Here is a 107,181-nt window from a genome sequence, read left to right as displayed (position 1 = left end):
CGCGGCTGGCCGTCGCATGTGAACTGACGGCTTTCGGTGTGTACTCAGGGCGGGATCTGGGCGGAGTTATCGCCCTGGATACACACGCACTGCCGTCAATGCACAACCACGGCGGCGCTACTCGGAAGCGGCGTCTTTCGGTGCGTCGCCAAGGGTTTCCAAGACCACCTCGGCGACACGCTTCATGGTGGTCCGCCGGTCCATGGCCGCACGCTGGATCCACTTGAACGCCTCGGGCTCGGTCATGCCCTGCTTGGTCTGCAGCAGGCCCTTGGCACGCTCGACCACCTTGCGGGTCTCCAGCCGGTCGGACAGCGTCGCCACCTCGCGTTCCAGCTCGGTGATCTCGCCGAACCTGCTGACCGCCAGTTCGATGGCCGGGATCAGGTCGCTGATGGTGAACGGCTTGACCAGGTAGGCCATCGCCCCGGCGTCGCGGGCGCGCTCCACGAGGTCGCGCTGGCTGAACGCGGTCAGCACGACGATCGGCGCGATGCGCTTGCTGGCAATCTCCGAGGCCGCGTCGATCCCGTCGCGGCGCGGCATCTTCACATCCATGATCACCAGGTCCGGCTTATGTTGCTCGGCCAGTTCGACGGCTTCCTGGCCGTCGCCGGCCTCGCCGACGATCTCGTACCCCTCCTCTCGGAGCATCTCGGCCAGATCCAGCCGGATCAGCGCTTCGTCTTCCGCGATCAGGACCCGGCGCGGCACAGCGGCGTCGGTGTCGGTCGTGGGGCCTGTCATGACGGACATTCTCTCGTGCACGCCCGCGATCACCGACCCCGGGGCGGTGAGAACCGACGAGCACACCAATCCTCTATGGTGGGAGGCTGCCTGCCCTCGTATCCCAACTGGCAGAGGAAACGGACTCAAAACCCGTCCAGTGTGGGTTCGAATCCCACCGAGGGCACCAGCGAAGCGCCGTTCGAACCTCTGTACGGCATCGGTTTGTCACTTGCGAGCCGGCGCGATGCCCAAGCGGCCCGTCGCGGCCGGGCCGCTTCAGCGCCGCAGCACGGCCCCGCGCCCCTTCCCGGATCGGGGGGACGGCCCCGGGTGCGCCGGCATACCCATGCGCATGCGCATCATCCATTTCACCTACTTTCCAGCGCAGCAGTATTTATTTTCGCCGATAAGCTAGTCTTTCAGTTTGTCGATCCCCATGGCGCCTGGCCCAGGGTATGAATTTCCTCAATTATTAACGTTCTTCGTACGTTGGCGATCGGTCGGCAAGGGTGAAGATTTTGCATTCCGGCAACAGCACCGGAATATGGCGTTAAAGTTGAATCTGTCGTTTTTATTTCTGGGGCGAGTACAGAAATCTTGCGTAAACCAGCAACGTTTATCAGCGCAGCGCAGAGGTCCTGACGTACGGCTCGACGCTCATTCGGCGTCATCAAAAACGGTGCCGGGCACAGGCCGTTCGCGTCGACCAAAAGGATTCAGACACAGCGATATTCGCTCACTCGCGGGCTCACCGGCCGAGGCACACCTGGGCTTCCGAATGCACCACGTTGACATGCGTGGGATCGTTCTGTATCGAATCGGTAGCTACCTGCAGCAACCACGGCGGTCCACCGCAGTCGGTGGCGCAGCTGCTCGTCACCACGGCGGTGAAAGCGAGAAATAGCGCGAGACAGAGTCTCTTCCAAAAACTCGCCATCCGCACCCCCTTAGTCCGCGCGGAATAAGTCGCAAATAGCCGAGGCGAATATGTGTAAGCGGGATCGTACGCTGCACTATGGAAGCTTGGGAAGACGCACGACCACAATGGCTGAGATGGGTTTATCCGCCAACCCTCGGCGCACGACCCTCGGAACGACTGAAGACCCCGGCGCGCCCCCCGGCCGTCCTGACTAGTTGCGATCGCAAGCGCGGCGTCGCCGGGGGCCGCGTATCGCAACCATTCGACTGGGCAGCCGACAGACAGCGAGGTCAACGGTTACGCTTTGAACGTGGGCGCGAAGAAGTGCGGAGCCCCACCCCGGTCAGAAGGCTCACCGAACCGCCCGGACTGCGTCGCCGTGGTGCGGGCGCAGACCCGCGATCGCAATCAGCACTACGCCGCCAGCGCCGCGCGCCGGGGCCGGATCCTCACGATCACCTCGTGGCTGGCGGTGATGGTGAGCGTGAGCTTCGTGCTCGTGCAGATCCTCACCGATTCCTGGACCTGGCAGGTCAGCTCGATCAACATCGCCGGCGCCATGGTCTTCGCGATGGTGCCCTGGCTGCAGCGATTCGGGGAACTGGTTGCGCCACTTACCTTTGTCGGCGCGGCCTACGTCTCCATCTTCGCCAGCTGCCTGGACGTGGGCACCGGTTCCGGATCGCAGTTCTTCTTCCTGGTCGGCGCCTGCATCGTCGTGCTGGTGCTGGGCATCGAACACATCGTGTTGGCGTCCGCGCTGGCGGCCATCGCCGCCGGCCTGATCATCGCGGTCGAGTTTCTGGTGCCGCGCAACACCGGGCTGCAGCCGGCCTGGGCCACGTCGACTGGCTTCGTCGTCACCGCCGTCTCCAGCGTCGTGATGGTGGTGGTGACGGTCTGGTTCGCGTTGCGTGACACCGCCCGCGCCGAGGCGGTCATGGAAGCCCAGTACGAGCGCTCGGAGACGCTGCTGGAGAACATGTTGCCCGCCAGCATCGCCGAGCGCCTCAAGGAGCCCGGCCGCAACGTCATCGCCGACAAGTACGACGATGCCTCGGTGTTGTTCGCCGACATCGTCGGATTCACCGAGCGTGCCAGCAGCACCCCGCCCGCCGACCTGGTGCGCTTCCTCGACCGCCTGTACGGCGCGTTCGACGCCCTTGTGGACAAGCACGGCCTGGAGAAAATCAAAGTCAGCGGCGATTCGTACATGGTGGTCAGCGGCGTTCCGCGGTCGCGGCCCGACCATTCCCGCGCGCTGGCGGATTTCGCGCTTGACATGGCCAATGTCGCAGCGGCGCTGAGGGATCCGCACGGTCAGCCGATCCAGCTGCGGGTGGGCATGGCCTGCGGGCCGGTGGTCGCGGGTGTCGTCGGCTCGCGCAGGTTCTTCTACGACGTGTGGGGCGACGCGGTCAACGTCGCCTCCCGGATGGAATCCACCGACTCGGTGGGCCGGATCCAGGTGCCCGAGGCGATGTACGAGCGCCTCAAGGACGAGTTCGTGCTGCAGGAGCGGGGCAGCATCGAGATCAAGGGCAAGGGCCTCATGCGAACCTGGTACCTGATCGGGCGCAAGGCAACCGAGGAGCCCACCGACCTGCCCGCCGAGGAACCGCGCACCGCGCGCGTCTGAGCCGAAAGTCCCTATCCCCCGTTCCGTGATTTGTGCCAGACTTCGGCCATGCAAACCACGCCTGGAACCGCCCCTGTCCCAAGCTTGTTGCCGCACTTGTGGAAATCCGCGCTGGTATCGGGACTTCTCTCGCTCATCGTCGGCGCCGTGATCCTGGCGTGGCCGGGGATTTCCATCCTGGCCGCCGCCATCGCGTTCGGCATCTACCTGTTGATCACCGGTGCCGCGCAGGTAGTCTTCGCGTTCAGCCTGCATGTTTCGGCGGGAAGCCGGATCTTGTTGTTCATCAGCGGCGCGGCATCACTCATCCTGGCGGTCTTGGCATTTCGTCACTTCGGCCAGGGCTACGCGGTCTTGTTGCTGGCCATCTGGATTGGCATCGGGTTCATTTTCCGCGGGGTCGCGACGACGGTTTCGGCCATCAGCGATCCCGTCCTGCCAGGGCGGGGCTGGTCGATTTTCATCGGCGTGATCAGCCTGCTTGCCGGGATCGTCGTTTTGGCGTCGCCGTTCTCCTCGATCGTCACCCTGGCGATCGTGGTCGGCGTCTGGTTCGTGGTAATCGGCGTTTTCGAGATCGTGTCCTCGTTCGGCATCCGCAAGGCGTCCAAGGAATTGGCTCGTGGCGTCAGCGCCGACTAACTACTACACTGCGTCGTAGATAGCCCGCAGTAGGGAGATGACAGATGAGTGTCGTCGATATTTCGCGGTGGCAGTTCGGCATCACCACCGTCTACCACTTCATCTTCGTGCCGCTCACCATCGGCTTGGCCCCGCTGCTGGCCGTCATGCAGACGGTGTGGGTGGCCACGGGCAACGCGGCCTGGTATCGGCTGACCAAGTTCTTCGGCAAGCTGTTCCTGATCAACTTCGCCATCGGCGTGGCGACGGGCATCGTCCAGGAATTTCAGTTCGGGATGAACTGGAGCGAGTACTCCCGGTTCGTCGGCGACATCTTCGGCGCCCCCCTTGCGATGGAGGGCCTGTTCGCCTTCTTCTTCGAGTCCACCTTCATCGGGTTGTGGATCTTCGGCTGGAGCCGGCTGCCGCGGCTGCTTCACCTGGCCTGCATCTGGATCGTCGCGATCAGTGTCAACGTGTCCGCGTTCTTCATCATCGTGGCAAACTCGTTCATGCAGCACCCAGTCGGCGCGCACTACAACCCGACGACGCACCGCGCCGAGCTGAACAGCATCTTCGCGCTGCTGTCCAATAACACTGCGCTGGCAGCGTTTACGCACACGGTGGCAGGGGCGCTACTAACCGCCGGAACTTTCGTCGCCGCCGTCAGCGCGTGGTGGCTGATCCGTTCGCGCAATCCGGCATCCGCCCTCTCCGAAGCCGACGCCCGCAACGTGTTTCGCCCCGCGGCCATCCTGGGCTGCTGGGTGGTGCTGCTCGCCGCAGTCGGTCTGTTCTTCACCGGCGACCGCCAGGGCAAGCTGATGTTCGTTCAGCAGCCGATGAAGATGGCGTCGGCGGAATCGTTGTGCAGCACCGAATCCGATCCGAACTTCTCGATCCTGACCGTCGGCACGCACAACAACTGCGACAGCATCACCCGCGTGATCGAGGTGCCGTACGTGTTGCCGTTCCTGGCCGAGGGCAAGACCAGCGGTGTCACGTTGCAAGGTGTGCGCAACATCCAGCAGGACTTCGAGCACCGATTCGGGCCTAACGACTACCGGCCCAATCTTTTCGTCACCTACTGGTCGTTCCGCGCAATGATCGGATTCCTCGCCATTCCGGTGCTGTTCGCGCTCGCGACGTTGTGGTTCACCCGCGGCGACCGGGTGCCCAACCAGCGCTGGTTCTCGTGGTTTGCGCTGCTGACCATTCCAACGCCGTTCCTGGCCAACATCTCCGGGTGGGTCTTCACCGAAATGGGCCGCCAGCCCTGGATCGTCGTTCCGAACCCGACCGGCGATCAACAGGTGAGGTTTACCGTTCACGAAGCCGTCTCCCACCTCACCCCCGGAATGGTGGTCACGTCCCTGGTGACCTTCACCCTCGTCTACGCGGTGCTCGCGGTCATCTGGTTCTACCTGCTCCGGCGCTACGTCGCTGCGGGCCCACAGGAACACGACGCCGAACCGGCACCGCCCCGAGCGCCCAGCGAGGACGACGTGGCGCCACTTTCGTTCGCGTATTAAGGAGCTGACCGGTGGCATTGCAACAGTTGTGGTTCGGCATCATCGCGATGCTGTTCCTCGGTTTCTTCATCCTCGAGGGCTTCGACTTCGGCGTGGGCATGCTGATGGAACCGTTCGCGCGCTTCGGCGTGGGGGACCCGGAGCTGCATCGTCGCACGGCGCTCAACACCATCGGTCCGGTGTGGGACGGCAACGAGGTCTGGCTGATCACCGGCGGCGCGGCGATGTTCGCCGCGTTTCCCGGCTGGTACGCCACGGTGTTCTCGACGCTGTATCTGCCGCTGCTGGCGATCCTGTTCGGCATGATCGTGCGTTCCGTCGCAATCGAATGGCGCGGCAAGGTAGATGACACGAAGTGGCGCGGCTGGGCCGATTTCGGGATCGCCGCCGGATCTTGGCTGCCCGCCATCCTATGGGGCGTCGCGTTCGCCATCCTGGTCCGCGGGCTGCCGGTGGACGCCGCCGGTCACGTCAACCTGTCGATCACCGACGTGCTCAACGCCTACACACTGCTGGGTGGCCTGGCCACCGCCGGGCTGTTCCTGCTCTACGGCGCGGTGTTCGTCGGCCTGAAGACCTCGGGCACGATCCGCGACGACGCGCATCGATTCGCGGTGTGGCTGTCGCTGCCGGTGACCGTACTGGTTGCGGCCTTTGGGCTTTGGACGCAGCTGGCGCACGGCAAGGGCTGGACGTGGGTGGTGCTGGGGGTCGCGGTCGTCGCGCAGCTGGCGGCGGTGCTGCTGGTGTGGCGGCGCGCGTCGGACGGCTGGGCCTTCACCTGCACGGCGTTGGTGGTCGCGGCCGTCGTCATCCTGCTGTTCGGCTCGCTGTACCCGAACCTGGTGCCCTCGACGCTGAACAGTCAGTGGAACGTGACGATCTACAACGCCTCGTCGACCCCCTACACCCTGAAGATCATGACCTGGGTGACGGCGTTCATGGCCCCGCTGACGGTCGTCTACCAGGCGTGGACGTATTGGGTGTTCCGGCAACGGATCTCGTCCGAGCGGATACCGCCGCCCATCGGCCTGGCGAGGCGTGCGTCCTGAGCGCAAGGGCATCGCGAGCACCGCTGGACCCGCGGCTGTGGTGGGTGTCGGGCGCGTTGCGGCGCTATCTGGTCGCCACGGTCGGCTGTGGGGTGGTGATCTCCGGCTGTGCGATCGGCTCGGCGATCGTGCTGGCGAACGTCGTGGCCCGCACCGTCGGCGACCCCCCGGCGCGTGGCTTGCGCGCCTGGCTCGGGCCGCTGGCGATCCTGTTGGCGCTGTGGATGATTCGCACGTTCGTACACTGGCTGCAGGCCCGCCTGGGTCAGCGCGGTGCCGGCGCCGTCATCGCCGACCTCAACGGTGAGGTGCTGGCCGCCGTGACGGCCCGGCAGCCGGCCGAACTCGCCGCGCAACGCGATGCCGCGGCGGTCGTGGTGACGCGCGGCCTGGACGGGTTGCGGCCCTACTTCACCGGATACCTGCCCACCTTGCTGCTTGCCGCGATCCTGACCCCGGCGACCGTCGCCGTTATTGCGCTCTACGACCCGAAATCGATGGTGATCGTGCTGATCACGCTGCCGCTGATCCCGGTTTTCATGGCGCTGATCGGGATGGCGACGGCCGACCGATCCGCGGCGGCGCTGGAGGCCATGACGACGCTGCAGGCCCGGCTGCTGGACCTGATCGCCGGTATCCCGACGCTGCGCGCGCTGGGCCGTGGCCGCGGTCCCGAACACCGGATCGCCGAACTGGCTGCGGCCCATCGACGCTCGGCGATGGCGACGCTGCGGATCGCGTTCCTGTCGGCGCTGGTGCTCGAATTGCTGGCCACGCTCGGCGTGGCACTGATCGCGGTCGGTATCGGCCTGCGGCTGCTGTTCGGCGAGATGACCCTGACCACCGGCCTGACGGTGCTGCTGCTGGCGCCCGACGTCTACTGGCCGCTTCGCCGCATCGGCGTGGAATTTCATGCCGCCCAGGAGGGTAGGACCGCGGCCGACAAGGCGTTCGCCCTCATCGGCGAGCCCGCGGCCCCGACGGTGCGAAGCCGGTCCGTGACCGCGCGGGGCGAACGGATCCGCATCGAGGACCTCAGGGTGCGGGGCCGAGACGGCCACGCGCCCCGAGAGCTCACCGCGGTTCTGGAACCCGGCCGGGTCACGGTGTTGACGGGGCACAACGGCGCGGGCAAGAGCACCACGCTGCAGGCCATCGCCGGGCTGACCGCGCCGTCCTCCGGCCGGATCACCGTGGCCGGAACCGACGTCGCCGACCTGAACCGTGACGCGTGGTGGCGCCAGCTGTCCTGGCTGCCGCAGCGCCCCGTCCTCGTCCCGGGCACCGTGCGCGACAACCTGACCCTGTTCGGCGAGCTCGACGACCTCGACGGGGCCTGCGCCGCATCGGGTTTCGACACCGTGCTGGCCGAACTGGCCGACGGCATGGAAACCGTGCTCGGGCGCGGCGGCGTCGGGTTGTCGCTGGGCCAGCGCCAGCGGCTCGGGCTCGCCCGGGCGCTCGGCTCGGCCGCCCCGGTGCTGTTGCTCGACGAGCCCACCGCGCACCTGGACGCGCGCACCGAACAGCGGGTGCTGCGGGCCATCGTCGAGCGCGCGCGCGCCGGCGCGACGGCGGTGGTCGTCGGGCACCGCGAGCCCGTCCTCGCGATCGGTGACCGGGTGGTCGAAGTGGCCGCCGACGCGGGGGTACGCCATGCCGCGGTCTGATCTCCTCCTGGCCACCACCAGCCTGCTGCGCCCGCGGCTGCCGAGGATCCTCGCGGCCGTCGCGCTGGGCGTGCTGTCGCTGGGCAGCGCGCTGGCCCTGGCCGGGGTTTCGGCGTGGCTGATCACGCGGGCCTGGCAGATGCCGCCCGTGGTGGACCTGTCCGTCGCGGTCGTCGCCGTGCGCGCTTTCGCGATTTCGCGTGGCGTGCTGCACTACTGCGAGCGGCTGGCCACCCATGACACCGCGCTGCGGGCGGCCGGCACCGCCCGGGCGCAGATCTACCGCCGGCTGGCCCGGGGGCCCGCGGCGGCGGCCGTCCGCCTGCACAGCGGTGAGCTGGCGGCGAGGGTGGGCGCCGACGTCGACGAGCTGGCCAACGCGCTGGTGCGCGCCGTGGTGCCGATCGCCGTCGCCGCGGTGCTCGCGGTGGCGGCGACCGCGGTCGTCGCGGCCATTTCGCCGCCGGCCGCCGCGGTGCTGGCGGCCTGCCTGCTGATCGCCGGCTACATTGCCCCACGGCTCGCCGGCAGGGCCGCCGCCACCCAGGAAGAGGTTGCCCGCCAACACCATTCCGATCGCGACACCTCGGCGATGATCGCCCTCGAACACGCCCCGGAGCTGCGCGTCGCGGGCGCGCTGCCCGGCGTCATCGCCGACGCGCAACGCCGCCAGCGCGCCTGGGCCGGGGCCCTCGACGCCGCGGCGAGACCGGCCGCGATCGCCGAGGCGATGCCGACCGCGGCAATCGGGGCGAGCGTGCTGGGCGCGGTGGTGGCCGGGATCGCGTTGACGCACACCGTCGCGCCCACCACGCTCGCGGTCCTGATGTTGTTGCCGCTGTCCGCGTTCGAGGCGACCACGCCGTTGCCGGCCGCCGCCGTGCAGCTGACGCGGTCACGGATCGCCGCGCGTCGCCTGCTCGACCTGACTCCCCCGGAGCGCCCGAAGGAGCCCGGCCAACCGGTGCCCGATGGCACCGGCGCGCTCGGAGTCGATGTCTGCTACGGCCACCCGAACGCGGTCCGGCTCACCCGCGTGGAGTTCGTTCTACCACCGGGCGCCCGACTGGCCGTCACGGGCGCGAGCGGTTCGGGTAAGACGACGCTGCTGATGACGCTCGCCGGGCTGATCCCCCCACTGGACGGGCGGGTGACGCTGGACGGCACCGACATCGCCCGCTTCGACGAAGACGAATTGCACAGGGCGGTGAGCTTTTTCGCCGAGGACGCGCACGTCTTCGCCACCACGGTCCGCGACAACCTGCTGGTCGCCCGCGGGGACTGCGACGACGACGAGCTGACGGCGGCGCTGGAAGCGGTCGGCCTCGGCGGCTGGCTCGCCGGCCTGCCCGACGGCCTGTCCACGGTGTTGACCGGCGGCGCGCACGCGCTTTCGGCGGGCCAGCGCCGACGGCTGTTGGTGGCCCGCGCCGTGATCTCCCCCGCCCGGATCGTGCTGCTCGACGAGCCCACCGAGCACCTCGACGCGACCGACGCCGAGCGGGTCCTGCGCGATCTGTTGGGCCCGAATGGCCTCATGTCCGCGGACCGGACCGTGGTGGTGGCTACTCACCACTTGCCCAACGGGATTGGCTGCCGCGAACTGTGCGTTAGTCCTGTATCGGCCGCTTCAGTGGCGTCCAAGGGCGGTCTCGGCGGCTAGCCGCCCCGGCCACCCGCTCACGCCCCCGCCGGGGTGCGAGCCCGCGCCCGCGTGGTAGTAACCCTCGATCGGCGACCGATAGCCCCCAAGGCCGCGCGCCGGACGATTCATCAACAGCCGCAACGGCGTCATGTCGACATGGAAGTAGGAACCGTTGGGCGTCGCGTACTGTTCGCCGAAATCCGCCGGACTGGTTTCGATCCGGCCGATCTCGGTCTCAAATCCGGCCAGGTGCGTGGTGACCGATTTCATGATGGCGTCAGAGAACCACGGTTTGACTTTGTCCCAGCCGTCGCGGGGTTGGGCCGGAACATTCGACGCCAGGTAGGCAACCTCCTGCCCCTCCGGGGCCAGACCGGCGTCGTTGGCCGTCAGCACCGCCATGTACACCGGCGGATTGTCCAACGACTCGCCCGCGCGGATCGCGGCGAGTTGGCGGATCTGGTCATCGAACGTCCCGGTCATCAGCGACGTCTTGCGGATATCGAAACCATCGATGCCGCTTCGCTTTTGCGCTCCCTTGGGGTAGCTGAGCCGACCCGAGAGCGCCACGTCGATCTTAAAGGTGGCCGAGTTGTTGCCGCTGGCGGGCAGGATCGCCACCTTGGCCCGCGTGCCCGAGTCCAGCACCCCGTCGGCCAGCAGCGGGCCGTAGGCGCTCTGCGGCGGGACCGCCGCCAACACGCCGCGGCGCGCGCCGATCTCCGTGCCGTCGCCCAGCCGCACCCCGATGGCGCGGTTACCCGAGACCAGCACCTGGGCCACCGGTGCGCCGGTTCGGATCGTTGCGCCGCGATCGGTGGCATACGCGCCCATCGCCGCCATGATGCCGTTCATGCCGCCGCGCGGGCGGATCACTCCCGGCTTGCGGTGCACCGCGGCCAGACCCACGCAGTAGAAGCCGCCCCCGTCGTGGTCGATGGGCCCGATCATGCTGCCCCAGTAGGTGCCGAGCGAGCGCATCTGGTCGCTTTCGAACACCTCGGCCATCAAGTCGACCAGGTTGCTGCTCATGATCTGGCCCAGCCTGCGCCGAACCGACCGGCTGGGGGCGAGTTTGAGCAGCAGCTTGCCCAAGTCCTTCTTCGGCAGGTCGGCGGGGTGGTGCGGCATGACCGCGGTCAGCGCCGCGAAAATCCAGGACAGGGCGGGCTGCAGTTCGGCGTATGCGCGTGCGTCGCGCGCCGAGTAGCGCCGCACCTCGGCCAGGGTGCGTTCCAGGTCGTGAAACAGCAGCAGCGTGGAGCCGTCGTCGCCGATCCACCCGTACGGTGCCTCGACCGGGGTGCCGGCGTAGCCATACCGCTGCAGGCCGAGATCGGAGATGAATGGCGTGCAGGACATGAACATGTCGTCCATCGCGCCCAGGCTCAGAATGTGCTCGGGGGCCTCGGCCAGGAATGCGCCGCTGTTGGCCAGCCCGCCCAAGTGATTGCGTGACTCCAGCACCGCGACGCTGGCGCCCGACGCCGACAACGTGCACGCGGCGCTCAGGCCGTTGTGTCCGCCGCCGATCACCACGAAATCGAACAGGTCGCGTTCTGCGCTCACCTGATCAATCCGCTGCGCCGGGCACGAAGGTGTTGTTCACCGGCATCCGGAAGCCCGGGCTGCCCGGGCACGGGCCGTAGGTGGTGGGCTGCGTGGAGTGCGGGTTGCCCGGGATGTTGCACAGCCCGTTGATCAGGTGGGCGGGGTATCCGGCGGGGTATGGCGACGAGTGCAGCCCGGCCGGGATCTGCACGAGCAACAACGCCCACATCGACATCGCGAAGATCGCGACGGTGGCAAAGACCGAGACCGCCGCCCGCGCAACCGGTTTCAATCCTTCGAGACCGCGCTCGCTGAGCGCGTGCCCCTTGTCGTCGCGGAAGAACCGCACCGCGGCGAACGTGGTGAACACGATCCCTGTGGTCAGGTACTCGGCCCAGGCAAAGCGGTGAGCATCGGAGAAGAACGACAGCCCGGCGGGCGCCCCGGGCAGCCCCCACAGGTTGGACAGGAACATCGGCGCCTCCAGACACACCCCCAGGAACCACCCGAACGCGTAGGTGCAGGCGAGCAACTCGAGGGTGCTGATTCGCGGGAAGCGCTGCCGGATGCGTTTCATCGCGTAGTTCAGGATCATCGCGAAGCCCAGCAGCCCGAACGGGTAGATGAGCATGATGAACACCGGTTGCGGCATCAGGTTGCCGGTCGGATTGACCACCCCGGGGGCATTGGCGACCCAGGTGTTCAGGTTGAGCCACTGGCAGCTGTACATGAAGTTGGGCTGCATCCAGTTGACCATCGGATCCCAAAACAGCGTGAAGAATCCGGCGATCACCATGATGGCGTCGAAGACGAGTCGACGCTCCCGCAGGCACTCACGAACCACGCGGACCGCGATCGCCACGGCGACCACCACCATGATCACCTCGTAGCCGCGGGCGACCCAGCGCGAAGCCGACTCGGGATCGCGGTTCGCGATGATCGGTTTTGGACCATCGGCCAGCCATCCCGCCCAAGTCCACAGGGCATACCCCGCAACGAGCGCTCCGATGACGGCCAGGACCATAGCCGGCGCGACGCGCCGCGGTGGTAGCGGGTCTGTGGTGGTGTCCTCGGGGTGAGCTACGAGCGTTGTCATGATGCCTCCGATCTAGCGTTGGGGTCCGCCGAATGGATGCGGCAGGTCACACTCGCCCCTCCTCGTCGTCACCGGCACACCGAACCCGGGCGTCTGGAAAGTGCCACTTGCATTATGAGTAAGCCAAGCTCAAATTTGCAAGGGCCGCTGACCTCCGGTTGCCCGTATCCGGGGCCTGACGGCAAACCACTTAGAATGTCCTGTTATACGGCCAAATTCCCGGGCCAGAACGGTCGACACCGACATTCGATCCGGGCCGAAGGCGCACCCGGTCACTACGAGCGCGCCGAGATGCGCCGGAGGACGTCGTCGATGGTCTCGGCGTTGGCGTTCGGGTCGCGCAGCCTTGACGAACAGCGCCCCCAGAGGACGAGCGGCAGCTCGTGCGGCCGCAGCTCGATCGCGACACCGCTAGCCGATAGCCCCTTCCCCGGGGCCACAACGAGATTGGACCCGCGCCAGCGCCGGGCCTCCGCCAACGCGGGGATCGCGTCGAACACCGCCAGCGCGTGGCTGACCATCGCCGGATCGGAGAGCAACCGGATGCTGATGTCGTCCTCGCCGACGAGATCCCATCGATGCAGCGCGGCTTCGCTGTGGCTGTGCATGCGCAGCCGTTCGGCTGTCATCGCCCAGCCCGTGTAAATGATGGTGTCGCCTTCAGTCATGCCCGCGACGCTGGACTCGAAGCGAATTGCGTATTCCACCAGGCGTTCTCGAAGCTCGGCATCGGGCAACGCGCGAAACGGCGGCTCGCGCACCTCCCAGGACCGCGTCGGCCGCGCCGGCCTGCCCGCGATATGGTCCTCGATTAGGTCGGCGCGCTCGTTGGCGGCGGCCGCGACATGCGCGGTGAGCTCGTGGACGCTCCACCCCGCACACCACGTCGGCGCGCTCGCCTGCAATTCTGACAAGCTCGAAATCAGCTCGCGCATGGCGTCATCGCGGAGATTCACGATTGCTGTCATGATTCCAGCCAACAGGCCGCCGCGGCCGAAGGCTAGCGGTTTTTCGACATGACAGCGCCCGGCAACTACAGGTGTCGCCGGCGCGGCGTGAACTCCAGCGTCAACAACACCACCACCAACTGGACCAGCTGGGTCATCGAGATCACCGCGTAACGCCGGGCGTCCATCGCGTGGAACTTGCGCACGTAGCGGTACAGCGACTCGAGCGCGATCAGCGGGTCGAGCACGTGGATCAACCGGTAGAAGACGCGCTGGACCCGGCCGCGGTCCTTGTCCTCGAAGATCTCCGGGAACGCCGCGAACGAGAGCGATACCCGTTGCGCGCCAGCTTCTTTCGCGGCCATGATCATGTCGACGCTGAGCCGCTCGTCGATGCCGTTGGGGGCCCCGCGCCGCCGCCACGGCACGTCGAGGCTGATATCGCTGCCCCCGCCGGCGGTCGCGTACCGATGGAAGCCCTGCACCCGGCCCGAGGCGTCCCTGGCGACGATCAGCTTGATGCCGGGGAACCGCCCCTCCAGCACGCCGTCGAGGTTCATGTAGAAGCCGCGATCGTGGTGTGCGCCGCTGGGCGAGGCCCGCACCACGTCCGTGAGCTCGGCAAGCAGTTTCTCGTCGAGTTGCTGCTCGTCCACGATCTCGGTGGTGACGCCGCAGTTGTGGGTGCGCTGCACCGCCTGCCGCAGGTTGCGGAACTTGCGTCCCACCATCTCGAAGCTCGCCACGTCGACGACGACGTCGCGCCCGATCGGTATCGCGCGCAACGTCTGCCCCATCACCGCCGGGTCGCGCCACAACCCGAGGCGGCGCTGGCTGCACCCCACCACCGCGATCCGCCACCCGTGGGTGTGGCACATGGCGGCGAAGTCGGCGGCCAACTCGGCGAACTTCGCTTCGTCGCCGACGGGGTCCCCACCGACCGCGGCGTATCCCAGCCGGGTCCGATACGCCAGCGCGGCGGTGCCGTCCGGCGTGAAGTGATAGCACTTGCCGGTCTGCATGGCGAACGGGGCCAGCGGGTCGTCGGCGCTGGCATGGATCAACTTCCAGATGCGGGGCAGGTCCTCGGGCCGCGGATGCGCGGTGGTCGGCCACATCAGCACCATCCCGGAGCCGGCGATCAGCAAGTCCCCGAGCAGGTCGAAGGACAGCACGTGCGCGCCCAGCCCCGCCACCACGAAAAGCGCTGCGGCGACGGCGTGCATGGCCGTCACCGGACGGCCCAGGAAGATGCCGCGCGCGATGAACGCCACCGCGCCCAGGATCGTCAGCGACCAGCCCAGCCGGTCGGAGTAGTGCCAGTAGGGCTGCTGGTGGTGGCGGGCCAAGATGAGGATCAACCACCCGGCCGCGCACAGCAGGGCCAGTGCCCCGACCCAGCGGGCGGCCCGTGAATCGACGTGGACGACAACGCGTTCCCCCGCGCGGGGTTTGACTGCGACGTCAACCGGCCCGTTCACTCTCACCTCCCGATGCGATAAGTCCAGCTCGGCGGCCTAATCACCGCCCTTCGCACCGAATACCCTGCTGATTGGAACTTACGCCCGATCGCGGCCCCAGTGGGCGCCAAATCAGGCGGTTTTCCTGCGGGTATGTCGTACTGTGACCTGTCTATCGTCCGGAAGCCGGGAAATATAACAGCACGCCTTCCTGCGCCACCGTGGCGATCACCCGCCCGGAGCGGTCGAAGAAGTGACCGGTGCCAAGCCCACGCGAATCCGCGGCCACCGGCGACGACGTCGAGTACAGGACCCAGTCGTCGAATTTCACCTGCCGGTGAAACCACACGGAATGGTTGGCGGACGCCGCGAAGATGCGGTCGAAGCCCCACGACAGCCCGTGGGTGGTGATGGCCGAGTCCAGCACCGTGGTGTCTGAGGAGAACAACATGGTGGCGGTGTGCAGCACGGGGTCGTCGGGCAGCGCACCCAGCGCCTTCATCCAGACCCTGTTGTGCGCCAGCCGCTCTCCCTTGTCGCGCATGACCCAGGAGGGATCATTGGTGAAGCGCCATTCGATGGGCTGCAGGGCGTTGACGAAGTGCGGGACGATCTTTTCGTAGCCGCGCAACAGCTCGCCGAGCGACGGCTGCGCGTGGGGCGGCGCCACCTGAGGCGGGTCGACGCCGTGCTCGAGGCCGGGGCCGCCCGACATGTACGAGATCAGGGCCGTGGACAACAGAATCCCGTCCTGCACGGCGTCGATGCGCCGGTTGGCGAAGCGGCGCTCGTCGCGCAGCCGTGTGACGTGGAATTCGATGTCCTTGGTGATGTCGCCGCCGTTGATGAAGTGCACCGAGAGCGCGCTGGGCGGCAGGTCTTCCTGGGCCAGCGTGCGGCTGCTGGCGACGAACGACTGCGCCATGAGCTGGCCGCCGAACGTGCGCATCGGGTTCTTGCTGGGGTGCGAGCCGGTGAAGTGATTTTCCGAAACACGGTTCAGGTCGAGTAGCGCCAGCAGTTCCTCGAAATCGTTGCCAGCCGGCACGGGCACTCCTCAGCTCCTTAGACGTCGTCCTCCCCGATCCGGTGCACATGGATCAGGTTGGTCGAGCCTACTGTGCCCGGCGGCGCGCCCGCGACGATGACCACCAGGTCGCCGCGCTTGTAGCGACCGAGCTCGAGCAGCGACTTGTCGACCTGGCGAATCATGCCGTCCGTCGACGTCATCATCGGGACGATGAACGTCTCGGTGCCCCACGTCATGGCGAGTTGGCTGCGCACCTCGGGCCAGGCCGTGAAGGCCAGCAGCGGCAACGGAGTGTGCAGGCGCGCCAGCCGCTTCACCGTGTCGCCGGACTGGGTGAACGCGACCAGGGCCTTGGCGTCGAGGCGCTCACCGATGTCGCGGGCGGCGTAGGAGATCACTCCCCGCTTGGTGCGCGGCACGTGCGTCAGCGGCGGGGCGGCGGTGGAATTGTCCTCGACGGCGCAGATGATCCGCGACATGGTGCGTACCGCCGCCAGCGGGTACTTGCCCACCGACGTCTCGCCGGACAACATCACCGCGTCGGCGCCGTCGAGCACGGCGTTGGCGACGTCGGAGGCCTCGGCGCGCGTCGGCCGCGAGTTCTCGATCATCGACTCAAGCATCTGGGTTGCCACGATGACGGGTTTGGCGTTCTCCCGGGCCATTTGGATGGCCCGCTTCTGCACCAGCGGGACCTCTTCCAGAGGTAGCTCTACGCCCAGGTCGCCGCGCGCCACCATGATGGCGTCGAACGCGAGCACGATCGCTTCCAGGTTGTCGACGGCCTCCGGCTTTTCCAGCTTGGCGATCACCGGAACCCGCCGACCGACCCGGTCCATCACCTCGTGGACCAGCTCGACGTCGGACGGCGAACGCACGAACGACAGCGCGACCAGGTCGACCCCGAGGTCGAGTGCGAAGGTGAGATCCTCGATGTCCTTGTCGGACAGGGCGGGGGCTGACACGTTCATGCCGGGCAGCGACATGCCCTTGTTGTTGCTGACCGGACCGCCCTCGCTGACGATGCAGACGACGTCGTCGCCGTCGATGGCATCGACCACCAGACCGACGTTGCCGTCGTCGACCAGCACCCGGTCACCGACGACTGCATCCTTGACCAGCCTCTTATAGGTGGTCGATACCCGGTCGTGCGTGCCTTCGCAGTCCGCGACGGTGATGCGCACCGTTTCTCCGTCGGCCCAGTAGGTGGACCCGGTGGCGAAGCGTCCCAGCCGGATCTTCGGGCCCTGCAAGTCGGCGAGCACACCCACCGCGCGACCGGTGGTGTCGGAGGCGGCCCGCACGCGGTCATGGGCGGCCTTGTGATCGGCGTAGTCGCCGTGGCTGAAGTTCATTCGGGCGACGTCCATTCCGGCCTCCACCAGCGCCAGAATCAGCTCGTCAGAGTTGGTTGCAGGGCCAAGGGTGCAGACGATCTTCCCGCGTCTACTCACGACGAACCAGCATAGTCGTGCGGGGCGATGGCAGCCCGACTTAACCGACCCGACGGGCGGCGGCTACCCGCTGAGGACGGTCGGCACCAACGGGAAACCCGGAAGGTTGCGCAGCACCGTCCAGGCGATGGCCGCGACGAGGACGGACACGACCGCCGGGATCGGCAGGACCGACTGACCGTTGCGGCGGCGAACCAGGATCCATCCGGCCAGCATCGGGATACCGACCAGTAGGAACACGTTGTCGTTGATGGTGGCCATCAGGTCGCCGTGCAGCAGGTCGTGCGTCATCCGAAGGCCACCGCACAGCGGGCAATTCCAGCCGGTGAGCAACTTGAACGGGCACAGCGGATACACCGAATTCACGTTGTGCGGGTCGACCAGTCCGACGTAACCGAGCGCGCCGGCCAGCAGCGCCCCGCCGCCGGCCGCGATGGCCGTGCGATGGCGGTGCGTGCTCCCCGGCGCGCGCGGTGCAGGGTCAGGTGCCATCGCGCAGCGGGCGTCCCTGCGAGTCGGGCACGTTGCCGGTCAACATCAGAATCGCGTCCACGATCGGCCAGATCAGCCCGATCCCACAGGTAAGCCAGCCCACGAGCAGCTGTGCGACACCGATCCCGATGTCGCCGATGTAGAAGCGGCCGATCCCGCCAACGCCGATCAGGCTGAGTAGCTGCAGCAGGCCCGCGATGGTTTTCGATTTGTCCGAAAACGGTTGCCCGGTCACGGGATGTCGGCCATACGGCGCGGAAGGGTCGTAGTAGGGGCCAGCCGCGGGATATTGCGGCGGGTACTGCGGTGGATACCCCGGCTGATATCCCGGCTGCTGCGGCGGCGGGGCCGGCTGTGCGGGGTCGATCCACGGCTGGTCAGTCACGTTTTCAGCATGCCCCATTACCGCGCCGAACGTCGACTAGTTGCGGGCAAAACCGCCAATTTCGCACAACAACTCGACGTTCGACGAGCCTTAACGACCCCGGCGGCCCCTCAGGCGGAAACTCAATCGGCGCCGCGTCGAGGCGATCTCATCGGCTTCCGCCTGCTCGCCGCCGGCATCCTGCACCGACCCTTCCGGCTGCGGAGACTCCGAATCAACTTCTGGCTCTTCAGTTTTGGGCTCGGCGGCCGCGGGCTCGAGCTCTTCGGCCTCGGGTTCCGCGACTTCGGGTTCGTCGGCGTCTTCGGCTTCGGTCTCGTCGGATTCGGGCTGCTCGGCCTCGGTTGCCTCGACCTCGGGTTCGAGTTCTTCGGCCTCGGGCTCCGCGACTTCGGCGTCCGCGGCCTCGGTAGCAACCGCCTCCGCCTCCGCGGCCTCGGGCTCTGCGGATTCACTTTCGATGGCCTCCGCCACGGCAGCCTCCGCATCCGCGACTTCGGGTTCCTCGGACTCGTCGGACTCTTCAGCTTCGGATTCTTCGGCCTCGGGCTCTTCGGCCTCGGGCTGCTCGGCTTCCGCCTCGGCAGCTTCCGACTCCGCAGGTTCGGGCTCTTCGGCTTCCGGTTCTTCGGCTTCGGGCTCCGCGACCGTGGCCTCGACGGTTTCGGGCGCTTCGGCCGCCGACTCTTCGGCCCCCGACTTCGGGGCCGCCGCTTCGACGGTGTCGGCATCGACGGCTTCGGCCTCAGCGGCCTCCACCGGGCTCGACCGCCTCCCCGGTATCAGCTTCTTCGTCGCCCTCCCCGCCCCAATAACCGCGGCAACGCCGGCGGCCCCCAAGACCCGAACGCCGGTTATCGGCTCGAGCTCCGGCTTGGGCTCCGGCTTCGCTTCCGGCTTGGGTTTCGGCGCTTCCTCGGCCTCGTAGTCATTGCCGCGCAGGCTCGCGGGGTCCTCGCGGCCCTTCGGCGCCAGGATGATGTAGACCACGGCCCCGATGAACACGAAAGTCGAAGTGAAGACGTTGATCCGGATCCCGGCGATCTGGGTGGCCGTGTCGTTGCGCAGCAGTTCGACGCCGAAGCGCCCGACGCAGTAGGCGGCGACATAGAGCGCGAACAGTCGCCCGTGGCCGAAGTTGAACCGCCGGTCGATGTAGATCAACGCGACGAAAACCAGGAGGTTCCAGATCAATTCGTAAAGGAACGTCGGCTGCACGACGAGCGCGACCTGACCCGTCGAGACCCCGTCGAGCGAATGCGGGTCGACGTATCCGGAGGGGTCGCGCCGGTAGAAGATCTCCAAACCCCACGGCAGCGTGGTGTCCCGGCCGTAGAGCTCCTGGTTGAAATAGTTTCCCAGCCGACCGATCGCCTGCGCCAAAATGATTCCCGGCGCAATCGCGTCGCCGAAGGCCGGCAACGGAATTCCGCGCCGCCGGCAGCCGATCCACGCACCGACGGCACCCAGGGCCACCGCACCCCAGATGCCCAGCCCGCCGTCCCAGATCCGCAGCGCCGCCATCGACCCGGCACCGGCCGGGCCCCAATAGGTGCGCCAATCGGTGGCCAGGTGATAGAGCCTGCCGCCCACCAAGCCGAACGGCACGGCCCACAGCGCGATGTCGTAGATCACGCCACGCTGCCCGCCGCGCGCCTCCCAGCGCCGGTCGCCGATCATCAGGGCCGCCACGATGCCGGCGATGATGAACAGGGCGTAGGCGCGAATGGGCAACGGCCCCAGGTGCCACACGCCCTGCGGCGGGCTGGGGATGTACGCGAGCAGCTGTGTCACGACGCGGCCGCCCTCAGCCGCACACCGTCGGCCAGTTCCCCGGTGAGCGCGCGCAGCGCGGGCAATCCCCCGTCGCCCAGGGCCGACACCAGCGCGGACCCGACGATGACGCCGTCGGCGTAGCTGCCGATCTGCGCGGCCTGCTCCCGCGAACGCACGCCGAGGCCGACGCCGACGGGTATGTCGGACACCGCCTTCACCCTGCTCACCAACTCGGGCGCGGCCCGCGACACCGCGTCGCGCGCGCCGGTCACCCCCATCGTCGAGGCGGCGTAGACGAACCCGCGCGACGCCTCGACGGTGGTGACCAACCGCTGCGGGGTCGAGGACGGCGCCACCAGGAAGATGCGATCCAACCGATGCTCCTCGGACGCCGCCAGCCACTGCCCGGCCTCGTCGGGAATGAGGTCGGGCGTGATCAGGCCGTGCCCGCCCGCCGCCGCCAGGTCGCGCGAGAACGCGTCAACCCCGTAGTGCAGCACCGGGTTCCAGTACGTCATCACCACCGCGCGCCCGCCGGCCGCGCTGATCGCCTCGACGGCGGCCAGCGTGTCACGGACCCGCACTCCCCCGTGCAAGGCGGCCTCGGTGGCCCGGGCGATGGTCGGGCCGTCCATGCCCGGGTCCGAATACGGCACACCGACTTCGATGATGTCGCAACCGCATTCGACGAGCGCGATCATCGCTTCCACCGACGTCGGCACGTCGGGATAACCGGTCGGCAGGTACCCGATCAGCGCCGCGCGATTGTCCGTGCGGCACGCATCGAACGTCGGCCCCAGCCGGCTCGCTTGGCTCTGTTCGACGGTCACTTGTCCCCGGACCCCAACAGGCCGAACCACTTCGCGGCCGTCTCCACGTCCTTGTCGCCGCGCCCCGACAGGTTCACGACGATGACGGCGCCCTTGCCCAACTCGGCGCCGAGCTTGACGGCGCCGGCCACCGCGTGCGCGGATTCGATCGCCGGGATGATGCCCTCCGTGCGGCACAGCAGCCGGAAGGCGTCCATCGCCTCGGCGTCGGTGATGGGCCGGTATTCGGCGCGTCCGGTCTCCCGCAGCCACGCGTGCTCGGGGCCCACGCCCGGGTAGTCCAGACCGGCCGAGATGGAATGGGATTCGATGGTCTGCCCGTCCTCGTCCTGCAGCAGGTAGGAGAACGATCCCTGGAACGCGCCCGGCGAACCGCCGGTGAACGTCGCCGCGTGCCGGCCGGTCTCGACGCCGTCGCCGGCCGCCTCGAATCCGATCAGCCGCACGCCGGGATCGTCGATGAAGGCGTGGAAGATCCCGATCGCGTTGGATCCGCCGCCGATGCACGCCGTGACCGCGTCAGGCAACCTGCCGGCCTGCGCCTGGATCTGGGCGCGGGTCTCCAGCCCGATGACGCGCTGGAAGTCGCGCACCATGGTCGGGAACGGGTGTGGGCCCGCCGCGGTGCCGAAGCAGTAGTAGGTGTTGTCGGCGTTGGTCACCCAGTCCCGAAACGCCTCGTTGATGGCGTCCTTGAGCGTTTGCGAGCCGCTGTCGACGGAGACCACCTCGGTGCCCAGCAGCCGCATCCGGGCCACGTTGAGCGCCTGGCGCGCGGTGTCGACGGCGCCCATGTAGACCACGCAGTCCAACCCGAGCAGTGCGCACGCGGTGGCCGTGGCCACGCCATGCTGACCGGCCCCGGTCTCGGCGATCACCCGGGTCTTGCCCATCCGCTTGGCCAGCAAGGCCTGGCCCAGGACATTGTTGATCTTGTGAGAACCGGTGTGGTTCAAGTCTTCTCGCTTGAGGAAGATCCGCGCCGAGCCGGCGTGCTCGGACAGGCGGACGGCCTCGTACAGCGGCGACGGCCGGCCCGCGTAGTTGACCTGCAGGTCGTCGAGGGTGTCGAGGAAGTCCGGGTTGACGCGTTCCTTTTCGTAGGCGGCGGTCACCTCCTCGATGACCGCCATCAGCGCCTCGGCGACGTAGCGACCGCCGTACACGCCGAAATGACCACCCTGATCGGGGTCATGTCGGGTGGGTTCGGCGATGGCCGCACTCGCGAGCGGAAGCTCCGGGCGGGACAGGTCTACCATCACCAATTCTCGACGCGGGGACGGCTCATCGGCGTCCTAGCGAGACGGTTTCGGGCAGGACGGGTGGGTGCCCGCGGTGACCAGATCGGCAACCGCCGCGCGGGGGTCACCGCTCTTGACCAGACCTTCACCGACGAGCACGGCGTCGGCGCCGGCACCGGCGTAGGCCAGCAGGTCCCCGGTGCCGCGGACGCCGGATTCGGCGATCCTGATCACCTTGCTGGGCAGCCCCGGGGCGATGCGGGCGAAGCAATCCCGGTCCACGTTCAGCGTCGTGAGATCGCGCGCGTTGACGCCGATCACGTTGGCCCCCGCCTTCAGCGCCCGGTCGGCCTCTTCCTCGGTGTGCACCTCGACCAGCGCCGTCATGCCGAGCGATTCGGTGCGGTCGAGCATCGACACCAGCGCCGACTGCTCCAGCGCGGCGACGATGAGCAACAGCATGTCGGCGCCGTGCGCACGCGCCTCGTGGATCTGATAGGGCTGCACCACAAAGTCTTTGCGCAACACCGGAATTGAGACCGCGGCCCGCACCGCGTCGAGGTCGTCGAGCGAGCCGTTGAAACGTCGCTCTTCGGTCAGGACGCTGATGATGCGGGCGCCACCGTCCTCGTAGGCCCGGGCCAGCTTCGCCGGATCGGCAATGGGCGCTAGTGAACCCGCCGACGGGCTGGCGCGCTTGACCTCGGCGATGACGCCGATCCCGGGCTCGCGCAACGCGGCCATGACGTCCAACGGCGGGGGCGCCGCTGCGGCGGCCGCCTTGATCTCGCTCAGGCTGACAACGGCTTCGCGCGCGGCAACGTCGGCTCGGACTCCCTCGAGGATGGAGTCAAGCACGGATGCCGGACTCATGCCTGTCGTTCCCTTCCCACTGCCATCCCACTGTCGCTCGGGTATTCAGCCGATTTCGATGACGTCAATGAAGGGTAGCGACCGTCACCTCGCGGCTCGTCACCGACCCTCGCTGTCTGACCCCCGGGCCCGATCGGTCGGGTCGTGTCCCTCGTCAAGCGCATCCCAAATCATCCGCTCCGACATCTCCGGCTGCTGCTGCCCCTCCAGCATCTCCCCGCGATCGCTTTCGCGTAGCGCATTGGATCGGCGGGTCGCGGGCGCAGCGTATTTAGTCGCGCTCTCGCGCGGCAGACCCCCCGACCGCATCAACAAGACGGCCGCGATCAGCGTGCACACGGCGGCGGCCACGGCGACCCCGGCGCCGAAGTACCGCCGTTCGCTTCCGACCAGGAACATCAGCGGGACATGGGCCAGTTCGGCACCGCGCGCCGCCACCTCCGGAAGCACCCACAGGCTGACCCCCAGATAGCCGACCGCCAGGCTGGCCGCGGCCAGCAGCACGGCCAGCACCCGCAGCGGCCAGCCGCGCACCGCGAGGGCCGCGACGGCGGTGGCCAGCATGAGCAGCGCCAACGGCAGCAGCGCCGTCGACCACGAGCCGCCGGACAACGTCACCTGCTTGGGCTGGCCCAGCCCGTCGAAGGAGCGGATCACCACCCACGGCAGCCGCGACGCCACCCACAGGGCCCCCGCGGCCACCACCAGCAGCAGTTGGGCGATGACGATCGTGAGCCGGGCCCGACGGGATTCAGCCATCGTCGCTCGAGGGCGGCGCGGTCAGCGTCTCGGCGGCCGCGATCGCGTTGAGCACCGCCCGCGCCTTGTTGGAGGCCTCGGTGTATTCGTAGGGGCCGTTGGAGTCGGCCACCACGCCGCCGCCGGCCTGAACGTAGGCGATGCCGTCGCGCATCAACGCGGTGCGGATGGCGATGGCGAAGTCGGCGTTGCCGGCGAAGTCGAGGTAACCGACCACGCCGCCGTACAGGCCGCGGCGCGTCTTCTCCACCTCCTCGATGAGCTCCATCGCGCGCACCTTGGGTGCGCCCGACAGCGTGCCGGCCGGGAAGCAGGCCGTCACCGCGTCCAGTGCGGTGCGGCCCTCGCCGAGCATCCCGGTCACCGTCGACACCAGGTGCATGACGTGGCTGTAGCGCTCGATGTGGCTGTAGTCGTCGACGCGAACCGTGCCGGGCGTGCAGACCCGGCCGAGGTCGTTGCGGCCAAGGTCGACGAGCATCAGGTGCTCGGCGCGTTCCTTCTCGTCGGCCAGCAGCTCCTTTTCCAGCAGCTGATCCGCTTCGTCGGTGTCGCCGCGCCAGCGGGTCCCGGCGATCGGGTGCGTGGTGGCCCAGCCGTCGGCGACGGTGACCAGCGCCTCCGGGCTGGACCCGACGATCGAAAAGTCCGTCTCCCCAGCGCTATTCGGCACGTGCAACAGATACATGTAGGGGCTCGGATTGGTGGCCCGCAGCATCCGGTACACGTCGATGGGATCGACGTCGGTGTCCATCTCGAAGCGCTGCGACGGCACCACCTGGAACGCCTCGCCCGCCGCGATCTGCTCGACGAGGTAGTCGACGATCTTGCTGTATTCCTCGACGGTGCGCTGCGAGCGGTGCCGGGGTTCGGGCCGGCCGAACGTGGCGACGGTCGACGGCAACGGCTGGCCTAGGGCCGCGGTCATCACGTCGAGGCGGGCCACCGCGTCGTCGTAGGCCTCGTCGACGCGCTCGTCGGTGCCGTTCCAGTTCACGGCGTTGGCGATCAGCGTGATGGTGCCCTCGTGGTGGTCCACGGCCGCCAGGTCGGTGGCCAGCAGCAGCAACATGTCGGGCAGGTGCAGGTCGTCGACCGCCAGCTGGGGCAGGCGTTCCAGCCGTCGCACCAGGTCGTAGGCGAAGAAGCCGACCATGCCGCCCGACAGCGGCGGCAGCCCGGGCATGGCGGCGGTGGCCAGCAGCTCGAGGCTCTCCCGCAGCACCCGCAGCGGGTCGCCGCCCGTGGGGGCGTCCTTCGGCACCGTGCCCAGCCACACCGCTTCGCCGTCGCGCACGGTCAGCGCCGACGGCGTCCCCGCCCCGATGAAGGACCACCGCGACCAGGATCGCCCGTTTTCGGCGGACTCCAGCAGGAACGTGCCGGGCCGGTTGGCGGCGAGCTTGCGGTAGGCGGACAGCGGAGTCTCGCTGTCGGCCAAGACCTTGCGGGTCACCGGGACCACACGGTGCTCCGCGGCGAGCTGGCGGAACTCCTCCCGTGAGGTGCCGGAGGCGAGGTGGGCGTGCACCGACCCATCTTCCCAGATGGGCCGACGAGGCATTCGGGCGTAGCGTGACGCGCATGAAACCTGGTGACACCGTGGCCGACTTCGAGCTCCCCGACCAGACGGGAACGCCGCGCAGGCTCAGCGCCCTGCTCGCCGACGGCCCCGTGGTGCTGTTCTTCTACCCCGCCGCGATGACGCCCGGGTGCACCAAGGAGGCCTGTCACTTCCGCGACCTGGCCTCCGAATTCGCCGCCGTCGGCGCCAACCGGGTCGGCATCAGCGTCGATCCTGTGCAAAAGCAAGCCAAGTTCGCCGAGACGCAGAAGTTCGACTACCCGCTGCTGTCGGACACCGAGGGCGCCGTCGCCGCGCAGTTCGGCGTCAAGCGCGGGCTGCTCGGAAAGCTGATCCCCGTCAAGCGCACGACGTTCGTCATCGACACCGACCGCACGGTGCTCGACGTCATCTCCAGCGAGCTGAGCATGGACACCCACGCCGACAAGGCGCTGGAGACGCTGCGGGCGCGGTCCTCGGCCTAGCCCCTAGCCCGCGCGAGCAGACGCAGAATCGCGTGAAAGCGCGAGGGTTTATGCGATTCTGCGTTCCCCCGCAAGCGGGAGGTGCCCCCAGCTCGCGGTACCTGTCAGGGGATGATCGCCAGGAACACGTAGGCGGCGAGCAACACCAGGTGCACCTCGCCCTGTAGGCGGGTGGCCCGGCCGGGCACCACGGTCAGCATGCTGATCACCACGGTCAGCGCCAGCAACACCAGCTGGGTGGGCGCCAGGCCGAGCACCAGCGGCCCCTTCAGCCAGATGCTGGCCAGCGCGATGGCGGGGATCGTCAGCCCGATGCTGGCCATCGCGGAGCCGTAGGCGAGGTTGAGGCTGGTCTGGATGCGGCCGCGCCGGGCCGCGCGCACCGCCGCGAGCGTCTCGGGCAGCAACACCAGCATCGCGATCACCACCCCGACGAACGTCTGGGGAAACCCGGCCGCCGTCACCAGGCGTTCTACGGCCGGCGATTCCTGTTCGGCCAGGCCCACCACCGCCACCAGCGCGACGAGCAGCAGCACCAGGCTGACCAGCGCCGAACGGGCGCTCGGCGGGTCGGCGTGGTTTTCGTCCTCTTCGAAAAGCCGCTTCTGGCCCTTCTGCGCGACGGGCAGGAAGAAGTCGCGATGCCGAACGGTCTGCGTGAACACGAACAGCAGGTACAGCAGGAGCGAGGCGACGGCGGCAAAGATGAGCTGGCCCGGGGAGAACTCCTTACCGGGGTGGCTGATGGTGAACGCGGGTAGCGCGAGGCTCAGCGTCGCCAACGTGGTGAGGGTGGCCAGCGCGGCTCCGCTGCCCTCGGCGTTGAACAGCGTCACGCCGTAGCGCCGGGAACCCCACGACAGCGACAAACCCGCAATCCCGTTGGTGGTGATCATGAACGCGGCGAACGCGGTGTCCCGGGCGAGCGTGGCCGCCTCGTTGCCGCCCGACGCCATCAGCTCGACGATGAGAGCCACCTCGATGATCGTCACGGCGCCCGCGAGGACCAGCGACCCGAACGGCTCGCCGACGCGGGCCGCGACCACCTCGGCGTGCTGGACGGCCGCCAGCACGGCCCCGATCAACAGCACGGCCTGCAGCGCGATCAGTACCGGCCCGAGGTGCTCGCCCCAGGTGGCCGTCAGCACGACGACGGCGATCACCGGCACCGCTGTGGTCCAGGAGTCCCACGACAGCCGCTTGCGCATCGCCCGCCATTCTCGCCGATGACGCGCGCCCGCGCCCGACGGGTGCACCCGGGCGAGGCAGTCATCTTCCGGCCTGGGCCGAATACGGCTTTGCGCGACAGCGGCCTCAGTACCATGCTCACATGCCAGAAAGCGGCGGGCGCCACGAAGACCTGACCGAGGGGCAGGTTTTCGCCGGATACACGATCATCCGCCGTCTCGGCACGGGCGGCATGGGCCAGGTGTATCTGGCGCAGCACCCGCGGCTGCCACGGCGCGACGCCCTGAAGATCCTGCCGGGCGAACTAACCGCGAACGACGAATTTCGCCAACGCTTCAACCGCGAGGCCGACCTGGCGGCGAGCCTGTACAACGAACACATCGTCGGCATCCACGACCGCGGCGAATACAACGGGCAGCTGTGGATCTCGATGGACTACGTGGAGGGCACCGACGCCGCCAATCTGCTGCGCAGCCAGTACCCGTCAGGGATGCCGAAAGCCGATGTGGTGGAGATCATTTCGGCCGTCGCCGACGCGCTCGACTACGCCCATTCGCGCGGGCTGCTGCATCGCGACGTCAAACCGGCCAACATCCTGCTGACCGACGCCAGCCCCAAACGACGGATCCTGCTCGCCGACTTCGGCATCGCCCGCGAATTGGGCGAGATCAGCGGTTTGACCGCGACCAACATGTTGGTGGGCACCACCGCGTACTGCGCGCCCGAACAGCTGCAGGGCCTCGATGTGGACGGGCGGGCCGACCAATACGCGCTGGGCTGCACCGCGTTCGACCTGCTGGCCGGGTCCGCCCCGTTCCGCCACTCCAACCCGGCGGTGGTCATCACCCAGCACCTGTCCGCGCCGCCGCCGAACATCAGCGAGCGCCGGCCCGAGCTGGCCGACCTGGACGGCGCCATCGCCAAGGCGCTGGCCAAGAAGCCCGACGACCGCTTCGCCACGTGCGCCGAATTCGCCGCCGCGCTGGGCAGCGGGCTCGACACCGCGGCGTCGGCGGTGACGGCCGGCCCCACCTCGGTCATCCCCGCGCCGACGACGGTGATCCCGAAGCCCAAGAGCGCGCCGCCGGCCCCGGCCGCGGAGCGTTCCGGCGGGCGGGGACCGGTGGTGGCGATCGCCGCGCTCGTAGCGATCGCGGTGGTCGCCGTGGGCGCCTACTTCGGGGTCCGCGCCCTCGGCGCCCGAAACCACTCGCACAAAGCCAGCGCACCATCGGCGTCGGCGGCGCCGTTGTCGCCCGGCAACCCAGCTCCGACTCCGGCACCCGCCGCGATCCAGCTGTCCGGCCAGATCACCGATCAGTCGGGCGTGCTCGGGCCGCTCGAGTACGACGCCGTCAACCGCGCGCTCACCAACCTCTACAACGGGCGCGGCACCAGGTTGTGGGTGATGTACGTCCCGAACTTCGGCGGCCTCAAACCATTCAAGTGGGCCGAAAACGTCATGGTCGCAAACCATTTCACCGACAGCGACGCCATCCTGGCGGTGGCCACCGGCGAGCCCGCCTTTTCCTTCCGGGTGCCCAACGCGGCGCTCACCGGAAAGGCGATCGATTTGGAGATCATCCGCCGGGACCGCATCGCGCCGGCGGTCTTCCGCCACGAATGGGCGCGCGCCGCGATCGCAGCGGCCACCGGGTTGGACGTCGCGCCGAGCTAGCCTTCGGGCGCCAGCAGCTGGTCGCCGTCGAAGCAGCTGTGATCGCCGGTGTGGCAGGCGCCGCCGACTTGGTCGACGGTCAGCAGCACGGTGTCGCCATCGCAGTCCAGGCGCACCGAGTGGACGTGCTGGGTGTGCCCGGACGTTGCCCCCTTGATCCACTGTTCGCCGCGGGACCGCGAAAAGTACGTTGCCTCACGGGTTTCCAGGGTGCGGGCCAGTGCGTCGTCGTCCATCCAGGCGACCATGAGCACGTCGCCGCTGCCGCGCTCCTGCACGACGGCGGTGACGAGCCCTTCGGCGTTGCGCTTCAGTCGCGCGGCGATCTTCGGGTCGAGCGTCATCGGACCGTGATCTTTTCCGCCGCCATGGCGGCCTTGACCTGCCCGATGGTCAGTTCGCGGAAGTGAAAGACGCTGGCCGCCAACACCGCATCGGCCCCGGCGGCGACCGCGGGCGCGAAGTGTTCGACCGCGCCGGCGCCGCCGCTGGCGATCACCGGCACCGTGACCGCCGCGCGCACCGCGCGCAGCATCGGCAGGTCGAACCCCGCCTTGGTGCCGTCAGCGTCCATCGAGTTGAGCAGAATCTCCCCCACCCCCAACTCGGCGCCGCGGGCCGCCCATTCGACGGCGTCGATGCCGGTGCCGCGGCGCCCCCCGTGGGTGGTCACCTCCCAGCCCGACGGCGTCGGCGCCGACCCGGCTGGCACCGTGCGGGCGTCGACGGACAGCACGATGCACTGCGAACCGAATTGGGTTGCCATCTCGGCGAGCAGGTCCGGCCGGGCGATCGCGGCGGTGTTGACCGACACCTTGTCGGCCCCCGCCCGCAGCAGGGTGTCGACGTCGGCCACGGTGCGCACCCCGCCACCGACCGTGAGCGGGATGAACACCTGCTCGGCGGTGCGGCGCACCACGTCCAGCATGGTCGCCCTGCCCGACGACGACGCCGTCACGTCCAGGAAGGTCAGCTCGTCGGCACCCTCGGCGTCATAAGCCGCGGCCAGTTCCACCGGATCGCCGGCGTCGCGGAGGTTTTCGAAGTTGACGCCCTTGACCACCCGCCCGGCGTCGACGTCCAGGCACGGGATTACCCGCACGGCAAGGCCGCTACCGGAGTACATCTCAGTAGTCCTCCCGATCGCCGACGGCGCGCAGGATCTCGAGGACCTCCTCGTGCGCGCCGGGCGCCGCGGCCAGCACCGAGTCCGACGCGGGGGTCCACGGTTTGCCGGCCAGGTCGGTGACGACGCCGCCCGCGGACCTCACCTGCGCCACGCCGGCGGCGTGGTCCCAGACGTGGCCACCGAAACTTATTGCCGCACCGACGATCCCGTCCGCGACGTAGACCAGGTCGATGCCGGTGGAGCCGTGCATGCGCAGCCGCGACGACACCCGGCTCAGGTTCTCCAGCAGGGCGAGCCGGTAGCGGCCCGGGAACCGGCCGCGCGAGTCGGCGCTGAACGTTCCGACCGCGACCAGGCTGTCGGCCAGCTGCGTGGTTTCCAGCGACGGCTGCGGCGCACCGTTTTTGATCAGCGGGCCGCCAGCGATGGCGGTGTATCGCTCGCCGGTGAACGGCAGCCAGGTCAGGCCCGCGACGGGCTCGCCGTCGTGCAGCAGGGCCAGCAGGATCGCGGCCATCGGCGACCCGGCCGCGTAGTTGAACGTGCCGTCGACGGGATCCACCACCCACACCCACGGCGAGTTCACGTCGGTGCCGCCGAATTCCTCGCCGTGTACCCCGATCCCGGTGGTGGCTTGCAGCGCGGTGACGACCTGCCGCTCGATGGCGAGGTCGATCTCGGTGGCGAAGTCGTTGCCCTTCTTGGCAACCGCGGAATCGGCGCGGTGGCCCTCCAGGAAGCGCGGCACCGCGGCGTCGAGGATGACGGACGCCTTGTCGACCAGGGGCGACACCATTGCGTTCAGGTCCATGCGGCTACGCCCTCATCGCGGCCAGGGCCTGCGGCAGGGTGAACCGCCCGGCGTAGAGCGCCTTGCCCACGATGGCGCCCTCGACCCCGCGGTCGGTGAGCGTGGCGATGGCGCGCAGGTCGTCCAGGCTGGACACGCCGCCCGACGCGATCACCGGTACCTCGGTGCGGTCGGCCACCGCGCCCAGCAGCTCGAGGTTGGGGCCGCCCAAAGTCCCGTCCTTGGTGACGTCGGTGACGACGTACCGCGAACACCCTTGCCCGTCAAGGCGTTCCAGCACCTCCCACAGGTCGCCGCCGTCGGTCTCCCAGCCGCGGCCGCGCAGCCGGTGCTGGCCTTCTGGATGGGTGGGGTCGATCTGGACGTCGAGGCCGACGGCGACCTTGTCGCCGTGCTCGTCGATCGCCCGCGCGCACCATTGCGGGTTCTCCAGGGCCGCGGTGCCGAGGTTGACCCGCGCGCAGCCGGTGGCCAACGCCGCGGCCAGCGAGTCGTCGTCGCGGATGCCGCCGGACAGCTCCACCTTGACGTCGAGCTTGCCCACCACCTCGGCGAGCAGCGCGCGGTTGGAGCCGCGGCCGAACGCGGCGTCCAGGTCGACCAGGTGGATCCACTCGGCGCCGTCGCGCTGCCAGCCCAGCGCGGCGTCCAGCGCCGAGCCGTACTCGGTTTCGCTGCCGGCCTTGCCCTGCACCAGGCGCACGGCGCGGCCGTCGACCACGTCGACGGCCGGTAACAGAATCAGCACAGTCCCTCCCGCGCGCCGAAAGTGCAACTGGCGACGCCCCTTCCCGGCGTTTGCGTCGCCAGCGGCACCCTCGCGAAGTTGTTCACAGTCCCTCAACCCAATTGCTCAGCACCGCTGCGCCGGCGTCGCCGCTCTTCTCCGGGTGGAATTGGGTGGCGGCCAGCGGCCCGTCCTCGACCGCGGCCAGGAACGGCACCTGGTGGGTCGCCCACGTCAGCATCGCCTCCGGCGAACCCTCCCACCGCTGTGCGGCGTAGGAGTGCACGAAGTAGAACCGCGCGTCGGGGGCCAGCCCCCTGAACAGCGCGCTGCCGGGCGCGGGTTCGACCACGTTCCAGCCCATGTGCGGGATCACCGGGGCGTCCAGCCGGGTGACCGCCCCCGGCCACTGCCCGCAGCCCTTGGTCTCCACCCCGAATTCCACGCCCCGGGCGAACAGGATCTGCATGCCCACGCACACACCCAGCACGGGGCGCCCGGCGGCTACCCGCTCGGCGATGATGCGGTCTCCCCCGACTTTCCGCAGGCCCGTCATGCAGGCCTCGAAAGCGCCGACCCCCGGCACCACCAGCCCGTCGGCGGCCGCCGCGGCCGCCGGGTCGGCGGTCACCTCGACCGACGCGCCGACCCGCTGCAGCGCGCGTTGCGCCGACCGCAGGTTGCCCGAGCCGTAATCGAGCACCACAACAGATTTGCTCACAGAACACCTTTGGTGGACGGCACACCCGACACCCGGGGATCGCGCTCGACCGCCTGACGCAGCGCGCGGGCCACCGCCTTGTATTCCGCCTCGGTGATGTGGTGCGGGTCGCGGCCGTGCAGGACGCGCACGTGCAGCGCGATGCGGGCGTTGGAGGCCAGCGTTTCGAACACGTGCCGGTTGACGACGGTGTGATACGGCACCGAGCTGCCGGTGATCGTGGTGTGCTGCAGGTGATCCGGCTCGCCGGTGTGCACGCAGTAGGGCCGCCCGGAGACGTCCACCGCGGCGTGGGCCAGCGCCTCGTCCATCGGAATGAAGGCGTCCCCGAAGCGGCGGATGCCCTTCTTGTCGCCCAGCGCCTGCCCGAGCGCCTGGCCCAGCGCGATCGCGGTGTCCTCGATGGTGTGGTGGCCCTCGATCTCGACGTCGCCCTTGGTGCGCACGGTCAGGTCGAAGCTGGCGTGGCTGCCCAGCGCCGTCAGCATGTGGTCGTAGAACGGCACCCCGGTGTCGACATCGACCTGTCCGGTGCCGTCGAGGTCGAGCTCGACGACGATGTCGGATTCCTTGGTGCGCCGTTCGATTCGGGCGCGGCGGGTCTCGGTGCTCACGGGGCTCCTACTGAGGTGGCTGGGGCCAGTTCGGTGGCCGCGATCAGGGCGCTGGCCCGCAGGAAGGCGTCGTTCTCCTCGGCCAGACCCGTTGTGGCGCGCAGGTAGCCGGGGATCCCGACGTCGCGGATCAGGACGCCGGCCTCCAGGTAGCGCGCCCACGCGGTCGGCGCGTCGGCGAATTCGCCGAACAGCACGAAGTTCGCGTCGCTCGGGATCACCCGAAAACCCATGCCGCTCAACGCCGTTGTGACGCGCTCCCGCTCGGCGATCAGGGTGGCCACGCTGCCCAAGGTGTCGTCGGCGTGCCGCAGCGCGGCGCGGGCCGCGGCCTGGGTGACCGACGACAGGTGATACGGCAGCCGCACCAGCAGCATCGCGTCGATCATCGCCGGCGTGGCGACCAGGTACCCGAGCCGCCCGCCGGCGAACGCGAATGCCTTGCTCATGGTGCGGGTGACGACGAGCTTGGTCGGATACTCCGCGACCAGCGCCACCGCGCTGGGCTGCGACGAGAACTCGCCGTAGGCCTCGTCGACGATCAGGATGCCCGGCACCACGTCGAGCAGCCGCCGCAGGTCGGCCAGCGAAACGCTTTGCCCGGTCGGGTTGTTGGGGCTGGCGATGAACACCACGTCGGGCCGGCGGTCGACGACCGCGGCGACGGCCGCGTCCACGTCGAGGCTGAAGTCCTCGGCGCGCGCCGCCTCGAGCCACTCGGTGCGGGTGCCGTCGGCGATGATCGGGTGCATCGAGTAGGACGGGACGAACCCGATCGCGCTGCGCCCCGGCCCGCCGAACGCCTGCAGTAGCTGCTGCAGGATCTCGTTGGAGCCATTGGCGGCCCAGAGGTTTTCGACGTCGAGCGGGGTGCCGGTCTGGGCGGTGAGGTAGGCGGCCAGGTCGCGACGCAGGGCGACCGCGTCACGGTCGGGGTAGCGGTGCAGGTCGGCGGCGGCCTCGCGCACCGACCGCACCACGTCGTCGACCAGCGCCTGGGTCGGCGGGTGCGGGTTCTCGTTGGTGTTCAGCCGCACCGGAACCGGCAATTGCGGCGCCCCGTAAGGCGATTTGCCGCGCAGGTCGTCGCGCAGCGGTAGGTCGTCCAGCGTGGGCTGGTCGCGTTCGGTCATCGCTCGAACCTCCGCCGGACCGCCTCGCCGTGCGACGGCAGGTCCTCGGCCTCGGCCAGCACGACCACGTGTCCGGACACGTCTTTCAGCGCCGCCTCGGTGTAGTCGACGACGTGGATGCCGCGCAGGAACGTCTGCACTGACAGGCCGCTGGAGTGGCGGGCGCTGCCGCCGGTCGGCAGCACGTGGTTGGACCCGGCGCAGTAGTCGCCGAGGCTCACCGGCGCGTACGGACCAACGAAAATGGCTCCGGCCGAACGGATTCGGCCGGCGACCGCTGCCGCGTCGACGGTCTGGATCTCCAGGTGTTCGGCGGCGTAGGCGTTGACCACCTTGACACCGGCGTCCAGGTCGTCGACCAGGATGATCGCCGACTGCGGCCCGCCGAGCGCGGCCGTCACCCGCTCGCGGTGCACGGTCGTTTGCAGCTGGGCGGCCAGCTCGGTGTCGGTGGCGGCGGCGAGGCTTTCGCTGGGCGTCACCAGCACGCTGCCCGCCATCTCGTCGTGCTCGGCCTGGCTGATCAGGTCGGCGGCCACGTGGGCGGGGTCGGCGGTGTGGTCGGCGAGGATGGCGATCTCCGTCGGCCCCGCCTCGGCGTCGATGCCCACCCGGGACCGGCACAGCCGCTTGGCGGCGGTGACGTAGATGTTGCCGGGCCCCGTGATCATGTCAACCGGCGCGAGGTCCGAGCCGTCGGTGTCGGTGCCGCCGTAGGCCAGCAGCGCGACCGCCTGCGCGCCGCCGACGGCCCACACCTCGTCGACGCCCAGGAGCCGGGCCGCGGCCAGGATCGTCGGGTGCGGCAGGCCGTCGAACGCCGCCTGCGGCGGGCTGGCCACCACCAGGGAGCCGACCCCGGCGGCCTGCGCCGGCACCACGTTCATCACCACGCTGGACGGGTACACCGCGTTGCCGCCGGGCACGTACAGGCCCACCCGCTCCACGGGCACCCACCGCTCGGTGACCGTGGCGCCGGGGCCGAGCGTGGTGATGACGTCGGCGCGGCGCTGGGCGGCATGCACGGCGCGGGTGCGCTCGATCATGACCCGCAGCGCCTCGGCTACCTCAGGTACGAGATCCGCCAGGGCCTTGTCGAGCGCCGCGCCGGGGACCCGGACGGCCGGGGGCCGCACCCCGTCGAAGGACGCGCCGTATTCCAGCGCCGCCTCGGCCCCGCGCTCCGCGACGGCCTCCACGATGGGGCGCACCGTGGGCAGCACGCTGTCCACGTCGGCCCCGCCGCGCGGCAGCGCCGCCCGCAGCCGGGCGGCCGTCAGCTCCGCGCCGCGCAGGTCAATGCGGGCGATCGTGTTCACATAGACCATTGTCCCTGATGGGAGCAACCGGATTAGCTCGCGGGGGTTCGCGGCGCGCGGTCGGCGCCGGATAGCCGGTACCTCGATTGCCGCCCCAGAGCTTAATTGGGATTAAATTACCGCTTGCGATAAACATTCGATGCGTGAAGCTCGCGTGGGCGAAGCTGACCGGGCATGACGCTCCGGAGGAGGGGTGAGTTGGGTGCAAACGAGCACGCAAGGCTGCGCATCGTGTCCACGAGGGTTCAGCCACCGACCAATTTTGGGAGGCTGGTCACCCGCAGTCGGCTCATCGACCTGATGCGGGCCGGCCGCGCCAAGCGGCTGACGTTGATCCACGCACCGGCCGGGTTCGGCAAAACCACCCTCGCGATGCAATGGCAACAGGAGTTGAGTTCGGAGGGCCTGCCCGCGGCATGGGTGAGTCTGGACGCCGACGACAGGGACGTCGTCTGCTTTCTCGGGCACCTTGTCGAGGCTGTGCGGCGGGTGGAACCTACTGTCGGCGCGGATCTGGGAAATCTGCTGGAGCAGCAGTCCGGCAATGCGCGGCGCTACGTACTGGCCGAGCTTGTCAACCAACTGGCCGAATGCCGGCGCCCGGTCGCGATCGTGCTCGATGACTGGCACCTGGTCGATGGATCCGATGCGACGGGAGCGCTGGAGTTCCTGTTCAACTCCGGCCCGGACAACCTGCAGTTGATCGTCACCAGCCGAACCCGCGCACCGGCGATCGGCAAACTCCAAGTGCGCAATCAGGTCACCGAGATCGATGCGGCGCAGCTGCGTTTCGACGAAAGGGAATCCGCCGAATTCCTTCTGGACCTCAACGCGCTCGAGCTCAGCGACGACGATGTGCACCGCCTATGGTGCAACACCGACGGCTGGATCGCGGCCCTACAGCTGGCCAGCCTCTCATTGCGCAACGCCTCGGACGCGTCTGCGCTGGTCGGCGGCTTCTCCGGGCGCCACCACTCCATCGGCGATTACCTGGCCGAAAACGTGCTCGACGCATTGCCCGGCGAACTGCTGCGATTTTTGCTGACCACCTCGATCTGTGACCGCCTGTGCGGCGGCCTCGCCGCCGCAGTCAGCGGGCAGCCGCGGGGCCAGGCCATCCTCGAAGAACTCGAACGCCGGGACATGTTTCTGCTGCCGCTCGATGACGACCGTGAGTGGTTTCGCTATCACCACCTTTTCGGCGGATACCTGCGTCAGCGGCTGGAACGCGACTACGCGGACCAAATCGAGGGCCTGCACAGGACGGCCTCGGCGTGGTTTGCCGATCACGGGCTGCTGAGCGAGGCAGTGACTCACGCCCTGGCCGCCGGCGATGACGTCGAGGCGGTAGATCTGGTGGAACGACAGGCCATGTATCTGGTCGAACACAGCCGCATGGGCAGCCTGCTCGCGTTGGTGGACAAATTGCCCGGCAACGTGGTGTCCGGGCGGCCAGGGCTCCAGATCGCCATCGCGTGGGCCAATTGCCTGCTGCAGCGGGCGGAGGAGGCCGAGATCGCACTCGACCACGTGCGCACAGCCCTGCGTTCGAGTACCGATGCAACCAGCGCCGAAATCCTCGGTGAGGCCGACGTCGTGCAGGCCTGCACCGACGTTTATCGCGACCGCATCGACCGAGCCGTCGCCCTGGTCACTCCGTGCCTCGCGAATCATCAACATTGCCGGCCCTTTCTGGTAGCGGTGTCGGCGAACATCCACACGTTCGTCGACATTCACACGTTTGGTCACGAGAACGCGTTGTCACTCCAACGCTGGGCGAAGGGCTTTCACGAGACGGCCAGCGGACCCTTTGTCGGCGTCTACGGGCGATGCTTTGCCGGCCTGGCCGCCGGATCTCAGCTCGATATGCGCGCCGCCGAAGACCACTACGCCGGGGGCCTGGCTCTGGCGCAGCGCGTGGCCGGCCGCCATTCCCACGCGGCCCGATTGGCGGGGTCGCTGCTGGGCACCGTCTGTTACGAACGCGGCGAAATCGAAACAGCCGAACGGCTTTTGACAGAATGCCATGAACTCGGGGCCGAAAGCGGCGTAGCGGAATTCATGATCGCGACCTACACCAGGCTGGCCCGCATCAAAGTGCTAAAAGGGGACGTCGATGGCGCCCTTTCCTTGCTCGATGAAGGCGATCAGGCGGCGCAACGCCTTTCGCTACCCCGGTTGTCCGCGGCCCTCGACTACGAACGCGTGCGTCTGTACCTGGGGGTCGGCGACACGGACCGCGCCCAAGACACTCTGAGGCCCCATCTGGCGGATATCGCGTCGGGCATGGACGGCATCGCAATGGCAACGCGCCACTACCAACTCGGAATGCACGCACGGATCCTGTGCGCCCAGCGCGACTACGACGCCGCGCACGAAGTGGTTTCCACGATCAAGCGCGAAAGCAGTTCCAGCGGATGGCGTTACGCCGAGATCAACAGCACCATCGAGCTCGCCAGGGTGTTTTCCCTTAGCGGGGACACCGATGCCGCAATTGAAACACTTGTGCCCGGATTAGTGGTGGGCGCGCAGTCCGGCATCATTCGCACCGTCATCGACGCCGGTCCGGAGGTGTTGGACGTTGTGGTCGGCCTCCGCGAAGCCGGCCGAACCGGTCGCTGGGGGGCCGGCTTACCCGAAGTTCCGCTCGACTACCTGTCGCGGTTGCTCAGCACCGCCCAAGCCGACGTCTCAAGAGCAGCGATTCCAGTGATCGGCCGCGCCACCGGTCGCGGTCCTCTTCCGGAGGAACCGCTCAACGCCCGCGAAGTGGAAATCCTGCGCCTGGTGGAGGCCGGACTTGCGAACAAACAGATCGCCCGCAGTGTCGGAGTGACCATCAACACCGTCAAGTGGTATCTCAAGAGCATCTACGTCAAGCTCGGTGTGAACACACGCGGCGAATCGATATCCGAGGCGCGACGGCGCGAGATCCTGCCTTGAACCGCCGAAGGTCATGGCTGACGTTTGAAACTCAGATCAGGCGGCTCAGTAGATCCCGCGCCGCCGCCGTCACGTGTGCGCGGTCGAAGGTGATTGCCATGTCGAAACGACGGCCTTCAGTGTCATGGGAATATCCTGAGTCACAGCGTTTTTCACGCGCGATTACCGCCGCCGCGGTGTCGGGGCCGAGCGCCAGGATGGTGGACTCACCCGACAATGGATCAGCGCGATCGAGCGTCACCCGCCTTACCCGCGGCCCCAGATCGGCGGGTGGGTTCTCGGCGAAAACCGCTACCAACGCCGACCTTTCGGCAATAGCCGAAAGCCGTCGTTTCGTTGCCTCACTCAAGTCATCACTCGATTGCATCGTCCTCAAGACGATCGGAGGGCTTTCCGCGCTGACCGCGACGTGTTCGACATGCCCGAACAGCTCGACCAAAGTCTGCTCACGAACGGTCCGCGTATTCCGCACCGTCGTCGCCAGGTCGAACGTTGAGGGATGGGCACCCGCCGGCGGGTACGTCGTCGGCATCTGGTTGGAGAACGCCGACGGGGCCACCGATAGCTCCCCGGGCACGCCGAACCGGATCCCCTGCCCCAGCGTGGCGCCATATGCCAACGCCCGTTCCAGATGGTCGTCGGTCTCGATACCCTCCGCGCAGATGACCGCGCCCGTACGCTCATGGTGCGCGGTGACCGCCGCGACCGTGCGGGCCTGCATCCGATCGGGTTGGCGTTGCACAACTCCCATGTCCAGCTTCAAGATCTCCGGCGCCACCACGTCGAGCAAAGCCAACGAGTCCGGATGCGCCCCGATGTCGTCGAGCGCGATCGCGAATCCCAGCGAACGCAGGGCCGCGACCTTGCGAAGAAGTGCCCGAGGATTGGTCAACAGACCGCGTTCGGTGAGCTCGAACGTCAGACGAAACCAGGCGGCGGCGCGCACGTAATCAAGGTCGTCAGCCGGATTGACATGCGTGGTTACCGGTTCGGTGTTGACCAGCAACAGCATTCCGGGGGTGGACCGGCCTTTCAGTGCCCCCTGCACCGCAGCGCGGACACACGCATGGTCCAGATGATCTAACCGACCCGTCCTGGCCGCGTGAGCGAATATGTCAACCGGCGCTGCGTCAGGCAGAGCCGGCCAGCGGGCCAACGCTTCGTAGCCGACGACCGTCTCGCTGGGCAACGCCACCACACGCTGGAATGCCGCGACCAGCCCCCGCCCCAGGACGGCTTCATCAAGCGCGTTGCTCTGCGGTTCGTCCGCAAACACCGCCCTACCCCTGCGCACCACCACTGACCATGGACTGGACGCTAAACCCGCAAGCACGCGGTTCAGTGCGTAGCCACCCGTTTTCATCGTTGCTGCTACCCGAAAAGGGCTTGGGCCGGGCCCTGGTCCGAATGGCGGGTGAAGCGGCTTTCCCGGCGGGCGTCGCCAACCGCTACAGTGCGCATGAAAGGCGATCGCGAGGCCCGCAGAGTTTCGGCAAGGAGCCGCAATGTCCACAAAGGATCACCCGAACAACGCCCCGGGCGTCCCGATGGTATTCCCGGTCTGGTTCGAGCGCTTCCAGATCAAATACTTCAACCCGGCGGTCAAGCCGATCGCGCGTTTTCTGCCGGGGACCGCGACCATCAAGCATCGCGGCCGCACCTCCGGCAAGGAGTACGAGACCATCATCACCCCCTACCGCAAGGGCAACGTGCTGGCGATCGCGTTGGCCCACGGCAAGACGAACTGGGTCAAGAACGTGCTGGCCGCCGGCGAGGCCGACGTGCAGTACAGCCGCAACCGCGTCGTGCACATCACCAACCCGCGGATCCTGCCCGCCGGCTCCGACGGTGAAGGCCTACCGCGGATGGTCCGCGCGCAGCTGGGCAGGGTCGGGGTGTTCGTCGGCGATATCGCCTGAGCGTGCAACTGGCGACACATCGCCCGAGTGCGGGCGTCGGTAGTTGCACCTTCGCGGCCGGATGAAGAGGCCCTACATGTCCAGGCCGATGTCGAGCACGCGCACCGAGTGGGTCAGCGCGCCGACGGCCAGGTAGTCGACGCCGGTCGCGGCGTACGTCGCCGCATTCTCCAGACTGAGGCCGCCGGAGGACTCGAGCAGCACGGCGGGCGCCCGGTCGTCGCGGCGCTGCACGGCGATCTGCGTCTGCCACACCGGGAAGTTGTCCAGCAGGATCAGCTCGGGCTTCTCGGGCAGCACCTCGTCCAGCTGCTCGAGCGAATCCACCTCGACCTCGCAGGGCAGGTTGGGGGCGGCTTCGCGCACCGCGCGCAGCGCCTCAACCACGGACCCGGCGGCCGCGACGTGGTTGTCCTTGATCAGCGCCGCGTCGCCCAGCCCCAGCCGGTGGTTGACGCCACCGCCGACGCGGACCGCGTATTTCTGCAGCGCCCGCAGGCCCGGCAGGGTTTTTCGGGTGTCGCGGACCCTGGCCTTGGTGCCGTGCACCGCGTCGACCCAGGCCGCGGTCGCGGTGGCGATCCCCGACAGGTGGCAGATGAGGTTCAGCGCGGTCCGCTCCGCGGTCAACAGGCCGCGGGTGTCCGCCCGGACCGTCAGCAGCGGCTCGCCGGGCGCCGGCCGGGCGCCGTCCTCGACGCGATCGAGCACCTGATAGCCGCCGGCGCCGATCACCTCGTCGAGGACCAGCAACGCGACGTCCACCCCGGCGATCACGCCCGGCTCGCGGGGCACCATGGACGCGGTGGTCACCGCGCCGGCGGGGACCGTGGCCTGCGTGGTGACGTCGGGGCCGTAGCGAAGGTCCTCCTCCAGGGCGCGTCGGATGAGGTCGCGGGCGGCGTCGAATTCGTCGTCGGACAGCATCGTCACCCCACCGCCGCCAGCGCCTCCACCAGCACCGAGTTCTGGTCGTCGGCCAGCCGGAGCACGCTGCTGCGGGCTTGTTCGGGCGCGGCGTCCGGGTACTCCGCGCGGTGGTGGCAGCCACGGCTTTCGTTGCGCGCCAAGGCCCCCGCGGTCACCGCCCGGGCGGTCAGCGTCAGCGCGACGTCCTCGAAATCGCGGCGGCCGGCGATGTTGCGGACCGGGGACCCGGACAGCTTGTCGGACAACCGGTTCAGCCCGGCGGCGTCGCGCACCACCGAAGCGTCCCGGCTCATGGCCCGGTGCAGGTCGCCGCGGGGCGTGGCGGTGTGAGCGACGGGTTCGGGCGCGACGGCGCGGGTGCGCCCGGCGGAAGCGGCGTGCGCCGCCGCGGCTCTCCCGGCGCGCCCGCCCACCACCAGCCCCTCGAGCAGGCTGTTGGACGCCAAGCGGTTCGCGCCGTGCATCCCGGTGCGGGCCACCTCGCCCGCGGCGAACAGCCCGGGCAACTCCGTCCGCCCGTATACGTCGGTGACCACGCCGCCGCAGCTGTAGTGGGCGCCGGGGACGACCGGGATGGGTTGGCGCACGGGGTCGATCCCGGCCTCGCGGCACGCGGCGGTGACGGTCGGGAACCGCGCCTCGAAGCCCGCGATGCCGCGCGCGTCGAGAAAGACGCACCGGTCGCCGGTCTCCCGCAGCCGCGCGTCGATGGCCGCCGCGACGACGTCGCGGGGGGCCAGGTCGCCCAGCGGGTGGACGCCGGCCGTGACCGAATTGCCTTGCGCATCAAGCAGTATCGCGCCCTCGCCGCGGATCGCCTCGGTGACCAGCGGGCGGCGCCCGCCTCCGCCGCCGAACAACATGGTCGGGTGGAACTGGATGAACTCGAGGTCGCTCACCGGCACGCCGGCCCACAGCGCCAGCGCGATGCCGTCGCCCGTGGAGCCGTCGGGATTGGTGGTCGCCCCGTAGAGGTGCCCGAGCCCGCCGGACGCCAGGATCACCGAGGGCGCGTTGATGATTCCGTAGCCGTCCACACCGCCCAGCAGCACCCCGGTGACGGTGTCGTCGTTGCGCAATACCCGCAGGGCAACATGGCCGGCGCGGATGTCCAGCCTGGCCGCGGCGTGGTCGAGCGCGCGCTGCACCTCGGCGCCGGTGGCGTCGCCGCCGGCGTGCACGATGCGCCGCCGGGAGTGCCCGCCCTCGCGCGTCACGTCCCACCGGCCGGGGATGGCTTCGTCGAATCGCGCTCCGTCACCGACCAATTCGGACACCGCCCGGTACCCGTCGGCAACAATGGAGTACACCGCGTCGGGATCGCACAGGCCGGCGCCGGCGGCCAGGGTATCGGCGACGTGGGCCTCGGCGGAGTCCAGGTTTTCCGGGTTGTCGGGAAGCACCACCGCGATGCCGCCCTGCGCGTAGTGTGTCGCGGTCCCCCCCTTCGCCCGGTCGGCCTTGCTCAGCACGACGACGCTGCGGCCGGCGCGATGGGCCGCCAGCGCCGCGGCCAAACCCCCGACGCCGGTGCCGATTACGACCACGTCGGCGCTGTGGGTCCAATCCGGGCGGGTGATCATTCGCCGCCGCCCGGCTGCCCGATCTCGATCATTCGCTGCACGCTGCGCCGGCCCGCCGCCGCGATCTCGGGGTCGACGTGGACTTCGTCGGCCCCTTCGGCCAGGCAGCGCAGCAGCGCGGCGGGGGTGATCATCTTCATGTATTTGCAGGAGGCTCGGTCGTTGACCGCGCGAAAGTCGACTTGCGGTGCGGCGCGGCGCAATTGGTGCAGCATGCCGACCTCGGTGGCGACCAGGACCTTGCGGGCGTGGGTCTCGTGGGCGGCGTCGAGCATGCCGCCGGTGGACAGGATCTTCACCCGCTCCGCCGGGAAGGCGCCCTCGCCGGCGAGGTACAAAGCCGAAGTGGCGCAGCCGCATTCGGGGTGCACGTACAGCTCGGCGTCGGGGTTGGCCCGCGCCTGCTCGGAGAGCTCGTCGCCGTTGATGCCGGCGTGCACGTGGCATTCCCCGGCCCACACGTGCAGGTTCTTACGGCCCGTCACCCGGCGGACGTGGGCTCCGAGGAACTGGTCCGGGCAGAACAGCACCTCGCGGTCGGGGTCGATGGACTCGACGACCTCGACCGCGTTGGACGACGTGCAGCAGATGTCGGTGAGGGCCTTCACCGCGGCGGTGGTGTTGACGTAGGAGACGACGACGGCGCCGGGGTGCTCGTCCTTCCATGCGCGCAGCTCGTCGGGGGTGATGGAATCGGCCAGCGAGCAGCCGGCCCGCTGGTCCGGAATGAGCACGGCCTTGTCTGGGCTGAGGATCTTGGCGGTCTCGGCCATGAAGTGCACCCCGCAGAACACGATGGTGTCCTCGGGCGCGTCGGCGGCGATCCGCGACAGCGCCAGCGAGTCGCCCACGTGGTCGGCGACGTCCTGGATCGCGGGCAGCTGGTAGTTATGCGCGAGCAGCGTGGCGCCGCGAAGCGTGGCCAGCCGGCGAACCTCGGCGGCCCACTGCTCGTCGCCGTCCAGGCCGGCGTAGCCGGCGGGGGTGTCGGTGATGCGGGCACTCATGTCGTGCGCGAGCGTGTCCATGCGAGTCAAGACCGTCATTGGCGGCTCCTTTTGCGCCGGGAGGTTTTCGACTTAGAATCGAAAACATGCGCCATACTAGCACTGAACACGAGGTGCTCGCCGTCGTGTTTCAGGTTCGTCAGGTAACGGGCGCTACGCGCAGAGAAAAACCGCAGTTGAACGTGCTGTTATGGCAGCGTGCCAGGGATCCGCAGAAGGGTGCCTGGTCGCTGCCGGGCGGACGGTTGCGCAACGACGAGGACCTGACCACCTCCGTTCGCCGCCAGCTGGCCGAAAAGGTCGACCTACGAGAGCTGGCTCACTTAGAGCAGCTCGCTGTGTTTTCCGACCCACTCCGGGTGCCCGGTGCGCGGGTGATCGCGTCGACGTTCCTGGGCCTGGTGCCGTCCCCCGCCACCCCCGAGCTACCACCGGACACTCGCTGGCACCCGGTGAATTCGCTGCCGCCGATGGCGTTCGATCACGGCCCGATGGTGGCCCACGCCCAGACCAGGCTGGTCGCCAAGATGTCTTACACCAACATCGGGTTCGCCTTGGCGCCAAGGGAATTCGCGCTGTCCACGCTGCGCGACATCTACGGCGCCGCGCTGGGCTACCAGGTCGACGCGACGAACCTGCAGCGGGTGCTGGCCAGGCGCGGGGTCATCAGCCAGACCGGCACCATCGCGCAGTCCGGCCGCAGCGGGGGGCGCCCGGCGGCGCTGTACCACTTCACCGACTCCCGGCTGCGGGTCACCGACGAATTCGCCGCGTTTCGGCCGCCCGGGCAGCTGTAGCCAGCGGCCGCCCCCGACACGCCGGTACATTGGGCGGAACACCCTCGCCCGTGAGCTGGGGGGACCACGAGAACTGGCTCACAATGCGGCGATTACGTTTTGGCCACCGCCCGTTCATGCGCGAGAATGCCGGTTGGCCAAGGAGGGATCTGCGAATGGTTGAGCTCGGCAATCTCGCGGGGACGCGTGGCGCTCAGTGGATCGGGCGGCCGCAGCACGAGGAGCTGCAGCGCAAGGTCCGGCCGCTGCTGCCCTCGGACGACCCGTTCTACCAGCCCCCGCCCGGCTACCAGCACGCCGAGCCGGGGACGGTGCTGCGCTCGCGCGACGTCGAGCTGGCGTTTCTGGGTCTGATCCCGCAGCCCGTCAAGGCCGTCCAGCTGCTCTACCGCACGATGAACATGAACGGCGAGGCCGAGGCGACGGCGACCACCGTGATCGTCCCGGCCGAGCTGGCTCCCGGGCAGACCTGCCCGGTGTTGTCCTACCAGTGCGCGATCGACGCGATGACGTCCCGCTGCTTTCCGTCCTATGCGATGAGGCGCCGCGCGAAGGCCCTCGGATCACTCAGCCAGTTCGAGTTCTTGCTGATCACCGCCGCCGTCGCCGAGGGCTGGGCCGTGTCGGTGCCCGACCACGAAGGCCTCCACGGCTCGTGGGGCGCGCCGTACGAGCCCGGTTATCGCGTGCTGGACGGCATCCGCGCCGCCCTGAACTCCGACCGGCTCGGGCTGGCGCCGTCGGCGCCGATCGGCCTGTGGGGCTACTCCGGCGGCGGCCTGGCCAGCGCGTGGGCCGCGGAAATGTGCGGCGAGTACGCCCCCGAGCTGGACATCGTCGGCGCGGTGCTGGGCTCGCCCGTCGGCGACCTCGGCCACACGTTCCGCAGGCTCAACGGGAGCTTCCTGGCCGGCCTGCCCGCGCTGGTGGTGGCCGCGCTCGCCAAGGTCTATCCCGACCTGGACCGGGTGATCAAGGAGCACACCAACGAGGAGGGCCGCGCCCTGCTCGACTCGCTGCACGAGATGACGACCGTGGAAGCCGTCCTGCGGATGGCCGGCAAGAACATGGGCGACTACCTCGACGAGCCGCTCGAAGACATCCTGTCCACCCCGGAGATCACGTACGTCTTCGACAGCATCAAGCTGGGCGCGGCGGTGCCGACGCCACCGGTGCTGATCGTGCAGGCGGTGCACGACTACCTGATCGACGTGCACGACATCGACAATCTCGCCGACGCCTATTCGGCCGGCGGCGCGCGGGTGACCTACCACCGGGACGCCTTCAACGAGCACATCTGCCTGCACCCGCTGTCCGCCCCGATGACGCTGCGCTGGCTCACCGACCGGTTCGCCGGCCGTCCGCTCACGGAGCACCTCATCAGGACGACGTGGCCGACGATGTTCAACCCGATGACCTACGTCGGCATGGCGCGGCTGGTCAAGATCGCGGCCAAGGTCATCACCGGCCGCAAGGTCCCGCACCGTCCCCTGTAGGGCACCCCTCTTAGGTCGAGTGCGTCCTGGGCTTTGCGTGTGCATCCAGGGCGGGAAGATCGCCCAGATCTCACCGTGAGCTCACACCGAAAGCCGTGGACGCACATTCGATGCGGCTGAGCCGACTCGCGGCGTTGGGAGCGCTACGAGACGGCGGCCTCCGGCGCCTCGGGCTCCATCGGCACCGCGCCGGACGGCCGGTCGGCCACCGGAAGGCCGCCCAGGTCGTCGCGAGCGTCGGCGGCCGCGAGCAGGGCGTACACCAGCGCGGCGATCCCGGCGGGCCACATCAGGGTGACCGCCACCTGCGGCACATCGAGGGCGAAGAACACCGGCGGCGCCTGGGTCACGTAGGCGACCGAGGGGCTGCCCGACAGCGGGACGGCGTCGAAGTTCAGTGCGCCGTAGCGCAGCCGAACCAGCAGCGCGCCCGTCCCCGCGGCCACCGCGGCGGCGACCACCATGCCGACCGACAGCCCGACGACCATCGCGGGACCACGGTGCTCGCGCCGCTGCCACACCAGCACCGCGCCCACCACCGCCAGCGCCGTCAACAGGCCCAGCAGCAGGGCCGGCGCGATGAAGAAATGCTCCGATTCGGTGCCGAGGTAGTCGTGGACCCGCTCGCCGGCCCGCGTGATCGCCACCACCGCACGGATCGGCGGCGCGATCCAGGCCCACAGCCCACCGATCACCAGCCCGGTCGCGGCCAACCCAAGCGCCACGGCGACGACCGCGCGCACCCGCGCGCGGCGGGGAACGCCGACGGGCTGCATGGGCGCCGGCTCGGCGTAGTCGCTCACCGCTGGGCCTCCATGTCCGCCGAGTCCACCTCTCCGTGCCGCGAGCACCGCGCCCGCCAGCCGTCGGGCCGAACCTGGACCACCATCCGGCGTCCGCATTGCGCGCAGAACCGGGGCGGCTCGAGCCCCAGCTGGGCGGCCGTCGGCACGGCCGTGCCCGCCAACTCCCCGGTGTAGACGTTGTAGACGCCGGCGCTGACCGGGGCGCCCAGATCCCGAACCACGTCTCCAGTTTCTTACAGGCTGGCGTTGAGCGCCTTGATCGGCATCTGCAGATCCTCGAGCAGTTCCAGGTCCGCCTCGGCGGGGCGCCCGAGCGTGGTCAGGTAGTTCCCGACGATGACCGCGTTGATGCCGCCCAGGATGCCCTGCTTGGCGCCGAGGTCACCCAGGGTGATCTCGCGGCCGCCGGCAAAGCGCAGCATCGTGCGCGGCAACGCCAGCCGGAAGGCGGCGACCGACTTCAACGCCTCGCTGACCGGCAGCACCTCCAGGTCGCCGAACGGAGTGCCGGGCCGCGGGTTGAGGAAGTTCAACGGCACCTCGTCGGGGCCGAGTTCGGCCAGGTCGGCCGCGAATTCCGCGCGCTGTTCCAGGGTTTCGCCCATGCCGAGGATGCCGCCGCAGCACACCTCCATGCCGGCGTCGCGCACCATCGACAGCGTCTCCCAGCGCTCTTCCCAGGTGTGGGTCGTCACGACATTAGGGAAGAACGAGCGGGCGGTCTCCAGGTTGTGGTTGTAGCGGTGCACGCCCATCGCGGAGAGCTGCTCCACCTGCTCGGCGCTCAGCATCCCCAGCGAGCAGGCGATATTGATCTCCACCTCGTCGCGGATCGCCTCGATGCCGGCCGCGACCTGCGACATCAACCGCTCGTCGGGGCCGCGCACCGCGGCGACGATGCAGAACTCGGTGGCACCGGACTTGGCGGTCTGCTTGGCCGCCTCGACCAGGCTGGGGATGTCGAGGCGCGCGCTGCGCACCGGGGACGAGAACAGCCCGGACTGGGAGCAGAAGTGGCAATCCTCCGGGCACCCGCCGGTCTTGAGGCTGATGATGCCCTCGACCTCGACCTCGGGGCCGCACCAGCGCATCCGCACCTCGTGGGCCAGGGCCAGCAGCTCCTCGAGGCGGTCGTCGGGCAGCTGCAGCACCCGCAGCACCTGGTCCCGGGTCAGGCCCTGGCCGCCCTCCAGCACCTGCCGGCGGGCCACCGCGAGGATGTCGTCGTTCGAGTCGTCGGCGTCGGTCGTCGGCCGAGTTGCCGCTTGAGTCACCAGGTACTCCCCTGCATCTTTTGCGTGCGCGCGCACCCGCACCTGCCACGTCGTCGCGGCAGCCTGAATAAATCGGTGTTCAAAGTAGGGTAACGGCCCCCGAAAAAACGAGGCACATGGGCACCGCCGGGGTATGTCTGGACAGTGACCTATCAGCAGACCGATCCGCAGGTCGTTTACATCGCCCACCACATGCTGCTGCTGGCGATCCCGGCCTTCCTGCCGGCGATCGTGGTGGTCGGCGTCATCCTGTTCGTCGCGTTGAGGGACCGCCGCAGCGGCGCAGAGGGGACGAACCAGCAAAGCGACGCCGCCGACCCAAAGCGTGATTGACGAGCCCTCGATCGGGGCATTCCGGTTCCTGCGAGTTGCATCACAGCTCGCCAGGCCGGGGTGCAGGAGGGTTTGACGATGAAATCGGCGGAACTCACTTTTGTGGCCGAGGCGCCCGCGCGCGGCGCCGGCCTCAACCAGGTGATCGGATTGTCGATTGCCGCCATGGTGATCGGCGCGGCCATGCTGTGGATCGGTTATGCGCACCGCACCCACCGAATCGAATGGTTGACCCGGATCGCCGACAAGGTGGGCGAAAAGTTCCACCGCCCCAACTGGGTCGCCCTGCCGGTGCTGGTCTTCACCACGTTCATCATTTGCGCTCTGTTCGGCTTCATCTGGGACGTCAGCTGGCACATCGGCAACGGGCGCGACCCCGGCCCGCTGGCGAACCCGGCGCACTACTTCATCATCATCGGGCTGTTCGGGATCTTCGTCGCGGGCATGTTGTCGGTCGTGCTGCCGTTCGACAAACCAGGCCCGGCGGCGGTGCGCATCACGCGTAACTGGTACGCGCCGGTGGGCGGCGTGCTGATGGCGGGCTGCGGGCTGTACGCGATGATCGGGTTCCCGCTCGACGACATCTGGCACCGCATCTTCGGGCAGGACGTGACACTTTGGGGCCCAACGCATTTGATGATGATCGGCGGCGCCTGCTTTTCCCTTTTCTCGGTGCTGATGCTGGAGCGCGAGGGCGAGGCCCGGGAGGGCGCGGAGGTCTTCCATGGCCCGTTCATCACGTTCCTGCGCTACCTGTCCTTCGGCGGCCTGTTCATCGGCCTGTCCGTCTATCAGATCGAATTCGACTTCGGCGTCCCACAATTCCGGCTGGTGTTCCAGCCGATGCTGATCGCCGCTGCGTCCTCGCTGGCGGCGGTGGCCGCCCGCCTGACCATGGGGCGCGGCGGCGCGATCATCGGGGCCTTGCTCGCCATCGCGCTGCGGGGCCTGGTCGCGTTGGTGGTCGGCCCCATCCTGGGCGCGCCGATCAACTGGTTCCCGCTGTATCTGGGGCCGGCGCTGGTCGTCGAGCTGGTGGCCCTGAGCCCGCTCCTCAAGCGCCCCATCGCTTTTGGTGCCGTCTGCGGCCTCGGCGTGGCGACCGTCGGGCTGTGGTTGGAGTCGCTGTGGATCGGCGCGGTGTACCACTACCCCTGGCCGACGAGGATGTGGGGGGAGGCGCTGGCGATGTCGGTGCCGGTGGCCGTGCTGACCGGGGTGTGCGGGGCGATGTTCGGGATGGTGCTCACCGGACAGCGGCTCCCGGGCCGCGGGATCGGCATCGCCGCGGTGGTGTTGACGGTGTTGGTGATCGGCGGCGCGGTGGCCAACGGCCTGCACATCGTGGTGCCAAGCCAAAACACCGCCACCGTCACGCTGACCGACCAGCCCAGCCAACCGGGGCGGCGGATGGTGTCGGCGGACGTGCAGCTCACGCCGCCGTTCGTCAGCGACCATCCGGACTGGCTGACGATCCTGTCCTGGCAGGGGCGAATGGAGAACAACCGCGGCCTGATGATCGACCGACTGGAGAAGGTCGGTCCGGGGCACTACCGGTCCACCCAGCCGGTTCCCGTGTGGGGGGACTGGAAGACGCTGCTGCGGGTGCAGGACGGCCGCACGATGACGGCCGTGCCGATCTGGGAGCCGGCGGACGACGCCATTCCGGCGCCCGAGGTTCCCGCGCTGGCGCAAAGCGTGCGGCCGTTCGTCCTGGAGGTCACCATCCTGCAGCGCGAACGCGACCAGAGCGCACCGGCCTGGCTGTTCACCGCCGGCGGGATCGTGGTGCTGATCCTGACCCTGATGGTGATCAGCGCGCTGACGTGGGGTGCCGGCCGGCTGAACAACGCCCAGGAATCGCCGGAGCCGGTCGAGGAAAGGCACCCTGTGCCGGGGGCTCCCAGGGCTGCATAGCGTGATGACGGTTCGCAGCGCCCTCGTCGTAGCGTGGACGGCCGCGCTGGCGTGGGCGCTGGTCGCCTGCGGCGGTTCGCACACCCAGTCCTCCGCCGCGGCGCCGGTCGTCGACGTCACCATCGCCAAGGGCCAGGTCACCCCGACCAACGCCACGCTGCAGGCGAAGGTGCGCCAGCAGATCACCCTGCGGGTCAACAGCGACGCCGCCGACGAGCTGCACGTGCACTCAACGCCCGATCACAAGTTCCCGGTCGCGGCCACGCCCGGCCAAACCTTTCAGTTCAGCGTCGACGTCCCCGGCAACGTCGAGGTCGAGCTGCACCACCTGGACCGCACGATCGCGACCATCCAAGTCGAGCCGTGAGTGCCGGCGGCGCGACCGCGGTGCTCGCGCACGGTCTGGGCGGGTCGGGCGACCTTCCGGTGCCGTATCTGTACGCGATGGTCGGGGCCGCGTGGGCGCTGACCTTCACCTTCGCGCTGGTGGCGTTCGCGTGGCGGCGGCCGCGGTTTGATCCGGGGAAGCCCGGCCGCCCGCTGCCGTCGGCGCTGACCTCCTTCGTCGACGCCCGGGCCACCCGCTGGACGGCCGCCGGGCTGGCGCTGGCGTTCGCGGCGTGGGTGGTGCTGGCCGGGGTGTGGGGCCCGCAGTCGGAGTCCAACGCCCTGCTCGGGGCGTTCTACGTGCTGCTGTGGGTCGGGTTGGTGGCGCTGTCGTTGCTCTTCGGGCCGGTCTGGCGGGTGATCTCGCCGATGCGCACGGTGTATGTGCTGCTGCGGCGCGTGACGCCGGTGCGACTCGGTCGGCCGCGGCGGTCCTATCGCGAGGGCTGGGGCTATCGCCCCGCGGCGCTGGGCCTGTTCGCCTTCGTGTGGTTGGAGCTGGCCAGCCCCAACTCGGCGTCGCTGCCGCTGGTGCGGGCGTGGCTGGCGATCTATGCCGCGCTGATGCTGGGCGGGGCGTGGCTGTGCGGGCAGCGCTGGCTGGCCCGGGCCGACCCGTTCGGCGTGTACAGCATGGCGGTTTCCCGCCTCTGCCCGTTTCGCCGCAACCCCGCCACCGGCAAGATCGTCGTCGGAAACCCGCTCGACCACCTGCCGTCGCTGCCCGTCCGCCCCGGCGTGGTGGTGCTGCTGGCGGTGCTGCTCGGGTCGACGGCGTTCGACAGTTTCTCGTCGTCGCCGACGTGGCGCGGGTTCGCCGACGGAATCTCCCGAAGCTTCGGCCTGCCGCCGACGCTGTCGTCGTCGGTGTTGCGCACCGTGGGGCTAATCGTGTTCATTTCCGTTGTGGCGGTGACGTTTTCGCTCGCGGCGCGGGCCGCCGGCGGCATCGACCGCGAGCAGCGCCGCGCGCTGCCGGGCAGGATGGCGCATTCGCTGATCCCGATCGTGGTGGGCTACATCTTCGCGCACTACCTGTCCTACCTCGTCGAGCGCGGCCAGCAGGCCGTGATCGCGCTGGCCGATCCGTTCGGCCGCGGATGGAACCTGTTGGGGCTGGCCCATTTTCACGTCGCCTATGTGCTGTCGGCGCATCCCCCGGTACTCGCCGGGATCAAGGTGGCGTCCGTGGTGACCGGCCACATCGTGGCGGTGGTCGCCGCGCACGACAGGGCGCTGCGGCTGCTGCCGGCCGGCCATCAGCTCACCGGGCAGCTCACCATGATGCTGGTCATGGTCGGCTACACGTTCACCGGCCTGTATCTGCTGTTCGGCGGTTAGCCGACGATCGGGTGTTCGGCCTTCTTGCCGCCGTCCCAGCGGCGCAGGCCGGCGAAGCGGCCGTCGAGCTGCGCCGGGCGGCCCGCGACGCGCAGCGCCCGCCCGAGTTGGTGCCCGCCGACGCGGCGGGCCAGCGTGAGGTGGGCGGTCCACTGGCCGGGCAGGCTGTTGGACATCGGCGCCGGCGCCAGATGCGGACCGCACAGCCGGTGCACCTCGGCGTGCAGGGCCAGCAGCTCGCTCGTCGGCACGATCAGCCGCGCGAACACGACGTTCGCCCGCCCGAACAGCACCGGTGCGCCGATCGCCGCGCCCAGCGGAAGCCGTTGGACGACCGGACCCAGCAGCGCGTCGACCTGGGGGTCGATGCGTTCGGCGACGGCCAGCGTGACGTGCGGCCGGCTGGCCGGCGCCTGGCTCGGGATCCCGGCGGCGGCCAACGCCCGCCAGATGCCGCGAACGGCCTCCTCGGTGTCGGGGTCGAAGACCAGCTCGATGGAATGGACCATCAGCGCACCAGCGCGCTCACCCAGTCGTGGTCGAACGCCGCGGCGCTGATGGCCGCGAAGTCGGGCAGGGACGCCGCGCCGGCGGGCAGCGCGGCCCGCACCGGGGCCAGCCCGGCCAGCGCCGTCCGGTTCGACGCCTCCGCCAGGCCGGGCCGGGCCGGCCAGCTCCCGATGACCAGGCCCGCGCACGGAACTCGTTGGGCAGCAAGGCCTTCCAGGGTAAGCGCGGTGTGGTTGAGGGTGCCCAGCTCGGCGCTGACGACGACCAGCGCAGCGGCGCCCAGCCCGACGGCGAGGTCGCGCAGCGTGACGCAGGGCTCGGCGAGTTCGACCAGCAGGCCGCCCGCGCCTTCGACCAGCGTCAGCCGCCCCGGGCGGTCCAGGTCGCGGATCAGCCGTAGCACCCGGTCGCCGGCGGGCAACGCCGTCCCGGCGTGCTCGGCCGCGGCGGCCGGGGCCAGCGGCAACGGATACCGCGCCAGCCCGACCAGTTCGGTCACCCCGGACAGCCGGCCGACCTCGGCGAGGTCGTCGTCGCCGGCATCGGTGCCGGTCTGGACCGGTTTGCACACCGCCACATCGATGCCGGCCTGGCGGGCGTGGCAGGCCAGCGCCGCGGTGGCGACCGTCTTACCGACCCCGGTGCCGGTGCCGGTGACGACCAGAACGGTCAACGGCGTGCGACGGCAAGGACGTCGGTCAGCACCCCGCGCGCGATCTCGAGGTCGTCGGAGTCCAGCGACGCGCGCGCGGACAGGCGCAGCCGCGACGTCCCGGCGGGCACGGTCGGGGGGCGGAAGCAGCCGACCTTGACGCCGGCGTCCAGGCAGGCGGTCGCGGCGGCGAGCGCCACTTCCGGATCGCCCAGGATCACCGACACCACCGCGGACTGCGGCTGTTCCGGCACGTCGCAGGTTTCGGCCAGGACGCGGGCGTGGCGCAGCACCGCGTCCGGGCGCCACGCCTCGGCCCGCAGCACCTGCAGCGCGGCCCGCGCGGCGCCCACCGCCGCCGGCGCGAGGCCGGTGTCGAAGATGAACGGGCGGGCCGCGTCGATCAGGTGGGCGCGCACCGGCGCCGGCCCGAGCACCACGCCGCCCTGACTGCCCAGCGCCTTGGACAGCGTCGTGGTCATCACGATGTCGGGCGCGCCCGCGAGCCCGAGCTCGTGCAGCAGCCCGCGCCCGCCGCCGCGCACCCCGAGGCCGTGGGCCTCGTCGACGATGAGCAGCGCGCGGTGGCGGCGGCATACCTCGTGCAATTCGCGCACCGAGGCCAGCGAGCCGTCGGCGCTGAAGACGGAGTCGGTGACGACGACGGCGCGCTCCTCGTCCCGGGAAGCCAGGGCCGCGTCCACTGCGGTCACGTCGCGGTGCGGCGTCACCAGCACCCGGGCGCGTGACAGCCGGCACGCGTCCACCAGCGAGGCGTGCGACAGGGCGTCGGACACCAGCAGCGAACCGGGGCCGGACAGGCCGACCACGGCCCCCAGGTTGGCGGTGTATCCGGAGGAGAACAGCAAGCCCGAGGCGGCGCCGACGAACTCGGCGAGCTCCGATTCGAATTCCTGGTGCAGCTCGGTGTCGCCGGTGACCAGGCGCGAGCCGGTGGCCCCGGCGCCCCACATGCGCAGCGCCGCAATGCCCCCCTCGATCACGTCGGGGTGCTGGGAGAGCCCGAGATAGTCGTTGGAAGCCAGGTCCAGCTCAGTGGTGACGGCGGGACGCGGGCGGAGCGAGCGACGCAGCCCGGCCTCGCGGCGCTGGCTCTCCACCGCGTCCAGCCAGGCCAGCGGTGATACCTCGATCGGTGCCCGCGGGAAGGCGTTCATGGGCCTTCAGCCTACGGGGCGGGCGGCATCGGCCCTCGCTACGGTGTGATGACCTGCCCGGGATTGCCGGGGGTCCCGCCGATGCCGCCGGCCGCGCCGCCGGTCCCGACGGTGGTGTTGCCCGCGGTGATCGAGTAGGCGTTGCCGCCGTTGCCGCCGTTGCCGCCGATGGCGCCGCCGCCGCCGGTCCCGCCGGTGCCGCCGATGGAATGTCCGGTCGACAAATAGTTTTGGGCGGTGCCGCCCTGGCCGCCGGTGCCGCCGACCGTGACCCCGAAGCCACCGGTGCCGCCGAGCCCGCCGGTGGCGGTGCCCCACTCGGGCGGGTAGATCGCCAGGCCGTTGAAAGTGTCGACGGTGAAGTTATAGGGCCCCATGATCGCGCCCCCGCCGTGACCGCCGTTCCCCCCGGCGCCGACCGTGCCGATGCCACCCGCGCCGCCGGTCCCGCCGGTCGCGGTTCCCCACCCCAGGTTGAACGCGACACCGCCCGAGCCGCCGTTGCCGCCGGTGGCGCCCTGGCCGCCGGCCCCGCCGGTGCCGCCCAATGCGAAGCCGGCTCCGCCGGCCCCACCATCGCCGCCCTGGCCGGTGAGGCTCAGGCCGCCGGCCCCGCCGGTACCGCCCTGCGGAACGCCCACGCCCAATTCGGCGCCCCCGAGGAAGCCCGTGTTGCCGCCTGCTCCGCCGGTGCCGCCGGTCGCGTCGGTTGCGTTCCCGCCGGCCCCGCCGGCGCCACCGACACCCGACAGGAATCCACCGGGCCCGCCGATCCCGCCGTTACCACCGTTCACCCCCGAGGTGATGGAGGCGCCGCCGGCCCCGCCGGCCCCGCCATTGCCGCCCCAAATGGCGGCCCCGCCGTTGCCCCCGGCCGCGCCCGCGCCGCCCAGCCCGCCGGCACCCCCGTTGCCGAAGATCCCGGCCTGCCCGCCGTTGCCGCCGGCCACGCCGGCGAGGGTGGAGTCCCAGCCCTTGCCGCCATTACCGAGCAACAAGCCGCCGTTCTGGCCGTTCGGGCTGGTCTGCGTGCCGTCGGCCCCGTCGAAGAACAGCGGGGCCCCGACCAGCTGCTGGCTGGTCTGGTTCAACTCGTACATCACCGTCCCCAGGACGTCCGTCCTGGGCGGCGGGGCCGGCCCGGAGGCGTCCGCCACCGCGTTCCAAATCGGCGCGAAAATCGAGTAAGGCGAAATGCTGGCCGCATTGGTTGCCTCGGCGGCGGCATACGCCCCGCCCGACCCGGTCAGGGCCTGCACGAACTGGGATTGAAACGTCGCTGCCTGAGCGCTTAACGCCTGAAACTGCTTTGCGGCGTCGGAGAACACCGAGGCGACCGCCGCCGAAACCTCGTCGCCAGCTGCGGCGATCACACCGGTGGTGGGGGCGGCCGCGGCCGCGTTAGCGGCGCTGACCGACGAGCCGATACTCGCCACCTTCGCCGCCGCCGCCGCGAGCGCATCCGGCGCCGCGATCAGATACGACATGGCTGACCTCCGAAGACCGCCTCGGGCTCGTAGGCCTCCATACGACGACGATCACAATCCACTGACCAAAGTGAAAACCTATCCCGTTGCACACGTGCCTTACAACGTTTCACGAGATTTGGTCCAACGCGTTTCGCACCCGCGGCGGCAGGCCGGGAAGAGCCATTTATCCGACGTCCGGCGCCCGCGCTGGCCACCCACCGCGGTCGCTGGTGCCAACACCGGTCACGATCGGCACACATAACGTCATGCATCTGATTCCGCCTCAATCCATCCTAAATCACGATTAGGCGTGGCATTCCCAACTTTGCGTATCTTCGGGCGGGTCCAGAGGAAAGGTCGTTATTACCGCCGCGGCGGACGCCCGCGCCGCGGCATGCCTCTGGCGGCCGGCCGCGTGGGCGTGGTGGCGAGGGCCGGGCCCGGATTCGCGCCGGTTCGCCGGCGCCGCGGAAAGACACGCGTCCGCAATTGCCGCGGCTCCCCCGCACCCGCGTCTTCGCCCCCGGTTAGGGCTGGTGAGGCCGAATTGCCCTCGCCCGCTGGCGTGCCGGTCGGCAAACAAAGTGAAAATCGGAATTTGCGTCATGGGCAATTTGGCGAACCGGAAAAGGAATTTGCCCTCGCGGAGCCGAAGGACTCGTACCATCCACCCTTCCGTCCGCCGGCGTCGGTACCAGTTGCCATGTTATGCAGGGCGATCAGTTCGTAACGTCCGGACGGGCCTTCATTTTCGGTCGATAGTTGTCAGTGTGAAAATGTTTACTGGATCCATTCTCACTAGACGGATGTTTAATAGCGAAATGACCGGGTACAAAAATTGCTAAAACCCGCTCTCAGATGGAGAATTACCGATACTGGATGCGTGATGCGCGATCGGGGGAGCATGGACGAGGACGACTTTCTGGTAGCCGTCGGGGAAGCCGCGCAGGACGCGGTTTGGAAGACGCAGCATCCGCTCACCCACCACTTGACGGAGGATGACCCGCGCCGCGTGCAGTACCTGCGTGAGTATCAGATGTCGGTAGGTCGCCAGGTGCTCGGGGCGATCGAGAAGCTGCGGCGCGGTGGTTCCTGCCAAGACACGCCCCGGGAATGCGCGCCCGTGCTGCCGCCGAAGACGGATTTTGCGTTGCTGCGGGTCGCGCAGCAGCACCTGCGCCCTTAATCCCATAAGCCTTCGACGTCACTTCGGCACGCTCGCCGGACTTCGTGCGGGGCAATGACACATTCGCCCACATCCGCCGGGTAGGCGACGGTAGTTTCAGTCTGTGCCGCCGGCGTGCTCGCCGGCGCGAAGGCCGCGCTATTGGCGTGCCGTAGGGACGGACGAAGGAGGATGGGTGAAAACCATTCCTAAGATGCTGGTCTTCGCGGTTGTTGAGTTTGTCGTGTTCGGCGCGATGCTGTTTTTTCCGGCGGGCACATTCAATTACTGGCAGGCATGGGTTTTTCTGGTGGTGGTCGGCGTCTCGGCCTGGATCCCCGCCGTGTACTTGCTGCGGATGAACCCCGCCGCGCTCGAGGCGCGGATGCGTGGCGGGCCGGCGGCCGAGGGCCGGATGGCGCAGCGGGTCATCATCGCCGGCTTGTACGCGTCGCTGGCGGCGATGGTCGTGGTCAGCGCGCTTGACCATCGCTTCGGCTGGTCGCCGGTGCCGACGGCGATCTGCGTGGTCGGAGACGTTCTGGTCGCCATTGGCCTGGGTGTGGTGGCGATGGTGATCATTCAGAACAGCTACGCCTCGGCGACCGTCCAGGTGCAGGCGGACCAAAAGGTCGTCTCCAGCGGCCTCTACGGGCTGGTGCGCCACCCGATGTACACCGGCAACGTGATCATGATGGTCGGCATCCCCCTGGCGCTCGGTTCTTACTGGGGACTGGTTTTCGTCGTTCCCGGCCTGCTCGTGCTGGCCTCACGCATCCGCGACGAGGAGCAGCTGCTCCAGAAGGAGCTGGACGGCTACCGCGAATACACGCAGAAGGTTCGCTATCGCCTCGTGCCGTCCATGTGGTAGCGACCGCGGGCGGTTCTACAGATCCGGGATGACTGGAACTTCTTCCACCGAGCGGGCATGTCCGCCCAACCGCTGACTCAAGCGCCTGACGGACGGGGCCTCGAATAGGGCGGTCACCTCGAGGTTGGCGTCGAGGGCCGTGTTGATCGTGGCGGTGGCCCGCATCGCGGCGAGGGAGTCCCCGCCGAGGTCGAAGAACGACTCGTCGACTCCGACCCGGTCCACGCCGAGCACCTGCGCGTAGATGCCGGTCAAGATCTGCTCGACGAGGCTGGTCGGGGCGTGGTGACCGTCGCCGTTGTGGTGGTGGTGGTGTCTGGGTCCTGACACCGCCGGCTGGGCCGCCGGCGCGTGGTTGTTCGACCTGTCCGCGCGCGCGTGCTTCCCCTCGTCCTGCACATCGACCGACAACAACGGTCGCGCCGGGTCGGTGGTCATGGCGACCAACGTCTCCTTAAACCGCTCGATCAGTGCCTCGATGTCGGCCGGGCCGAAGACGTCCGCGCGGAATTGGACGTGCAGTTCCAATTCGCGGCCCGGCACCGCCTGGACCGTCAGCGGGTAGTGGTAGTAGTCGCGGTTGCTGATCTCGGTGATCGCCAGCCCGTCGTTCCCCGACAAGGCGGCGGCGTCGGCCGGGTAATTCTCGTACACGAAAACGGTGTCGAAGAGCCTTCCGTGACCGGTGACGCGGTGCACCTCGCTCAGCGCCAGGTGCTGGTGGTCCAGCGTGCGGTTGTGGTCGGCTTGCAGTTGATCAAGCAGGTCGGTGACGGTGGTCTCCCGCGTGATGGTCGCCCGCACCGGCACCGTGTTGATGAACAGGCCCACCATCGAGTCCGCGCCCGGCACCTCGGCCGGCCGCCCCGAGACGACGGCGCCGAAGGCGACATCGCGCTGGCCGGTCAGCCACGTCAGCAGCTGCGCCCACGCGGCCTGCAGCACCGTGCTGACGGTGGTGTGGCGCGAGCGCGCCAACTCGCCCAGCGCCCGCGTGGTCTCTTCGGGCACCCGGAACGATGCGACGCCGCGCCGGCCCAGCCCGAACCAATCCGGCGGCCCGACCAGGGTGGGGGCTTGAAAGCCGGCGAACATCTCCCGCCACACCGCGCGGGCGGTATCCAGGTCGCGACCGGCCAGCCAGGACACGAACCTGCGATAAGAACCCGCCGCGGGCAGCCGTTGCCCGTAGTAGCTGGCGAACAATTCGCCCAGCAGGATCGGCAGCGACCAGCCGTCCAGCACGATGTGGTGATTCGTCAGCACAAACCGGTGCCGGTCTTCCGCGGTGCGGATCAAGGCGACCCGCAGGGCCGGGTGATCGGCCAGGTCGTAGACCGCGGCGCGTTCGGCGGCGCAGACCTGCTGGATCTGCTCGTCGAGGTCCGCATCTCCCCCGCTGAGGTCGACATAGCGCCAGGGCACAACGGGATCGGCCGGGATGATCTGCACCGGCTGGTCGAACCGCGCGCTGAAGCGGGCCGCCAGGTTGGGGTGGCGGGCGACGACGGTGTGCACGGCGTCACGCAGGCGGTGCTGGTCGAGCCGGCCGCTCAGCGCGACGTCGAGCTGCACCGCGTACACGTCGTCGCCGCCCTGAGCGGTGCTGGCGTGAAACAGCAGCCCCTGCTGCAGCGGGGTCAGCGGCAGCACGTCGGCGATGCGGTAATGGCGCGCGAGCTCGTCGATCTGCAGCTGGCTCAGCCGCGCGGGCGCGATGTCCGACGGCGTCAACCCGCCGCCGCCGCCCCGCACGTGCGCGCAGATGCCGGCCAGCGCGTCGAACCACAGCCGGCTCAGCCGGCCGACCTGCGCCTGATCCAGGGCTGACGGGGCCCACGTCCAGCCCGCCCGCAGGCGCGGACCGGTCTCGGCGTCCAGGGTGCCGGCGTTGAGCTCCACGGTGTGCATCAGCGGCATCGGAGTCGCCGCGGCAACACCGGTCACCGACCAGCCGTCCTGGCGGATCTCCCAGATGTCGCCGGAGACCTCGGTCGCCGCGGCGCCCAGGCGCCCCAGGTAGTTGAACCCGATCGTGGGGTCGGCGCCGTCCAGGTCGACGTCGCTGTTCAGGTAGCGCAGCACCCCGTAGGTCAAACCGTCCGGCAGCGCCCGAAGCTGCTCTTTGGCGTCTTTGATGACCGCCCCGAGCCCCGTGTCGCCGGAAAGCACCTGCGCCCAGTCCAGCCCGCCCACCGCGAGGGCCACCGGATACTTGGTGGTGAACCATCCCACCGTGCGCGACAGGTCGACATGGGGGTCCAGCTCCTCCTGGCGCCCGTGCCCCTCCGCGTCGATCACGACCGGCGCGGAGCCGGTCCCCAAGAACTCGGCGCACGCCAAAGCGAATGCGATCAGCAAGATTTCGTGGATCCCGGCGTGGAGCGCCGCGGGCACCTCGCCGAGCAGCATCCGGGTGGTCTCGGCGTCCAGCTCCACCGACAGGTTGCCGGCCGTCGCGTAGGTGTCCACCGCCGGTTGCACCGCCGGCAGCTGCGCGGGCAACGCGGCGATCTGCCGCCAGGCGGGCGCGAGGTCCACCACCTCGGGGCGGTGGGCGTATTCGGCCAGCAGCGCGGCCCACCGGGCGAACGACGTCCTCGGCGCCGGCAACACCACCTGCTGCCCGCCGCGGTGCTGGGCCCACGCCAGGTTGAGGTCCTCGAGCAGGATCCGCCACGACACCCCGTCGACCGCCAGGTGGTGAACGATCAGCAGCAACTGGCCGGTCGGGGGCGCCCACAGCGCGCTCAGCATCACCCCGGCGGCCGGGTCCAGCCGCGACCGCGCGGCCAAAACCGCGTCGTCGGACAGCACGTCCACCGTCTGCAGGCATCCGCGCGCGTCCACCGAACCGGGCTCGGGCACCGTCACCGACCACCCGTCGGCGCCGTCGTCGTCGACGCGCAGCCGCAACGTCGCGTGCCGGTCGAGCAGGGCCTGCAGCACCGCAACCACGTCGGACGAGGTCACCCCCACCGGCGCCTGCACCAGCACCGTCTGGTTGAACTCGCCCACCGGGCCGTCGACGCTTCGCAACCAGCGCATGATCGGGGTGGCCACCACCGAGCCGACGCCCTCGTCGATCACCTCGGCGTCGTCGGCGACCACCCCGGCCACCCGGGCCAGCTTCGCCACGGTCTGCTCGACGAAGATGTCGCGCGGCCGGCACACCACGCCGGCGGCCCGCGCCCGCGCCACCACCTGCATCGACAGGATGCTGTCCCCGCCGAGCTCGAAAAACGACTCCTCGACCCCGACCCGCTCGAGCCCCAGCACCTGGGCGTAGATGCCGGCCAGGATCTCCTCGACCGCGTCGGCCGGGGCGCGGTAGTGGTCGACGTCCTGATACTCCGGGGCCGGCAGGGCGCGGGTGTCGAGCTTGCCGTTGACCGTCAGCGGCAACGCGTCCAACGCCACCACGGCGGCCGGAACCATATACGCCGGCAGGCGATCCGCCAGCGCGGCACGCAGCTCGGCCAGGTCCACCGCCCCGGTCACGTACCCCACCAGGCGCTTGTCGCCGGGGCGGTCCTCGCGGGCGATCACCACCGCCTGCTCGACGCCGTCCAGGCCGTTCAACGTCGCCTGGACCTCACCCAGCTCGATGCGGTAGCCGCGGATCTTGACCTGCTCGTCGGCGCGGCCCATGTACCGCAGCTGCCCGTCGGCGCCCCAGCACATCAGGTCCCCGGTGCGGTACATGCGCGCACCCGGACCGCCGAACGGACACGCGACGAACCGCGTCCCCGTCAAACCCGCGCGGCCGATGTAGCCGTGCGCCAACCCGGCGCCGGCGACGTACAACTCCCCGACCACGCCGGGCGGCACCGGCTGCAACGACCCGTCGAGCACGAAGAAACCGAGGTGGGCCAGCGGCACCCCGATCGGGCTCACGGCGACGTCGACATCGTCGGCGACGATCTCGCGGAACGAGGCATGCACGGTCGTCTCGGTGATGCCGTACATGTTGATCAACCGGGGCCGAGCCGGGTGAGCGTCCAGCCACGCGCGCAGGCGCTGCGGTTCGAGCGCCTCGCCGCCGAACACCACGGCCTCCAGCTCCAACCGAGACCCCAGCTCGGGCTGCAACGCGTCGGCGGCCTGCAAGGCATAAAACGCCGACGGGGTCTGGCTCAGGACGCTGACCCGTTCGGTCACCAGCAGCGCGTGCAGGTCTTCGGGCGAGCGCACCACCGAGTCGGGCACCACCACCACGCGGCCGCCGTAGAGCAGCGCACCCCAGATCTCCCACACCGAGAAGTCGAACGCCAACGAGTGGCACTGCGTCCACACCCGGCCGCCGAGCTCCATGTCGCCGGCCAGCGTCGCAAGCAGCCGGGTCACGTTGCGATGCGGGACCGCCACACCCTTCGGGGTCCCGGTCGTGCCCGACGTGTAGATGATGTAGGCGACGTCGTCCGGGCAGGCCACCGACGGTGCGGCGCCGAGGCGGGCGTCGACGTCGGGGTCACCGGCGTCGTCGACGTCGACGATCAGCAGGTCGCGTCCGGCCAGCCGCGGGCGGTACTCCGCGGTGGTGATCGCGGCGATCGGCGCGGCATCGCCGAGTACGAACTGCATCCGGGCCTCCGGCACCGCCGGGTCGATCGGCACGTACGCCGCCCCGGTCTTCACCACCGCCAGGATCGCCACGATCGCCTCGGCCGAGCGGGGCAGCAGCAGCGCCACGCGCCGGCCCGGCCCCACGCCCCCGCCGGCCAACCGGTGCGCCAACCGGTTTGCCGCGTCGTCGAGCTGGCGGTAGGTCAGCGAACGGCCCTCGCAGGTCACCGCCGCCGCGTCGGGCACCCGGGCCACCTGCGCGGCGAACAGCTGGGGAATCGACACCGGCGGGCTCACCGGCTCGGTCAGCGCCGCCCGGTTGCCCCAGTCCGCCAGCTGGGTGCGCTCGACGTCGGCGAGCACGCCGATCGACGACACCCGCCGGGTCGGGTCGGTAGTCATCTCGACCAGCACGCGCTGGAAACGCTCGACCAGGGTTTGGATGCTGGCCGCGTCGAACACGTCGGTGCGAAATTCCACCACCCCGCCGATGCCGGCCGGCTCGCCGTCCGCGTCCAAGTGCTCTTCCAGAGCAAACGCCAGGTCCATGCGGGCGGTGCCGGTGTCCACCGGCATCTGGGTGAGCTCCAGCTCCCCCGACGCGAACCGGGCGGTGGGGTCGCCGGTGGTGTCGTGCAGGGTCCGCCACGCCAGCATCACCTGCACGAGCGGGTGGTGCGTGAGCGATCGGGTGGGGTTCAGCCGCTCGACGACCACTTCGAAGGGCACGTCTTGGTGCTCGTAGGCGGCCAGGCTGCGCGCCCGCACCTGGGCGAGCAGGTCGGCGACGCTGGGGTCGCCGGTCACGTCCACGCGCAACACCAACGTGTTGACGAAGAAGCCGACCAACTCGTCGAGCGCGGGGTCGCGGCGCCCGCCGATCGGGAACCCCACCGCCACATCGGAACTCGCGCTGAGCTTGGCCAGCAGCACCCCCAGCGCCGCCTGCATCACCATGAAATTCGTCGCGTTGTGTTCGCGGGCCACCCGCACGACCTGCCGCTGCAACTCGACGGGCAGACGCACCGCCACGCTGGCGCCCCGTTGATCGGCCACCGGCGGGTAGGGCCGGTCGGTGGGCAGGCCGAGGCGCTCGGGCATGTCCGCCAGGGCCTGCTGCCAGTACTCCAGCTGCGCGGCGATCGGGCTGTCGGGATCGGTGAGATCGCCGAACTGCGCGCGCTGCCACAGCGTGTAGTCGATGTACTGCACCGGTAACGGCGTCCAACCGGGGGCTTGCCCCTCACAGCGGCTGGCGTAGGCCACGGCGATGTCACGCACCAGCGGGGGGATCGACAAGCCGTCGGCGGCGATGTGATGCACCACGGCGACCAGCACGTGTTCGTCGTCGGCGACGCGGAAAAGCTTTGCGCGCAAAGGGATCTCGGCGGCGAGATCGAAGCTGTGCCGCGCGGTCTCCTCGATGGCCTCCTGCAGCCGGCCCGGCGACCACGCGGTCGCGTCGACCACGTCCCAGCCGAAGTCGGCCCGCTCGGCGGGCAGCACCAGCTGTTGCGGTATTCCGTCGGGGGCGGTGAACAGCGTGCGCAGGCTTTCGTGGCGGCCCACCACGTCGGCCAACGCCGCGCAGAACGCGTCGGCGTCCAGCGGCCCACGCAGTCGCAACGCGAGCGCCAGGTTGTACACCGGCGACGGGCCCTGCAACTGGTCGATGAACCACAACCGGTTCTGCGCGAAGGACAGGGGCACCACCGCCGGCCGCGGGGCGGCCACCAACGGCTCCAGCACGCCCTCGCCGCCGTGGATACGGGTCGCCAGCTGGGCCACCGCGGGCGCCTCGAACACGGCGCGCACCGCGACGGCGGCGCCCAGGCCGCTGTTGATCGCGGCGACCAGACGCATCGCCGACAGCGAATCCCCGCCCAGGTCGAAGAACGAGTCGTCCACCCCGACCCGCTCCACGCCCAGCACCTGGGCATAGATGCCGGCCAGGATCTCCTCGGTCGGGGTGGTCGGTGCGCGGTAACGGTCGGTGGCCTCGTAGTCCGGTGCCGGCAGGGCCCGGGTGTCGAGCTTGCCGTTGACCGTCAACGGCAGCGCCGCCAACGCCACCACCGCGGCGGGGACCAGGTAGGCCGGCAGCCGCTCGGCCAGCGCGGATCGCACCGCGGCCGGGTCCGCGGTCCCGGTGATGTATCCGACCAAGCGCTTGTCGCCGGGACGGTCCTCGCGGGCGACCACCACCGCCTGCTCGACGCCGTCGCACGCGGCCAGCGCGGCCCGCACTTCGCCCGGTTCGACGCGATATCCGCGGATCTTGACCTGCTCATCGGCGCGGCCCAGGTATTGCAGCTGCCCGTCGGCGCGCCAGCGCACCAGGTCGCCGGTGCGGTACATGCGGGTCCCGGGTGCGTCCGCGCCGGCGAACGGGCAGGCCACAAAGCGCGATGCGGTCAGCCCGGTCCGGCCGACGTATCCGACGCCCACGCCCCGGCCGGCCACGTACAGTTCGCCGACGACACCGGCCGGCACCCGGCGCAACGAATCGTCCAGGACGAACAGCGCCGCCGTCGACACCGGGCCGCCGATCGGGGCCGCCCCGGACCCCGCCCGCAACGGCGTACTCATCGAGGCGTAGACCGTGGCCTCGGTGGGGCCGTAGGCGTTGATCACCACCCGCCCGGGCGCCCACTGGTCCACCACCTCGGCCGAGCACGCCTCGCCGCCGAGCAGCAACGCCTCCGCCTCCAACCGCTGCGGGGACAGGGCGGCCACCGCCGACGGGGTTTGGGTGAGCACGTTGACGCGTTCACGGGCCAGCAGGTCGTGGAAATCGTCCGGCGAGACGACGACCGACGGCGGCACCACCACCAGCCGCCCGCCGCCGAGCAGCGCGGCCCAGATCTCCCACACCGAGAAGTCGAAGGCATACGAGTGGCATTGCGTCCACACCTGTGTCGCCGGCAGGGATGTGGGCGTCGACGGCGCCAGGTGCGCCAGGTTGCGGTGGGCGATGGCAACGCCCTTGGGCGTTCCGGTGGTTCCCGACGTGTAGATCAGGTAGGCGATGTCGTCGGCCGACGGCGCCGGCGGCGCGGTGGCGGGCTGGTTTTCGACGGCGGGGTCGTCGATGTCGACGACCGTCAGACCCCGCCCGGACAGCCGGTCGGCCAGCCCGGCGGTGGTGACCGCGGCGACGGGCGCGGCGTCGCCCAGCATGAAGTCGACCCGGGCCGCCGGCAGCGCCGGGTCGATCGCCAGGTAGGCCGCCCCGGTCTTCAGCACCGCCAGCATGGCCATGACGGCCTGGGCCGACCGCTCCACCAGCAACGCCACACAGGCGCCGGGGCCGACACCATGGCCGGACAGCAAGTGCGCGAACCGGTTGGCGGCGTCGTCGAGTTCCCGATAGGTCATCGACCGGTCCCCGAAGGTCACCGCCGGCGCCTCCGGGGCGCGGGCCACCTGCGCAGCGAACAGCTCGGGTATCGACACCGCCGGGTCCCGCCGCGTCAGCACCGCGCGGTTGCCCACCTCATCGAGGCGGGCGTGCTCGGCCTCGTCGAGCAGGTCCACCGACGACAGCCGGCGCGCCGGATCCGCCGTCATGGCGACCAACACCCGCTTGAGCCGCTCGATGAGCGTTTCGATGCTGGCGGCGTCGAACACGTCGGTCCGGAATTCCACCGCCCCGGCGATGCCGGCGGGCTCACCGGCGTCGGTCCACGTCTCGCCCAGGGAGAACGCGAGGTCGGTGCGGGCCGTCCGGGTATCCAGCGGCAGCGGCGTGGCCTGCAACCCGCCCAGGGCCAAGCCGGTCGGGCCCTGTCCCTGCCCGCTCTGCCAGGCCAGCATCACTTGGACCAGCGGGTGGTGCGTCAGGCTTCGGGTCGGGTTGAGCCGTTCCACCAAGACCTCGAACGGCACATCCTGGTGCTCGTATGCCGATAGGCTGCGCGCGCGCACCTGAGCGAGCAGTTCGGCGACGCTGGGATCACCGGCCAGATCAACCCGCAACACCAGGGTGTTGACGAAGAAGCCCACCAGTTCGTCCAGCGCGGGGTCCCCGCGCCCGGCGATCGGAAAACCCACGGACACATCGGAACTCGCGCTGAGCTTGGCCAGCAACACGGCCATGGCGGCCTGCATCACCATGAAACTGGTGGCGTTGTGTTCCCGGGCCACCCGGGCGACCTCCCGCTGCAGCTCGGCGGGCCAGTCCACCGACACGCTCGCGCCGCGGTAGTCCGCGACCGGCGGGTACGCCCGGTCGGTGGGCAGCTGCAGGTGCTCCGGCATCCCTGCCAGGGCCTCTTGCCAGTAGGCCAGCTGCGCGGCGATGCGGCTGTCGCTGTCGCCGAGATCGCCGAGCTGCGCGCGCTGCCACAGCGTGTAATCGGCGTACTGCACCGCCAGGTCGGCCCAGTCGGGGGGTTGCCCCACCCGGCGGCTGGCGTAGGCCACCCCGAGATCGCGCACCAGCGGGGCGATCGAGGCGCCGTCGGCGGCGATGTGGTGCACCACGGCCACCAGCACGTGTTCGTCGTCGGCGACCCGGAAAAGCCTTGCCCGCATGGGGATCTCGGCCGCCAGGTCGAACGGGTGATGGGCCACCTCGTCGAGGGCCTCGGCCAGCCGGCTTTCCGGCCAGCCGGTGGCGTCGACGACGGCCCAACCGAAGTCGGCCCGCTCGGGAGGCACGATCAGTTGCCGCGGGACCCCGTCGTGTGCGGCGAACAGCGTGCGCAGGCTCTCCTGCCGGACCACCACGTCGGCCAGCGCCGCGCCCAACGCGTCCTCTTCGAAGGCATCCATCCGCCCACGCAGCCGCAGGGCGACCGCCATGTTGTAGATCGTTGAGGGGCCCTGGAACTGGTCGATGAACCACAGCCGGCTCTGGGCGAACGACAGCGGAATCACCGCGGGCCGCTCGACGGCGGTCAACGGCTCCAACCGGGCGTCATCCCCACCGATCCGCGTCGCCAACTGGGCGACCGTGGGCGCCTCGAACAGCGTGCGCACCGAAAGACCGGCGTCCAGGCCGCTGTTGACCGCGGCGATCAGGCGCACGGCCGACAGCGAATCCCCGCCGAGGTCGAAGAACGACTCGTCGACCCCGACCAGTCGCGGCGGCTGCACGCCCAGCACCTGCGCGTAGATGCCGGCCAGCAGCTCCTCGACCGCGTTGGTCGGGGCGCGATAGGGGCCGCCATCCTGGTATTCGGGCGCCGGCAGGGCCCGGGTGTCGAGTTTGCCGTTGACCGTCAGCGGCAGCGCGTCGATCACCATCACCGCGGCCGGCACCATGTACGCCGGGAGCCGCTCGGCCAGCGCCGCACGCGCCGACGCCGCGAACGACGCCGGATCCGTGGGTCCGGTGACGTAGCCCACCAGCCGCTTGTCGCCGGGGCGGTCCTCGCGGGCGATCACGGCCGCCTGCTTGACGCCGTCCAGCGCGCCCAGCGCCGCCTGGATTTCGCCGAGTTCGATGCGATACCCGCGGATCTTGACCTGCTTGTCGGCCCGCCCCACGTACCGCAGCTGCCCGTCGGCGCCCCACCACACCAGGTCCCCGGTGCGGTACATCCGCTGTCCCGGCTCTCCGAACGGACAGGCCACGAACCGCGTCGAGCTCAGCGCCGGCCGGCCCACGTAGCCGTCCGCCACCCCGGCCCCGGCCACGTACAACTCGCCCACCACCCCCGCCGGGACCGGCCGCAGCCACCCGTCGAGCACGAAAAATCCGAGATGGGCCAGCGGCACGCCGATGGGGCTGGCGACGCTGTCGACGTCGCCGGCGACGATCTCCCGGAACGACGCGTGCACCGTCGTCTCGGTGATGCCGTACATGTTGATCAGCCGCGGCAAACCCGGGTGGTTGTCCAGCCAGGCCCGCAGCCGCTGCGGTTCGAGCGCCTCGCCGCCGAACACCACGGCCTCGAGCTTGAGGCGGGGTTCCGGCTCGGGCTGTGCCGCGTCGGCGCTCTGCAGCGCGTAGAACGCCGACGGGGTCTGGCTCAACACGGTGACCTCTTCGGCCACCAACAAGGCGTGCAGGTCTTGCGGCGAGCGCACCACCGCATCGGGCACGATCACCAGCCGGCCGCCGTAGAGCAGCGCCCCCCAGATCTCCCACACCGAAAAGTCGAAGGCCAGCGAATGGCACTGCGACCACACCTGCCCCGCCAGCTCGAGGTCGACGTCCAGCGTCTCCAGCAGCCGGGTCACGTTGCGATGCGGGATCGCCACGCCTTTGGGGGTTCCGGTCGTGCCCGAGGTGTAGATGAGGTAGGCGATGTCGTCCGGGGCCGGCGCCGGCAACGGAGTGCTGGGCTGGCCGTCGATGGCGGGGTCGTCGATGTCGATGACCGCCACGTCGCGCCCGGCCAGCCGATCGGCCAACCCGGCGGTCGTGATCACCGCGATCGGCGCGGCGTCGTCGAGCACAAACCCCATCCGGGCCGGCGGCACCGTCGGGTCGATCGGCACGTACGCCGCGCCGGTCTTCAGCACGGCCAACATCGCGACGACCGCGTCGGCCGACCGCGGCAACAACAGCGCCACCCGCTGCCCCGGACCCACACCCCGGCCGGCCAGCAGGTGCGCCAGCCGGTTGGCCGCCTGCTTCACCTCGCGGTAGGTCCACGAACGGTCCCCCGCGCTGATCGCCACCGCCTCGGGCGTGCGCGCCACTTGCGCGCCGAACAGCACCGGAATCGACACCGGCACGCCGACCGGCTGGGTCAAGCCCGCGCGATTCCCCCACCTCTGGAGCTGCGCGTGCTCGGCGGCGTCGAGCACGTCCATCGACGACAACCGCCGGCCCGGGTCGGCCGTCATCGCCGCCAGCACCCGCTTGAACCGCTCGATCAGCGTCTCGATGTCGGCCGCGTCGAACACGCCCGTGTCGAATTCGACCCGCAGACCCATTTCGGTGCCCGGCATGGCCTGGACCGCGAGCGGGTAGTGGTTGTACTCGCGGTGGGTGAAATCGGTGATGGTCAGCCCTTGGTCGCCTTGGCCGCCCGACAGGGCGGCCGCGTCGAGCGGGTAGTTCTCGTACACGAAAATGGTGTCGAACAGGTGGTCCTGGCCGGTGAGGCGGTGCATCTCGCTGAGCGCCAGGTGCTGGTGGTCGATCGTGTGGCTGTAGGCGTTCTGCAGCTGATCGAGCAGGTCGGCGGTGCTGGTGGTCGCCGTGATGCTGGCCCGCACCGGCACCGTGTTGATGAACAGGCCCACCATCGAGTCCGCGCCGGGCACCTCGGGCGGCCGTCCCGAGACCGTCGTGCCGAAGGCGACGTCGTGCCGGCCGGTCAACCACATCAGCAGCTGGGCCCAGGCGGCCTGCACGACGGTGCTGACGGTGGTGTGGCTGGAGCGCGCCAGCTCGCCGAGCGCCCGCGTGGTCTGCTCGGGCACCCGGAACGACGCGACGCCTCGCGGCCCCAGGCCCAACCGGCTCGCCGGGGCCACCAGCGTTGGGGTGTCGAATCCGGCCAGCACCTCACCCCAGGCTTCGCGGGCGGCATCCAGGTCGCGACCGGTCAGCCACGTCACGTAGCTGCGATACTTCGCCGCCGCGGGCAGCCACTGCCCGTGATAGCTGGCGAATATCTCCCCGACCAGGATCGGCAGCGACCAGCCGTCCAGCACGATGTGGTGATTGGTCAGCACCAACCGGTGCTGGTCCGCGGCGGTGCCGATGAGCGCGGCGCGAAAGGCCGACTGATTGGTGAGGTTGCAGACCGCGGCGCGTTCGGCCGCGCACACCTGCCGGATCTGCTCGTCGAGGTCCGGGCGGCCCCCGCGAAGGTCGACGAAGCGCCAGGGCACCACGGGATCGGCCGGGATGATCTGCACCGGCTGGTCGAACTTGTCGGAAAACCGGGCCGCCAGGTTGGGGTGGCGGGTGACCACCGCCTGCACCGCGTCACGCAGGCGGTCCTGATCGACCGGACCGCTCAGTGCGATCTCCAGCTGCACCGAATAGACGTCGTCGTCGCCGTCGGCGGTGATGGCATGGAACCACAGCCCCTGCTGCAAGGGGGTCAGTGGCAATACGTCAGCTATCCGCATATTGCCGCTGCAGGTCGTCGATTTGCTGCTGGCTGAGACCGGCGGCGATGTCGGAGGGCGTCAACCCGCCCCCGCCGCCTCGCACGTGCGCGCAGATGCCGGCCAACGCGTCGAACCACAACCGGCTCAGCCGGGTGATCTGCGCGTGGTTCAGCGTGGAGGGCGCCCAGGTCCAGCGGGCGTGCAGCTGTGGGCCGGCGTCGGTGTCGACCGTGCTGGCGTTGAGCTCCACGGTGTGCATCAGCGGCATGGGGATGGCCGCGGCGACGTCGGTCACCGACCAGCCGCCCTGGCTGAGCCGCCACACGTCGCCGGACACTTCGGCCGCCGCGCCGAGCCGCCCCAGGTAGTTGAACCCGATCGGCGGGTCGGGCGGGGCCAGGTCGACATCGGCGTTCAAGTAGCGCAACGCCCCGTAGGTCAAGCCGTCCGGCAGCGCGCGAAGTTGCTCTTTGGCGTCCTTGACGACCGCGCCGAGCCTGGTGTCGCCGGCCACCACCCGCGCCCAGTCCAGGCCGCCGACCGCGACCGACACCGGGTACTTGGTGGTGAACCACCCGACCGTGCGGGACAGGTCGACGTGGGGAGCCAGTTCCTCCTGGCGCCCGTGACCCTCCACATCGATGACGATCGGAGCGCCGCCGCTGCCCACGAATTCCGCCATCGCCAGAGCGAAGGCGATCAACAGGATCTCGTGCACCCCGGCATGGAACGCCGCCGGCACCTCGTCCAGCAGCGCGCGGGTGGTATCGCCATCCAGCTGCGCCGACAGGTTGCCCGCGCTCGCATAGGTGTCCGCCTCGGGACGCACCGGCGGCAGCGCCGCGGGCGCCGCCGCAATCTGGCGCCAGGCCTCGGCCTGCGCCACGACCTCCGGGCGGTACGCGTGCTCGGCCAACAGCAACGCCCACTGGGCGAACGACGTCCCCGGCGCCGGCAACACCAACTCCTGCCCACCGCGATGCTGGGCCCAGGCGATGTTGAGGTCCTCGAGCAGGATCCGCCACGACACCCCGTCGACGGCCAGGTGGTGAACGATCAGCACCAACTGCCCGGTGTCACCGACCCACAGCGCGCTGAGCATCAGCCCGGCCGCCGGATCCAACCGCGACCGCGCCTCGACCACCGTCTCGTCGGACAACGCAGGCACCGCGCGAAGGCACCGGCGGGCATCCACCGAGCCGGCCTCCGGAACCGTCAGCGACCAGCCGCCGGCGCCGTCGTCCTCGACCCGCAGCCGCAGCATGGCGTGCCGATCGAGCACGGCCTGCAGCACCGCCACCACGTCGGCCTCCGTCGCCCCCGCCGGGGCCTGCACCGACACCGCCTGGTTGAACTGATCGACCGGGCCCTCGACGCCACGCAGCCAGCGCATGATCGGGGTCGCGTCCACCGGACCGACGCCGTCGTCGCCGAAATCGGCGTCGCCGGCGGCCACTTCGGCCACCCGGGCCAGCTGGGCGACGGTCTGCTCGACGAAGATGTCGCGCGGCCGGCACACCACCCCGGCGGCCCGCGCCCGCGCCACCACCTGCATAGACAGGATGCTGTCCCCGCCGAGCTCGAAGAACGACTCGTCCACCCCGACGCGCTCCAGCCCGAGGACCTGCGCGTAGATGTCGGCCAGGATCTCCTCGACCGCGTTGCCCGGGGCCCGGTAGCGATCGACGTCCTGATACTCCGGCGCCGGCAGGGCTCGCTTGTCGAGCTTGCCGTTGACCGTCAGCGGCACCGCGTCGATCACCACGACCGCGGCCGGCACCATGTACGCCGGCAACCGCTCGGCCAGCGCGGCGCGCGCGGCGGCCGGCTCGGCGGACCCGGTCACGTACCCCACCAGGCGCTTGTCGCCGGGGCGGTCCTCGCGCGCCAGCACCACGGCCTGCTCGACGCCGTCCAGGTCGGCGAGGGCGGCTTGGACTTCACCCAGCTCGATGCGGAACCCGCGGATCTTGACCTGCTCGTCGGCGCGCCCCACATACCGCAGCTGCCCGTCGGCGCCCCACCACGCCAGGTCCCCGGTGCGGTACATGCGCAACCCGGGCTCGCCGAACGGGCACGCCACGAACCGCGTCGACGTCAAACCCCCTCGCCGCCAATAGCCACACCCGGCGCCGCCGCCAGCCACGTACAACTCCCCGACCACCCCGGCCGGCACCTGCCGCATCCACCCGTCGAGCACGAAGAACGCGTACTGGTCCAACGGCACGCCAATGGGACTGGCGGAACTGTCCACATCCTCGGGGAAGATCTCCCGGAACGAGGCATGCACCGTCGTCTCGGTGGTGCCATACAAGTTGAGCAGCCGGGGTGCTTCCGGATGGTTGTCCAGCCAGGTGCGCAACCGCTGCGGTTCCAGCGCTTCGCCGGCGAAGATCACCGCGCGAAGTTTGAGCTGGCGTCCGAGCTCGGGCGCCAGCGCGTCCGCGGTTTGCAGCGCGTAGAACGCCGACGGGGTCTGGCTCAAGACTTCGACCTGTTCCTTGGCCAGCAACGCGTGGAAATCTTCGGGCGAACGCGCCACCGACTCGGGCACCACGACGAGGCGCCCGCCGGACAGCAGCGCACCCCAGATCTCGCACACCGAGACGTCGAAGGCCAACGAGTGCCACTGCGACCACACCTGTCCCGGCGACAGCTCGACTGCCAGGGACTCCAGCAGCCGGGTCACGTTGTGGTGGGTGATGGCCACGCCCTTGGGCACCCCCGTCGTCCCCGAGGTGTAGATGAGGTAGGCGATGTCGTCCGGCTCCGGCACCGGCAGCGCCGTGCCGGATTCGGGGCCGACGGCGGGGTTTGCCAGCTCGGCGACGTCGATGACGAGCAGATCGCGCCCGTTCAGCCGGTCGGCCAGGCCGGCGGCGGTGATCGCCGCGACCGGCGCGGCATCGTCGAGCATGAACTCGATTCGGGCCGCCGGCACCGCGGGGTCGATCGGCACGTACGCCGCCCCGGTCTTGAGCACCGCGAGGATCGCCACGATCGCCTCGGCCGATCGCGGCAGCAACAGCGCCACCCGCTGCCCCGGCCCCACCCCGTGGCGGGCCAGCAGTCGCGCCAACCGATCGGCGCCCTCCTCGACCTGGCGGTAGGTCCACGACGATTGCCCGAACGTGATCGCCACCGCCTCCGGCGCGCGGGCGGCCTGCGCGGCGAACATCGCCGGAATCGACTGCGAAGCGGTTGCCGGCCGGCTCAACACCGCGCGGTTACCCCACCCGTCGAGCCTGTCGAGCTCGGCGTCCTCGAACAGGTCCATCGACGAGAGCCGCCGCCCCGGGTCGGCGGTCATCGCCACCAGCACGCGCGCCAGCCGCTTCGCCAATTCGGCGACCTCGAATTTCGCGAGCGGGCTCCCGGCGCCGGCGGTGCTGAGGAAAAGCTGGTCGCCGCCGCCGGAGAACATCAACGCAAAGGCGCCCACCTGAACGGGATTCGTGAACGACGCCGACGCCGCGACACCGGCGAAGTCCATCGTCATTTTCGACGGCATGAAATTGACGCTCACCCGATCGGGTCGCGCCCCGCGCGGGTCGGCCTTGCGTTCGAGGGCGTGCACCGGGAACCGCTGATGGTCCAGCGCCTCGCGGATGCGCGCGTCGACATACGCACAAAAACCGGCGACCGTGGATCGCGGCGAAACGCTCAGCACCAGCGGCACCACGCCGGAAACCATTCCCGGCAGCGTCTTTGACTCCGGGCGCACGCGCCGGCTGACCGGAAACTCGAGCACCACCTCTGAACTGTCGGCGCACCACCCGCGCACCAAAAGGGCGCAGGCCGCGGTGATGACCGACGACCGCGGCACCTTCCACGCGTCGGAGAGTTCTTGAACTCGGCGCAGCACGACGGAATCCAGCCGAACCGGCGCGGACGGCTGGGACCGTTCCCCATCCTCCCCGGTCGGGAGAAACCCGTTGTGTGGCCCGCTCTCCGGCGGCAGATTCCTGGCCCAGTAGTCCTGATCTTCGGCGTAATCGGTGGACGCTTCGTATTCCGACTCGAGGCGAACCAAGTCCTCCAACGAGCCGAAGAAAGCGGGGGGAATGGATTCGTTCGAAACAATTGCGGCGTACACGGTCGCAATCCGATTTGCGATAAGCGTGATTCCGGTGCCGTCCACGATCATGTGATGGAAGCACCCGAACAAATAGAATTCATCGGACCATGTCTGGAATAAAGCAAAATTGAACAGCGGGCCGGCCACCGGCATCGGCGTGCGTTGGATCGCTAACGCCATCCGACGGGCTTCCTGCACCGGATGGCGCGTGTCGCTCAGATCGTGGAAGGCGACCTCGAAGTCCGGGTAATCGATCGCCCGCTGGAAGACCCGGCCATCCACCTCGAAGACGGCGGCCCTGGCCGGTTCGGCCTCCTGCATCACGTGACGGATCGCCCGGTGGAGCAACTCGCGGTCCACCGTGCCGTCGAATCGGACAAGCACGCCAAGCTGCCACTCCGTACCGGAGTGGCCCGTTTCCTGCGCGAGCCAAATGTCCAGCTGTCCCCGCGTCAGCGGGAGAGCCCGGTCATCAAGTTCCATCCGGATTACCTATCAAACCCCTGTCCCGCCGCTAACCTTTCGCGCAGAGTTCTCGGCCGTATATCGGTCCAGTTCTGTTCGATGTAGTCCAGGCACGCTGCGCGGTCCGCTTCGCCGTACACCACCCGCCAGCCGGCCGGAACGTCGGCGAACGCCGGCCACAGGCTGTGTTGTTCCTCGTCGTTGACCAAGACGAAAAAACTGCCGTCGTCGTCGTCGAACGGATTAGTGCTCACCGCGTCTCCAGACCGTCTAACTGGACATGGGTATAACAAGTTCTAAACCATACTGGAGCCCCACAGAGCTTGTCTAAGCCTTCGGGGAATTTGAGGTGGCGGGGATCTACTGGCGCCACGGCATCCGGAATGTTGCCTAGACGAACTATTGGTACGGTTTAGCCGCCTACTGGGCTACCCGTGGTCTGTCAACCGGCGCCTGCCGGCCTCGACGTCGCTCTCTCCCCGGCCGCACGGGCAGAACATGCAGAAAAACGGCCGTCGGCCCGGATCGACCGGTTGCCCGTGGGGCCGTGCCGTCCCTCGCGCACCTATGTATATAGGTAGGGGAAATTGCCGAGCCCGCCTCGGGAGGCTCGCGCGGTCCCCGGAACTACTACCTCTCGTCGCGGCACGCGCATTCAGCGGTGCGGGCTCCAAACCACCGCCTCGGAGGCGGCACACATCGACGCCGCTTTCGCCTCGTCGGCCGCGTCGCCGTACTAAATTGCGCCGCCCTGACGGCCTCTCGACCACATGAATTTATGCCGCCTAACGCGAGAAGGTTGAGCCCCTAGCGGGCGCCGGACGGTCGTGTAGCATGCAACCTGATTGGGCGGCACGTTGAACCGGGTGTATTCCGAATCAAAATATCCACAATAAAGACACCATGTGACCGATCATGGGTCAACGCAGATCTGGTTGGGGCGACATAAATGGACAGCCATAACGAACCTTCGGCGCAGGTTGAAACGAAGGATAAATCACCCGTTGCAATGTCGGAGCACCTCGCTGACGACTTACTTTCCACGACCGCCGGCGGGTGGAAAAGCTTTTACAATTTGCTCAGCCGCCGCCTGGAGGACGCCGGGGTCGCCGATTCATCGTTCTTCCTCAATTACGGGTACGCGTCTCTGGGTTCGAACGACGAATCGGCATTCACCATTCGGCCGGGAACTTTCAACGCCAACTCGGTCCGGTTGGTGTTCGAAGTCATCGGACCGGTCGACCTCAACGACCGCACGGTCGTCGAAATCGGATGCGGCCGCGGTGGCAACGCCGCGCTCGTCGCGGAGAAGTTCAGCGCCGAGGTGATCGGCATCGACATGTCCTCGGAGGCGATCGCTTTCTGCAGCAAGACGCACGTAAAGCGCCCGATCGACTTCCGGGTCGGCGATGCGTTGAACATCCCGCTGCCCGACGCGTCGTGCGACGCCGTCGTCAACGTGGAGTCCTCACACTCATACGGCAACCTGCCCAAATTCCTGAGTGAGGTGCGCAGGATCTGCCGACCCGGAGCATGGTTCCTGCACACCGACTTCCTGAGCCCCGAGGACTGGGACCAGGTGAGGATGCGTCTGAAGCGCTCGGGCTTCGTCACCGAAAGCGACCGGGACATTACCGCGAACGTGCTGGCCTCGCGCGATCAAGCGAGCGATACCTGGGCCGAGGTATACGGCGACCGAAATGCCCGCGTCGCGAACTTCCTCTCCCTGCCCGGCTCGGCGATCTACGAACAAATGCGGGCCGGCCTATTGGAATACCGGATACTGAGGTCTCAACTGCGGACCGAAGCCGCATAGCGGCGATATCACCACTCGAGGTCGGAGTAGAACAGCCTCGATACGTCGCTCGTCAGCTCTTTGATGGTGAGGATTTCGCGGTCGCTGAGCCGATTCTTCCAGTTTGAGACGTTCACCTTGCTATTTCGTCTGATGCTGAATTCATCGCCCCGCGGCGGTACGGAAGGGTTCTGCTCGCCCGAGCTGGCCTCGATGGCGGTTTGGACGCTGGTCGTGAATTCCAGGCCGAGTGCCGCATAGATCTTTTGGAAACTGCCCACGGGATCCATGGACAATTCTTCGTGCTTGAGGAACAGCCACCCCGGATAGCGCGTGCGGTACTCGTTGACCACCGCGTAGATGCAATTCCACAGGAGGGCCCCTACCGGGATGGTTTCCTGCTCATGCTCGGCGAAGTAGCGGATCTCCGATTCAAAATCCGCCAATCTGGTTTCGCGCATGAGTTGCGGTTGCCGCAGGAAGTGGTTGAAGTCGAATTTCCAATTCAAAATCTTCAGACTGGAACACAGCGCGGCGGGATGCCGGATCATGACGACGACGTTCATATCGAATCGCCGAGCCAACCAGGGGGCGGAAAACACGGCGACCGGGTCTTTCATGACTGCTGTGTGTTTTCTCAATCTGTGCGTGGAAAGATTCGCAAAAGCCAATAGACACCGCGCCGCTTCCCGCGAGCTCCTGGCGTGCAGAAGATTTGTCCGCAAGGGGTATTTGAAATCGACCAGACCCTCGAGGTAGTTGTCGAATTGGTGAGAATTCTCATCGGTTATGTACTGAAAATTCACTTTTACGGGGTTGGCGAAGCCGCATAGGTCGCCGTTTTCCGGGGTGAAGGGCTCATGGATGTAGCCCATACCGGGCGCGTGGGAGATCATCCGGCCGGTCCAGGTGGTGCCGGACCGGGGTGCGCCGGTAACGAGAATCCGCCGTCTGCCCCCCACGGCGCTGACGAGTTCGCGTCCTACGGCCACGTCCCGCACGCTCCCGTCTAGCTTCCGGCTGCCCGGTGAGGCTCAACAGGAACGGCTCTCGGCCTCCTGAACAACAATCCGGTCGGTGACGTGCAGGCGTCCGTGGTCGACCGACATACGCGCGAACGCTGCCCTGGCCCGGCCATTTCGTCGCGTCGATTACGTGGGCTCGACCAGGCCGACCGAATCCGCCCTATCCGACTCCGGCACCTGACCGGCCAGGTACTCGGCGAGCGACCCGATCGTCGGATAGTCGAATACCGCGGTGGCGCTGATCGTGAACGCGCCACCGAACTGCGGGAGCAACCGGTTGCTGAATTCGACCGCCATCAGTGAATCGGTGCCCAGCTCCAGGAACCGGCTGGTGGCGGCCGGCGGCTGCGCGAGGCGCAGGAAATTCTGGACCTCGTAGCGCAGGTATTCCGTGAGGAAGCTGCCGCGCTCCGCCTCCGGCACCTCGTGCAGTTGCCGCAACAACTCGCTGTCGCCGCGGGTCGCCGTGACAGCGCTCGGCAGCACATGGTCGAGCATCGCCGGGCGAGAGGCGCCCAACCCCTTCGCGGCACGCTGCCAGTTGGCTTTGATGACGGTCGCCTGCCCGGTTCCGTGGGCGAGGATCTCGTCGAGCGCGTTGAGGGCGGCCGAGGGCTCCAGCGGGATCAGGCCCTGCGCACTGAGGTTGGCGCGCGCGGCGTGCGAAGTGGCCATGCCGCCCTTGGCCCACGGGCCCCAGTTGATCGAGGTCGCGGGCAGGCCCTGGGCCCTGCGGTCCGCGACGAGCCCGTCGAGCAGCGCGTTGGCGGTCGCGTAGTTGGCCTGGCCGGGCGAACCGATCACGCTGGAGGCCGACGAGTAGACGACGAAGAAGTCGAGATCGTCGTCCTTCGTCAGCTGATGCAGGTGGCAGCCGCCGAAGGCCTTCGGCGCCAACGCCTTGCGGAAACCCTCGAGGGTCTGCTGTGGCAGCAGCGCGTCGTCGAGGACGCCCGCCAGATGCGCCACCCCCGCGAGCGGCGGGAAGTCCGCCCGGATCCGCTCCAGCAGACCTTCGACTTCTGACCGCTCGCCGACGTCGGCCGTGATGACGTGGATGCGGCTTCGGTAGCGCTCGGTGATGCCGTCGATGGCCAGCTGCGCGTCCGCATCGGGTGCGCGCCGGCTGGTCAACACGATGTCGCCGGCGCCGAGTTGGGCCAGATGGGCCGCCGTGTGCAGGCCGAGCGCACCGACGCCACCGGTGATCAGATAGCTCCGATCCCCGCGCGGCTGCAGCGGTTTCGGCATCTGCAGCACGATCTTGCCGATGTGCCGCGCCTGCTGCATGCGGCGGAACGCCGTCTTGGCCTCCGTAACCGGGTAGACCTCGGCCGCCAGCGGCGCCAGTTCGCCGCGGGCCATGCTGTCCGCCAGCTCGGCCAGCAACCTCCCGACCCGCTCGGGTTCCTGCTCGATGGTCACGTCCAGCGCGACGATCTCGTAGGCGATGTCGGGACGGGCCGCCGCCATCTGCTCCGGAGTCCAGATGTCGCGCTTGGCGATCTCGGCGAACCGGCCGCCCTGTGCGGTGGCCCGCACCGTCGCCTCGACAAACCCCTCGTTGGTCAGGCTGTTGAGCACCACGTCGACGCCCGCGCCGCCGGTGTCCGCCAGTATCTGGTCGGCGAAATCCGTACTGCGCGAGTCGTAGACGTGTTCCACGCCCAGCTTGCGCAGCGTCGCGCGCTTGTAGGCGCTGGCGGTGGCGAACACGGTCGCGCCGCGTTGCTGCGCCAGCTGGATCGCGGCCAGGCCGACGCCGCCACTGGCGGCGTGGATCAGCACCCGATCGCCGGGCCCGACCTGCGCCCAGTCGAACGCGAGCCGGGTCGTCAGCGCGCCGGCGGGGATGGTCGCCGCTCCCACGGCGCTCACCCCGTTCGGCACCGCCGCCAGGAACTCCTGCGGCACGTTGACGCGGGTGGTGAACGACCCCGGCATGAAGCCGAAGACGCGCTGGCCGACCTCGAATCCCGTTACCCCGGCACCCAGTTCGGTGACGACGCCGGAGAGGTCACCGCCGCCGATTCGGCCCGGATCGCCCGGATAGAGGCCGAGCACGTTGAGCACGTCGCGGAAGTTCAGGCCCGCGGCCTCCACGCGGATCTGGACCTGGCCCGCCGCCGGCGGCGGCACCTTCATCTCGATCAGGCGAAGGTTGTCGATCGCACCGCGTTCCGTCACGTCCAGGATGTAATCGGTCGTGCGCGGCACCTCGAGGTGGCCGTCGCGCGCCCACGGCAGCAGCCGCGGCACGAAGTACTTCCCTTGTCGCAACGCGACTTCGGGTTCGTCCGCGGGCGTGCCGAGCAGGCCGGCCAGCGAGCGCGCGGCATCGTCGGCCCCGTCCGAGTCGACCAGCCGGCAGCGCAGGCTCGGCTGCTCGGTGATGACGGTCCGCCCGAAGCCCCACAGCGCCGACTGCGCCGGGTCCACCGGCTCGCCGGCCTCGGTCGCCACCGCGCGTTCGGTGACGATCCACAGGCCGCCGGTGAGTTTCAGGTCCGGCTGCGCCAGCAGCGCGCGCACGGCCGTGAGCAGCTCATCGATCTCGGTCTCGAGCCGCCCGGCGAATTCGGCGCCCGACTCCCCCGCGTCGGGCCGCCGGGGGCTGCGCCAGACGACGCCGGAGACGGGGGCGCCGCGCTCCTGGGCCTCCGCGAACAGCCGCGTCCAGCGCTGCGGGTCCAGCGAGGCGCGGTCCACCGAGACACAACCCGGCACGTCGGCCGCCAGCTCCTCAAACCCGGCGATCAGCCAGGTGCCGTCGCCGTTTCCGGCTGCGCCGCCCGACGCCGGGGCCGGCACTTCCTCCCAGCCCAGGGTGTAGAGGTTGCGGGTGGCGTCGCCGCCGAGCCCGCGCAGCAGCGCCTCCCGGGGCGCGCGTTTGACCGTGAAGTCGCGGATCTCGCCGAGCTGGCGGCCGTCGCGATCCACGAAGTCGAGATCGAAGGCCTGCGTTTCGCTGTCGAGACCGCCACTCTGCCACCGCGCGCGGCAGTAGAACCGCTTGGGCATCTTGTCGTGCAGCACCACCCGCCCGTAGCGCAGCGGCAGGAACAGATCGCTCAGTCCCCCGCCGTCTTCGGTCGCGGCGAGCGCCGCCTCGAGGGCCGGGAAGGCGATCCCGGTGCACAGGTCGAGCAGCACCGGGTGGATGGGCTCGGCGCCCAGCTGTTCGGCGAGCTCGTCGCCGATGGCGATGTCGCCGACCGCCTCGCCCTCACCGGCCCACAGCGATTTGAGCGACGTGGCCCAGGTGGGACCCCAGGCCAGCTCCATGTCGGCGAAGGTGTCGAACAGCTGCTGCGGACGCGTGCGGCCCAGCCGCTCGCAGGCGGCGTCGATGGATTCCGTCGGCTCCAGCGCGGGCTCTTCGTCATCACCGCTGACGATCCGGCCGTCGGCGTTCAACGACCACTCGGCGTCGCGGTCACCGTACGGGCGGCTGTGCACCTGGAAGGTCCAACCGCCCCCGTCCTCGAGGGGATGCACGGTCAGCTGCACCTCCCGGGAGTTCTTGTCGGGCAGGATGATCGGCTCGTAGAAGAAGACGTCGCGCACCTGGGCCGGGGCCCCGACCGCGGCGATGGCCATCGCCGCGTACGTGGCACCGGGAACGACGACGGTGCCGTAGATGACGTGATCGGAAAGCCACGGCTGCGACTTGACGGACCACCTGCTGGTGTAGACGGAGTCGCCGGAGGCGAGATCCTTTGCGCTACCCAGGATTCCGGAGGCGGCGGCGCCGTCGACCGCGACGTCGGCGGTTTTGGGCCAGAACCGGCGGCGCTGGAAGGGGTAGGTGGGCAATTCGACCGTGTGGTGCGGCCGGTGGTACAGCGCGGCGAAGTCGGGCCGGTGCCCGGCCACGTACACCGCGGCCAGCGCTTCGGCGATCTGTCCACGGGCGTCGACGCCCTTGCGCAAGGACACGATGGAACGCGGGGTGGCCGAGGATTCGGGCCACGCCTGCACCGCGGCCCCGGTCAGCACCGGTTGCGGGCCGATCTCCATCAGCACCGAGCAGCCCAGCCCCGCCACGGTCTGCACGCTTTCGGCGAACTGCACCGGCTGGCGGGAATGCCGCCTCCAGTACTGCGCGTCCAGCGGGGTCTCCGCGGTGATCACCGCCCCGGTGCGGTTGCACACCAGGGGCAGGGTCGGAACGGCGAATTCGAATCCCTTTGCGAACGATTCGAATTCGTCGAGCGCCGGCTCCAGCAACTCCGAATGGAAGGCATGGCTGGTTTCCAGCCAGGTGCAGCGGGTGCCGTCGCCGCTGAGCCTGGCGACGATCTGTTCCAGATCGCCGGCCGGACCCGACAACACCGTGTTGGGGCCGTTGTAGGCGGCGACCGAGATGTGCGGGAACTCGTCGGCGATGCGCTCCACCTGCTGGGGGTCGGCGAACACCGCCACCATCCGGCCGCCCTCGGGCAGATTCCCGAACAGCCGGCCGCGTTCGGCCATCAGCCGTGCCCCGTCCTCGAGGCTGAACACTCCGGCCACGCACGCCGCGGCGTACTGGCCCACGCTGTGGCCCAGCACCACGTCGGGCTCGACGCCCCACGACTGCCACAACCTCGCCAGGCCCATCTCGATGGCGAACAGCGCCGGCTGGGCAAACGAGGTGTGCCGCAGGGTTTCTGCGGCCTCCTCGTCGAACAGCACCTCCAGCAGCGGGCGCGGCAACATCCCGTCGATGGCGTCCGCGCACTGCTTCACGGTGTCGGCGAAAACCGGCTCCGTCTCGAACAACTCGCGCGCCATTCCCGAGTATTGGCTGCCCTGCCCGGTGAACAACCACGCCGTCTTCGGCGGGTCACCGCACTCGCCGCGCACCGCGCCCGGCCCCAGCCGGTTCTCGGCCAACCCGGCCAGCAGCTCGCGGGCGCCCTGAACCGAGTCCACGACCAGCGCCGCCCGGTGTTCGAAGTGCGAACGCCCCACCGCCGCCGTGTAGCACACGTCGGTGATGTCGGCGTCCGGGTGCTCCTCCAGCCAGGCGCCGTACCGCTGCGCCAACGACACCAGCGCCTGCGGCGAGCGCGCCGACAGCGGCAGCACGCTGACGGGTCCGTGCCCGGGCTCGGTGGCCGCGGTGACGTCGGGGGCGACGTCGCCCGCCGAAGTGTCCTCGGCGGCTTCGGATTTCGCCGGCGCCTCCTCGATGAGGACGTGCGCGTTGGTGCCGGAGAACCCGAAGGAACTCGTCCCGGCGCGGCGCGGCCTGCCGTTGGCGTGCCACGGAATCGGCTTGTCCACCACCCGAACCGGCAGCGCGTCCCATGGGATGTTCGGCGACGGGTTCTCGAAGTGCAGGTTCTGCGGCAGGGCCTCGTGCTGCAAGGACAACACGACCTTGATCAGGCCGGCGATTCCCGCCGCCGATTCGAGGTGCCCGATGTTGGTCTTCGCCGATCCGATCAACAGCGGCCGGTTCGGGTCACGGCCGACGCCATACGCGGCCGCGGCGGCCTGGACCTCGATCGGGTCACCCAGCGAGGTGCCGGTGCCGTGCGCCTCGAGGTAATCGACATCCCCGCCGACAAGACCGGCGCGAGCCAGCGCCGCGGCGATAAGCCGTTGCTGCGCACCGCCGTTCGGCACCGTCAGACCACTGGAAGCGCCGTCCTGGTTGACCGCGCTGCCGCGGATGACGGCGCAAATGTGGTCGCCGTCGCGCTCGGCATCGCTCAGCCGCTTGAGCACCAGGATCCCGCAGCCCTCGCTGCGCGCATAGCCGTTCGCGGCGGCGTCGAACGTCTTGCATCGGCCGTCGGCGGCCAGCATTCTGGCGCGCGCGGTGGCAACGATGGATGCCGGGCTCACCAAGACGTTGACCCCACCGGCCAGCGCCATGTCGCAGTCACCGGAATGCAGTGCCTGGCAGGCCTGGTGGACGGCCACCAGCGAGGCGCTGCACGCGGTGTCCACCGCCATCGCCGGCCCTTCCAGGCCGAGCGCGAACGCCACCCGGCCCGCGATGACGTTCAGCGCGTTGCCGGTGATGAAGTGGGCCTCGATGGTGTCGACCGAGTTCGCGTTCAGCAGCTGCGAATACTCGTTTGCCGCCACACCCACGAACACGCCGGTTCGACTGCCGCGCAACCCCGCGGGCGCATACCCGGCACGTTCCAGGCCCTCCCACGCGATCTCCAGCATCAACCGCTGCTGGGGATCCATCCACACGGCCTCGCGCGGGGAGATACCGAAGAACTCCGGATCGAATCCGTCGATGCTTTCCAGGTATCCGCCGTAGCGGGTGTAGATCTTGCCCGCCGCCTCGGGGTCGGGGTCGTAGTATTCGTCGACGTTGAAGCGGTCGTCCGGGATCTCCCGGATCGCGTCGACGCCGCCGGACAGCAGCTCCCAGTAGGCGTCGGGGTCGGGTGCACCCGGGAAGCGGCAGGCCACCGCGACGATCGCGATCGGCTCGTCCGTGCGCGCCGTGACCGCGGCCACCGCCGGCGCCTGCTGCGCCGCCGCGGCGACGGGCGCCGGTGCGTCCAGGCTCAGGACGTCGTTGACGAGGAAGTTCGCCACGTCGGTGATTCGCGGGTAGTCCATCGCCAGCGTCGACGGCAGCTCCGCGCCGACCGCTCGCTCGAGCCGGCGCCGCAGTTCGACGGCCATCAGCGAATCCATGCCGAGGTCGAAAAGCCCCGCCTCCTCGCGGATTTCCGCGGGGTCAATCCGGGTCACATCCGCGACGGCGTCGCGCAGGTAGTCGATGACGAGTTTCTTGCGCTGCTGCACCGGGGCCGCCGTGAGCCGGTCGACCAGTTGGGTGGTCCCGGACGCGGCCGCCTGTTCCGCCCCCGCCGCCTCGGCGGGCACCTCGCGCTGCAATTGCGTGAAGAACGCGCGCTTCCCCGCCATCTGGTAAAGCGGCAGGAACTTGGTCCAGTCGATCCGGGCCACCGCCCCGTGGGACGCGCCCTTGCCCGAAGACGCCACCAGTTCGGCCATGCCCGCCAAGGCATCGGCGGGCGACAAGGGCCGGACCCCACGCTTGTCCAGTTCCGCGCGGGCGGCCTCGTCGGCCATGCCCGCGTTCGACCACGGACCGAAGTTGACGCTGACCCCGGGCACACCCTGCTCACGCAGGCGCCAGGCCAACCCGTCCAGGAAGGCGTTGGCCGCGCTGTAGGCGGTCTGGCCGCCGGCGCCCCATACGCCGGCGATCGAGGAGGTGCTGAGGAAGAAGTCCAGCTTCAGGTCCGCGGTGGCTTCGCTCAAATTCCAAGCGCCCCAAACCTTCCCGGCGAACACCCGATCCACTTCGGCGTCATCCAGGGACTGCAGCGGGGTGGTGCTGATCTCGCCCGCGGCATGAACGATCCCGGCCAGCGGCGGCAGGTCGGCCCGCAAGGTGGCCAGGACGTGGGCGACGTCGTGCGGGTTGGCCACGTCGGCCGTGATGACCCGGACTTCGGCGCCGCTCTGGTCGCGTATCGCGTCGATGCGTTGTTGCGCGGCCTCGCTGGGTGCGCGCCGGCTGGTCAGCACCAGGTGCCGCGCGCCGTGCGCGGCCAGGTATTCGGCGACTTCCAGTCCGATCGCGCCCAGTCCGCCGGTCACCAGATACGTTGCGTCGTCACGCAGCGCCAGCGGCGTCGCGACCGGCTGACCCGAGCGTCGAGTCAGCCGCGGAACGTAGACCGCGCCCTCCCGGAGCGCGAATTGGTCTTCACCCGCCGGCGCCGACACCAGCTGGTCGATCAGCGCGGACCACTGGTCGGCACCGCTGCCGGCCAGATCCGCCAGTCCGCCCCACAGCCGGGGGTGCTCCAGCGCGGCGGCGCGACCGAAGCCCCACAGGCAGGACTGCGCCGGTGACACCTTGTCCGCGTCGGTGACCCGTTGCGCGCCACGGGTTATCAGCCAGATCGGTGCGCGCAGGTCGGCGGCGGCGGCGGCGCAGAAGAGCCGCCGCGTTCCGCTCAGGACCTGGTGTTGCATCCGCAACAGCGATTGCGTCGACGGTGACGGGTCCGACCCGACGGCGGCGAGATGCAGGATGCGCAGCGCCGGTTCGTCGGCTGCCGCGTCGCGCAACACACCCTGGAGCCGCTCGGCGTCCGCGTCGGACACCGGCAACCCCACGATTCGGGCCCGGTGCCCGCGCGCCATCAGCGCGTCGACCAACGGCTGAACCCCCTGCGCGTCGTCGCTGACGAGGAGCCACGTCGAGCCCTCGCCGGCCGCGGCAGCGGCCTTGGCGGCCGATTTCTCCCAGCGGATCTCGTAGCGAGAGTCCGTGATGGACTGGGCGTTGCGCTGTTGGTTGTGTTCTGCCGCAAGCTGTTTCAGCACATCGACGGCCTGTGGATTGCTGGTGCCACCGCCCAGCAGCGCGGCGAGTTCCTCGATCCGGCCGTCCTCCAGGAGCCCGACGGCCTGGGTTCGCATGGCCGACGGCTCGCTGGCGCTGTGGGTGGCCGCGGCCCGCTGCTCACGGAACCAGTACTGGCGGTGCTGGAACGGATAGGTGGGCAGGTCGAGCTTGCGCGCGGTCACCGGCGCGAGCGCGGCGAAGTCGGGCCGGTGCCCGACGATGTAGGCGTTGGCGAGGGCTTCGGTGATCTGGCGGTGATCCGCGATGTTCCTGCGCATCGACGCGATGGCCCGCGGCGCGGTGGCCGGGTCCGGCCACGCCCGCATGGCCGCGGCGGTCAGGATCGGTTGCGGGCCGATCTCCAGCAGCATCGTGCAGTGCAGTTCGGCCAGGGTGCGCACGCTCTTGGCGAACTCGACCGGCTGCCGGGCGTGGCGACGCCAGTAGGCGCCGTCCAGTTTGGCGCTTCGGCCCAGGGCCGCGCCGGTGCGGTTGCACACCAATGTCTTTTGCGGCGCACCGAACTCGAACCGGTTCGCGTACGCCTCGAATTCGTCGAGGACCGGATCCAGCAGCGCCGAGTGGAAGGCGTGGCTGGTGTCGAGCCAGTCGCAGCGCACACCGTCGGCTTCCAGGCCGGCCACCGCCTGGTCGAGGTCCTGCACGGGTCCCGACAGCACGGTGTTGGCGCCGTTGTAGGCGGCGACGGACAGGCTGGGGAACTCGTCGGTGATGCTTTCCACCCGCTCGGGAGCGGCGAAGACCGCGACCATCCGCCCGCCGTCGGGGAGGCTGCCGAACAGGCGGCCGCGCTCGGCCATCAGCAGCATTCCGTCCTCGAGGCTGAACACGCCCGCGACGCAGGCGGCCGTGTATTGGCCGACGCTGTGGCCGATCACCACGTCCGCCTCGAAGCCCCACGACTGCCAGAGGCGGGCCAGGCCCATCTCGACCGCGAACAGGGCGGGCTGGGCGTAACTGGTCTGTCGCAGGGTGTCGTCGCCCTCCGGGTCGAAAATCACGTCCAGCAGCGGCTTTTCGAGCACGTCGGCGACCGCCGCCGCGCACCGGGTCATCGTCTCGGCGAACACCGGTTCGGTCTCGAACAGCTCCCGCGCCATGCCGGCATACTGGCTGCCCTGGCCCGTGAACAACCACGCCGTCTTCGGCCGGTCGGTGCAGTCGCCGCGCAGCAGGCCCGGCGCGGGGCGATCGTCGGCCAGCGCGGCGAGTTGCTCGCGTGCGGAGTCCGTCGAATTCACCACCAGGGCGGCCCGGTGCTCGAAGTGTGAGCGCCCGGCGCCGGCGGTGAGGCAGACGTCGGCCAGCGAGGCGTCCGGGTGGGCTTCCAGCCAACTGCCGTATGTCTTGGCGAGCTCCGCCAGGGCTGCCGGGTTGCGCGCCGAGAGCGGCAACAGGCTGAACCGCCGGTCGTCCGTCGGCACCGGTGCCGCGGCGACCTGGGCCACCTCGGGAGCTTCCTCGAGGATGATGTGCGAGTTGGTCCCGGAGAACCCGAACGAGCTGATCCCGGCGATGCGGGGCCGTCCGTCGCGTGGCCAGGGCAGGGCCTCGTCCACCACCCGCACCGGAAGCCGGTCCCAGGGAATGTGCGGCGACGGCTTGCTGAAGTTCAGGTGCTTCGGCAGCACCTCGTGCTCGAGCGACAGGATCACCTTGATCAGACCCGCGATTCCCGCGGCCGCTTCCAGGTGCCCGATGTTCGTCTTCACCGACCCGATCAGCAACGGCCGGTCGGTGTCGCGCCCCTTGCCCAGTGCCGCTCCGGCCGCCTGGACCTCGATCGGGTCACCCAGCGAGGTGCCGGTGCCGTGCGCCTCCAGGTATCCCACGTCGCCGGGCGCGACGCCCGCGCACTGCAGCGCCTCGGCGATCACGCGCTGCTGGGCGACCCCGTTGGGCACCGTCAATCCGCCCGACGCGCCGTCCTGGTTGACCGCGCTGCCGCGGATGACGGCCCGGATCCGGTCGCCGTCCCGGATGGCGTCCTCGAGGCGCTTGACGACGACGACACCGCAGCCCTCGCCGCGGACATAACCGTCGGCGGCGGCGTCGAAGGTCTTGCACCGGCCGTCAGGGGCCAGCATGTGCGCGTGCGAGAAGGTCATCGCGGTCTTCGCGCTGAGCAGGACGTTCACCCCGCCGGCCAGCGCGAGGTCACATTCCCCGAAGCGCAGCGCCTGGCACGCCTGATGGACGGCCACCAGCGACGAGCTGCATGCCGTGTCGACGGACACGGCCGGGCCCTGCAAGCCCAGCCCGTAGCTGATCCGGCCCGCGCCCGCGGCGGACGACGTGCCGATCGCGACGTATGCCTCGATCTCCTCGTAGCTCAGCTGTTCGGAGATCAATCCCAGGTAGTCGTGGGTGCCCAGACCCATGAACACACCGGTCTTGCTGTTCGCCAGGGCCGACGGGGCGGTACCGGAATGCTCCACCGCCTGCCACGCCGTCTCCAGCAATATCCGGTGCTGCGGGTCGATCAGCATGGTCTCCCGGTTCGACAGCCCGAAGAACGGCGCGTCGAACCCGGTCACATCCTCGATGAACCCGGCCCGGCGGCTGACGATCTTTCCGGGCGCATCGGGATCCGGGTCGTAGAACTGGTCGACGTCCCAGCGGTCCGGGGGCACCTCCGAGAGCGCGTCCCGGCCTTCGCTCAGCACATCCCAGAACGCGTTGGCATCGGCGGCGCCGGGGAGGCGCACCGCGTAGCCGACGATCGCGAAGCTCTCGCCCGTGCCCTCTGATCCACGTAGATCGGTCATTTCCGACCGCCGATCATCTGCTGTTGCTTCTCGTCGTTAACCAAGACGAAAAAGCAGCCCCCGCCGTCTTCGAAGGGATTGATGCTCAACCGCGTCTCCAGACCATCTACTCGACATGGGTATAACAAGTTCTAGACCATACTTGCTGGGTGAGACGCCTGTCACGCGAATAGGTAACTGAGACAGCCGTCACGCAGCTTGCCGATCGGTTCGCCGATCAGCCGGTCAGCCGGCCACTCGCGCGCGGGCGAAATTTTCGACCAGGTCGCCGGCGGCCACGGTGCCTTTGGACGCGTCGCTCATTTGCGACGCGACTTCACGCGCCCGGGCGGCGTATTCCGGGGTGAGGATGGTGCGGAGATCCTTCAGGAGCGTTTCCGTGGTGGCCGTCGACAGCCGCCGGGCGGTGCCCACCTTCAGTCGTTTGATTTGGTTTCCCCAGAAGAACTGGTCGGGCAACTTCCAGAGAATCAACGCGGGCACGCCCGAGCGCAGGGCGGCGTTCGTCGTGCCCGAACCTCCGCGGTGCACGATCGCACGAACGGTGGGAAAGATCCGCGCGTAGTTCATCGTGTCCACCACCTTGACGTGGTCGAAATGCGGGCCGTTGCTGTAGTCGCTGCCCGCGGATACCACCAGCCCCCGCACCCCTAGCTCCGCGGTGGCCGCGCCGATCATGGTCATGATCGCGGTCGGGTCGTCCACCGGGATGCTGCCGAAGCCGAAGGAAATCGGCGGTTCGCCTTCGGCGATCCAGGCCGCGATCTCGTCGTCGGCGTCGGTCTGCCACTCCAGCGTCAGCGTGCCGACATTGGGGCGCTCCTTGGTGTATTCCGCCCATTGGGCCGGCAACCAGGGAAACAGCGCTGCGTCGTAGGCCTGCAGCTCCAGCGAACCGCGTTCGACGATCCGCTGGGGCGCGGGCTTGGTGGCCTTCGGCAGGCCGAGCTCACGACGCTGCGCGCCTTCGACCTTCTTGCTCAGCAGCCAATAACCCCATTCGTACGCCCGCACCTGTCGGGCGGCGGTGGCCCGGATCGGGTTGTAATGCAGCGTGGCCAACGGGATGTTGTAGTGCTCCGCCACGCTGCTCGCCTGCTCCTCCCAGCTCTGGCCGGTCAACAGCAGGTCGGCGCCCTCCGCCGCGGCGACGAGCGTCCTGCTCATGTCGGCCCAGCACGTGGTGAAGACGTCCCATCTGTCGCGCCAGAAGCTGATCAGGCCCCGGATTTTCCAGGGTTGCCGGAAAAACAAACTCATGAAGCTGCGCAACGGTTTCATGCTCTCCGACCAGTCGACCCCATAGGCGACCGCCGAAAGCCCGAGCTTTTCGACGAAGGCGATCTGGTCGGGCGGGACGGCCATGCACACTTCGTGCCCGCGGCGCGCCAGCTCGCGGCCAACGACCGCGACGGGCTCGATATCGCCACGGCTTCCCCAGCACGCCAGCACAAACTTCATGGAGCTCCTCGCTCTTCTACTTGGGTCTAACAAGTGCTAAACCATACTTCCTGGCCCTGGCCCCTGCCTTACAAATCGCCTTGGCCGATCAGCGAGCCCGTTTGAGGCGGGCGAAATTCTCCAGCAGGTCGGCGGCGGCCGCGGCGCTTTTGGCCGGTTCGGTCATTTGGCCGGCCAGTTCGCGGGCCCGGGCGGCGTACTGCGGGGAGAGGACGGTGCGCAAATCCGCGATCAACGATCTCTCGCTGGCCGTCGAAAAGCGCCGGGCGGTGCCGACTTTGAGCCGTTTGACCGCGGCTCCGTAAACCGCGTGCACGAGGTCCCAATAGAGGATCACCTGCGGGATCCCCGCGCGCATGGCCACGGGCGTGGTGCCCGAGCCGCCGTGGTGGACGACGGCGCGGCAGGCGGGAAACACGGTCGCGTAATTCATCGCGCCCACCACCTTGACGTGGTCGAAGTGCGGGACGTCGCTGTAATCGGTCCCGCCGGCGACCACCAATGCCCGCTCGCCCAACCGCGCGCTGGCCGCGGCGATCATGGCGATCGTGTCCGCCGGAGATTCGACCGGGATGCTGCCGAACCCGAAAACGATCGGCGGTGTCCCCGCGGCGATCCAGGACGCGACGTCTCGATCGGCATCCGTCGGCAATTCCAGCGTCAGCGTGCCCACAAACGGACGTTGACGATCCCATTGCGCCCATTCCGCCGCCAGCCCGGGAAAACACGCCTCGTCGTAGGCCTGGATTTCCAGCGATCCGCGTTCGGTGATCCGTCGCGGTGCGGAACCGGTTGCCTTCGGCAGGCCGAGTTCACGGCGCTGGGCGTCTTCCACCTTCTTCATCCCGCGCCACGACACCCACCAGAATGCCGCCACCGCCGGACGCCGCAGCCGCGCCGGCAGGAACCGGAGGGTCTGGCGGTTGGGCCGCAGCGGGAAGTAGTGCAACGTGGCCAGGGGAATGCCGTAGTACTCCGCGACATTGGCGGCGGCGTCCTCGAAGTTGATGCCGGTGAAAATCAGGTCGGCCCCGTCGGCCAGGGACCGCAGGGTCGTGCTCATGTCCTGCCAACCCTGGAGTAAAGGCCCGCCGATCGCGAGCCGCGCCGTCGTCAGATCCCTGATCCGCCAGGGGTGGCTGAAGAAACAGGTCCAGAATTCGCGGTGCGCGTCGAGGATGGACTTCGACTCCGGTCCGAAGCCGACAGCCGCGACCCCGGCCGCCTCCGCGAAGCCGACCAGGTCGGGCGGGACGGCCATGCACACGTCGTGCCCTCGCAGCGTCAGCTCGCGCCCGACGGCGAGGTTGGGCTCGACATCACCGCGACTTCCCCAGCTTGCCAACACAAACTTCATCGCGGCCTGGTCCTCGTCACGCTGGGCGGTTCGGGTCCAGCTTGCCGAGACCGGTGATTTCGAGGCTGACCGACTTCCGTTGTCCGGCAGCGCCAAGCATGAAGAAGATGTCGCCAACCGGTGCGCCCAGCCAGAACCGCCAAAACCGCTTGCGGAAGAACTTCCAGACGTAGCTGCCGTCGCCCACCAACCAATAGCCCAGAATCCAGGGCAGGTAGTAGGTCGCCCGCTTCCACCGCGAAACGACCATCTCGAGATTCATCTCCATGATCTCGAGGCCCCAGGCCCGGTATCGCCATTCCAGCTCGTACTTGCTGACGAACTCGAAGAACGCCAGCATTTCGGCGTTGGTGACGAGGTATTCGTCGAAGACCAAAATGGATCCCTCGACGAAGCGGTCCTTGCACGTTTCCAGCGCATGCAGGCAACTCTCGTAGGTGTCCAGATCCATGTGGAACAACGCGATCGGGGCGCCCGGGCGATCGGCCAGGAAGGGGGCCAACGTGTCGTACGTGCTGCCCTTGACGAACTGCACCTTGCGGCCGAGCGCGTCGGGGACCCCGTCGTGCAGGATCACACCGGTGTCCTGCATGGAACGTTGCGCGAGCGGTTCCGACAGCGAGAAGGTGCCCTGCTTGATGAGGGCCTGGTCGTCGATCTGCCAGTCTTCGACGAGGCCCTCGAAGGTGTCGAAGCCGTACACCTGGCGGCCCGAAGCATCCGACATCAGCCTCGTCGACCAGCCGAGCCAGACGCCCAGGTCGAGCAGCAGTTCGTCGGAGCCCTGGCCGCCGGGTCTCGGCAGTCGCGACGCCTCCCATAACAGCGTGTGGCCCCGAATCTTGCACCGCCGCATGTCCTCGAGCGTGCGGGCGATGAACGCGCGGTACGCGTCGTCGTACACCCTGATGTCCCGGGCATACAGGTTCGGTATGTAGCGGTCGCGATCCCGGAAAACGAGGCGCGCGATCAGCAGCAACAGCACAAGCGCGCCGACCACGACGAGAAGTACCGGCTGGAAATAGCACGCCGCGGCCAGCACGAGGGCGATGCCGACGAGGACCGCTTTCCACACCTTGTGCAGGTTCGTCCGGTCGACTTGCGGGCTTTCCACCGTCGGGCTGTCGACTACGCTCACCGGTTCACCTCCAGGGTCTCGGCCCGACTCGGCGCTACCGGGTCGGCTTGGCGTCTGAGCCAGGTCATGGGCGAGCTCCGCCTTCCGTCAGCCCTCGGACAGCCCACGGAGCCAGAGCTCCCGAGCCGAAGACGATGAACAATGATTCGCAAACATACCCAATGGGTTCAACACGTGTGTGATACTTCCCCCGACCGGGGGGACACGCCCTCATTCTTCTTCTTATCAAGGTTGCTTCCTTGCTCCACGCCGACAGCGTCAGCCGTATCGACGGCCGGGGGGGTCAGCGCTCAGCAGGGTCGGGCTTTCGCGCCGACATCGAAGGCCTGCGCGCCGTCGCGGTAGTGGCCGTCGTCCTCTTTCACGCCGGCCTGCCCGGCGTGGGCGGGGGATTCGTCGGCGTGGACGTGTTCTTCGTCATCTCGGGCTTCCTGATCACCGGGCTGCTGTGGCGCGAGGTGAGCTCCGCCGGCACCGTGAAGTTGAGCCGCTTCTACGGAGCCCGTGCCCGCCGGCTGCTGCCGGCGTCGGCCGTAGTCGGCGTGGTCACCGCGATCGGCTCGGCCGCCCTGCTGCCCCCGCTGCAGGCCCACGACGTGCTCGTGGACGGTGTCTACAGCGCGCTGTATGTCAGCAACAACCACTTCGCTCACGAGGGCCTGAGCTACTTCTCCCCGGCACAGCCGCCCTCGCCGTTTCAGCACTACTGGTCGCTGGGCGTAGAGGAGCAGTTCTACCTGGTGTGGCCGGCGTTGATCATCGGCACGACGTGGCTCGTCCGGTTGGTGCGTCGGCGCACCAAGGCCGGCCTCCCGTCCAAGCAGACCCCGTATCTGGTGGTCCTCGCCCTGGTCGCGGCGCTGTCGTTCGCGCTGTCGCTGGCCGCCACTTTCGTCGCGCCCTCCGTGGCGTTCTTTTCCCTGCCCACCCGGGCGTGGCAGCTGGCGGCGGGCGGCCTGGTGGCGCTGGCGGCCGGCCAGTTGAGCCGACTCCCGGCACGCGCCGCCACGATGCTGGGATGGGCGGGCCTGGCGGTGATCCTGCTGGCCTGCGGCCTGCTTGGCCCGGGCACGCTGTATCCGGGCACGGCCGCGCTCTTGCCGGTGCTGGGTGCGGTGCTGGTGATCGGCGCCGGCTGCGCCACACCCGCCCGGGGATGCGGCCGCGTGCTGGCGGCGGCGCCAATGCGCGCGATCGGCCGGATCTCCTACTCCTTGTACTTGTGGCACTGGCCGGTGCTGCTGCTCGCACCGGCATTGCTGGGCCATCCCCTGGGTCTGGCCGGCAGGCTGGTGACGGTCCTCGTCTCCGGCGCGCTGGCCGTGCTCACGTTGCGTTTCATCGAAGACCCCTTCCGATTCGCCGCCCCGATACGCCGGTCCGCCCTGGCCAGTCTCGCGCTGGGCGGTGTCGCCACCGCGGCCGCCGTCTGCGTCGGCGTGGTGCTGATCGGCATGTTGCCCGACCCGGTCGGCGGGGGCGCGCCCGCTGCGCGGCTGACCATCACGGCGTCGACTCCCCCGCCGGGCTCCAGCATCGACGCCTACGACGCGGCGGTGCACGACACGTTCGCCCAGGTGCAGGCCGCGGTCGCGGCGGCCGCCAATCTGAGGGCCGTACCGTCGAACCTCGAGCCGCCGCTGGCTCACGCGGCCGCCGAATACCGGGCGGAGTTCTTCAACGGCTGCCAGCGCAACCTCTTGGCGGTCGGACAGCCCGGGTGCGTGCTGGGCGACCCGGCGTCGACGACGACGGTGGCGCTGCTGGGTGACTCGCACGCCACGATGTGGGCCCCGGCGTTCCAGCAGGTCGCCGAGCAGCAGCACTGGCGGCTGGAGACGCTGACCAAGGGGGCGTGTCCGCCGATGAGCTTGCCCGTCAACGGCTTCGTCGGCCGCCTGGTCGACTACGTTCAGCGCTGCGAGCAGTGGCGCACCGCGATGCTGGCGCGGTTGCGCGCCGAGCACCCCAAGCTCGTCGTGGTGAGCATGTCGCGCGGGTACGGCGGCCTGGACTACCTGCCCAAGCCCTACAACCGGGCATGGTCCGACGGCCTGACCCGTCTCGTGCAGCAGCTGCGCGGTACCGGTGCGCAGGTGCTGGTCCTCGGGCCGGTTCCGAATCCATACGAATCGGTGCCGATCTGCCTGTCCGACCATCTCGACGATGCGATGGCCTGCTCGTCGCCGCGGTCGAAGGCGTTGAACCGGGCCGGGATCGCGGACGAGGCCGCAGCCACCAAGGCCGGCGGCGGACACTACGAAAACCTCACCCCGCTGTTCTGCACCGCCGACCGCTGCCCGGTCGTCGTGGGCAACAGCATGGTGTATTTCGACGATCACCTGACGAGCGAATACGCGCGGGCGCTCGCACCCGCAATGGGGGCGCTCGCCGAACGCGCGCTCGCCAGCGCATCGGGGGGACCGGCCGACCGCACGGCCGCCGGCGGCTGACCCTTACCGCCGATACGGGCGATCGAGCTACGGGTTCCCGTTATGATCACCCGGACCGCGCCCACGGCGACGCGTGCCGGTCACCAAATTCTCTGTACAGAGGAACCGGAGGCGTCGGCAGTTGTCTACATCGGTGCTCATCACTGGCGGGGCGGGATTCATCGGGTCCGCACTTGCTCGCCGCCTCGTGGAAGCCGGCTACGACGTCGCCGTCATGGACGTCTTTCACCCGCAGGTCCATGCCGAGGGTGCCGCGATCAACCTGCCGCCATCGGTGCGGTTGTTCACCGGCGACGTCACCCACGCCCCGGACTGCGACGCGGTGCTTCGGTTGTTCCGTCCCTCCCAGATCGTCCATTTGGCGGCCGAGACGGGAACGGCGCAGTCGCTTTCCGAGGCGACGCGCCATGGTTCGGTGAACGTGGTGGGAACGACTCAACTTCTCGATGCCCTGGGCCGCTCGGGACACGTGCCCGACCAGCTCGTCCTGGCGTCGTCGAGGGCCGTCTACGGAGAGGGGGCTTGGCAATGCGGCGCGCAGGTCTTCTACCCGCAGCCTCGCAGCCACGCTCAGCTCCTGGCCGGCATCTGGGACCCGCGGGGGCCGACGGACGATCCCGCGATACCGCTGCCGAGCTGTGCCGGCCGAACGGAGCCGCGACCCACGAACATCTACGCCGCGACCAAGCTCGCTCAGGAGCACATCCTGGCCGCCTGGACCGCGGCTCATGACACCAACGTGAGCATGCTGCGGCTGCAGAACGTCTTCGGGCCGGGCCAGTCGCTGACCAACTCCTACACCGGAATAGTCGCGCTTTTCGCCCGATTGGCGCGCGAGCAGCAGGCGTTGGAGGTCTACGAAGACGGACGCATCGTGCGCGATTTCATCTATATAGACGATGTCGTGCAGGCCCTGTTCGCCGCGATCGAAAAACCTGCGACCGTGGCTCGCTGCGTCGACATCGGCTCCGGAATCCCGACCACCATCCACGAGCTGGCGCAGAAGATCGCTGCCATCTGCGCGGCCCCCGAACCGGTCGTCGTGGCGAAATTCCGCGACGGCGACGTGCGCGCGGCGAGATGCGACATCGAGCCGGCCGGCGTCGAGCTCGGCTGGAGTCCCAAGTGGGCGCTCGAGGACGGGCTGCGTGTTCTGCTCGACTGGATCGGCGAGCAGGCCTAACCACCCACTTCAAACCGCCGCCGTCGCCGATCGGCCACCACGGGTGGTGCGGGTCGAATGGTGCGTGCTGGAATCGGTCGAGCCTGTTGAACGGGTGTGTGATAATTCCTCGATTCGAGAACGTGTCTTCTTTCAGGTAGGTGACCTTGCGCCAGTCCGACAGCGTTCGCCCTACCGAAGAAGCGCAGGGTCGGCGCTCGGCACAGTCGCGGTTCCGCCCGGACATCGAGGGCTTGCGCGCGGTCGCGGTGCTTGCGGTCGTCCTGTTTCACGCCGACGTGCCCGGGGTGGACGGCGGGTTCATCGGGGTGGACGTTTTCTTCGTCATCTCGGGCTTCCTGATCACCGGACTGCTGTGGCGAGAGGTGAGCGGCACCGGCACCGTCGGGCTGGGCAAGTTCTACGGCGCCCGGGCCCGCCGGCTGCTGCCGGCATCGGCCACCGTCGGCGTCGTCACCCTGATCGGCTCGGCCGTGCTGCTCCCCCCGTTACAGGCCCGGGGCGTCATCTTCGACGGCATCGCCAGCGCGCTGTATGTCAGCAACTACTGGTTCATCCAGCAGGGGGTCGACTACTTCGGCGGCATGACGCCGACTTCGCCGTTCCAGCACTACTGGTCACTCGGGGTGGAGGAACAGTTCTACCTGGTCTGGCCGGCCCTGATCATCGGGACGGCGTGGCTCGTCCGGCGTGCACGCCGGCGCGCCAAGACCGACACCGACTCCTCGCCGCCATCGTCTCAGCGCCCGTATCTAGTGGTCCTCGCGTTCGTCGCGGCCGCGTCCTTCGCGCTGTCGTTTGTGATCACCGAGGCGGCACCTGCGATCGCGTTCTTTTCGCTGCCCACCCGGGCCTGGCAGTTGGCCGCCGGCGGGCTGATAGCCCTCACGGCCGACCGGTGGCGCCGCCTGCCGGCACGAGCTGCCGCGCTGGCCGGATGGGCCGGACTGGCACTCATCGTGGTCGGCTGCAATCAGTTCAACTCGGCCACGCTGTATCCGGGTACCGCCGCGCTGTTGCCCACACTCGGCGCGATGCTGGTGATCGGCGCCGGCTGTGCCACACCGTCGCAGGGATGCGGCCGCGTGTTGGGATCCTCGCCGATGCGCGCGATCGGCCGGATCTCCTACTCGTGGTATCTGTGGCACTGGCCGGTGCTGCTGCTCACGCCGGCATTACTTGGCCACCCGTTGGGGCTGGCCGCCAGGTTGACAGCGGCCATCGCGTCCGGCGCGCTGGCCGTACTCACGCTGCGATTCATCGAAAACCCGCTGCGGTTCGCCGATCCCGTGCGCCGCTCGGCGCGGGCCAGCCTCCTACTCGGCGGTGTATCCACCGCGGTGGCGGTCTGTGTGGGCGTGGCGCTGCTGGTGTGGGTGCCCACCCCGGTCGGGCGCGGCGCGCCGGCCGCGCCGCTGTCCATCACCGCGGCGCCTCCCCCGGCGGGCGCCGCCATGGCCGCCTACGACGCGGCGGTACAGCAGGCGTTCGCGCAAGTGCACGCCGCGGTGGCGGCGTCGGCCGACCTCAGATCCGTGCCGTCGAACCTCGATCCCCCGCTGGCCGACGCCGCGGCCGAACACCAGGTCTTTTTCCGCGACGGCTGCATGCGCAACTTTTCCCAGGACGGACAGCCGGAGTGCGCGACGGGCGACACCTCGTCAGCGACGACGGTGGCGCTGGTCGGCGACTCCACCGCCGTGATGTGGAACCCGGCGTTGCAGCAGATCGCCACCCAACGGCACTGGCGGCTGGAGATGATGGCCAAGGCCGGTTGCCCACTGCTGGACCTGCACATCATCAGCCCGAACCTGCACCGCGAATACGCCGAGTGCACGCGGTGGCGCGGTCAGATCCTCGCCCGCTTGGGCGCCGAGCACCCGCGGCTGATCGTGCTCAGCGTGATGCGCCAATACGGCGCCCGCTACGGTTTGCCGTCGGGCTTCACGTCCTACGACTCGGCGTGGACCAACAGCTTCTTCCGCCTGATCCAGGAGCTGCGCGGCACCGGTGCGCAGGTGCTGGCGCTCGGGCCCGCCCCGGACCCGCAGTCGTACGTGCCGATCTGCCTGTCGGGCCACCTCGATGACGCGAGCGCCTGCTCGCCGTCCAGATCGGCCGCAGTGAACGAAGCCGGGATCACGGCCGAATCCGCGGCCACCACCTCCGCCGGCGGACAATATGCCGACATCACCGATCTGTTCTGCACCACCAACCGCTGCCCGGTCATCATCGGCAACACACTGGTGTACCTCGACCGGGGTCATCTCACGTTCGAATACTCCCGGCTGTTGGCGCCGGCAGTCGCGGCGCTGGCCGACCGCACGCTCGCGCACGCCTGAATGCCGCGGTCGCCCCTCAGCCGACCCGCTTGCGGCGCGCGAAGTTCTCCACCAGATCGGCGGTCACCGCAACGCTCTCGGCGGGCTTGGTCATCCGGGCGGCGAGTTCGCGGGCATGGGTGAGGCATTGCGGATCGAGGATGGTGCGCAGGTCCGCGACCAACGATTTCTCGGTGGTGGCCGAAAAGCGCCGCCCGGTACCGACTTTCAGTCGTTTGACCCGAGCTCCCCAGAGCCCCTGATCGGGCAACGTCCAGAGGATCAACGTCGGCAGCCCGGCGCGCAGGCCCGCGTTCGTGGTGCCGCAGCCACCGTGGTGCACGAACGCGCGGCAGGCGGGCAAGGCCGCCGCGTAGTTCATCACGCCCACGACCTTGACGTGCTCGGAGTGCGGGACGTTGCTGTAATCCGACCCGGCCGCGCACACCAGGGCCCGCTCGCCCAGCTGCGCGCACGCCGAGCCGATCATCGCGAGCGTGTCGGCAGCGGATTCGACGCCCACGCTGCCGAATCCGAAGCAGATCGGCGGTTTTCCCGCGGCGATCCACGACGCGACTTCCTCGTCGGCATCGGTCGGCAGCTCCATCGTCAGCGCGCCGACGAACGGCCGTCGGCCGCCGAATTCCGCCCATTCGGCCGCCAGCCCGGGGTAACACACCTCGTCGTAGGCCTGGATTTCCAGCGAGCCGCGTTCGGCGATCCGGCGCGGCCACGGGCGCGTCGCCGCCGGCAAACCGAGGTCACGGCGCTGCGCATCCTCGAGCGTCTTGCCCCCGCGCCAGGCCAGCCAGTCCAGCGTCCGGGTCGCGGAGCGGGCCAGCGGCGACGGCAGGAACGGCAGGAGCCGGCCGTTGGCCCGCAGCGGGAAGATGTGCAGGGTGGCAAACGGGATGCCGCGATACTCCGCGGCGTTGAGCGCGTCATCCTCGAAATTCATGCCGGTCAGCAGCAGGTCGGCGCCGTCGGCCAGCGACGTCAGCGTCGCGCTGACCTCGGGCCGGCACTGGGAAAGGGGCGCCGAATATTCGCCCGACAACCGGCCCAGCTCCCGGACCTTCCAGGGGGTGGTGAACAGGCCCGCCCAGAAATCGCGGTGCGGGTCCAGGATGGCCTTCAGCTCCGGTCCGTAGGCGACCGCCGTGGGCCCGGCCGCCTCGGTGAAGCTGACCATCTCGGGCGCGACGGCCATGTGGACGTCGTGCCCGCGGCGCACCAGCTCGCGGCCGACAGTGACGTAGGGCTCGACCTCGCCGCGAGTTCCCCAGTTTGCCAGCACGAATTTCATCGGCGAGATCCTAGCCTTTCACTTCCCTTGCGCGGGTGGGGAATGGACGCGGTCGCTCGCGTCCCCGGCCCAGCCGCCCAGCAGCATAACCGGGCACTGGCTGATTCGGCCGAGGGGCATTGAACGTGTGTGTGATAATGCCTCGATTCGATGAACGCCTCCTCAGACAGGTGGGTGACCGTGGTCCAGGCCGAAAGCGTTAGCCCCGCCGGGGTGGCGCAGGATCGGGGCTCGGCACACAAGGAATTCCGCCCGGACATCGAGGGCCTGCGCGCGCTGACGCTGGTGGCCATCCTGCTCTTCCACGCCGACGTGCCCGGCGCGAGCGGTGGGTTCGTCGGCCCGGACATCTTCTTCATCATTTCCGGTTTCGTCATCACCGGGCAGCTTTGGCGCGAGGTGAACAACACCGGCACGCTCGGGCTGCGCAAGTTCTATGCCGCACGGGTCCGCCGCCTGCTGCCGGTCGCGGCCCTGATCGGCAGCGTGACCGTGATCGCCTCGGCGGTCCTGTTGTCGCCCTTGCAGGCCAAGAGCGTGGTGGAGGACGGCATCGCGTGCGCGTTGTACGTCGGCAACTACTGGTTCATTCACGAAAACGTCGACTACTTCGGCGGCCATCAGCCGCCGTCGCCGTTCCAGCACTACTGGACCCTGGGCGTGGAGGAGCAGTTCTACCTGGTGTGGCCGGTGCTGATCATCGGCACCTGGTGGCTGATCCGGCACACCCGCCGCCGACGCACCGGCGCTACTACTAATACGTCGCCGAACTCACCGAAGCGCGCCTTCCTGGCGGTGTTCGCTTTGGTCGCGATCCTGTCTTTCGCTCTGTCGCTGCTGACCACCTATCTGGTGCCCCCGGCGGCCTACTTCTCGTTGCCCACGCGGGCCTGGGACCTGGCCGTGGGCGGCATGCTGGCCCTCACCGCCAACCAGTGGCGCCGGCTGCCGGCACGGGCGGCCGCGATCACCGGATGGGCGGGGCTGGCCCTGATCGTGGTGGTCTGCAACCGGCTCACCCCCGCGACGCCGTATCCGGGCACCGCCGCGATATGGCCGCTGCTCGGCACGGTCCTGGTGATCGGCGCCGGCTGCGCCACACCCACGCTGGGAGCGGGCCGCATCCTGGCGTTCAAGCCGATGCGGGAGATGGGCCGGCTGTCCTACTCGTGGTATCTGTGGCACTGGCCCGTGCTGGTGCTCGCGGTGCCGCTGCTGGGTCATCAGCTGGGGCTGGCCGGCCGGTTGGTTGCCGTCCTGCTGTCCGGCGGCTTGGGGATGCTCACGCTGCGGTTCGTCGAGACCCCGCTGCGCTACGCCGCCCCGCTGCGCAAGTCCCCGCTGGCCAGTTTCGCGGTGGGCGCCACCGCCACCGCGGTGGCCGTGGGCGTGGGCGTTGCGATGCTGGCGTGGATTCCGGTCCCGGTCGGCCGCGGCGCGCCCGGCATTCCGTTGACCATCACCTCCGCACCCGTCCCCGCGGGCGACGGCATGGACTATGACGCGGCGGTGCAGCAGGCGTTCGCGCAGGCGCAGGCCGCGGTCGCGGCGTCGGCCGAGCTGAGGGCCGTGCCGTCGAACCTGCAGCCGCCGGTCGCCGAGGCGACGGCCGGACAGAACGCGATGTGGTCCAGCGGCTGCTTCCGCGGGGCCAACCAAAGCGGGCAGCCCGAGTGCGCGGCGGGCGATACCGCGTCGAGCACGACGGTGGCCCTGGTCGGCGACTCGCACGCCGCGATGTGGGATCCGGCCTTTCAGCCGATCGCCGAACAACGGCACTGGCGGCTGGAGATGATGGCCAAGGCCGGCTGCCCGTTGATCGACGTGCCCATCGCCAAGCATCTCGACGGCCTGATCGAACGCTTCATGCACTGCGACGAGTGGCGGGCGCTGATCCTGGCCAGGTTACGCGCCGAGCATCCGCGGCTGGTCGTGGTTAGCATGTCGCGGGAACACAGTGAGGGCAGTTGGCAGGCGGGCTACACGCCGTACGACCCGGCGTGGATCGACAGCCTGACCCGCCTGGTGCAGCAGCTGCGCGGCACCGGTGCCAAGGTGTTGGTGCTGGGCCCGGTCCCGGACCCCGGCACACCGGTGCCGGAATGCCTGTCCGGCCACCTCGATGACGCCACGGCCTGCTCCCCGCCCCGGTCTGCCGCGGTGAACGACGCCGGGATCGCGGCCGAGACCGCCGCCACCAAAGCCGGCGGCGGCCAATACGCCGACCTCACCGAGCTGTTCTGCACCACGAGCCGCTGCCCCGTCATCGTCGGCAACGCCATGGTTTACCTCGACTGGAACCACATCACGGCCGATTACTCCCGGGAGCTGGCGCCGGCGATGGGGGCGCTCGCCGACCGCGCGCTCGCCCACGGGTGAGCCGTCTGCCGGCTAGTCCCCCGCGGGTCCTTCGAGGTACCAGGGGTTGGCCCGCGCCCAATCGATGGTGCGGCGGATGCCCTCCTCGACGTCGACCTTGAGGCGCCAGCCGAGCTCCCGCTGCGCCTTGGTGGAGTCCGGGATACGACGGGGGATGTCCTCGTAGCGACCGCCGTAGCGCGCCGCCGTGTCGACGACTTCAGCGTCGGAGACTCCGTCGACGTTGGCGATCTTGATCGCCAGTTCGACGGCGTCACGCATGGTGGTCTCGGTCATGCTCCCGATGTTGAAGGCCTCGCCGATCGCCTTGTCGCTGTCGGCCGCGAGCAGGGTGCCGGCGATCGCGTCGTCGACGTAGGTGAAGCACCGCGTCTGGTCACCCGAGTCGTAGAGCAGCGGTTGGCGGCCGTTGAGGATGCGGTGAACGGACTGCGAGATCACGAATATCGGGTTCTGCCGCGGGCCGTACACGTTGAAGTAGCGAACGACCGTCACCGGCAGCCCGAGGGCGGTGTGCATCGCGAAGACGAGATGCTCGGCCATGGCCTTGCTGGTGCTGTAGCTCCACCGCGCCGTCCTGGTGGAACCGAGGACGCGGTCGTCGTCCTCGGCCCACGGCGGGTTGGGGTTCTTGCCGAACACCTCGGACGTGCTGGCGAACACCACGCGGGTGCCGTGCCGCTGGCTCAGCTCCAGGACGTTGCGCGTGCCGGTCACGTTGACGTCGAGAACGCGCAGCGGATCCTTCATGTAGTTCTTGACGCCGACGACCGCGGCCAGGTGGAAGATCTTGTCGACACCGGGCGTCAGGGCTTGCTCGAGCGCGCTCAGATCGGTGACGTCGCCTTGCACGAACCGGAAGTTGGGGTGCCGGTCGAAGTCGATGCTGGTGTCGCGGGTGTTCTTTGCCTGGTCGAACACCGTGACCGTGTCGCCGCGGTCCAGCAGCGTGGACACCAGGTGCGATCCGATCAGACCGTAGCCGCCCGTTACGACGACATGAGACATAGTCGCTCTTTCATTCTGGGTACAGGGTTTACTTCGCCTGCAGTATGCCTATCGGCCGATCCCCTTGTAGACGAATCCGGCGGCGCGCACGGCCGCCGGGTCGAAGCTGTTGCGCCCGTCGAGGAACACGCAGCCGGGAGCCGTCAGGTCCGCGAGCCGAGCCAGCGGGATCTGGTGGAATTCCCGGTGGCCCGCGAGAACCACCAGGGCGTCGGCATCCTTGACCGCCGACTCGATGTCCGGGGTCAATGGAATCTTGGTCACCGTGGGAGCTTCCTCGTCGGGCACCCAGGGGTCATGGATCGACAGCTCGCAGGCGGACGCCTCGAGTAGCTCGACGACGTACTTGGTGGGCGTGAGCCGGCAGTCGCCGGTGTTGTTCTTGAACGCGATGCCCAGGACCGCGATCTTGCTGGTCTCGATCGTCTTGTCCTGCTCGGCGAGCAGTTGCGTGAGCAGCCCGTAGGTGTAGGCGGGCATGGTGTCGTTGACGGTCCTCGACGTCCGCGGGATGCCCAGCTCCAACCCGAGCGACTCGCCGAGATGGTTGACGAACCACGGATCCTTCGTCAGGCAGTAGCCGCCGACGCCCATACTCGGCCGCAGGATGTTCACGTTGTGGGTGCCCTTGGGCATCGAATTGGCCGCCTCGATGACCTGCAGCCCGTCCATGTTCAGCCGGTCGCACACCTTGGCCAGTTCGTTGGCCATCGCGATGTTGAGATCGATCCAGAGGTTGTCCGCGAGCTTGACCATCTCAGCCGTGCGTGGATCGTCGACGACGATGGATTCCACTCCCAGGGCATGTCGCCACAGCGTCGAGCAGGCGCGTGCGGTGACCTCATCGACCGCACCGACCACCACGGGGATCGACGTCAGCTCGTGGATGGCCTGGCCTTCGGCGAGCCGTTCCGGGCAGAACGCCAACCCGAAGTCGACCCCCGCCCGCAGCCCCGAGGCCTCTTCGAGGATCGGCAGCACCAGGTTCTCGGTGGTGTTGGGCGGCACGGTGCTCTTGAGGATGACGAGGTGGCCGCGGTGCAGGTGCTGCCCCACCGCCCGCGCCGCCTCCTTGATGTCATCGACGATGGGCTCGTAGTCCGGACCAAGCGGCGTCCCGACGGTCACGATGACGAAGTCATTGTGGGCCAGCGCGCCGAAATCGGTGGTGGCGCGAAGCCGCCCGACACGCACGTTGGTGGCCACCATCTCGCCGAGCCCCGGCTCCGGCACGCTGGTCTTGCCCGAGTTGATCTCGTCGACGACGTTCTGCCGCACGTCGATCCCGGTCACCGGCCAGCCGCGATCGGCGAGCACGGCACCGATCACCGTGCCGATGTAACCGAAGCCCACCACCGCGATCCCCGACCGCATGCCGCGGACGAGTAGATCGGTCTCAGCATCGCTGCGCCCGAACACGCCTTCAGCCATCGCGGAACCCAACCCTTCGGTCCCCCGTGCGCGTTGTCGAATGGAAGGGGCCTCCCGCCCCTAGCCAACCGTCCGGCAGTCTAATCCAACACCGGTACAATAGACCACAAGTTTGGGTATGCACCCAGACTTAGGCTTCGAGTACCACCTGGGTGGACGACCGCGATCGACCCGAAAGATCCCCGTGTATGGCTGATAAGGTCGCCCGCATGGGCCTGTTCGTACGCGAATCCGGTCCGGTCGGGGCACCCACAATCGTCTTCCTGCACGGCGCTTATACCAGCGGCTGGTACTGGGAGCCGGTGGTCGAACGCATGCCTCAATACCGCTGCCTGGTCCCCGATCTGCCCCACTACGGCAAGAGCTTCGAGCAGGGGCCGTTCGAGATGGGCCGGGCGGCCGCGGCGGTCGCGGAACTGATCCGCTCCCGGGTGGACACCGGCCGGGCGCACGTGGTGGGCCTGTCGCTCGGGGCTCAAGTGGGGGTGCAGTTGCTGGCGACCGAGCCAAAACTCGTCGATCGCGCGGTGCTGTGCGGGACGATCATCAACAGGGTGCCGTTCGTGGGGTTGACGCGGCGCGTGATGTCACTGCCCGCCCGGAACCCGGCATACCGCTGGATGGTGCGCCGCTACCGGAACGCTTGGCAGGCAAGGGTTCCCGCGGCCCACATCGATGAGTATCGCGAGGACGTGCGTCTCATCACCAGCGGGCAGCTCGCCGACGTTACGATGGCGTCCTCGGGGTTCACGCTTCCCGAGGAACTCGGCCAATCGGATTCGCCCACCATGTTCGTGACCGGCGCCAAGGAGTTGCCGCTTGTCCGCCGGTGGGCCGCCGCGCTCGCTCGGCAAATGCCCAACGGGGTGGACAGGGTCGCACTCGGGATGCCCCATGACTGGGCCACGCGCTATCCGGACCTGTTCGCGCGCACCCTCGACGCATGGTTCACCGATGGCGCCCTGCCGCCCGAAATCGCAGTGCCGAAGGTGCGTCGTCGCTGAGCGGCTCAGCCCGGCTGGCGGAGCGGAAGGCCGGCGGCGCGATAGATCCCGTCGATGACGGTCATGTTCTCGATCGCGCCTTCGGCCGTCGTCTTCACCGGCTCCCCGCGCAGCACCGCCCCGGCGAAAGCGTCGAGCTGATACGCGTAGGTGGTGCGCCGCGGGAAGCGCTCCACGCGCTTGCCGTCGGCCGTGCGGATCGAGAGCCGGGGCAGCAGGTGCGGGGCCGCCGGGCTGAAGTAGCTCAGCTGGCCGCGATCGCCGATGATCTTGGCGTTCGCCCAAAACAGATTCGACGACCACAGCGCGCAGTGCAGCCGGCCCGTGTGCCCCTCGGCGAACCGCATCTCCGCCGTCATCACCCGGTCCACCTGGGGACCGTCCAGTTTCGCTTTGGCCGCGACGACTTCGGGAGTCGAACCGCCGAACGTGCGGAGCATGTCGACCGTATAGACGCCGGCGTCCATCACCGCGCCCCCGGCCAGGCCGTAGTCGTACACGTTGGCGTTGGAGCGCTTCGGCAGCAGCACGCAGACGGCGACCTCCACCCGCTCCAGCTTGCCCAACTCCCCCGAACCGATGATCTGCTCCACGCGCAAGGTCAGCGGGTGAAAGCGGTATTGCAGCGCCTCCATCACGACCCGGTCGGACTTGGCGGCCAGTTCGGCGATCTCGCGGGCCTCGGCGGCATTGGCGGTGAACGGCTTTTCGCACAGCACGTGCTTGCCCGCGTCGAGCGTGGCCCGGGTCCACCTGCCGTGCACGCTGGTCGGCAGCAGGTTGTAGACCGCGTCCAGGTCCGGGTCGGCGACCAACTCCTCGTAGCTGTCGTGCGCCCGGGCGATGCCGTGTTTGGCGGCAAAGTCCCGGGCGCGGGACGCATCCCGCGAGGCCACCGCGGCGACGACGACCTCGGTGTTCTCCTTGGCCGGGGTGAGAAACGTCGTCGGCGCCCAGCGTGAAGCACCCAAGATTCCGATCCGTACCGGGCCGCCGCCTGCAGACATGGGGGCGATGCTAACAGTCGATCCGGCTGGCCACCGCAACAATTTTGAACAGATCGGACCGCGGCAAAGCGATGCTAGGATCGCGATTCGCCCGGACCGGGCAAAGCGTTGGACACCATCCGCTGAGGAGCTCGATTGGCTGACGGCGACCTGAGTGCGCGCGAGGCCGAACGCGTTGTGTGGGACGTGATCGTCGTCGGCACGGGCATGGGCGGCGGGATGCTGGGCCACTCACTGGCCCGCGCGGGCCGGCGGGTGCTGTTCGTCGAAAAGGGCCGCTCGACCCTGCCCGGGACACCGGGAACGATTCGCGCGGCCATGCCCGAACTCGCCGAACCGGGTGCGGTGCGTTCCGCCGAGGCCTACTACGACGCGTTGGCCCGGGCCGGACGGACCAC

At 69.2% G+C, this 107,181-nt stretch carries 72 protein-coding genes and 1 tRNA gene; 26 read left to right on the top strand and 47 right to left on the bottom strand.

Annotated features, from left to right (window positions below):
- Window positions 1–117: 117 nt before the first annotated feature.
- Complete coding sequence (locus tag AC5Y2S_RS27225) at window positions 118–747, bottom strand: ANTAR domain-containing response regulator (protein ID WP_499959606.1); 630 nt, start codon at window positions 745–747, stop codon at window positions 118–120.
- Window positions 748–839: 92 nt separating this feature from the next.
- Here AC5Y2S_RS27225 and AC5Y2S_RS27220 point away from each other — a divergent pair.
- From AC5Y2S_RS27220 to cydC, 7 genes are all read left to right on the top strand, one after another.
- Window positions 840–916: transfer RNA gene (locus tag AC5Y2S_RS27220), tRNA-Leu, on the top strand.
- 1,042 nt (window positions 917–1,958) lie between these two features.
- Window positions 1,959–3,287, top strand: a complete 1,329-nt coding sequence (locus AC5Y2S_RS27215) for an adenylate/guanylate cyclase domain-containing protein (protein WP_499959605.1) — start codon at window positions 1,959–1,961, stop codon at window positions 3,285–3,287.
- A gap of 48 nt (window positions 3,288–3,335) precedes the next feature.
- Complete coding sequence (locus AC5Y2S_RS27210) at window positions 3,336–3,929, top strand: HdeD family acid-resistance protein (RefSeq protein WP_499959604.1); 594 nt, start codon at window positions 3,336–3,338, stop codon at window positions 3,927–3,929.
- Between the two features lie 44 nt (window positions 3,930–3,973).
- Window positions 3,974–5,440, top strand: coding sequence for a cytochrome ubiquinol oxidase subunit I (locus tag AC5Y2S_RS27205; RefSeq protein WP_499959603.1), 1,467 nt, complete (start codon window positions 3,974–3,976; stop codon window positions 5,438–5,440).
- Window positions 5,441–5,451: 11 nt separating this feature from the next.
- Window positions 5,452–6,492, top strand: a complete 1,041-nt coding sequence (gene cydB, locus AC5Y2S_RS27200) for a cytochrome d ubiquinol oxidase subunit II (protein WP_499959601.1) — start codon at window positions 5,452–5,454, stop codon at window positions 6,490–6,492.
- A 56-nt stretch (window positions 6,493–6,548) separates the two neighbouring features.
- Window positions 6,549–8,162, top strand: a complete 1,614-nt coding sequence (gene cydD, locus AC5Y2S_RS27195) for a thiol reductant ABC exporter subunit CydD (protein WP_499959611.1) — start codon at window positions 6,549–6,551, stop codon at window positions 8,160–8,162.
- Entirely contained in the window at window positions 8,149–9,825 is a 1,677-nt protein-coding gene (gene cydC / locus AC5Y2S_RS27190; RefSeq protein WP_499959599.1) for a thiol reductant ABC exporter subunit CydC, read from the top strand. Before cydD ends, cydC begins: the two co-directional genes overlap by 14 nt.
- On the opposite strand, the gene AC5Y2S_RS27185 is transcribed toward cydC, so the two are convergent.
- The 14 genes from AC5Y2S_RS27185 to AC5Y2S_RS27120 all read right to left on the bottom strand — a co-directional run bounded on the left by AC5Y2S_RS27185 (window position 9,793) and on the right by AC5Y2S_RS27120 (window position 25,232).
- Window positions 9,793–11,376, bottom strand: coding sequence for a phytoene desaturase family protein (locus AC5Y2S_RS27185; protein WP_499959597.1), 1,584 nt, complete (start codon window positions 11,374–11,376; stop codon window positions 9,793–9,795). The genes cydC and AC5Y2S_RS27185 overlap by 33 nt on opposite strands.
- 4 nt (window positions 11,377–11,380) lie before the next feature.
- Entirely contained in the window at window positions 11,381–12,454 is a 1,074-nt protein-coding gene (locus AC5Y2S_RS27180; RefSeq protein ID WP_499959595.1) for a spirocyclase AveC family protein, read from the bottom strand.
- A gap of 275 nt (window positions 12,455–12,729) precedes the next feature.
- Window positions 12,730–13,422, bottom strand: coding sequence for a maleylpyruvate isomerase N-terminal domain-containing protein (locus tag AC5Y2S_RS27175; protein WP_499959594.1), 693 nt, complete (start codon window positions 13,420–13,422; stop codon window positions 12,730–12,732).
- 65 nt (window positions 13,423–13,487) lie between these two features.
- Window positions 13,488–14,882, bottom strand: coding sequence for a bifunctional lysylphosphatidylglycerol flippase/synthetase MprF (locus AC5Y2S_RS27170; protein ID WP_499959592.1), 1,395 nt, complete (start codon window positions 14,880–14,882; stop codon window positions 13,488–13,490).
- Between the two features lie 151 nt (window positions 14,883–15,033).
- Window positions 15,034–15,915 carry an acyl-CoA thioesterase II gene (locus tag AC5Y2S_RS27165; RefSeq protein ID WP_499959591.1) on the bottom strand — a complete coding sequence of 294 codons (882 nt, stop codon included), beginning with the start codon at window positions 15,913–15,915 and terminating at the stop codon, window positions 15,034–15,036.
- 11 nt (window positions 15,916–15,926) lie between these two features.
- Window positions 15,927–17,345, bottom strand: coding sequence for a pyruvate kinase (gene pyk, locus AC5Y2S_RS27160; RefSeq protein ID WP_499959590.1), 1,419 nt, complete (start codon window positions 17,343–17,345; stop codon window positions 15,927–15,929).
- Window positions 17,346–17,408: 63 nt separating this feature from the next.
- Window positions 17,409–17,837, bottom strand: coding sequence for a DUF2752 domain-containing protein (locus AC5Y2S_RS27155; protein ID WP_499959588.1), 429 nt, complete (start codon window positions 17,835–17,837; stop codon window positions 17,409–17,411).
- The gene (locus tag AC5Y2S_RS27150) at window positions 17,827–18,240 is read right to left on the bottom strand and encodes a TM2 domain-containing protein (RefSeq protein WP_499959587.1); all 414 of its coding nucleotides are present in this window, start codon (window positions 18,238–18,240) and stop codon (window positions 17,827–17,829) included. Before AC5Y2S_RS27150 ends, AC5Y2S_RS27155 begins: the two co-directional genes overlap by 11 nt.
- Before the next feature lie 72 nt (window positions 18,241–18,312).
- Window positions 18,313–20,016, bottom strand: coding sequence for a prolipoprotein diacylglyceryl transferase (locus tag AC5Y2S_RS27145; protein WP_499959585.1), 1,704 nt, complete (start codon window positions 20,014–20,016; stop codon window positions 18,313–18,315).
- Complete coding sequence (trpA, locus tag AC5Y2S_RS27140; protein WP_499959584.1) at window positions 20,013–20,828, bottom strand: tryptophan synthase subunit alpha; 816 nt, start codon at window positions 20,826–20,828, stop codon at window positions 20,013–20,015. The genes AC5Y2S_RS27145 and trpA overlap by 4 nt, the downstream gene beginning before the upstream one ends.
- A complete protein-coding gene (gene trpB / locus AC5Y2S_RS27135; protein WP_499959582.1) occupies window positions 20,825–22,090 on the bottom strand; it encodes a tryptophan synthase subunit beta in 1,266 nt (421 codons plus the stop codon). The genes trpA and trpB overlap by 4 nt, the downstream gene beginning before the upstream one ends.
- A 33-nt stretch (window positions 22,091–22,123) precedes the next feature.
- Entirely contained in the window at window positions 22,124–22,942 is an 819-nt protein-coding gene (gene trpC, locus AC5Y2S_RS27130) for an indole-3-glycerol phosphate synthase TrpC (protein ID WP_499882348.1), read from the bottom strand.
- Between the two features lie 99 nt (window positions 22,943–23,041).
- A complete protein-coding gene (locus AC5Y2S_RS27125; protein WP_499959581.1) occupies window positions 23,042–23,701 on the bottom strand; it encodes a TIGR02234 family membrane protein in 660 nt (219 codons plus the stop codon).
- Window positions 23,694–25,232 (bottom strand): anthranilate synthase component I, encoded by a 1,539-nt coding sequence (locus AC5Y2S_RS27120; RefSeq protein ID WP_499959610.1) that lies wholly within the window; start codon window positions 25,230–25,232, stop codon window positions 23,694–23,696. The genes AC5Y2S_RS27125 and AC5Y2S_RS27120 overlap by 8 nt, the downstream gene beginning before the upstream one ends.
- Window positions 25,233–25,285: 53 nt before the next feature.
- Between AC5Y2S_RS27120 and AC5Y2S_RS27115 the strand changes: the two genes are divergently transcribed.
- Window positions 25,286–25,750 (top strand): peroxiredoxin, encoded by a 465-nt coding sequence (locus AC5Y2S_RS27115; RefSeq protein ID WP_499959579.1) that lies wholly within the window; start codon window positions 25,286–25,288, stop codon window positions 25,748–25,750.
- 104 nt (window positions 25,751–25,854) lie between these two features.
- On the opposite strand, the gene AC5Y2S_RS27110 is transcribed toward AC5Y2S_RS27115, so the two are convergent.
- Window positions 25,855–26,958: a calcium:cation antiporter gene (locus tag AC5Y2S_RS27110; RefSeq protein ID WP_499959577.1), complete on the bottom strand. Its 1,104-nt coding sequence runs from the start codon at window positions 26,956–26,958 to the stop codon at window positions 25,855–25,857.
- A gap of 122 nt (window positions 26,959–27,080) precedes the next feature.
- Here AC5Y2S_RS27110 and AC5Y2S_RS27105 point away from each other — a divergent pair, with 122 nt between their 5' ends.
- Window positions 27,081–28,616: a serine/threonine-protein kinase gene (locus AC5Y2S_RS27105; RefSeq protein WP_499959575.1), complete on the top strand. Its 1,536-nt coding sequence runs from the start codon at window positions 27,081–27,083 to the stop codon at window positions 28,614–28,616.
- On the opposite strand, the gene hisI is transcribed toward AC5Y2S_RS27105, so the two are convergent.
- The 8 genes from hisI to hisD form a co-directional block, all read right to left on the bottom strand.
- Complete coding sequence (hisI, locus tag AC5Y2S_RS27100) at window positions 28,613–28,960, bottom strand: phosphoribosyl-AMP cyclohydrolase (RefSeq protein ID WP_499959573.1); 348 nt, start codon at window positions 28,958–28,960, stop codon at window positions 28,613–28,615. The two genes, AC5Y2S_RS27105 and hisI, sit on opposite strands and share 4 nt — an antisense overlap.
- Window positions 28,957–29,742, bottom strand: coding sequence for an imidazole glycerol phosphate synthase subunit HisF (gene hisF, locus AC5Y2S_RS27095; RefSeq protein ID WP_499959572.1), 786 nt, complete (start codon window positions 29,740–29,742; stop codon window positions 28,957–28,959). Before hisF ends, hisI begins: the two co-directional genes overlap by 4 nt.
- A gap of 1 nt (window position 29,743) precedes the next feature.
- Entirely contained in the window at window positions 29,744–30,556 is an 813-nt protein-coding gene (locus AC5Y2S_RS27090) for an inositol monophosphatase family protein (RefSeq protein ID WP_499959571.1), read from the bottom strand.
- A gap of 4 nt (window positions 30,557–30,560) precedes the next feature.
- Complete coding sequence (gene priA / locus AC5Y2S_RS27085; RefSeq protein ID WP_499959570.1) at window positions 30,561–31,304, bottom strand: bifunctional 1-(5-phosphoribosyl)-5-((5-phosphoribosylamino)methylideneamino)imidazole-4-carboxamide isomerase/phosphoribosylanthranilate isomerase PriA; 744 nt, start codon at window positions 31,302–31,304, stop codon at window positions 30,561–30,563.
- A gap of 82 nt (window positions 31,305–31,386) precedes the next feature.
- Complete coding sequence (gene hisH / locus AC5Y2S_RS27080; RefSeq protein WP_499959569.1) at window positions 31,387–32,004, bottom strand: imidazole glycerol phosphate synthase subunit HisH; 618 nt, start codon at window positions 32,002–32,004, stop codon at window positions 31,387–31,389.
- Complete coding sequence (gene hisB / locus AC5Y2S_RS27075; protein ID WP_499901953.1) at window positions 32,001–32,618, bottom strand: imidazoleglycerol-phosphate dehydratase HisB; 618 nt, start codon at window positions 32,616–32,618, stop codon at window positions 32,001–32,003. The genes hisH and hisB overlap by 4 nt, the downstream gene beginning before the upstream one ends.
- Window positions 32,615–33,751: a histidinol-phosphate transaminase gene (locus AC5Y2S_RS27070; protein WP_499959568.1), complete on the bottom strand. Its 1,137-nt coding sequence runs from the start codon at window positions 33,749–33,751 to the stop codon at window positions 32,615–32,617. Before AC5Y2S_RS27070 ends, hisB begins: the two co-directional genes overlap by 4 nt.
- The gene (gene hisD, locus AC5Y2S_RS27065; protein ID WP_499959609.1) at window positions 33,748–35,061 is read right to left on the bottom strand and encodes a histidinol dehydrogenase; all 1,314 of its coding nucleotides are present in this window, start codon (window positions 35,059–35,061) and stop codon (window positions 33,748–33,750) included. Before hisD ends, AC5Y2S_RS27070 begins: the two co-directional genes overlap by 4 nt.
- A 183-nt stretch (window positions 35,062–35,244) precedes the next feature.
- Here hisD and AC5Y2S_RS27060 point away from each other — a divergent pair, with 183 nt between their 5' ends.
- Complete coding sequence (locus AC5Y2S_RS27060; RefSeq protein ID WP_499959567.1) at window positions 35,245–38,013, top strand: winged helix-turn-helix domain-containing protein; 2,769 nt, start codon at window positions 35,245–35,247, stop codon at window positions 38,011–38,013.
- 31 nt (window positions 38,014–38,044) lie between these two features.
- Here the strand turns inward: AC5Y2S_RS27060 and AC5Y2S_RS27055 are convergent, their stop codons facing one another.
- A complete protein-coding gene (locus AC5Y2S_RS27055) occupies window positions 38,045–39,289 on the bottom strand; it encodes a sensor domain-containing phosphodiesterase (RefSeq protein ID WP_499959566.1) in 1,245 nt (414 codons plus the stop codon).
- A 229-nt stretch (window positions 39,290–39,518) separates the two neighbouring features.
- On the opposite strand from AC5Y2S_RS27055, the gene AC5Y2S_RS27050 reads away from it, so the two are divergent.
- Complete coding sequence (locus AC5Y2S_RS27050) at window positions 39,519–39,932, top strand: nitroreductase family deazaflavin-dependent oxidoreductase (protein WP_499901957.1); 414 nt, start codon at window positions 39,519–39,521, stop codon at window positions 39,930–39,932.
- A 72-nt stretch (window positions 39,933–40,004) separates the two neighbouring features.
- Here the strand turns inward: AC5Y2S_RS27050 and nadC are convergent, their stop codons facing one another.
- The 3 genes from nadC to nadA are packed head-to-tail and all read right to left on the bottom strand — an operon-like array spanning window position 40,005 to window position 43,491.
- Window positions 40,005–40,859: a carboxylating nicotinate-nucleotide diphosphorylase gene (gene nadC, locus AC5Y2S_RS27045; protein WP_499959608.1), complete on the bottom strand. Its 855-nt coding sequence runs from the start codon at window positions 40,857–40,859 to the stop codon at window positions 40,005–40,007.
- A 2-nt stretch (window positions 40,860–40,861) separates the two neighbouring features.
- Window positions 40,862–42,445 carry an L-aspartate oxidase gene (locus AC5Y2S_RS27040; protein ID WP_499959565.1) on the bottom strand — a complete coding sequence of 528 codons (1,584 nt, stop codon included), beginning with the start codon at window positions 42,443–42,445 and terminating at the stop codon, window positions 40,862–40,864.
- A complete protein-coding gene (nadA, locus tag AC5Y2S_RS27035; protein WP_499959564.1) occupies window positions 42,442–43,491 on the bottom strand; it encodes a quinolinate synthase NadA in 1,050 nt (349 codons plus the stop codon). Before nadA ends, AC5Y2S_RS27040 begins: the two co-directional genes overlap by 4 nt.
- 47 nt (window positions 43,492–43,538) lie before the next feature.
- On the opposite strand from nadA, the gene AC5Y2S_RS27030 reads away from it, so the two are divergent.
- Entirely contained in the window at window positions 43,539–44,249 is a 711-nt protein-coding gene (locus AC5Y2S_RS27030; RefSeq protein WP_499959563.1) for an NUDIX hydrolase, read from the top strand.
- Between the two features lie 155 nt (window positions 44,250–44,404).
- Window positions 44,405–45,745 carry a lipase family protein gene (locus AC5Y2S_RS27025; RefSeq protein ID WP_499959562.1) on the top strand — a complete coding sequence of 447 codons (1,341 nt, stop codon included), beginning with the start codon at window positions 44,405–44,407 and terminating at the stop codon, window positions 45,743–45,745.
- Window positions 45,746–45,888: 143 nt separating this feature from the next.
- Here the strand turns inward: AC5Y2S_RS27025 and AC5Y2S_RS27020 are convergent, their stop codons facing one another.
- The 3 genes from AC5Y2S_RS27020 to bioB are packed head-to-tail and all read right to left on the bottom strand — an operon-like array spanning window position 45,889 to window position 47,825.
- A complete protein-coding gene (locus AC5Y2S_RS27020; protein WP_499959607.1) occupies window positions 45,889–46,521 on the bottom strand; it encodes a DUF2567 domain-containing protein in 633 nt (210 codons plus the stop codon).
- 23 nt (window positions 46,522–46,544) lie between these two features.
- Window positions 46,545–46,772: a biotin synthase auxiliary protein BsaP gene (gene bsaP / locus AC5Y2S_RS27015; RefSeq protein WP_499959561.1), complete on the bottom strand. Its 228-nt coding sequence runs from the start codon at window positions 46,770–46,772 to the stop codon at window positions 46,545–46,547.
- A 12-nt stretch (window positions 46,773–46,784) separates the two neighbouring features.
- Complete coding sequence (gene bioB, locus AC5Y2S_RS27010) at window positions 46,785–47,825, bottom strand: biotin synthase BioB (RefSeq protein WP_499959560.1); 1,041 nt, start codon at window positions 47,823–47,825, stop codon at window positions 46,785–46,787.
- Window positions 47,826–47,969: 144 nt separating this feature from the next.
- On the opposite strand from bioB, the gene AC5Y2S_RS27005 reads away from it, so the two are divergent.
- From AC5Y2S_RS27005 to AC5Y2S_RS26990, 4 genes are all read left to right on the top strand, one after another.
- Window positions 47,970–48,158: a hypothetical protein gene (locus tag AC5Y2S_RS27005; RefSeq protein WP_499959559.1), complete on the top strand. Its 189-nt coding sequence runs from the start codon at window positions 47,970–47,972 to the stop codon at window positions 48,156–48,158.
- A gap of 78 nt (window positions 48,159–48,236) precedes the next feature.
- Window positions 48,237–50,075: a hypothetical protein gene (locus AC5Y2S_RS27000; protein WP_499959558.1), complete on the top strand. Its 1,839-nt coding sequence runs from the start codon at window positions 48,237–48,239 to the stop codon at window positions 50,073–50,075.
- 4 nt (window positions 50,076–50,079) lie between these two features.
- Window positions 50,080–50,442, top strand: a complete 363-nt coding sequence (locus AC5Y2S_RS26995; RefSeq protein ID WP_499959557.1) for a hypothetical protein — start codon at window positions 50,080–50,082, stop codon at window positions 50,440–50,442.
- Window positions 50,439–51,803: a hypothetical protein gene (locus AC5Y2S_RS26990; RefSeq protein WP_499959556.1), complete on the top strand. Its 1,365-nt coding sequence runs from the start codon at window positions 50,439–50,441 to the stop codon at window positions 51,801–51,803. Before AC5Y2S_RS26995 ends, AC5Y2S_RS26990 begins: the two co-directional genes overlap by 4 nt.
- On the opposite strand, the gene AC5Y2S_RS26985 is transcribed toward AC5Y2S_RS26990, so the two are convergent.
- The 4 genes from AC5Y2S_RS26985 to AC5Y2S_RS26970 are packed head-to-tail and all read right to left on the bottom strand — an operon-like array spanning window position 51,800 to window position 55,630.
- Window positions 51,800–52,312 (bottom strand): 2'-5' RNA ligase family protein, encoded by a 513-nt coding sequence (locus AC5Y2S_RS26985; RefSeq protein ID WP_499959555.1) that lies wholly within the window; start codon window positions 52,310–52,312, stop codon window positions 51,800–51,802. The genes AC5Y2S_RS26990 and AC5Y2S_RS26985 overlap by 4 nt on opposite strands.
- Window positions 52,312–52,986 (bottom strand): dethiobiotin synthase, encoded by a 675-nt coding sequence (gene bioD, locus AC5Y2S_RS26980; RefSeq protein WP_499959554.1) that lies wholly within the window; start codon window positions 52,984–52,986, stop codon window positions 52,312–52,314. Before bioD ends, AC5Y2S_RS26985 begins: the two co-directional genes overlap by 1 nt.
- Window positions 52,983–54,143, bottom strand: coding sequence for an 8-amino-7-oxononanoate synthase (locus AC5Y2S_RS26975; protein ID WP_499959553.1), 1,161 nt, complete (start codon window positions 54,141–54,143; stop codon window positions 52,983–52,985). Before AC5Y2S_RS26975 ends, bioD begins: the two co-directional genes overlap by 4 nt.
- Window positions 54,144–54,181: 38 nt before the next feature.
- A complete protein-coding gene (locus AC5Y2S_RS26970) occupies window positions 54,182–55,630 on the bottom strand; it encodes a PE family protein (protein WP_499959552.1) in 1,449 nt (482 codons plus the stop codon).
- 886 nt (window positions 55,631–56,516) lie between these two features.
- Between AC5Y2S_RS26970 and AC5Y2S_RS26965 the strand changes: the two genes are divergently transcribed.
- Entirely contained in the window at window positions 56,517–56,798 is a 282-nt protein-coding gene (locus tag AC5Y2S_RS26965; RefSeq protein ID WP_499959551.1) for a hypothetical protein, read from the top strand.
- A gap of 175 nt (window positions 56,799–56,973) precedes the next feature.
- Window positions 56,974–57,648 (top strand): methyltransferase family protein, encoded by a 675-nt coding sequence (locus AC5Y2S_RS26960; RefSeq protein ID WP_499959550.1) that lies wholly within the window; start codon window positions 56,974–56,976, stop codon window positions 57,646–57,648.
- A gap of 15 nt (window positions 57,649–57,663) precedes the next feature.
- Here the strand turns inward: AC5Y2S_RS26960 and AC5Y2S_RS26955 are convergent, their stop codons facing one another.
- From AC5Y2S_RS26955 to AC5Y2S_RS26945, 3 genes are read right to left on the bottom strand one after another with little or no spacing between them, the layout of a single operon-like run.
- On the bottom strand, window positions 57,664–70,254 hold the full coding sequence (locus AC5Y2S_RS26955) for a non-ribosomal peptide synthetase (RefSeq protein WP_499959549.1): 12,591 nt from the start codon (window positions 70,252–70,254) through the stop codon (window positions 57,664–57,666).
- A complete protein-coding gene (locus tag AC5Y2S_RS26950; RefSeq protein ID WP_499959548.1) occupies window positions 70,241–74,797 on the bottom strand; it encodes an amino acid adenylation domain-containing protein in 4,557 nt (1,518 codons plus the stop codon). The genes AC5Y2S_RS26955 and AC5Y2S_RS26950 overlap by 14 nt, the downstream gene beginning before the upstream one ends.
- 5 nt (window positions 74,798–74,802) lie before the next feature.
- Window positions 74,803–75,033 carry an MbtH family protein gene (locus tag AC5Y2S_RS26945; protein WP_499882317.1) on the bottom strand — a complete coding sequence of 77 codons (231 nt, stop codon included), beginning with the start codon at window positions 75,031–75,033 and terminating at the stop codon, window positions 74,803–74,805.
- Window positions 75,034–75,728: 695 nt separating this feature from the next.
- Between AC5Y2S_RS26945 and AC5Y2S_RS26940 the strand changes: the two genes are divergently transcribed.
- Window positions 75,729–76,595, top strand: coding sequence for a class I SAM-dependent methyltransferase (locus tag AC5Y2S_RS26940; protein WP_499959547.1), 867 nt, complete (start codon window positions 75,729–75,731; stop codon window positions 76,593–76,595).
- 8 nt (window positions 76,596–76,603) lie between these two features.
- Here the strand turns inward: AC5Y2S_RS26940 and AC5Y2S_RS26935 are convergent, their stop codons facing one another.
- From AC5Y2S_RS26935 to AC5Y2S_RS26915, 5 genes are all read right to left on the bottom strand, one after another.
- Window positions 76,604–77,575, bottom strand: coding sequence for a sulfotransferase (locus tag AC5Y2S_RS26935; protein ID WP_499959546.1), 972 nt, complete (start codon window positions 77,573–77,575; stop codon window positions 76,604–76,606).
- A gap of 150 nt (window positions 77,576–77,725) precedes the next feature.
- A complete protein-coding gene (locus tag AC5Y2S_RS26930; RefSeq protein ID WP_499959544.1) occupies window positions 77,726–88,735 on the bottom strand; it encodes a type I polyketide synthase in 11,010 nt (3,669 codons plus the stop codon).
- A gap of 225 nt (window positions 88,736–88,960) precedes the next feature.
- Entirely contained in the window at window positions 88,961–90,196 is a 1,236-nt protein-coding gene (locus tag AC5Y2S_RS26925; protein WP_499901978.1) for a glycosyltransferase, read from the bottom strand.
- An 88-nt stretch (window positions 90,197–90,284) separates the two neighbouring features.
- A complete protein-coding gene (locus AC5Y2S_RS26920; RefSeq protein WP_499959543.1) occupies window positions 90,285–91,553 on the bottom strand; it encodes a glycosyltransferase in 1,269 nt (422 codons plus the stop codon).
- Between the two features lie 16 nt (window positions 91,554–91,569).
- Entirely contained in the window at window positions 91,570–92,691 is a 1,122-nt protein-coding gene (locus AC5Y2S_RS26915) for a class I SAM-dependent methyltransferase (protein WP_499959541.1), read from the bottom strand.
- A 239-nt stretch (window positions 92,692–92,930) separates the two neighbouring features.
- Here AC5Y2S_RS26915 and AC5Y2S_RS26910 point away from each other — a divergent pair, with 239 nt between their 5' ends.
- The 3 genes from AC5Y2S_RS26910 to AC5Y2S_RS26900 all read left to right on the top strand — a co-directional run bounded on the left by AC5Y2S_RS26910 (window position 92,931) and on the right by AC5Y2S_RS26900 (window position 98,669).
- Complete coding sequence (locus tag AC5Y2S_RS26910; protein WP_499959540.1) at window positions 92,931–95,144, top strand: acyltransferase family protein; 2,214 nt, start codon at window positions 92,931–92,933, stop codon at window positions 95,142–95,144.
- Between the two features lie 133 nt (window positions 95,145–95,277).
- Entirely contained in the window at window positions 95,278–96,327 is a 1,050-nt protein-coding gene (locus tag AC5Y2S_RS26905) for an NAD-dependent epimerase/dehydratase family protein (RefSeq protein WP_499959539.1), read from the top strand.
- A gap of 140 nt (window positions 96,328–96,467) precedes the next feature.
- A complete protein-coding gene (locus AC5Y2S_RS26900; RefSeq protein WP_499959537.1) occupies window positions 96,468–98,669 on the top strand; it encodes an acyltransferase family protein in 2,202 nt (733 codons plus the stop codon).
- A 16-nt stretch (window positions 98,670–98,685) separates the two neighbouring features.
- On the opposite strand, the gene AC5Y2S_RS26895 is transcribed toward AC5Y2S_RS26900, so the two are convergent.
- A complete protein-coding gene (locus tag AC5Y2S_RS26895; protein WP_499959536.1) occupies window positions 98,686–99,954 on the bottom strand; it encodes a glycosyltransferase in 1,269 nt (422 codons plus the stop codon).
- Between the two features lie 150 nt (window positions 99,955–100,104).
- Between AC5Y2S_RS26895 and AC5Y2S_RS26890 the strand changes: the two genes are divergently transcribed.
- Window positions 100,105–102,333, top strand: coding sequence for an acyltransferase family protein (locus AC5Y2S_RS26890; protein WP_499959535.1), 2,229 nt, complete (start codon window positions 100,105–100,107; stop codon window positions 102,331–102,333).
- A gap of 12 nt (window positions 102,334–102,345) precedes the next feature.
- On the opposite strand, the gene AC5Y2S_RS26885 is transcribed toward AC5Y2S_RS26890, so the two are convergent.
- Window positions 102,346–103,341, bottom strand: a complete 996-nt coding sequence (locus AC5Y2S_RS26885; RefSeq protein WP_499959533.1) for an NAD-dependent epimerase/dehydratase family protein — start codon at window positions 103,339–103,341, stop codon at window positions 102,346–102,348.
- Window positions 103,342–103,389: 48 nt separating this feature from the next.
- Window positions 103,390–104,772, bottom strand: a complete 1,383-nt coding sequence (locus tag AC5Y2S_RS26880; protein ID WP_499959532.1) for a nucleotide sugar dehydrogenase — start codon at window positions 104,770–104,772, stop codon at window positions 103,390–103,392.
- Between the two features lie 188 nt (window positions 104,773–104,960).
- Between AC5Y2S_RS26880 and AC5Y2S_RS26875 the strand changes: the two genes are divergently transcribed.
- Window positions 104,961–105,776 (top strand): alpha/beta fold hydrolase, encoded by an 816-nt coding sequence (locus AC5Y2S_RS26875; RefSeq protein ID WP_499959530.1) that lies wholly within the window; start codon window positions 104,961–104,963, stop codon window positions 105,774–105,776.
- A 5-nt stretch (window positions 105,777–105,781) separates the two neighbouring features.
- Here the strand turns inward: AC5Y2S_RS26875 and AC5Y2S_RS26870 are convergent, their stop codons facing one another.
- Entirely contained in the window at window positions 105,782–106,783 is a 1,002-nt protein-coding gene (locus tag AC5Y2S_RS26870) for a Gfo/Idh/MocA family protein (RefSeq protein ID WP_499959529.1), read from the bottom strand.
- Window positions 106,784–106,918: 135 nt separating this feature from the next.
- Between AC5Y2S_RS26870 and AC5Y2S_RS26865 the strand changes: the two genes are divergently transcribed.
- A partial coding sequence (locus AC5Y2S_RS26865; RefSeq protein ID WP_499959527.1) for an FAD-binding protein occupies window positions 106,919–107,181 on the top strand: 263 nt, incomplete at its 3' end.

Source organism: Mycobacterium sp. NGS69 (assembly GCF_059812165.1).
This window is presented reverse-complemented; position numbering and strand designations above follow the sequence as displayed.

What these genes read in the sequence shown, in the direction of transcription:
- AC5Y2S_RS27090 (WP_499959571.1), bottom strand. Translation starts at nt 30,556, where the DNA reads ATGGACCTGAACGCAATGGTGTCGCCCCTGGTCGACAAGGCGTCCGTC.
- AC5Y2S_RS26965 (WP_499959551.1), top strand. Translation starts at nt 56,517, where the DNA reads ATGGACGAGGACGACTTTCTGGTAGCCGTCGGGGAAGCCGCGCAGGAC.
- AC5Y2S_RS26880 (WP_499959532.1), bottom strand. Translation starts at nt 104,772, where the DNA reads ATGGCTGAAGGCGTGTTCGGGCGCAGCGATGCTGAGACCGATCTACTC.
- AC5Y2S_RS26920 (WP_499959543.1), bottom strand. Translation starts at nt 91,553, where the DNA reads ATGAAGTTTGTGTTGGCAAGCTGGGGAAGTCGCGGTGATGTCGAGCCC.
- AC5Y2S_RS27000 (WP_499959558.1), top strand. Translation starts at nt 48,237, where the DNA reads ATGAAATCGGCGGAACTCACTTTTGTGGCCGAGGCGCCCGCGCGCGGC.
- AC5Y2S_RS26995 (WP_499959557.1), top strand. Translation starts at nt 50,080, where the DNA reads ATGACGGTTCGCAGCGCCCTCGTCGTAGCGTGGACGGCCGCGCTGGCG.
- AC5Y2S_RS26955 (WP_499959549.1), bottom strand. Translation starts at nt 70,254, where the DNA reads ATGCGGATAGCTGACGTATTGCCACTGACCCCCTTGCAGCAGGGGCTG.
- trpC (WP_499882348.1), bottom strand. Translation starts at nt 22,942, where the DNA reads ATGAGTCCGGCATCCGTGCTTGACTCCATCCTCGAGGGAGTCCGAGCC.
- AC5Y2S_RS26925 (WP_499901978.1), bottom strand. Translation starts at nt 90,196, where the DNA reads ATGAAGTTTGTGCTGGCGTGCTGGGGAAGCCGTGGCGATATCGAGCCC.
- AC5Y2S_RS26970 (WP_499959552.1), bottom strand. Translation starts at nt 55,630, where the DNA reads ATGTCGTATCTGATCGCGGCGCCGGATGCGCTCGCGGCGGCGGCGGCG.
- AC5Y2S_RS26975 (WP_499959553.1), bottom strand. Translation starts at nt 54,143, where the DNA reads ATGAACGCCTTCCCGCGGGCACCGATCGAGGTATCACCGCTGGCCTGG.
- AC5Y2S_RS27020 (WP_499959607.1), bottom strand. Translation starts at nt 46,521, where the DNA reads ATGCAGCCCGTCGGCGTTCCCCGCCGCGCGCGGGTGCGCGCGGTCGTC.
- AC5Y2S_RS27105 (WP_499959575.1), top strand. Translation starts at nt 27,081, where the DNA reads ATGCCAGAAAGCGGCGGGCGCCACGAAGACCTGACCGAGGGGCAGGTT.
- AC5Y2S_RS27115 (WP_499959579.1), top strand. Translation starts at nt 25,286, where the DNA reads ATGAAACCTGGTGACACCGTGGCCGACTTCGAGCTCCCCGACCAGACG.
- nadC (WP_499959608.1), bottom strand. Translation starts at nt 40,859, where the DNA reads ATGCTGTCCGACGACGAATTCGACGCCGCCCGCGACCTCATCCGACGC.
- AC5Y2S_RS26940 (WP_499959547.1), top strand. Translation starts at nt 75,729, where the DNA reads ATGGACAGCCATAACGAACCTTCGGCGCAGGTTGAAACGAAGGATAAA.
- AC5Y2S_RS27155 (WP_499959588.1), bottom strand. Translation starts at nt 17,837, where the DNA reads ATGGCACCTGACCCTGCACCGCGCGCGCCGGGGAGCACGCACCGCCAT.
- AC5Y2S_RS26885 (WP_499959533.1), bottom strand. Translation starts at nt 103,341, where the DNA reads ATGTCTCATGTCGTCGTAACGGGCGGCTACGGTCTGATCGGATCGCAC.
- AC5Y2S_RS26890 (WP_499959535.1), top strand. Translation starts at nt 100,105, where the DNA reads ATGAACGCCTCCTCAGACAGGTGGGTGACCGTGGTCCAGGCCGAAAGC.
- AC5Y2S_RS27070 (WP_499959568.1), bottom strand. Translation starts at nt 33,751, where the DNA reads ATGACCGAACGCGACCAGCCCACGCTGGACGACCTACCGCTGCGCGAC.
- cydC (WP_499959599.1), top strand. Translation starts at nt 8,149, where the DNA reads ATGCCGCGGTCTGATCTCCTCCTGGCCACCACCAGCCTGCTGCGCCCG.
- nadA (WP_499959564.1), bottom strand. Translation starts at nt 43,491, where the DNA reads ATGACGGTCTTGACTCGCATGGACACGCTCGCGCACGACATGAGTGCC.
- hisF (WP_499959572.1), bottom strand. Translation starts at nt 29,742, where the DNA reads ATGTACTCCGGTAGCGGCCTTGCCGTGCGGGTAATCCCGTGCCTGGAC.
- hisI (WP_499959573.1), bottom strand. Translation starts at nt 28,960, where the DNA reads ATGACGCTCGACCCGAAGATCGCCGCGCGACTGAAGCGCAACGCCGAA.
- AC5Y2S_RS26895 (WP_499959536.1), bottom strand. Translation starts at nt 99,954, where the DNA reads ATGAAATTCGTGCTGGCAAACTGGGGAACTCGCGGCGAGGTCGAGCCC.
- AC5Y2S_RS26875 (WP_499959530.1), top strand. Translation starts at nt 104,961, where the DNA reads ATGGCTGATAAGGTCGCCCGCATGGGCCTGTTCGTACGCGAATCCGGT.
- AC5Y2S_RS27110 (WP_499959577.1), bottom strand. Translation starts at nt 26,958, where the DNA reads ATGCGCAAGCGGCTGTCGTGGGACTCCTGGACCACAGCGGTGCCGGTG.
- AC5Y2S_RS27050 (WP_499901957.1), top strand. Translation starts at nt 39,519, where the DNA reads ATGTCCACAAAGGATCACCCGAACAACGCCCCGGGCGTCCCGATGGTA.
- AC5Y2S_RS27175 (WP_499959594.1), bottom strand. Translation starts at nt 13,422, where the DNA reads ATGACAGCAATCGTGAATCTCCGCGATGACGCCATGCGCGAGCTGATT.
- AC5Y2S_RS27125 (WP_499959581.1), bottom strand. Translation starts at nt 23,701, where the DNA reads ATGGCTGAATCCCGTCGGGCCCGGCTCACGATCGTCATCGCCCAACTG.
- AC5Y2S_RS27180 (WP_499959595.1), bottom strand. Translation starts at nt 12,454, where the DNA reads ATGACAACGCTCGTAGCTCACCCCGAGGACACCACCACAGACCCGCTA.
- AC5Y2S_RS26870 (WP_499959529.1), bottom strand. Translation starts at nt 106,783, where the DNA reads ATGTCTGCAGGCGGCGGCCCGGTACGGATCGGAATCTTGGGTGCTTCA.
- AC5Y2S_RS27060 (WP_499959567.1), top strand. Translation starts at nt 35,245, where the DNA reads ATGACGCTCCGGAGGAGGGGTGAGTTGGGTGCAAACGAGCACGCAAGG.
- AC5Y2S_RS27210 (WP_499959604.1), top strand. Translation starts at nt 3,336, where the DNA reads ATGCAAACCACGCCTGGAACCGCCCCTGTCCCAAGCTTGTTGCCGCAC.
- AC5Y2S_RS27040 (WP_499959565.1), bottom strand. Translation starts at nt 42,445, where the DNA reads ATGATCACCCGCCCGGATTGGACCCACAGCGCCGACGTGGTCGTAATC.
- AC5Y2S_RS26985 (WP_499959555.1), bottom strand. Translation starts at nt 52,312, where the DNA reads ATGGTCCATTCCATCGAGCTGGTCTTCGACCCCGACACCGAGGAGGCC.
- AC5Y2S_RS27030 (WP_499959563.1), top strand. Translation starts at nt 43,539, where the DNA reads ATGCGCCATACTAGCACTGAACACGAGGTGCTCGCCGTCGTGTTTCAG.
- AC5Y2S_RS27025 (WP_499959562.1), top strand. Translation starts at nt 44,405, where the DNA reads ATGGTTGAGCTCGGCAATCTCGCGGGGACGCGTGGCGCTCAGTGGATC.
- AC5Y2S_RS27205 (WP_499959603.1), top strand. Translation starts at nt 3,974, where the DNA reads ATGAGTGTCGTCGATATTTCGCGGTGGCAGTTCGGCATCACCACCGTC.
- AC5Y2S_RS27150 (WP_499959587.1), bottom strand. Translation starts at nt 18,240, where the DNA reads ATGGGGCATGCTGAAAACGTGACTGACCAGCCGTGGATCGACCCCGCA.
- AC5Y2S_RS26950 (WP_499959548.1), bottom strand. Translation starts at nt 74,797, where the DNA reads ATGGAACTTGATGACCGGGCTCTCCCGCTGACGCGGGGACAGCTGGAC.
- AC5Y2S_RS27225 (WP_499959606.1), bottom strand. Translation starts at nt 747, where the DNA reads ATGACAGGCCCCACGACCGACACCGACGCCGCTGTGCCGCGCCGGGTC.
- AC5Y2S_RS26930 (WP_499959544.1), bottom strand. Translation starts at nt 88,735, where the DNA reads ATGACCGATCTACGTGGATCAGAGGGCACGGGCGAGAGCTTCGCGATC.